General features: G+C 47.9%; 123 protein-coding genes and 1 pseudogene (2 of these 124 only partly in view). 115 read left to right on the top strand and 9 right to left on the bottom strand.

The window, feature by feature from the left end:
• The 5 genes from PBN151_RS09780 to PBN151_RS09760 form a co-directional block, all read left to right on the top strand.
• Positions 1-3 carry the end of a Crp/Fnr family transcriptional regulator gene (locus PBN151_RS09780; protein ID WP_072728815.1) on the top strand. Its footprint begins 510 nt before the window's first position, so only the last 3 of its 513 coding nucleotides appear in the window; its start codon lies beyond the left edge, outside the window; it ends in the stop codon at positions 1-3.
• A gap of 169 nt (positions 4-172) precedes the next feature.
• The gene (locus PBN151_RS09775; RefSeq protein WP_370510410.1) at positions 173-706 is read left to right on the top strand and encodes a GNAT family N-acetyltransferase; all 534 of its coding nucleotides are present in this window, start codon (positions 173-175) and stop codon (positions 704-706) included.
• A 197-nt stretch (positions 707-903) separates the two neighbouring features.
• On the top strand, positions 904-1,221 hold the full coding sequence (locus PBN151_RS09770; RefSeq protein WP_081677085.1) for a spore coat associated protein CotJA: 318 nt from the start codon (positions 904-906) through the stop codon (positions 1,219-1,221).
• A gap of 2 nt (positions 1,222-1,223) precedes the next feature.
• Positions 1,224-1,493: a spore coat protein CotJB gene (locus PBN151_RS09765; RefSeq protein ID WP_028531226.1), complete on the top strand. Its 270-nt coding sequence runs from the start codon at positions 1,224-1,226 to the stop codon at positions 1,491-1,493.
• Between the two features lie 51 nt (positions 1,494-1,544).
• Complete coding sequence (locus PBN151_RS09760) at positions 1,545-2,114, top strand: manganese catalase family protein (RefSeq protein ID WP_021256628.1); 570 nt, start codon at positions 1,545-1,547, stop codon at positions 2,112-2,114.
• 105 nt (positions 2,115-2,219) lie between these two features.
• Here the strand turns inward: PBN151_RS09760 and hmpA are convergent, their stop codons facing one another.
• Positions 2,220-3,434, bottom strand: a complete 1,215-nt coding sequence (hmpA, locus tag PBN151_RS09755; protein WP_072728814.1) for an NO-inducible flavohemoprotein — start codon at positions 3,432-3,434, stop codon at positions 2,220-2,222.
• Between the two features lie 681 nt (positions 3,435-4,115).
• Here hmpA and PBN151_RS09750 point away from each other — a divergent pair.
• The 19 genes from PBN151_RS09750 to coaD all read left to right on the top strand — a co-directional run bounded on the left by PBN151_RS09750 (position 4,116) and on the right by coaD (position 17,460).
• Positions 4,116-4,724, top strand: a complete 609-nt coding sequence (locus PBN151_RS09750) for a YitT family protein (RefSeq protein ID WP_265332082.1) — start codon at positions 4,116-4,118, stop codon at positions 4,722-4,724.
• Positions 4,725-4,889: 165 nt separating this feature from the next.
• Entirely contained in the window at positions 4,890-5,681 is a 792-nt protein-coding gene (locus tag PBN151_RS09745) for a hypothetical protein (protein WP_021256625.1), read from the top strand.
• 132 nt (positions 5,682-5,813) lie between these two features.
• Positions 5,814-6,131 carry a hypothetical protein gene (locus tag PBN151_RS09740; RefSeq protein ID WP_072728813.1) on the top strand — a complete coding sequence of 106 codons (318 nt, stop codon included), beginning with the start codon at positions 5,814-5,816 and terminating at the stop codon, positions 6,129-6,131.
• Between the two features lie 423 nt (positions 6,132-6,554).
• Entirely contained in the window at positions 6,555-7,334 is a 780-nt protein-coding gene (locus PBN151_RS09735) for an SDR family oxidoreductase (protein WP_072728812.1), read from the top strand.
• Between the two features lie 90 nt (positions 7,335-7,424).
• Positions 7,425-7,673, top strand: coding sequence for a DUF3951 domain-containing protein (locus PBN151_RS09730; RefSeq protein WP_072728811.1), 249 nt, complete (start codon positions 7,425-7,427; stop codon positions 7,671-7,673).
• 132 nt (positions 7,674-7,805) lie between these two features.
• Positions 7,806-8,165 (top strand): hypothetical protein, encoded by a 360-nt coding sequence (locus PBN151_RS09725; protein WP_021256621.1) that lies wholly within the window; start codon positions 7,806-7,808, stop codon positions 8,163-8,165.
• A 198-nt stretch (positions 8,166-8,363) separates the two neighbouring features.
• A complete protein-coding gene (locus tag PBN151_RS09720) occupies positions 8,364-8,849 on the top strand; it encodes a cation:proton antiporter regulatory subunit (RefSeq protein WP_065290344.1) in 486 nt (161 codons plus the stop codon).
• A gap of 19 nt (positions 8,850-8,868) precedes the next feature.
• Positions 8,869-10,119, top strand: coding sequence for a cation:proton antiporter (locus PBN151_RS09715; protein WP_072728810.1), 1,251 nt, complete (start codon positions 8,869-8,871; stop codon positions 10,117-10,119).
• A gap of 94 nt (positions 10,120-10,213) precedes the next feature.
• Positions 10,214-10,456 (top strand): hypothetical protein, encoded by a 243-nt coding sequence (locus PBN151_RS09710; RefSeq protein ID WP_021256618.1) that lies wholly within the window; start codon positions 10,214-10,216, stop codon positions 10,454-10,456.
• Positions 10,457-10,608: 152 nt separating this feature from the next.
• Positions 10,609-11,382 (top strand): endonuclease/exonuclease/phosphatase family protein, encoded by a 774-nt coding sequence (locus PBN151_RS09705; protein ID WP_315745563.1) that lies wholly within the window; start codon positions 10,609-10,611, stop codon positions 11,380-11,382.
• A gap of 297 nt (positions 11,383-11,679) precedes the next feature.
• The gene (locus PBN151_RS09700) at positions 11,680-12,141 is read left to right on the top strand and encodes a phage holin family protein (RefSeq protein ID WP_072728808.1); all 462 of its coding nucleotides are present in this window, start codon (positions 11,680-11,682) and stop codon (positions 12,139-12,141) included.
• Positions 12,142-12,464: 323 nt separating this feature from the next.
• Positions 12,465-12,749 carry a DUF4183 domain-containing protein gene (locus PBN151_RS09695; protein ID WP_021262518.1) on the top strand — a complete coding sequence of 95 codons (285 nt, stop codon included), beginning with the start codon at positions 12,465-12,467 and terminating at the stop codon, positions 12,747-12,749.
• A 208-nt stretch (positions 12,750-12,957) separates the two neighbouring features.
• Positions 12,958-13,398, top strand: coding sequence for a DUF4183 domain-containing protein (locus tag PBN151_RS09690; RefSeq protein WP_072728807.1), 441 nt, complete (start codon positions 12,958-12,960; stop codon positions 13,396-13,398).
• A gap of 250 nt (positions 13,399-13,648) precedes the next feature.
• Complete coding sequence (locus tag PBN151_RS30690; RefSeq protein ID WP_072728806.1) at positions 13,649-14,365, top strand: hypothetical protein; 717 nt, start codon at positions 13,649-13,651, stop codon at positions 14,363-14,365.
• Positions 14,346-14,840, top strand: a complete 495-nt coding sequence (locus tag PBN151_RS09680; RefSeq protein ID WP_175560676.1) for an accessory gene regulator B family protein — start codon at positions 14,346-14,348, stop codon at positions 14,838-14,840. Before PBN151_RS30690 ends, PBN151_RS09680 begins: the two co-directional genes overlap by 20 nt.
• A complete protein-coding gene (locus PBN151_RS32270) occupies positions 14,824-14,958 on the top strand; it encodes a hypothetical protein (protein WP_265332081.1) in 135 nt (44 codons plus the stop codon). Before PBN151_RS09680 ends, PBN151_RS32270 begins: the two co-directional genes overlap by 17 nt.
• A gap of 496 nt (positions 14,959-15,454) precedes the next feature.
• The gene (locus PBN151_RS09675; protein ID WP_021256609.1) at positions 15,455-16,039 is read left to right on the top strand and encodes an NAD(P)H-dependent oxidoreductase; all 585 of its coding nucleotides are present in this window, start codon (positions 15,455-15,457) and stop codon (positions 16,037-16,039) included.
• 238 nt (positions 16,040-16,277) lie between these two features.
• A complete protein-coding gene (gene rsmD / locus PBN151_RS09670; protein ID WP_072728804.1) occupies positions 16,278-16,868 on the top strand; it encodes a 16S rRNA (guanine(966)-N(2))-methyltransferase RsmD in 591 nt (196 codons plus the stop codon).
• Positions 16,869-16,944: 76 nt separating this feature from the next.
• A complete protein-coding gene (coaD, locus tag PBN151_RS09665) occupies positions 16,945-17,460 on the top strand; it encodes a pantetheine-phosphate adenylyltransferase (RefSeq protein ID WP_021256607.1) in 516 nt (171 codons plus the stop codon).
• A gap of 53 nt (positions 17,461-17,513) precedes the next feature.
• On the opposite strand, the gene PBN151_RS09660 is transcribed toward coaD, so the two are convergent.
• Complete coding sequence (locus PBN151_RS09660; RefSeq protein WP_072728803.1) at positions 17,514-18,782, bottom strand: nucleoside recognition domain-containing protein; 1,269 nt, start codon at positions 18,780-18,782, stop codon at positions 17,514-17,516.
• Between the two features lie 46 nt (positions 18,783-18,828).
• On the opposite strand from PBN151_RS09660, the gene PBN151_RS09655 reads away from it, so the two are divergent.
• Positions 18,829-19,983 carry a YlbL family protein gene (locus PBN151_RS09655; RefSeq protein WP_227774552.1) on the top strand — a complete coding sequence of 385 codons (1,155 nt, stop codon included), beginning with the start codon at positions 18,829-18,831 and terminating at the stop codon, positions 19,981-19,983.
• Positions 19,984-20,203: 220 nt separating this feature from the next.
• On the opposite strand, the gene PBN151_RS09650 is transcribed toward PBN151_RS09655, so the two are convergent.
• A complete protein-coding gene (locus PBN151_RS09650; RefSeq protein WP_072728801.1) occupies positions 20,204-21,472 on the bottom strand; it encodes a nucleotidyltransferase in 1,269 nt (422 codons plus the stop codon).
• A gap of 257 nt (positions 21,473-21,729) precedes the next feature.
• Between PBN151_RS09650 and PBN151_RS09645 the strand changes: the two genes are divergently transcribed.
• From PBN151_RS09645 to ftsY, 12 genes are all read left to right on the top strand, one after another.
• Entirely contained in the window at positions 21,730-22,245 is a 516-nt protein-coding gene (locus PBN151_RS09645; protein WP_072728800.1) for a YceD family protein, read from the top strand.
• 48 nt (positions 22,246-22,293) lie between these two features.
• Entirely contained in the window at positions 22,294-22,467 is a 174-nt protein-coding gene (gene rpmF / locus PBN151_RS09640; RefSeq protein ID WP_019424932.1) for a 50S ribosomal protein L32, read from the top strand.
• A gap of 267 nt (positions 22,468-22,734) precedes the next feature.
• On the top strand, positions 22,735-23,355 hold the full coding sequence (gene fapR / locus PBN151_RS09635) for a transcription factor FapR (protein WP_028531217.1): 621 nt from the start codon (positions 22,735-22,737) through the stop codon (positions 23,353-23,355).
• Positions 23,339-24,337: a phosphate acyltransferase PlsX gene (gene plsX / locus PBN151_RS09630; RefSeq protein ID WP_072728799.1), complete on the top strand. Its 999-nt coding sequence runs from the start codon at positions 23,339-23,341 to the stop codon at positions 24,335-24,337. Before fapR ends, plsX begins: the two co-directional genes overlap by 17 nt.
• 10 nt (positions 24,338-24,347) lie before the next feature.
• Positions 24,348-25,334: a beta-ketoacyl-ACP synthase III gene (locus tag PBN151_RS09625; RefSeq protein ID WP_072728798.1), complete on the top strand. Its 987-nt coding sequence runs from the start codon at positions 24,348-24,350 to the stop codon at positions 25,332-25,334.
• An 80-nt stretch (positions 25,335-25,414) separates the two neighbouring features.
• Entirely contained in the window at positions 25,415-26,344 is a 930-nt protein-coding gene (fabD, locus tag PBN151_RS09620; protein ID WP_072728797.1) for an ACP S-malonyltransferase, read from the top strand.
• A gap of 120 nt (positions 26,345-26,464) precedes the next feature.
• Complete coding sequence (fabG, locus tag PBN151_RS09615; protein WP_044353488.1) at positions 26,465-27,211, top strand: 3-oxoacyl-[acyl-carrier-protein] reductase; 747 nt, start codon at positions 26,465-26,467, stop codon at positions 27,209-27,211.
• 203 nt (positions 27,212-27,414) lie between these two features.
• Positions 27,415-27,651, top strand: coding sequence for an acyl carrier protein (gene acpP / locus PBN151_RS09610; RefSeq protein WP_005551886.1), 237 nt, complete (start codon positions 27,415-27,417; stop codon positions 27,649-27,651).
• Between the two features lie 122 nt (positions 27,652-27,773).
• Positions 27,774-29,012 (top strand): beta-ketoacyl-ACP synthase II, encoded by a 1,239-nt coding sequence (gene fabF / locus PBN151_RS09605; protein WP_021256597.1) that lies wholly within the window; start codon positions 27,774-27,776, stop codon positions 29,010-29,012.
• Positions 29,013-29,024: 12 nt separating this feature from the next.
• Positions 29,025-29,723 carry a ribonuclease III gene (rnc, locus tag PBN151_RS09600; RefSeq protein ID WP_021256596.1) on the top strand — a complete coding sequence of 233 codons (699 nt, stop codon included), beginning with the start codon at positions 29,025-29,027 and terminating at the stop codon, positions 29,721-29,723.
• A 210-nt stretch (positions 29,724-29,933) separates the two neighbouring features.
• On the top strand, positions 29,934-33,506 hold the full coding sequence (gene smc / locus PBN151_RS09595; protein ID WP_072728796.1) for a chromosome segregation protein SMC: 3,573 nt from the start codon (positions 29,934-29,936) through the stop codon (positions 33,504-33,506).
• A 15-nt stretch (positions 33,507-33,521) separates the two neighbouring features.
• Positions 33,522-34,538 (top strand): signal recognition particle-docking protein FtsY, encoded by a 1,017-nt coding sequence (ftsY, locus tag PBN151_RS09590; protein WP_028531216.1) that lies wholly within the window; start codon positions 33,522-33,524, stop codon positions 34,536-34,538.
• A 140-nt stretch (positions 34,539-34,678) separates the two neighbouring features.
• Here the strand turns inward: ftsY and PBN151_RS09585 are convergent, their stop codons facing one another.
• Together PBN151_RS09585 and PBN151_RS09580 are read right to left on the bottom strand one after the other, a co-directional pair.
• Positions 34,679-36,448, bottom strand: coding sequence for a SulP family inorganic anion transporter (locus PBN151_RS09585; protein WP_072728795.1), 1,770 nt, complete (start codon positions 36,446-36,448; stop codon positions 34,679-34,681).
• A 156-nt stretch (positions 36,449-36,604) separates the two neighbouring features.
• Complete coding sequence (locus PBN151_RS09580) at positions 36,605-36,940, bottom strand: ArsR/SmtB family transcription factor (protein ID WP_021256592.1); 336 nt, start codon at positions 36,938-36,940, stop codon at positions 36,605-36,607.
• Between the two features lie 223 nt (positions 36,941-37,163).
• Here PBN151_RS09580 and PBN151_RS09575 point away from each other — a divergent pair, with 223 nt between their 5' ends.
• From PBN151_RS09575 to PBN151_RS09560, 4 genes are all read left to right on the top strand, one after another.
• The gene (locus PBN151_RS09575) at positions 37,164-38,207 is read left to right on the top strand and encodes an ABC transporter substrate-binding protein (protein ID WP_083545082.1); all 1,044 of its coding nucleotides are present in this window, start codon (positions 37,164-37,166) and stop codon (positions 38,205-38,207) included.
• 93 nt (positions 38,208-38,300) lie between these two features.
• Entirely contained in the window at positions 38,301-39,314 is a 1,014-nt protein-coding gene (locus PBN151_RS09570) for a FecCD family ABC transporter permease (protein ID WP_072728793.1), read from the top strand.
• A complete protein-coding gene (locus PBN151_RS09565; RefSeq protein ID WP_072728792.1) occupies positions 39,307-40,311 on the top strand; it encodes a FecCD family ABC transporter permease in 1,005 nt (334 codons plus the stop codon). The genes PBN151_RS09570 and PBN151_RS09565 overlap by 8 nt, the downstream gene beginning before the upstream one ends.
• An 82-nt stretch (positions 40,312-40,393) precedes the next feature.
• Positions 40,394-40,930 carry an RNA 2'-phosphotransferase gene (locus PBN151_RS09560; protein WP_072728791.1) on the top strand — a complete coding sequence of 179 codons (537 nt, stop codon included), beginning with the start codon at positions 40,394-40,396 and terminating at the stop codon, positions 40,928-40,930.
• Between the two features lie 86 nt (positions 40,931-41,016).
• On the opposite strand, the gene PBN151_RS09555 is transcribed toward PBN151_RS09560, so the two are convergent.
• Together PBN151_RS09555 and PBN151_RS09550 are read right to left on the bottom strand one after the other, a co-directional pair.
• A complete protein-coding gene (locus tag PBN151_RS09555) occupies positions 41,017-42,252 on the bottom strand; it encodes an MFS transporter (protein WP_072728790.1) in 1,236 nt (411 codons plus the stop codon).
• A gap of 341 nt (positions 42,253-42,593) precedes the next feature.
• Positions 42,594-43,280 (bottom strand): FadR/GntR family transcriptional regulator, encoded by a 687-nt coding sequence (locus PBN151_RS09550; protein ID WP_072728789.1) that lies wholly within the window; start codon positions 43,278-43,280, stop codon positions 42,594-42,596.
• 215 nt (positions 43,281-43,495) lie between these two features.
• Between PBN151_RS09550 and PBN151_RS09545 the strand changes: the two genes are divergently transcribed.
• From PBN151_RS09545 to PBN151_RS09450, 20 genes and pseudogenes are all read left to right on the top strand, one after another.
• Entirely contained in the window at positions 43,496-44,911 is a 1,416-nt protein-coding gene (locus tag PBN151_RS09545; protein WP_072728788.1) for an FAD-binding oxidoreductase, read from the top strand.
• Complete coding sequence (locus tag PBN151_RS09540; RefSeq protein ID WP_072728787.1) at positions 44,908-46,269, top strand: (Fe-S)-binding protein; 1,362 nt, start codon at positions 44,908-44,910, stop codon at positions 46,267-46,269. The genes PBN151_RS09545 and PBN151_RS09540 overlap by 4 nt, the downstream gene beginning before the upstream one ends.
• A gap of 111 nt (positions 46,270-46,380) precedes the next feature.
• Positions 46,381-47,337 (top strand): GNAT family N-acetyltransferase, encoded by a 957-nt coding sequence (locus PBN151_RS09535; RefSeq protein ID WP_139295313.1) that lies wholly within the window; start codon positions 46,381-46,383, stop codon positions 47,335-47,337.
• A 238-nt stretch (positions 47,338-47,575) separates the two neighbouring features.
• A complete protein-coding gene (locus PBN151_RS31195; protein WP_072728786.1) occupies positions 47,576-47,776 on the top strand; it encodes a hypothetical protein in 201 nt (66 codons plus the stop codon).
• Positions 47,777-47,902: 126 nt separating this feature from the next.
• Positions 47,903-48,538 (top strand): PAQR family membrane homeostasis protein TrhA, encoded by a 636-nt coding sequence (gene trhA, locus PBN151_RS09525; RefSeq protein WP_072728785.1) that lies wholly within the window; start codon positions 47,903-47,905, stop codon positions 48,536-48,538.
• 153 nt (positions 48,539-48,691) lie between these two features.
• Positions 48,692-49,051: a putative DNA-binding protein gene (locus tag PBN151_RS09520; protein WP_021256580.1), complete on the top strand. Its 360-nt coding sequence runs from the start codon at positions 48,692-48,694 to the stop codon at positions 49,049-49,051.
• Between the two features lie 19 nt (positions 49,052-49,070).
• The gene (gene ffh, locus PBN151_RS09515; RefSeq protein ID WP_021256579.1) at positions 49,071-50,453 is read left to right on the top strand and encodes a signal recognition particle protein; all 1,383 of its coding nucleotides are present in this window, start codon (positions 49,071-49,073) and stop codon (positions 50,451-50,453) included.
• A 69-nt stretch (positions 50,454-50,522) separates the two neighbouring features.
• The gene (rpsP, locus tag PBN151_RS09510) at positions 50,523-50,795 is read left to right on the top strand and encodes a 30S ribosomal protein S16 (RefSeq protein WP_021256578.1); all 273 of its coding nucleotides are present in this window, start codon (positions 50,523-50,525) and stop codon (positions 50,793-50,795) included.
• A 23-nt stretch (positions 50,796-50,818) separates the two neighbouring features.
• Complete coding sequence (locus PBN151_RS09505) at positions 50,819-51,049, top strand: KH domain-containing protein (protein ID WP_005551913.1); 231 nt, start codon at positions 50,819-50,821, stop codon at positions 51,047-51,049.
• 154 nt (positions 51,050-51,203) lie between these two features.
• Positions 51,204-51,722 (top strand): ribosome maturation factor RimM, encoded by a 519-nt coding sequence (gene rimM / locus PBN151_RS09500; protein WP_065290326.1) that lies wholly within the window; start codon positions 51,204-51,206, stop codon positions 51,720-51,722.
• A 1-nt stretch (position 51,723) separates the two neighbouring features.
• Positions 51,724-52,524 (top strand): tRNA (guanosine(37)-N1)-methyltransferase TrmD, encoded by an 801-nt coding sequence (gene trmD / locus PBN151_RS09495; protein WP_072728784.1) that lies wholly within the window; start codon positions 51,724-51,726, stop codon positions 52,522-52,524.
• A gap of 239 nt (positions 52,525-52,763) precedes the next feature.
• Entirely contained in the window at positions 52,764-53,345 is a 582-nt protein-coding gene (thpR, locus tag PBN151_RS09490; RefSeq protein WP_072728783.1) for an RNA 2',3'-cyclic phosphodiesterase, read from the top strand.
• Between the two features lie 173 nt (positions 53,346-53,518).
• Entirely contained in the window at positions 53,519-55,342 is a 1,824-nt protein-coding gene (locus PBN151_RS30685) for a hypothetical protein (RefSeq protein ID WP_139295312.1), read from the top strand.
• A 140-nt stretch (positions 55,343-55,482) separates the two neighbouring features.
• Positions 55,483-55,824, top strand: coding sequence for a 50S ribosomal protein L19 (gene rplS, locus PBN151_RS09480; protein ID WP_005551919.1), 342 nt, complete (start codon positions 55,483-55,485; stop codon positions 55,822-55,824).
• A gap of 121 nt (positions 55,825-55,945) precedes the next feature.
• Positions 55,946-56,572 carry a signal peptidase I gene (gene lepB, locus PBN151_RS09475; protein ID WP_072728782.1) on the top strand — a complete coding sequence of 209 codons (627 nt, stop codon included), beginning with the start codon at positions 55,946-55,948 and terminating at the stop codon, positions 56,570-56,572.
• Positions 56,573-56,604: 32 nt separating this feature from the next.
• Complete coding sequence (gene ylqF / locus PBN151_RS09470) at positions 56,605-57,483, top strand: ribosome biogenesis GTPase YlqF (protein WP_028531209.1); 879 nt, start codon at positions 56,605-56,607, stop codon at positions 57,481-57,483.
• A gap of 143 nt (positions 57,484-57,626) precedes the next feature.
• Positions 57,627-58,286, top strand: a complete 660-nt coding sequence (locus PBN151_RS09465) for a ribonuclease HII (protein WP_072728781.1) — start codon at positions 57,627-57,629, stop codon at positions 58,284-58,286.
• 139 nt (positions 58,287-58,425) lie between these two features.
• A complete protein-coding gene (locus tag PBN151_RS09460; RefSeq protein ID WP_227774551.1) occupies positions 58,426-60,450 on the top strand; it encodes a DNA ligase in 2,025 nt (674 codons plus the stop codon).
• A gap of 143 nt (positions 60,451-60,593) precedes the next feature.
• Positions 60,594-60,878 (top strand): annotated as a pseudogene (locus PBN151_RS31860) (EscU/YscU/HrcU family type III secretion system export apparatus switch protein); the annotation flags it as partial.
• Positions 60,879-60,978: 100 nt separating this feature from the next.
• Positions 60,979-61,347, top strand: coding sequence for a YraN family protein (locus PBN151_RS09450; protein WP_072728779.1), 369 nt, complete (start codon positions 60,979-60,981; stop codon positions 61,345-61,347).
• 9 nt (positions 61,348-61,356) lie between these two features.
• On the opposite strand, the gene PBN151_RS09445 is transcribed toward PBN151_RS09450, so the two are convergent.
• Positions 61,357-62,904 (bottom strand): YifB family Mg chelatase-like AAA ATPase, encoded by a 1,548-nt coding sequence (locus tag PBN151_RS09445; RefSeq protein WP_072728778.1) that lies wholly within the window; start codon positions 62,902-62,904, stop codon positions 61,357-61,359.
• A 349-nt stretch (positions 62,905-63,253) separates the two neighbouring features.
• Complete coding sequence (locus PBN151_RS31190; RefSeq protein ID WP_139070700.1) at positions 63,254-63,466, bottom strand: hypothetical protein; 213 nt, start codon at positions 63,464-63,466, stop codon at positions 63,254-63,256.
• On the opposite strand from PBN151_RS31190, the gene sucC reads away from it, so the two are divergent.
• The 54 genes from sucC to PBN151_RS09175 all read left to right on the top strand — a co-directional run.
• Positions 63,455-64,615, top strand: a complete 1,161-nt coding sequence (sucC, locus tag PBN151_RS09440) for an ADP-forming succinate--CoA ligase subunit beta (protein WP_072728777.1) — start codon at positions 63,455-63,457, stop codon at positions 64,613-64,615. The two genes, PBN151_RS31190 and sucC, sit on opposite strands and share 12 nt — an antisense overlap.
• 25 nt (positions 64,616-64,640) lie before the next feature.
• A complete protein-coding gene (sucD, locus tag PBN151_RS09435) occupies positions 64,641-65,582 on the top strand; it encodes a succinate--CoA ligase subunit alpha (RefSeq protein ID WP_044358057.1) in 942 nt (313 codons plus the stop codon).
• A gap of 184 nt (positions 65,583-65,766) precedes the next feature.
• A complete protein-coding gene (gene dprA / locus PBN151_RS09430) occupies positions 65,767-66,882 on the top strand; it encodes a DNA-processing protein DprA (RefSeq protein WP_072728980.1) in 1,116 nt (371 codons plus the stop codon).
• Positions 66,883-66,914: 32 nt separating this feature from the next.
• Entirely contained in the window at positions 66,915-69,008 is a 2,094-nt protein-coding gene (topA, locus tag PBN151_RS09425) for a type I DNA topoisomerase (RefSeq protein WP_072728776.1), read from the top strand.
• 192 nt (positions 69,009-69,200) lie between these two features.
• Positions 69,201-70,526: an FADH(2)-oxidizing methylenetetrahydrofolate--tRNA-(uracil(54)-C(5))-methyltransferase TrmFO gene (trmFO, locus tag PBN151_RS09420; protein ID WP_072728775.1), complete on the top strand. Its 1,326-nt coding sequence runs from the start codon at positions 69,201-69,203 to the stop codon at positions 70,524-70,526.
• An 81-nt stretch (positions 70,527-70,607) separates the two neighbouring features.
• The gene (hslV, locus tag PBN151_RS09415; RefSeq protein ID WP_021256561.1) at positions 70,608-71,150 is read left to right on the top strand and encodes an ATP-dependent protease subunit HslV; all 543 of its coding nucleotides are present in this window, start codon (positions 70,608-70,610) and stop codon (positions 71,148-71,150) included.
• A gap of 33 nt (positions 71,151-71,183) precedes the next feature.
• A complete protein-coding gene (hslU, locus tag PBN151_RS09410; RefSeq protein ID WP_072728774.1) occupies positions 71,184-72,587 on the top strand; it encodes an ATP-dependent protease ATPase subunit HslU in 1,404 nt (467 codons plus the stop codon).
• Between the two features lie 332 nt (positions 72,588-72,919).
• Complete coding sequence (gene flgB, locus PBN151_RS09405) at positions 72,920-73,324, top strand: flagellar basal body rod protein FlgB (RefSeq protein ID WP_021256559.1); 405 nt, start codon at positions 72,920-72,922, stop codon at positions 73,322-73,324.
• Between the two features lie 9 nt (positions 73,325-73,333).
• Complete coding sequence (gene flgC / locus PBN151_RS09400) at positions 73,334-73,786, top strand: flagellar basal body rod protein FlgC (RefSeq protein ID WP_021256558.1); 453 nt, start codon at positions 73,334-73,336, stop codon at positions 73,784-73,786.
• Between the two features lie 55 nt (positions 73,787-73,841).
• A complete protein-coding gene (gene fliE, locus PBN151_RS09395) occupies positions 73,842-74,156 on the top strand; it encodes a flagellar hook-basal body complex protein FliE (RefSeq protein ID WP_072728773.1) in 315 nt (104 codons plus the stop codon).
• A 40-nt stretch (positions 74,157-74,196) separates the two neighbouring features.
• Positions 74,197-75,783, top strand: a complete 1,587-nt coding sequence (fliF, locus tag PBN151_RS09390) for a flagellar basal-body MS-ring/collar protein FliF (RefSeq protein ID WP_021256556.1) — start codon at positions 74,197-74,199, stop codon at positions 75,781-75,783.
• A gap of 5 nt (positions 75,784-75,788) precedes the next feature.
• Positions 75,789-76,796, top strand: coding sequence for a flagellar motor switch protein FliG (fliG, locus tag PBN151_RS09385; protein ID WP_005550597.1), 1,008 nt, complete (start codon positions 75,789-75,791; stop codon positions 76,794-76,796).
• Positions 76,789-77,634 carry a FliH/SctL family protein gene (locus tag PBN151_RS09380; protein ID WP_021256555.1) on the top strand — a complete coding sequence of 282 codons (846 nt, stop codon included), beginning with the start codon at positions 76,789-76,791 and terminating at the stop codon, positions 77,632-77,634. The genes fliG and PBN151_RS09380 overlap by 8 nt, the downstream gene beginning before the upstream one ends.
• Entirely contained in the window at positions 77,624-78,952 is a 1,329-nt protein-coding gene (gene fliI / locus PBN151_RS09375; RefSeq protein WP_021256554.1) for a flagellar protein export ATPase FliI, read from the top strand. Before PBN151_RS09380 ends, fliI begins: the two co-directional genes overlap by 11 nt.
• Positions 78,953-78,959: 7 nt before the next feature.
• The gene (fliJ, locus tag PBN151_RS09370) at positions 78,960-79,406 is read left to right on the top strand and encodes a flagellar export protein FliJ (protein WP_021256553.1); all 447 of its coding nucleotides are present in this window, start codon (positions 78,960-78,962) and stop codon (positions 79,404-79,406) included.
• 54 nt (positions 79,407-79,460) lie between these two features.
• Positions 79,461-80,369, top strand: a complete 909-nt coding sequence (locus tag PBN151_RS09365; protein WP_072728979.1) for a MotE family protein — start codon at positions 79,461-79,463, stop codon at positions 80,367-80,369.
• Positions 80,370-80,396: 27 nt separating this feature from the next.
• Entirely contained in the window at positions 80,397-81,716 is a 1,320-nt protein-coding gene (locus PBN151_RS09360; RefSeq protein WP_072728772.1) for a flagellar hook-length control protein FliK, read from the top strand.
• A 47-nt stretch (positions 81,717-81,763) separates the two neighbouring features.
• Positions 81,764-82,303: a flagellar hook capping FlgD N-terminal domain-containing protein gene (locus PBN151_RS09355; protein ID WP_072728771.1), complete on the top strand. Its 540-nt coding sequence runs from the start codon at positions 81,764-81,766 to the stop codon at positions 82,301-82,303.
• On the top strand, positions 82,300-82,698 hold the full coding sequence (locus tag PBN151_RS09350) for a TIGR02530 family flagellar biosynthesis protein (RefSeq protein ID WP_065291895.1): 399 nt from the start codon (positions 82,300-82,302) through the stop codon (positions 82,696-82,698). Before PBN151_RS09355 ends, PBN151_RS09350 begins: the two co-directional genes overlap by 4 nt.
• Before the next feature lie 141 nt (positions 82,699-82,839).
• Positions 82,840-83,661 (top strand): flagellar basal body rod protein FlgG, encoded by an 822-nt coding sequence (gene flgG, locus PBN151_RS09345; RefSeq protein WP_021262460.1) that lies wholly within the window; start codon positions 82,840-82,842, stop codon positions 83,659-83,661.
• Positions 83,662-83,755: 94 nt separating this feature from the next.
• On the top strand, positions 83,756-83,980 hold the full coding sequence (locus PBN151_RS09340) for a flagellar FlbD family protein (protein ID WP_021256547.1): 225 nt from the start codon (positions 83,756-83,758) through the stop codon (positions 83,978-83,980).
• A complete protein-coding gene (locus PBN151_RS09335) occupies positions 83,977-84,432 on the top strand; it encodes a flagellar basal body-associated FliL family protein (RefSeq protein ID WP_021256546.1) in 456 nt (151 codons plus the stop codon). The genes PBN151_RS09340 and PBN151_RS09335 overlap by 4 nt, the downstream gene beginning before the upstream one ends.
• A 50-nt stretch (positions 84,433-84,482) precedes the next feature.
• A complete protein-coding gene (fliM, locus tag PBN151_RS09330) occupies positions 84,483-85,481 on the top strand; it encodes a flagellar motor switch protein FliM (protein ID WP_021256545.1) in 999 nt (332 codons plus the stop codon).
• Positions 85,471-86,736 carry a flagellar motor switch phosphatase FliY gene (gene fliY, locus PBN151_RS09325; protein WP_072728770.1) on the top strand — a complete coding sequence of 422 codons (1,266 nt, stop codon included), beginning with the start codon at positions 85,471-85,473 and terminating at the stop codon, positions 86,734-86,736. Before fliM ends, fliY begins: the two co-directional genes overlap by 11 nt.
• A gap of 22 nt (positions 86,737-86,758) precedes the next feature.
• Positions 86,759-87,121, top strand: coding sequence for a response regulator (locus tag PBN151_RS09320; protein ID WP_005550576.1), 363 nt, complete (start codon positions 86,759-86,761; stop codon positions 87,119-87,121).
• A gap of 4 nt (positions 87,122-87,125) precedes the next feature.
• A complete protein-coding gene (locus PBN151_RS09315) occupies positions 87,126-87,665 on the top strand; it encodes a flagellar biosynthetic protein FliO (RefSeq protein WP_021256543.1) in 540 nt (179 codons plus the stop codon).
• An 8-nt stretch (positions 87,666-87,673) separates the two neighbouring features.
• Positions 87,674-88,426 (top strand): flagellar type III secretion system pore protein FliP, encoded by a 753-nt coding sequence (fliP, locus tag PBN151_RS09310; protein ID WP_021256542.1) that lies wholly within the window; start codon positions 87,674-87,676, stop codon positions 88,424-88,426.
• A 34-nt stretch (positions 88,427-88,460) separates the two neighbouring features.
• Positions 88,461-88,730 (top strand): flagellar biosynthesis protein FliQ, encoded by a 270-nt coding sequence (gene fliQ, locus PBN151_RS09305; protein WP_021256541.1) that lies wholly within the window; start codon positions 88,461-88,463, stop codon positions 88,728-88,730.
• Positions 88,731-88,741: 11 nt separating this feature from the next.
• Positions 88,742-89,530, top strand: coding sequence for a flagellar biosynthetic protein FliR (gene fliR / locus PBN151_RS09300; protein WP_072728769.1), 789 nt, complete (start codon positions 88,742-88,744; stop codon positions 89,528-89,530).
• Positions 89,530-90,666, top strand: coding sequence for a flagellar biosynthesis protein FlhB (gene flhB, locus PBN151_RS09295; RefSeq protein ID WP_021256539.1), 1,137 nt, complete (start codon positions 89,530-89,532; stop codon positions 90,664-90,666). Before fliR ends, flhB begins: the two co-directional genes overlap by 1 nt.
• A gap of 32 nt (positions 90,667-90,698) precedes the next feature.
• Positions 90,699-92,732 (top strand): flagellar biosynthesis protein FlhA, encoded by a 2,034-nt coding sequence (flhA, locus tag PBN151_RS09290; RefSeq protein WP_021256538.1) that lies wholly within the window; start codon positions 90,699-90,701, stop codon positions 92,730-92,732.
• On the top strand, positions 92,729-94,114 hold the full coding sequence (gene flhF / locus PBN151_RS09285; RefSeq protein WP_072728768.1) for a flagellar biosynthesis GTPase FlhF: 1,386 nt from the start codon (positions 92,729-92,731) through the stop codon (positions 94,112-94,114). The genes flhA and flhF overlap by 4 nt, the downstream gene beginning before the upstream one ends.
• A 4-nt stretch (positions 94,115-94,118) precedes the next feature.
• On the top strand, positions 94,119-95,033 hold the full coding sequence (locus PBN151_RS09280) for a MinD/ParA family protein (protein ID WP_072728767.1): 915 nt from the start codon (positions 94,119-94,121) through the stop codon (positions 95,031-95,033).
• A 67-nt stretch (positions 95,034-95,100) separates the two neighbouring features.
• Positions 95,101-96,477: a protein-glutamate methylesterase/protein-glutamine glutaminase gene (locus PBN151_RS09275; protein ID WP_072728766.1), complete on the top strand. Its 1,377-nt coding sequence runs from the start codon at positions 95,101-95,103 to the stop codon at positions 96,475-96,477.
• 41 nt (positions 96,478-96,518) lie between these two features.
• On the top strand, positions 96,519-98,603 hold the full coding sequence (locus tag PBN151_RS09270; protein WP_072728765.1) for a chemotaxis protein CheA: 2,085 nt from the start codon (positions 96,519-96,521) through the stop codon (positions 98,601-98,603).
• 58 nt (positions 98,604-98,661) lie between these two features.
• Entirely contained in the window at positions 98,662-99,123 is a 462-nt protein-coding gene (locus tag PBN151_RS09265) for a chemotaxis protein CheW (protein WP_044356881.1), read from the top strand.
• 4 nt (positions 99,124-99,127) lie between these two features.
• Positions 99,128-99,748: a chemotaxis protein CheC gene (locus PBN151_RS09260; RefSeq protein WP_021256533.1), complete on the top strand. Its 621-nt coding sequence runs from the start codon at positions 99,128-99,130 to the stop codon at positions 99,746-99,748.
• A complete protein-coding gene (locus PBN151_RS09255) occupies positions 99,745-100,239 on the top strand; it encodes a chemotaxis protein CheD (protein WP_021256532.1) in 495 nt (164 codons plus the stop codon). The genes PBN151_RS09260 and PBN151_RS09255 overlap by 4 nt, the downstream gene beginning before the upstream one ends.
• A gap of 1 nt (position 100,240) precedes the next feature.
• Positions 100,241-100,672, top strand: a complete 432-nt coding sequence (locus PBN151_RS09250) for a hypothetical protein (protein ID WP_021256531.1) — start codon at positions 100,241-100,243, stop codon at positions 100,670-100,672.
• Between the two features lie 15 nt (positions 100,673-100,687).
• Positions 100,688-101,473, top strand: a complete 786-nt coding sequence (locus PBN151_RS09245) for a FliA/WhiG family RNA polymerase sigma factor (protein ID WP_021256530.1) — start codon at positions 100,688-100,690, stop codon at positions 101,471-101,473.
• A gap of 64 nt (positions 101,474-101,537) precedes the next feature.
• Positions 101,538-102,944 (top strand): flagellar assembly protein A, encoded by a 1,407-nt coding sequence (locus PBN151_RS09240; protein WP_072728764.1) that lies wholly within the window; start codon positions 101,538-101,540, stop codon positions 102,942-102,944.
• A 33-nt stretch (positions 102,945-102,977) separates the two neighbouring features.
• On the top strand, positions 102,978-103,310 hold the full coding sequence (locus tag PBN151_RS09235) for a hypothetical protein (RefSeq protein WP_065291889.1): 333 nt from the start codon (positions 102,978-102,980) through the stop codon (positions 103,308-103,310).
• An 81-nt stretch (positions 103,311-103,391) separates the two neighbouring features.
• Positions 103,392-104,075 (top strand): DUF6115 domain-containing protein, encoded by a 684-nt coding sequence (locus PBN151_RS09230; RefSeq protein ID WP_072728763.1) that lies wholly within the window; start codon positions 103,392-103,394, stop codon positions 104,073-104,075.
• Positions 104,068-104,256, top strand: coding sequence for a hypothetical protein (locus tag PBN151_RS09225; protein ID WP_072728762.1), 189 nt, complete (start codon positions 104,068-104,070; stop codon positions 104,254-104,256). Before PBN151_RS09230 ends, PBN151_RS09225 begins: the two co-directional genes overlap by 8 nt.
• A gap of 191 nt (positions 104,257-104,447) precedes the next feature.
• The gene (rpsB, locus tag PBN151_RS09220; RefSeq protein WP_065291886.1) at positions 104,448-105,146 is read left to right on the top strand and encodes a 30S ribosomal protein S2; all 699 of its coding nucleotides are present in this window, start codon (positions 104,448-104,450) and stop codon (positions 105,144-105,146) included.
• 143 nt (positions 105,147-105,289) lie between these two features.
• A complete protein-coding gene (tsf, locus tag PBN151_RS09215; protein WP_021256524.1) occupies positions 105,290-105,943 on the top strand; it encodes a translation elongation factor Ts in 654 nt (217 codons plus the stop codon).
• 126 nt (positions 105,944-106,069) lie between these two features.
• On the top strand, positions 106,070-106,798 hold the full coding sequence (pyrH, locus tag PBN151_RS09210; RefSeq protein ID WP_021256523.1) for a UMP kinase: 729 nt from the start codon (positions 106,070-106,072) through the stop codon (positions 106,796-106,798).
• Positions 106,798-107,352, top strand: coding sequence for a ribosome recycling factor (gene frr, locus PBN151_RS09205; protein WP_072728761.1), 555 nt, complete (start codon positions 106,798-106,800; stop codon positions 107,350-107,352). Before pyrH ends, frr begins: the two co-directional genes overlap by 1 nt.
• Positions 107,353-107,451: 99 nt before the next feature.
• Positions 107,452-108,219 carry an undecaprenyl pyrophosphate synthase gene (locus PBN151_RS09200; protein ID WP_021256521.1) on the top strand — a complete coding sequence of 256 codons (768 nt, stop codon included), beginning with the start codon at positions 107,452-107,454 and terminating at the stop codon, positions 108,217-108,219.
• Between the two features lie 18 nt (positions 108,220-108,237).
• Positions 108,238-109,038: a phosphatidate cytidylyltransferase gene (locus tag PBN151_RS09195; RefSeq protein WP_072728760.1), complete on the top strand. Its 801-nt coding sequence runs from the start codon at positions 108,238-108,240 to the stop codon at positions 109,036-109,038.
• Between the two features lie 78 nt (positions 109,039-109,116).
• A complete protein-coding gene (locus tag PBN151_RS09190; RefSeq protein ID WP_072728759.1) occupies positions 109,117-110,259 on the top strand; it encodes a 1-deoxy-D-xylulose-5-phosphate reductoisomerase in 1,143 nt (380 codons plus the stop codon).
• Between the two features lie 154 nt (positions 110,260-110,413).
• Positions 110,414-111,691, top strand: a complete 1,278-nt coding sequence (gene rseP / locus PBN151_RS09185) for an RIP metalloprotease RseP (protein WP_072728758.1) — start codon at positions 110,414-110,416, stop codon at positions 111,689-111,691.
• Positions 111,692-111,765: 74 nt separating this feature from the next.
• Positions 111,766-113,214 carry a proline--tRNA ligase gene (gene proS / locus PBN151_RS09180; protein WP_072728757.1) on the top strand — a complete coding sequence of 483 codons (1,449 nt, stop codon included), beginning with the start codon at positions 111,766-111,768 and terminating at the stop codon, positions 113,212-113,214.
• Positions 113,215-113,366: 152 nt separating this feature from the next.
• Positions 113,367-115,343 carry the 5' end (the start) of a PolC-type DNA polymerase III gene (locus PBN151_RS09175; RefSeq protein ID WP_072728978.1) on the top strand. The gene runs 2,349 nt beyond the window's last position, so only the first 1,977 of its 4,326 coding nucleotides appear in the window; it begins with the start codon at positions 113,367-113,369; its stop codon lies beyond the right edge, outside the window.

The following is a 115,343-nucleotide window of genomic DNA, read 5'->3' as shown; positions in this document are numbered from 1 at the left end:
TAGAATGGATAACACGCATGCTTAGGAATTACATAAACATGCGCGAGTTATTTGAAGCTGACAAGCGCTGTGCCGTGAGGGCTCGTGCCGGTGTAGATATAGATCTATGTAAATAAAGATATAGGATGGGATTTCAAATGCCGCCCAAGTGTGCTTTAATAGGAGGATCATTTTGAATCCTGTAATCATATCGGAGGGCTATATGTTGCTTGAGACGAAACGTTGTACACTTACCAAGCTGCAAGCAAGTGACTATGATAACGTAAGACGGCTGTATGTGAACGAGGAGGTACGCAAATATCTGGGCGGGGCATGGACAGAGGAAGAGGCGATTACAGACAGCTTCCGCAGAATGCTTGCTTCTCAGGAAGGAGCCTCGTTCTGGATCATTAGAGAAAAGGAAACGAATGCGTTTATCGGGTTGATTTCTCTGGATACGCACCATGATGGCGTCAGTACGGAGGTATCTTATGAGCTGCTGCCTGAATGGTGGGGCTCTGGATATGCGGCAGAGACAGTTACAGCAGTGATTGATTACGCATTTCGCGAACTAGGATTGCCTGAAGTGATCGCCGAAACACAAGCTGCGAACAAGGCCTCATGCAGGCTCCTGGAACGAATCGGCATGAGCTTCCGGGATACGGTGCAACGATTTGGCGAACAGCAAGCGATATACGGCATCACCAATAGGGAGATCGTATCGTAAGCGACAGAAACGAAGCTCAACACTCTTTCTTTATCATTTGACATTCATTCCTATACCGCCAACAAAGCCAAGGTGTACAGAGAATCAGATCTGTCACATCTTGGCTTAAATTATGTACATGGGACATTCCTACTCTCACATACAAGTAAGAGATCGAGTAAATGCGAACATGAATGCAAGGAGGCGTAAAGAGTGTCATGGAACACGAATTACAGCGAAATTTAGCTTCAGAAGATCTGCCTCCGGTTGGACAGCAAGAGAGAAGCGGCTGTTGTCCGACGGAACAGGCTGTGCCGCAGGAGCGTGTATTTTTCCCGTTCCGAAGTCCGTGTGACCCCTGTCCGCCACTGCCTTATTCCGTCTTTGTCGTACCCATCAACCAGTTCATCACGTTCCAGCCGCCTAATCTCCCACAGTTCCCACCTGCGCAGGCACTACGCTGTGGAACCTTATGGCCTGCCCTATACAGCCCGTACCATTCCCGCAGAAACCAGCGAGGGGAGGAAGAAGCTTGACGATGAGTGTACATCCTTATCAAACCGAGGAATACCGCAGAAGCTTGGAGCAGCTGCAAGTAATCGACTTCGTATTATTGGAGCTGAATCTGTACTTGGACACTCATCCGGGAGATCTGCAGGCGATTCAGCAGTTCAATTACTACGTTAGTGAGCGAATGAAGGTTGCCCATCAGTTCCAAGAGCAGTATGGCCCGCTTATGAACTTCGGCCATTCTTATTCGGGCTGTCCATTTACATGGGCTACCACGCCTTGGCCATGGCAGGTTTAGCAGTGTGTCGTCAGGCGGCAAATAACTTGATGGACAGGAGGGGATGCGGAATTGTGGATCTATGAGAAGAAGCTGCAATATCCAGTACGTGTTAGCAAGTGTGATCCTCGCATGGCGAAGCTGTTGATGGAGCAATATGGGGGGGCGGATGGAGAGCTGGCAGCGGCGCTGCGCTACTTGAACCAACGGTATACGATACCAGATAAAGTAATTGGGCTGTTGACGGATATTGGGACCGAGGAATTTGCTCACCTCGAAATGATCGCCACGATGGTATATAAGCTGACGAAGGATGCAACACCGCGGCAACTGGAGGATGCAGGGCTGGGGCCACATTTTGTAGCGCATGAGAAGGCGCTGTTCTACAGCAATGCGGCTGGTGATCCATGGACGGCGACCTACATACAGGCCAAGGGCGACCCGATCGCGGATCTGTATGAGGATATTGCGGCAGAAGAGAAGGCGCGTGCTACGTATCAATGGTTAATCGACATGACGGATGATGTCGACTTGCAGGATGGATTGAAGTTCCTGCGTGAGAGGGAAGTCGTGCACTCCTTGCGCTTCCGGGAGGCTGTCGAGATTTTGAAGGAAGAGCGGGAACTGAAAAAAGTATTCTAATTCCCGCAGTTGTATATAGAGAATGTTGAGAGATTCGGATAACGAACATGAAGAAGGGACACCCTTGCTGAGCGCAAGAAGTGTCCCTTCTGTCGTCATTGCGGTTTAAACTTCTAAGGAACCTGCTGGGCCAAAGTATTCGTAGTGAACACGCTCAGGAGAAACCCCAAGCTGTTTCACTGCTCGGTAGATGGCCTTCATGAATGGTTCTGGGCCGCAGAAGTAAATGTCCGCATCCTCCCATACGGAAGCGGGAACGATAGAGCTAAGCCACTGCGCGTCCACGAAGCCGGTGTGAACAGAAGCTTCTGCCTCGCTGCCTTTCTCATAACAGAAGAAAGTGTGGATATGGCTGTACTGAGCGGCTAGATCATTCATTTCTTGACCAAAAGCATGCGCCGCTTGATTGCGCGAAGCATGAATCGAATAGACATCCCGCTTCGGTTCTGCTGCCGCCAGCGTGTGCAGCATGCTGAGAAGAGGTGTCTGCCCAACACCGCCGCCAATCAGCACAACTGGGGCCGTATCTGGCTTCAATGTAAAGTCGCCAGCAGGTGCAGTCGCTTCGATGACATCACCTACTTGCACCTCGTCATGCAGATAGGTGGAGACGATGCCGGCAGGTGCATGTTCGCCGCCGCTCTCGCGCTTTACGCTAATGCGGTAAGTATCGGATTGAGGGGCTTGGGACAAGCTGTAATGGCGATAATGGGTATTTTCATGTCCCTCCGGCTGAACCCGAACCGTTAAATATTGGCCAGGAAGGAAGGAGGAGATTGGCTGTCCATCCTCAGGCTTCAAGTAGAAGGAGGTGATCATGTCGCTTTCCTCCACTTTGCGGACAACGAGGAAGCGTCGCACATCTGACCAGCCGCCGATTTGCTGTTCGGCTTCCTGGTACATTTCTGCCTCTACCTGAATAAATACGTCGGCAATAACGCCATATGCTTCTGCCCAGGCTTCAATTATGTCATCAGTAGCAGCTTCGCCTAGTACATCCTTGATAGCAAGCAGGAGATGTTTGCCGACAATTGGATAGTGCTCTGGCTTGATGTTAAGTGCCCGGTGCTTCTGGGCAATTTGGCGTACGACTGGCAAGATTGTCTCCAATCGGTCAATATTCGCTGCAGCGGCATAGACCGCATTGGCAAGCGCCATCTGCTGTTTGCCATGTCGTTGATTGGCATGGTTGAATACATTAAGCAGCTCTGGATGATTGCTGAACATGAGCTGATAGAAGCGTGTTGTAATTTGAGAGCCGTGCTCAGCTAATACAGGAACTGTAGATTTCACAATTTCAATCGTGCGAGGTTGTAACATAAGAGTTTCCTCCTTTTAATGACGATCATACGATGCGCAGTAGATTTTGAACGAATGCATGCGGCATCACAGTGTTTATGCTGTTATTTTATAGATGTGATATTCGTCACAATGTGATCTCGCGCACACGAAATATGATAGCTTTATGAACATGATGAAAAAATAGAGGAGTGACAGAAGAGGAACGCAACAACGAATAGACAAAATTGAAAAATGAAATGTAAAAGTGTCCAATTTGTGAGTAATTCGGAGGAAATCAGGGAGGATATCGATCTTAACTAGGACTATGCCAAGCTCGGAGCAGTTCATTGCAAATAAATCCGAACGACAGCGATATTTGCAGAATGGGATTGGTTTAGAGGGAATATACATTATGGTATAATACAATCAGTAAAGCAATACAAAAGACAAAACAAGAAAGGATCAGGATACCAATGCGTCCCCGAAGGATGAAACCCCAAAGGACAGTCTGGAAACGTTATGATCTTTCTTACATCTAGCTTCTTCTCGTTGATTTGTCAATTGTCGCTATGACGGAGACTGACACGAGAAGGATGCGTGAATTATGATGGTTCGAAGGATAGGAACCCCTATCCGTCTCCTCTCGGTTAGTCGAAGGGCTACATTACGAAACGAGAGGTTACGAAGATGGGGAACGAACAATTACGTAAGATTTTTTGGATGATGGTAGGATCAATGTTGTTGGCTTTCAGTTATTATCACATTAATTTTCAGAATCATTTGGCTGAAGGCGGGTTTGTTGGTTTAGCGCTGCTTGGCAAGTATACGTTTAATTGGTCGCCGGCGCTGACCGTGTTATGCATGGATGTTCCGGTATTTATTGCTGCCTGGTTTTTGAAAGGGCGGACATTCATTATGAATACGGCAATTGCAACAGGAGTGTTCTCGTTAACGTACGAGATGTGCGAGCGCTTTTCGCCATGGAATATGAATCTAGGCGGTAATATGGTGCTTGCAGCTGTTCTATCTGGATTGTTGACAGGACTTGGAGCAGGTCTCGTGCTGCGTCATGGAGGCGCTTCAGGCGGTGATGACATTCTGGCATTATTTATGAGCCGTAAGATGAACTTAAGCATAGGTACAGTATTTATTATTTTTGATATAGCGGTATTGCTGCTGTCCTTATTCTTCCTGCCGCTTGTCGACACGCTGTATACGATACTAGCTGTCAGCATAGCAGGCAAGGTAATTACGTGGACGGTACAGATTGGCACGACACGCAGTCGTTCCATCCCGGTACGACCAGCAGTTCGGCATCAACACGGGTAATCAAGCACGAGTTTGGGATACAGAGAACCGTTCGGTTGCTTCCTGATCAGGGAGGACTGAACGGTTCTTTCTTGTTATATTCGAAAAAAATCAAAGGCAGAATGCATGTTCGCTCATTCTCCGTCATATTCTTGATCCAAGGACAGGTAAGAGAGGAGGGACGATATGGAAGCGATCATTAAAGCGATGCTTGACAAGCTGCCGGCATGGTCATATCAGCTCTTTGCTGTTGTGATTGCGGCAGGATTGGTGTTTTATTTCATTAAGACACTCTATATTAACAAGAAGTTTACCGAAGTTATTCATGAGGTGCTCAATCGGGAGGATCGAATGAAGCTGCTGCAGGATAAGGTGGACAATTTGCAAGTGACAGGAGGCCTCACGGAGCACGCATCTTCTCAAATGCTGTCCGCGCTGCGCAATATGAAGCCGTTCGCTGATGCGCTTAATGGGTTGCGGGGAATGGCAGACCCGTATGCTGTTCTTCACGAATCGAACTTCCTGCTGCAGCGGATGTTGGATATGCTCGCCGTAGATATGAAGTGCGCTCCAGGCGGTCATCATCGCTGCGGCATTTGGAAGTATGAGGAGCCCATACTAATTCTACAGCTTGCTTCGGTTGGCTTCCCGAACCATTATGTTGGACAGCGCCATCTTCATATTGATCGCTCTGTAGCGGGACGTTCCTTCCGTAAGCAGGTTACTGTCCAATGTGCAGATGTGCTGAAAGATGAGGATTGGGAACGCAATCAAGAATCGAAGAGTCCCTATCGCTCATTGATTTGCATTTCACTTGGAACGTACGGTGTATTGACGATGGATGGCTTGGAGCCGTTCAATGAATCCAGTGCGGTCATCGGTGAATTGTATGCAGCGATTATGACAGGAATTCTTGCCGAGCAGCAGGCGGTATTAGAACTTGGCGAACCTGCCCAGATTGACTCTGCCCAAGGATAAACATCAGGAACTTAGTATAAGCACCGTAGTCATTGATAAGGTGAGGTACATGAGTGCCTATGTTATAATGAAGGCAAACGCTGATGGAGCAAAGGCGGTATGTGCACCGAGTCAGTCAGAAGGGAAATTGGTATGAAAAAATGGATGTGGATTGTCCTAACTGTAATCGTACTTATTGGTGGAACCGCTGCATTTACGATTGGCTTCGTGAATTCCACGATGATCGAGCCAGGCAAGGCGGCTGTAGTCGTTCAAGAATATGAAGGCAGTGTCAAGGCAATAGAAGCAGAGCGGCTTACGATTCATTCGGGGGATTGTGAGGAAGTATTCCGCTTGACTGGATCCACTGATCTTCAGGGGGAGGAGTTCCGGAGTATTCAGCCTGGAGCAAACGTGCGCATTGGGGTCAATGAAGGAAGAGATATTGTATGGCTGCGATTTGTTCGCTAGTGGAAAATGGCGCATGATGTAATGACACAAGCATGAGAAAGAGGAGCTCGGCATTCTGCCGGGCTTCTTTTTTTGACAGTGCGCTCATCCCAAGCACAGTACGTGCAGCCCGCGGCGGATGATGGCGAGAAAACCTTGATATATTACGAATGTAGGCATACAATAGGGCATAGGAGATGTATGAGAGGGGATTCATATTTAATATGTGGACTTTGTAATGGAGCTGTAACTGAATAGATCGTACCATTCCGAACGAGATTCGATGACGGGATAGGTGTGTCTATTTATACCCATTACAAGGAACGCAAGGTTAAGTGTTATGAACTGACCAAGCAGACGCCATGGGTGTCTGCTTTTTTTGGTACATGGGCATCTCCGATAAACTTGCGATTGCCGTTACTTACCCATAAGGAGACGATAAATATGTACAACGAGAATAGACGTAATATTGCAATTGTAACTGGAGCAAGCCGCTCCAAAGGAATTGGTGCAGCTATTTGCAGAGAGCTTGCAGCGAAAGGCGTCGATGTGTTCTTTACACACTTGTGCCACTACGATAAGGCGACCGGCTATGAGGACGCGAACGGCAGCTGGCCAGAGCGATTTGCACAGGAGATTAGGGAATACGGGATTCGGGTAGAGCATATGGAGCTCGACTATTTCGATGCCAATGCTGCTGTTCGGCTGTTGGATGAAGTCGAGAATCGCTTAGGTAGACCCACGATCCTCATTAACAATGCTACACATTGTGTAGAGGTCGACCATCATCATGTGACGGCACAGATTATCGATCATCATTGTATCGTGAACGTAAGAGGAACGATGATGCTATCTGTGGAATTCGCGAAGCGGCTTGAGGCTGCGGAGGAGGGCGGCAGAATCGTGAACTTCGTGTCTGGGCAGGACAAGGAACCGCAGCCTGGCAACTTGGCCTACGCTGCTTCGAAGGGGGCAATATCCGCCTTCACTACTTCGTTGGCTGCGGAACTGGCCTCTCATCGAATTACGGTGAATGCGATCGATCCTGGTCCGACCGATTCCGGAATGGAAGCATTCGTGCAGGACTTCTTAAGACCGAAGTTCCCAACGGGGCGCATTGGTACACCAGAGGATGCAGCGCGCTTAGTGTCATTCCTGGTGAGTGACGAAGCAGAATGGATTACGGGGCAGATTATCCATTCAGATGGGGGCTTCCGTAATTAGACGAATGAATGATTATGAAAAAAATGAAACGTTTCCACTTGTACTGCGTAGTATCTAGTAACGCTCATTTCTGCGACTGAGGAGGATGCAATGATCTATTTCACAGTTATGATCGGCATGTTTAGTTTATTTCTGATGATGATCGTAGGATGGGTTGGTTACAAGCAATTCGTGAAGCGGGAGCCGGTCGAGGTTCATTATACGCCCTTCGATTATATTACAGCGCAATCGAGTGTGGAATTTCATGATGAGAAGGAAGATCATGAAGAACAGGACGGTCATGGTGATGATAAGGATCCACAATCATCTGGCGCAATGTCGACTCGATCGTTGAAGTGAACCATTGCAGTTGAGCGGAATCGCGTTCATCCAGAGAATGGATGTTCGATCTTTCTTGCTTGATACAGATCTGCATGATAATCTTATTTCTATTAAAAAAATGTACGATTAACTAATGACAGGGGGTGCGATATGACAAGATTGAGTGTGCAGTGGGAGAAAAACAGCATACTTGGTGTTGTGTGTGTTGCCCTCCTGCTTTTGTGTTCGGTATTTTCCACGTTTATGGTCGAGGAAGATCGCGTCAACTGGAACAATCCTTCCAAGCTGACGAAGTCTTTTCATGAGCAGCAGTTTATACCGGTTTCACGGCATACCTCTGCCATGAAGCAGCTATTTGTGAAGAAGATTGTAGTGATGTTTATTCTCTTCTTCAAGGAATTCACCTTTAGTATGCCCCCTGTTATTAGGTATCTCCACAGTTGTTTCTTCGTTATACGGAAGCGTTTATTTCTCATGCCTATCAAATTCACCTCTACGTTCGTAGTGTAAATCTCTTACATTCATAAGGCCGTACTTGAAATTGAATAAGGAATAGCAGTGCAAGATGTTCTCTATGGCATTAAAAATCGTTATTTACATGGATTATTTTGTGCTGCATGAAAGATGTGTTTGACATGTATATAAAGTTCCTTATTTCACAATGTGAGAAAATAAACCTATGGACGGTTGGAGGGATTTCATTTGAATATGAAAGAAACGGAATTGCCAGGAATCGGTCGTAAATATCAGTTGGAAGCTCGCAATGGAGATCAATTGGTCATCATTGTACATGATGATGGACGCCGAGAGATGTATCATTTTGATCAGCAGGATCAAGAAGAGAGTATTTCGATGGTGACATTGGATGATGATGAGGCGCGCGCAGTTGCTGCTATCGTTGGCGGGCTTATCTATAAGCCGAAGGCGCTGGAGACGGTCAATGTTGCCTTGGATGACCTCATGATTGAATGGTACAAGGTGGAGCCTCATGCAGCCTGCGTTGGCAAGAGCATCGGAGAAATTAAAGTACGCGAAACGACAGGGGCAACGATTATAGCGATTCTTGAAAAGGATAAGAAAATAATCAATCCAGGACCTGATGTCGTGTTATCTGCTCATACAACGCTTGTCGTTGCAGGGGAAAGACAACATATTAAGCTGCTTAAGCCTTGGCTGTTAAGTGGAAGCGAATAAGCAGAAAACGGGGTGAACTATGGATACGATTATTTTCGAGGTAGGATTAGCTATTGCTTTAATTGGACTAGTGGGCGTTATTGCAACGAAGCTTCGCTTCTCTGTCATTCCATTCTATATTCTTATCGGGATGGCGGTAGGGCCGCACGCGCCGCACTTTTGGATATTTGATTTCCGTTTCATTGAGAGTTCCGTCTTTATTGATTTTATGGGTCGTATTGGGGTACTGTTCCTATTGTTCTATTTAGGACTGGAGTTCTCCGTTGGCCGCTTGCTCAAATCAGGGAAATCCATCGTGGTTGGAGGAATTTCCTATATTGCGATTAACTTCGTCTCCGGCTTGCTGATAGGTTGGCTGATGGGAATGCCGCTTGCGGAGACATTGGTCATTTGCGGGATTATGACAAGTTCCTCAACCGCGATAGTAGCGAAAGTGTTGGTCGATTTAAAACGGACGGCGAATCCGGAAACTGAAGTGATTATGGGCATGATTATGTTTGACGATTTATTCATCGCCATTCATATGTCCATTTTGTCCGGTCTTGTACTTAGCGGGGGCGCATCCCTCGGAACGGTACTGATGACAACGGGATCTGCACTTGTATTCATTTTGTTATTCATTATTTTGGGCCGCAAGGCGATGCCGTTCATTGATCGAATCTTGAACGGGAAATCATCAGAACTGTTCCTTATTTTGGTGATGGCAACACTGTTCCTTGTAGCTGGATTTTCGGAAACACTGCATGTGGCAGAGGCGATTGGAGCTCTATTAGTAGGACTTGTACTTGCTGATTCCCAGCATGTGAAGCGGATTGAACATTATGTGATTAACTTCCGTGATTTCTTTGGAGCTGTGTTCTTCTTCAGCTTCGGCTTAACGATTGACCCGATGACATTAGGCGGAGCAGTTGGTATGGCGATTGTCGCTGTGATCTTGACAATAATCGGGAATGTCATCGCAGGGATGCTGGCAGGGCGCGCAGCAGGCTTATCGAGCCGTGCTTCCATTAACATTGGTTTCACATTGGCCTCAAGAGGAGAGTTCTCCATTATTATGGCGAATATCGGCAAGGCTGGAGGGCTGCTTCCGGTAGTCCAATCTTTTGCCGTGCTATATGTATTGTTGCTGGCGATTTTAGGCCCGCTCTTAACGAAGGAGTCCAAGCGCATATACAACCTGGTCGATAAGGGGATTCAAGGGAGTAAAGGGCTATTCGGGAAGAAGCGAGTTCGTGGCAAGGAACAGAGCGCGAACTCAGATGGTGTATAATCGGGCGGCTCATCTCTAAAAAATGGGTACGTTTTGAGAAAAATAGGTTATATTATATATTGTAAGGCATACCCATTCAAGGGAGGGATAGCGTATGAATATCACTATCGATCTCACGCAGATTGGGAGCGCTTATGAACACAAGGATTGGAAACGGGTGGATACAATCTATAGACATGCAAGGGAACGCATGATGGCGGGCGATACTGTCATCTTGCAGCGAGATGTACCTAACCGTGCTCCTATTGCGGTACGAACCTTCGAACAGCTGGATGAGCTGGAAGAATGGATTCGCCATATGGAGGACGAGTACTGTCTAGCAGAACCCTATGCGTAATGGAACATTCCATCTATGATGGTTACGAATTTGAGCCGCTGAGCATTCAGCGGCTTTTGTTTTTCTCTTAGAGGACAAGAGGGGGAATCGAGCGTTATGGAGAATGTCAGTGATAGAACGATACATCTTGTCATGTTCATCCGTAGCGGTTCATGCACGTTATGAGAGTTCGTAACCTGGGTTACTGGCTGAACTTTTACTATGATGAGGGGCACAGTATTTTGAGCCGGTATCCAATTCATCAATCGGCGCATAAGGAGTTCATTTGGGTAGAGGTTGCGCCGGACGAGGTGGCTGCCATGAGCAATGTTCACCTGTGCCACGAGCCGTATGGACCCTATGACATACGGGATGGGCTGGATGCTGCAGCTGCGTTGGCGAACGAGAACCGAATTCATATGCAAGAGATGAACAGTCGGTTCCATCTGCTCGGACAATTGGCAAGTCAAGGCGTTCCCGTGTTTCTCACAGGCGATTTCAATGCTCCATCCCATCTGGATTGGACAGATGAAGCGAAGAGCATGCACTTTGGCGTAGCTGTCGAATGGCCGGTATCCATACGATTGGAGCAGCTACAGTTTCGAGATTCCTATCGGGAAGTGCACTCGGATCCGCTCACGAAGCCGGTCGTGACTTGGACGCCAGGAGGGAATGGACATATTGAACCGGATGAAGTCCATGATCGAATTGATTTTGTTTATGCGGGAGGGCCGTCTGCTACGATTGACAGCCGTATTGTAGGCGAGAGAGGTCCCTATACTGATATTGCGATTACACCATGGCCGTCCGATCATCGGGCAGTTGTCTCTACCTTCGAACTCATTCCTGCAAGGATTTCGATGGACATTGGATCATCCATTCAAGTGAGCCATGAACGGATAGTCCAAGGTAAAGGGACAATTGAAGCGAGCCGGAATATTGAATAAGGAATAGGGGCATAGGGATACGGTACTCCGCGGGGTACCGTATTTTGCTGTTGATCAAGTGCGGGGGGAAGCGGAGGTTAGTCCATTGACTGAGTGCAAATCTTTCATTCTAGTAGATCAAAATCATCCTGTCCATTGTTGCAATGAAAGCGAGTTAGGAGGCTTGCCTTTGTCGGGCAACGAGCATGCTGCATAACATATAGTCAGGGTCTGCGAGTGCTTCGTCAATACTCTAGCAGAGGCATTGAAAGTGCTAGATACAGGCCGAAGTGTATACGACTGCAGAGGAGGGCAAGCATGGACCGATTCAATCTTCTACTCAAAACGGGTGCTGCAGCTGTTGGGGGGACGTTTTCGTTTGTATTTGGAGGATGGCCTGCGTTAGTTCAGGTTCTGTTAACGATGGTAATATTAGATTATGTGACAGGGATGTTAGCTTCCGCTGTGGAAGGGAAATTGTTAAGCCGGGTCGGTCTTATCGGGATAGCGCGCAAAGTATTCGTTTTCTTCATTATTGCACTCGCTCATCAGATCGATATCGCGTTTGACAGCAAAGAGATGATTCGAGATGCGACAACCTATTTTTATATGGCTAATGAAGTGCTGTCGATTGTTGAGAATGGAGGCCGACTCGGTGTGCCAGTCCCAAATGTAATCAAAAAGGCGATCTTTGTATTGAAGGATAAGGGCGGAAATGAAGAGGGTATCCCGAAGAAAGAATCTAAGAAAGACGATGAACAGGAAGAGGAGAAGAAATAGCATTTGCTTACAAGAAGCAAGCGTTTACTGCAGTATGGACGAGCTGTAGGTTATGCTGTCAGATAGATTGAGAAAAGGTGGTACAGAGCTTCCCGCTAGTGAAATACTAGGAAGCTCTCTTTGCATATAAAAATGTCTCATCCGGCCGGTGTCTCGTGAGGATCTATAGGTTACAAATAGGGAAGTATACGCTGTTAAATACCGTTTCATTCATAGATTTCTCGCATTTAATATAAAGAGAGAATTGCTCTACGCAGTCTCTTGAGCTATGGTGTTGTTCCACATAAGCCTGAATGATGATTTGTAATGGGAGGTGCAAGCAATTGGCAATTATTAAACCTTTTCTCGCGAGCAGAAGATTTGCGGCTACGTTATCTGCGGGTACTGGAACTGGTGCTGCGTTTGCGGTAGCAGCCACTAGCTTCACGAATGATACAGGTGCAGCTGCTACAGCGTTTCCTTCATCGTTTGCGTACTACAATCTGTATATTAATGGCGTGCTTCAAACAGGAGATACGTCTACGATCACGACAACGAATGTGACGATTCCAGGAGGAGACGCGCTTGATGGTGCAACTCCAATCTTGATTGAATTTGTTATTACGTAAGTATACTATCTTGAGAATGATGTGAGTCGCGTGCAGGTTCCCTCTATGGAGATTGATTTTTGCCTAGGGGGAGCCATTTTGTGTTGCAAAATTTAGGAGAGGAGGATGTACAGATGGCCATGAGCAGAAGGGATGTGCTTGAATAACATAATAAAAAGTGTTCCAAGGCCGGACGACAACAGATAAAGAGGACGGGTGACATAGAGTGATGAATGACGGTAATGGTGTAATTCGCCTAACAGCCAAACCATGGATTATTAAAATTGAACATCCTTACGCGGCAAGCAGTGCAACATCAAGCACCATTATGCCGCCCCAGAGCTGTGCTTCTATTTTCCCAGCTCTTCCCCCTCAGCCGCCTCCGCCAGAGAATGACAGAATACTTAAGGTTGATACTTTCCAATATGTTGCAATTTGCGATGGGTTGAAATATGAATATACGAATGCCGAGGCACAGCCTCAGTATGGAAGCTCAGACATTCTGAATCCGTTGACGGTATCTTATACGAACCTATTTCTTAATGGCATGCTTCAGCCGCTTAATGTTTACAAGGTAGAAACGGGACTACTAACGTTGAACGAGGTGCCAGTGGAGGGGACTCCGCTAACTTTGCAGTTTGTTAAAATTTATCATGTGGAGATCAGTTAATATATGAGACATACAGTATGCAACAGTGGTGTACACCTATGGGATAAGGAAAACGCACTAGTGGTGCGAAGCATTAGGGATGGAGTTATTCATGCACCCTATATGAGGGTGAAAGCAATGGGTGAGTATTAGGGTTATCTTACATGTGCTATAAAGCAAGTAAAACTTCGGATTTTTCTAGGGCTTTTTAATTCCTTTTACCACATCAAATAGTATAATAGTCTTATATAACTATAAAGGGTGGTGCAAAGTGAGTCAGTCTTTAACTTACATATTATTTAGTACCCTCGATGCTGCAGTTGTTAATGCTTTGATCCTAAAGATATATAAGCAGCCTTTATTAAGGTACAAGTATAAAATACTTGTTTTATCCGTAGCATTAGTAATATGTTCATTTTTAATGAGGACTGTAATTAATTTACCTGCTTTGGATTTGCCCTTGCAATATATCATATTTGTAATGTTTTACTATTCCGTGTTGGAATACAGGCTGCATTATGCAGCATTTATTATCGGATCAGGATTATCGGCATACATATCGATCCAAATGATTGTATACTACTGTTTGGCCGCCATAGGGATAGCTGATAAATCAGTAATATTTGTTTATACGGGGTTCCCTGTTAACGCTATTCAATTATGTTCTATTGTTGTTGGTGCGGCCATTGCCTTATTCCTATGGATGACGGGAAGAGGATTTTCATTCATCATCGTGCCGCCTCATGATACATTCAGAATTAAGTATTCAGAGTATAGTCATCGAATTGTTGTTATTTCAGGAATGATATCGGCAGTAACGATATTCCTGACTTTATTAATAATCCTGTCTCAGAATTACATATTGCTCATGATACTTTCATTATCAAGCTTTGGCATTGCTTACTATTACTCGGATCGGGGAGATTACGAAAGTGTTAGAAGCGATATCGAGAAACATTGCAATAAAATTGAAGAAGAACAACCCTGAGAGTGATGTTGATGTAGAGGTTTTAGAATATGGAATTGCAATGAAATTAAATAAATATGGAGTAATCTTGATTACAGTTACTTTAGGGACTATCTTCGGACATCTATATGAATCTATACTAGCATTAGTGGCATTAGCTGCTATTAGAAGGTTCTCTGGAGGGGCACATTTTTCTTCATTAACTGCGTGTATGATCATATCCTCATTATTTTGTGTGATAACGCCTATGATACTCCTATCGAAAACGACTGCTGTTGTTTTGACTTTGGTATCCGTTTGTATCTATTATTTTCGAGCCCCAAATTGGTTTGAGGAACTTACTGTCCAAAAAAATGATATACTGTATAAGTACATAGCAATGTTGATAGCAAGTGGTAACTTAATCCTGCAATCTAGTGTTATAGCGATTGTTTTCTTTGTACAAGCCTTAACATTATTACCGAAAGGAGGTGTCATGGATGAAAAAGAACATTGAAATGTTTCTAATGAAACAATTGGAGAAAAGTGCTGAAAAGGAAGCGAAAAAAGCAAAGATCGTTTTCGGTGCTAAGAAACTCCCAACAGCTTTGAAGAACGTAAAGCATGAGAATTAAAATGGTGCTTTGAAAAGTTCATCCATCCGGCAATATAATGCTTTAGCAACCGTATCATCACTTCAGTGAAATTAGTGAACGGTTAAGAGCATAGTTGGATATTGCTTGGACAGAGTATCCTGTTTTTGGCTAAGTCCCCATTAAGTCCTCACCAAGATAATCTCGCTGAATAAAACAACATCTAAAGAACGTTTGAAATCTTATGTATAAGGGTTTGGAGTAAATTAAAACGGGTGCCCTATTGCTAGGACACCCTCATGGGAGAGGAGAAACCGGACGAAGAGCTTATGGGGAAACGTAAGTCTTCTCCGCGGTTGTCTACGACATTCGATGATGTCGATACTTTAATGATTGCCCGATTGGGCAGAAATATACATGTCGAAAAAAATTTGTAGGGCTCGATAAATGATGCCGCTTTCTCACATCCTATAACCAAAATGAACTTGCCCAGCTGTATAAGCAGGGGTGATGGTCATATATGTAGGAGGAGATCGAGTTGAGGCATCTGATTATATACGCACATCCCAATCCGAACAGCTTCAATCATGCCATTATGGAAATGGTACAAGCTGAATTGGAGGATCAGGGACATGCCGCATTGGTTCGCAACTTGTATGAAATGGAGTTCAATCCGGTGCTGTCGGCCAAAGACTTCGAATTATTCGGACAGCATGAGCTGCCTCCTGATATTGAGGAGGAGCAGGGTCATATTACGTGGGCAGATCATATCATCATGATTTATCCAATCTGGTGGGCAAGTATGCCTGCCATTATGAAGGGGTACATCGACCGTGTGTTTTCATATGGCTTCGCCTACAAATATGGTGCAGACGGCATAGAGAAGCTGCTGTTAGGGAAGTCGGCGCTGCTCTTGTCCACACATGGCAACACACATGAGCAATATGAGCAGAGCGGCATGTATGAGGCCATGCAGAAGACGACTGATAGCGGCATTTTTGAATTTGTCGGCATGAAAGTGCTTGTACATCGGTTCTTTGCCTCCGTGACGACAATTGACGATGAAGCGCGCAAGCAGATGCTTGTTAGTGTGAAGGAACTGCTGCAGAAGCTGCATCGATAAGTTGACGTTGATAGATAAGGCTTCTTATCGGGAATCCTATTTCCGGATAAGGAGCTTTTCTTTTTATAGAGGGATTGTGCGATGAAGAAGCTAACTCTGAATGAGGACACGTTTTCCTTTTTCAAATTAGGAGAAAATGTGATACGATAAACGTCGAAATACAAGAAGTTTACCGTTACATACCATCATGATTATACGGATAAGCTGCGCTGAGGCGCATAAGAATGGGTGGAGTGAATTGAGAGTTATTTCAGGAACAGCAAGAGGTCGCTCGTTGAAGCCGGTACCCGGCATGGGGACGCGGCCGACGACAGATAAAGTCAAGGAAGCCTTGTTCAGCATGATCGGGCCGTATTTTGACGGCGGCTGTGTGCTGGATCTGTTCGCAGGAACAGGTGGACTTGGCATCGAGGCACTAAGCCGTGGTGCGGAACAAGCGATATTCGTGGACAAGGATCCCAGGGCTGTCGAAGTTGTGAAGCACAACGTTCAGGCGGCAGGGGTCGCGGAGCAGAGTGAAGTATACCGCAATGATGCCAAGCGGGCGATTAAGGCATTAACGAAGCGTGATATTTCATTTGAACTTATTTTTCTTGATCCGCCATATCGATTGAAGGATGCGGACGAACTGCTAGAAGGCATGTGGAATGACGGGTTAATCTCGGAGGATGCGACGATTGTCGTTGAGCATGACTCGAAGCATGAATATCCCGAAGAGATCGGTCCTCTCTACGTATGGAAGAAAACAGAGTACGGAGAAATTGGAATTACGGTATATCGGGTCAAGGAACAGACAGAGAAGGAAGCTGAGCTTGAACAGGACGCATAAGCTTCTAAACTATATGAGGAAATGAAACGTGCAGAAGAATTTAATCTGCTGTAGGGCATAAGGAGGATCCATTGTCATGACGGAACATACAGAGCAAGTGCATGAGCCGCGCATTGCGGTGTATCCGGGAAGCTTCGATCCGGTTACACTTGGGCATCTTGATATTATACAACGAGCGGCTAAGCAATTTGATAAGCTCATCGTAGCGGTGTTGAACAATTTGTCGAAGCAGCCGACGTTCAGTGTAGAGGAACGGAAGGAACTTCTTGGGCAGATTACTCAGCATATCCCGAATGTGGAAATTGACAGTTTCCGTGATTTGCTGGTCAATTATATGGAGCAGAAGCAGGGCCATGTGATCGTGCGCGGCATTCGCTCTGTCACAGACTTCGAATATGAGCTGCAGATGGCTTCCACGAATCAGAAGCTTAACCCACGAGTGGAGACGATCTTTATGATGACGAATCCGAAATATTCCTATCTAAGCTCAAGCATGGTCAAGGAAATTGCGAAATTCAATGGTGACGTCAGCGAATTGGTGGCACCTGAAGTAGAATTGGCACTGCGTGATAAATACAAAGATACGAAGTAAGCAGCAGGTCCATGTCGCCAGTATGAATCAACGGTCGATATGGACTTTTTTGTTTAGCCTCGGGTGAACAGCCGTCCAACGGTTTGTGCCAGTATGAATAAAGTGAATAGGAATAGACAGGCTACGGGAATGAGCATGGAAGCTTGAGCCCATATTGGCAAATGACTAATGAAAGTCAATAACGGAAGCAGGCTGCTTGAATCCGCGATCACAGGCGCATCATAGGCATTGGATGGGTTGGTTGCTAGCGTACATAATGCTGACATTGCTGAATCTGATGATTGGAGCAGGGAATGAAGTGGCGACCATAGCATATAAGTAAGCAGAAATGCACATAAGGCATGAAGCAGACGGGATAGTATAAAATGGCCGAAGCGTAGATCCGTCGTCTTCATAATGCTGTGAACTTGAAGAAGAGCACTGATGCCGCTCCAGGCAATAACGGAACTGAGCAGCGCTGCTTGAAATACAGGAGATGAGAACGCTGCTGAACCAAGCGTATACGCCGCTAAATTTACTTCAAGCAATCCGTTCAAGATATATTTGCCAAGCTCCTGCGGAATTGCGATGCGCAGCACTTGAATGATAACGGAGAATATCATCATATAGCCGCCAACCATCATTAAGGTTTGGACAGCTGAAGTAACGGACTCGCCCAGCATTCTGCCGAAGGGACGGCCATCCTGACGATGGGCGCCCTCCATCTGCCCAATGATCCGTTGGTAGAATTTCTGGTGAGATTTCGATAGTGAAGCAGATGTGCGTAATGGTTGCGACTCAGGGCGCATGCGGTGAATGAACCGCATTAGAAGTGTAGTTAGGATAGAGGAAGCCCAGTGAATAATTGCGATGATTAGCCCAAGCTCAGGCTTCTGCATAAACCCAACACCTACGACTGCTATAATAAAAAGGGGACTGCTCGTATGGGACAGACAGAGCAGCCGCTCAGCTTCCTGACGAGATAGAACCTGTTGATTGCGCAGTTGGGCAACAGCCTTAGCTCCTGCTGGATAGCCGGCCGTCCAGCCGACCGCCCACGCCCAGCCGCCAACTCCAGGCAGACGGAACAACAAACGCATCAGGGGGTCCAACAAGGAACCAAGTCCATGGACGAATCCATAAGCATAGAGCATTTCAGACAATACTAAGAACGGCAGCAATGCCGGGAATATAATGTTCCACCATATTTTCAAGCCTTGAAGTGATGCTTGGAATGCTTGATCCGGATACGATACAATGCAAATAACGAGAAGAACTGCCATACTTCCCATCAACAGCGTCGTTAACGGGTGTTGGGAAAGCGGCGTTCGAAATGAAAACATGATGTTCACCTCTTGCAACAGTATTGGAAGTAGGGTACTTCCACATATGTACGTACCAAAGACAGGCTTTAGACCAGTTTGTACAACGAAGCAGGGGCGAGCGGAAGCAGCAGGAGGGAATGCAATAATGGAAGAAGAAGCAGTACGTAACAGCCAAGGCTCGAAGCGTTGGCGATTAGGCAGTTGGAAATGGTTCTTTGCAGCACTCTTGTTCTTGTATGTGATGGTGTATATGCCAACACCATATGTGATATATACGCCGGGCAGTGCCGAGCAGGTGAAGCCAATGGTAAGTGTCCAAGCTGGAGACGACACAGAAGAAGGGACATTTATGCTTACCACGGTGCGCCGCACATATGCGAATCTTGCATTGCTATTATGGAAATCATTTGACCCGCATGCCGAGTTTGGGAAGAAGGCGGATTCCCTACAAGGAAGAAGCGAACAGGAATATGTGACTGAGCAATTGTTCAACATGAGTGATTCCCAGCTAGGCGCGGTACTGGCTGCCTATAACCAGTTGAAGATCCCGTACCAATTGAAATCCGAAGGCGTGTATGTTATTTACAACTACCCGAACCTTGCGCACAATGAGTTCGAGACCAATGATCGGATCATCGAAGTCGATGGTAAGCCGGTTAATGATTTCGAAGCATTACAAGCAGTTATGAAGGGCCGCAAAGCTGGAGAAACGGTGCAGGTCAAGGTTGAGCGTGACAAGAAAGAGAAACTTGTAAAGGCGACATTGGTGGAACTGACGGATCCGAATAAGAAAGAGGAGAAGCGAGTTGGCTTTGGTCTTCGGTACGGACAACGCAAGGAAGCTATACCTGAGGATAAAGGAAAAACCATAACCTTCAAAGACAGTGACATTGGCGGTCCATCCGCTGGGCTTATGTTTACCTTGGAGCTGATAAACCGCTTAACCCCAGGGGACTTAACTGAAGGCTATCGGATAGCAGGAACAGGAACGATTGAACCTGGCGGGAATGTAGGCGTGATTGGTGGCATTCAATTTAAGGTTGTGGCTGCTGATCGTGAGAAGGCGGCGCTGTTCCTTGCTCCAGAAGGCAATTATGCGGAAGCGAAGGCGAAGCTCGAAACGATGAATACGAAAATGAAGCTGGTATCGGTACGTACAGTGGGCGATGCACTGAACGCAATTCAGAAGTTTGGCGCCGAGCAGAAGGCTGCTCAGTAAACGTATAGAGTAAAGCGAAGGGCTCGTGGAATAAGTAGCGGCGAGCTTTAATAGCATGAAGCACAGCTTGTCTGATCATGGAGTGGGCAACTATCGTGATGCAGATATGAGGGAATACAGGCTGATATATCTTCTCAATATGAAATAAGGGCTAGATAGACAAAAGATCGAGGTGAGGGCGAGATGCTCCCATGCTCGATCTTTTGTGCTTATTCTTCCCTCAGTTTGATTGATGTCGCCGAGGTGACTCGTAATAGTCCCGATAAGCATCACGAGCATTCCAACGCCCAAAGGCGTTCGCATACAGCGATGTTGCTCGGATATCAGCTTCCAGGCCGCAATAACCTCCGAGATTGTAGTTATCGCGATTCACGCTTAACACAATCGGCAGTTCTGCGCTTTGCTTCATTCGCTTCAGCAGGGCGCGTCCTGTGTCCGTGAACCCAAGAACTCTAATGTACCAGGGCCCTTTCTTCAAGCCATCGGATCCAAAATGGAATTTGTCATGGTGAAGCAAAATATGCGCGAGCATCCGCTGCAGCTTCGTTCGGGTATAGCGCTTCGTCTTGAGCTGCTCAAGCAGGGATTCCACGCGTTGTGCTGTCATTTGGCCGAGTGCCTGTTTCACCCGGTACTCGAGCCCTTCCGTAACCTCTAGATGACGCGCAATGGATTCAGGGGACAACTGATGTAGCCGATATATCAGCTCACGCGTATAACAATCCCAGCTCATTGGTGCTCTGCCGAAGCGATGCTCCTGCTCAAGAATACGCAGTGTGCTTGGCGGCAAATATTGTGCGCATGTCTCGAGAGTGCCTTCTTCCGTCCATAATCGTCTAATGGCGGTTGCGCTCGCGATTGAGCCTTCTGGTGCTTCCGTATCATGGTAGCCGGCCTGTGTGCGAGCAATCGTGTGCGGTTTGATTGCGCTATTCAATCGGCGGAGCGCCATTACATAGTGCAGGCCAAGGGAATTGTTGGGCTGCGCCATCCAGTCTGCAGCCTCGGATGAAGAAGGGCTGGTGCGGCTTGCCGTCATTGCTTGTCCCGCTGCTGCGGCATAAGCAGCAGGGTAGGTTAAACCTGCCTTCAGATACTCCTGCAGCTGATCTGTGAAGCCCGAAGGCTCGTTAACGAGGATATCTGCTGCACGTAAGAACGGTTCAACATCACCAAGCTCGCTGCCGAAGCAGAGAGCGTCAACTACGCCTGTCGCTTGCAGGGTGGCAACAGCGCCGTAGGCGAACCATTCCGCAGGCTGAACAGCATAGGCAACAGGCAATTCGAGGACAAGGTCGACGCCATTTGCAAGTGCCATATCCGTTCGCGACCATTTATCGGTCAAGGCTGGTTCGCCACGCTGTAGGAAATGTCCGCTCATGACAGCGACCACTGCGTCGCAATTTGAAACTTTTTTCGATTGCTGGAGATGATATACATGACCGTTATGCATCGGATTGTATTCAACGACGATTCCGAGCGTTCTCATTCACGTCTCTTCCTTTCAGGCGCTGAATGCGGTAATATGGTATCTCAATAGTATCTAAAGTAGATGCATTGAATGCTTATTGACGGATCTCTTTCCCAGACAATCCGCGGGTATTGATAATCAAATCATACCATGATTGAATGGTTTTCCATAGGAAGGGGAATCGCGCTCCGGCTCTGGCAAACTGTCAAACGAATTTGGTTGACAAAGCATGACGTTAATCGCTATAATTAATTTTGTTTGTTTGGAGTGATAGTATGGAATTTCGATTTCGAGACATAGTTGCTGGTAGAGGGGAAACGCAGATTGATACGGCATTTCGTGCCGACGAGGTAGCGCGTGAGCGCTCTGATGTTGCCATTTCTGAACCGGTTCATGTCGAACTGTCGGTAAAGGCGGAAGGTGATGGGTTCGCTCGAGCTCATGGCAAGCTGACCGCTAAGATGGAACTGCAATGCTCGCGTTGTTTAACATCGTTTACCGAGACGTACGTTATTCCGTTTGATGAGCAGTTCAAGCTGAAGGACTCTACTGATCTTCCCGCTGAAGGAGAGGAGGAGGACGTCATTACGGTGGCGGACGACCTTGTCGACTTAAAGCCTTACGTGGAAGAGGCGCTCTTAATGAACTTGCCGTATGCGCCGCTATGCGACGAGACGTGCAAGGGTTTGTGCCCGACTTGCGGCACGAACCGCAACGAACATCCATGCGGATGCTCGACTGAGCGAATCGACCCGAGACTGGCGGGGTTACAAGATTTCTTTAAGAAATAGAAAGCTGACAGTAGAAATAACACGTAACTTGGGTAAGGAGGTGTAAACATGGCAGTACCTCAAAGAAGAACGTCGAAAACACGTCGTGACAAGCGCCGTACGCACTTCAAATTGTCCGTGCCGGGCATGGTAAAATGCGAACAATGCGGTGAGTTGAAATTGGCGCACCATGTATGCAAAGTGTGCGGAACATACAAAGCTAGAGAGATTATCAAACAATAATCGGATATCTATGCAGGAAAAGTAGTACTTCGTGATCTCACGGGTGCTACTTTTTTTGTTCTCTTACCCTGGATAATATTAGGGGGAAAAGAGGGGATATAAAAACTGGTGCTTTCCTTTAGACCCATTTTTATATATACTACTCTTAGTACCAGGTTCTAAATACCTTTTTTCAAATCGATGAAAATGATCTATGATATACATAAGGGTTGGACAGTCAGCTTATGCGGCAAGCCAAGCCTTTAGCATATTGGGCAAAGAGCAAAGGTGGTGCGGGACATCGAGCGTTTACCTAAGAGACAGCGTCAGCAGCAGCTGGCCGCAATCATTGAAGAGAATCCATTCGTGACTGATCAGGAATTAACCCGCAAGTTGAAGGTGAGTATCCAGACGATTCGGCTTGACCGGATGGAGCTCGGGATTCCTGAATTAAGGGAACGATTGAAGCTAATGGCAGAGCAATCCTACGATCAAGTAAGATCCTTGCCGCTACATGAAGTTATTGGTGATATTGTTGACCTGCAGCTGGATCGCAGCGGGATATCGATATTTGAAATCCGTGATGAACACGTCTTCTCAAGAACACATATCGCACGCGGTCATCATCTGTTCGCGCAAGCGAACTCGCTTGCGGTTGCGGTCATTAATGACGAGATTGCATTAACGTCATCAGCGGATATTCGCTTTCTTCGTTCCGTGAAGCTGGGAGAGAAGTGTATCGCGAAAGCGTATGTACGCTCAATTTCAGGCGAGCGAAGCAAGGCGAAGGTGGAAGTGTTTAGTTATGTGGGAGAAGAAATGGTGTTCCAAGGGAACTTTGTCATTTATCGTTCGGCAGGAACGGTGATTAGCAGCGAAGGAGGAGAACTGCATGAGAATCGCCATTGATGCGATGGGTGGAGATCATGCGCCGAAGAGCAATGTAGAAGGTGCATTGGCGGCAGCGAAGGAATGGTCGGATGTTGAACTGCTGCTTGTGGGAGACGAAGCAAAGCTCACTCCGTATATGACCACTTCCCCATCGAATGTGCGCATCATTCATGCGCCAGATACAATTGAAGCGGATGACGAACCGGTTAAGGCAGTTCGTCGCAAGAAGGAAGCCTCGATGGTTGTTGCGGGACGTATGGTTCGTGAAGGTGAAGCGGATTGCATGATATCGGCAGGCAATACGGGAGCGTTGATGACGACAGGGCTTCTCATTGTAGGCCGTATGAATGGTGTGGAGCGGCCTGCACTGGCTCCAATGATCCCGACGATGGATGGCAGAGGAGTGCTAGCGCTGGACTTGGGTGCGAACATGGATGCCAAGCCTGATCATCTTGCGCAGTATGCCTTGATGGGCAGTATTTATCGCGAGAAGGTACATGGCATGGCGAAGCCGCGCGTCGGACTGCTGAACGTAGGTACAGAGGCGATGAAGGGCAATGAATTGACGAAGCAGGTCTATCCGCTGCTCGCGGAGCTGCCGATTCAATTCGTAGGCAATGTCGAAGCCAGAGACGTATTGGAGAGTACTTGTGACGTACTCGTGTGCGATGGATTTGCTGGCAATGTCATGTTGAAATCGCTGGAAGGAACGGCAAGCTCATTATTTGGCGTGTTGAAGCGGGAGTTCACGCGTACATGGTATACGAAGCTTGCGGCAGCGATGTTGATGCCAGCACTTAAGGGCTTGCGCAAGACGATGGATTACAAGGAACATGGCGGAGCTCCGCTGTTAGGCTTGAACGGACTTGTAATTAAGGCGCACGGCTCTTCAGATGCGCGAGCCGTTCATAATGCAGTTCGGCAAGCACGTTTAGCGCTGCAAAATGATTTGATTGAGACGATTTCTATGGGAGTCGGCGGAACTAACAGTGGGAAGTGAGTGATGCGTGATGAGCTTACAGTCAGTAGGAATCATTGGGACAGGTAAGTACGTACCCGAACGTGTGTTGACAAATGCGGACATGGAGAAAATGGTCGATACAAACGATGAGTGGATTGTATCACGAACGGGAATTAAAGAGCGCCGGATCGCGGCAGAGCATGAGGCAACCTCTGACTTGGCTTTTTATGCAGCGGAGAAGGCACTGGAAGCGGCGGGCATCTCAGCAGAAGAATTGGACTTGATTGTCGTAGCTACTGTTACACCAGATATGTCCTTCCCGTCCACCGCTTGTCTTGTTCAGAAGCGGCTTGGGGCGACGAAAGCGGCAGCATTCGATTTGTCAGCAGCATGCTCTGGATTTGTATATGGACTTGCTAACGCAAGCAACTTTATTGCAATGGGCACATACAAGTACGCACTTGTAATCGGTGCAGAATGCTTGTCGCGCATTACGGATTACACGGATCGCAATACTTGCATCCTGTTCGGAGATGGTGCGGGTGCAGCGGTGCTTGGTCCAGTACCGGAAGGCCGAGGATTCCAATCCTTCGTGCTTGGCGCGGACGGCAATGGCGGTGAACTTCTAAAAATTGAAGCCGGTGGTTCGCGTATGCCTGCGTCGGCGGAGACGGTTGAAAACAAGCGCCATTATCTTTATATGAACGGTCGCGAAGTATTCAAGTTCGCTGTTCGCATTATGGGAAATGCGGCAGAAGAAGCGATTGAGAAGGCAGGCAAGAAGAAGGAAGATATTAGCTTGATGGTTCCACATCAGGCGAATACGCGGATTATCCATGCAGCTCTGGAGCGGCTGAACCTGTCGGAGGACAAATGCGTTATTAATTTGCCTTACTATGCGAATACGTCGGCAGCTTCCATCCCGCTTGCACTTGCAGAGGCTGCAGAGCAAGGTCGCATTCAAGAGGGAGACACGATCCTGCTCGTTGGCTTCGGAGGCGGCTTGACATGGGGAGCTTCGGTTATCGTTTGGTAGAGGGATGTCCTTCTCCGTGATTAAGGAAAACACAGTTCTGATTTATACTCATTCATGGATAAATTAAGGAGTGGACAATCTTGGGTAAAATTGCATTCATTTTTCCTGGACAAGGTGCTCAAGCGGTTGGTATGGGCAAGGACGTCTATGAGGCCGTTCCTGCTGCACAACAGGCTTTCGATACAGCTGAGCAGGTACTTGGATTCCCTCTGAAGGAGCTCGTATTCAATGGGCCGGAGGAAGACTTGAAGCAGACAGCAAACACGCAGCCAGCGCTTCTTGTTACGAGCTATGCACTGTATCGCGCGTTTGAAGCGTCTGGTGTTCGTCCAGACTTCGTCGCAGGACACAGCTTGGGTGAATATAGTGCGCTTGTTGTAGCGGGGGTTCTATCCTTCGAGGATGCAGTCGGAATTGTGCGGCAGCGCGGACAATTCATGGAGCAGGCTGTTCCGCATGGACAAGGTGCCATGGCGGCTGTATTAGGTGCAGAGCGCGAGCAGTTGGGAGCGCTCTGTGATGATATTAGCCGAACAACAGGTTCAGTAGAGATGGCGAACGTAAACTGTCCTGGCCAAATCGTTGTATCAGGTACAGCGGAGGGTGTAGCGGCGGTTGCCGAACGTGGGAAAGAGGCTGGCGCTAAACGTGTAAAACAACTGGAGGTTAGCGGGCCATTCCATTCGCTGTTAATGAAGCCAGCAGCAGAACGACTGGGCGAAGTCTTGAAGACCGTTGCCTTCCAAGATGCTTCTGTACCGGTTGTGGCCAATGTATCTGCACGTCCAGAGGAAGCGGGCGAGCTACTTCGTGAGCTGCTCGTAGAGCAAGTGTTCTCGCCAGTATTGTGGGAAGACAGTGTGCGCTATATGATCGAGCAGGGCGTTGATACATTCATTGAGCTGGGTTCAGGCTCCGTTCTTGCTGGACTGATTAAGAAGATAGACCGTTCGGTGAAGATTGTCTCGATCAATAGCCTGGCAGCCATAGAAGCGTACCTTGCAGAATAATTGCAGCATTCATGCAATCGATATTTTTATCTATCCTATGTCTGCAATTATCATTCTAGTGATACTGGGCGTAACCCGCTGCGGAATACGCCCGGGCAAGTATAAGGGAGGAACATGACCATGTCGAGCTTTGAAGGCAAAGTGGCGGTTGTTACAGGCGCTTCTCGCGGCATAGGACGAGCAATTGCGCTAAGTCTGGCTGAGGCTGGTGCAGATGTTGTTGTGAACTATGCAGGCAGCGAAGCGGCAGCTAAGGATACTGCAGCTGCGATCGAGGCAATGGGACGCAAAGCCATCACCGTTCAAGCAAATGTGGGCAAGACAGAAGAGGCGGATCTTCTTGTAAAGACAGCGTTGGATCAATTTGGCCGTATTGACATATTGGTGAATAATGCCGGAATTACAAGAGATAATTTAATTATGCGGATGAAGGAAGAAGAGTTTGATCAAGTCATTGAGACGAATTTGAAGGGTGTATTCAATTGCGTAAAGGCAGTGACTCGCCCAATGATGAAACAGCGCTCTGGCCGCATTATTAATATCTCGTCCGTCGTAGGTGTAATTGGCAATCCGGGTCAAGCCAACTATGTAGCAGCTAAAGCTGGTGTAATCGGCCTTACTAAGGCGTCTGCGCGCGAGCTTGCATCCCGTGGCATTACCGTCAACTGTGTGGCGCCAGGCTTTATTGAGACAGATATGACAGATGCACTGTCTGAAGAGATGAAGGGGCAGCTGCTTAGTCAGATCCCGCTTAATCGTCTAGGTCAGCCAGAGCATATTGCGAAGGCAGTTCGCTTCTTGGCATCTGATGATGCGGAATATATGACAGGCCAGACGATCCATGTGGATGGCGGCATGTACATGTAGGAGGCTTCTCCGTTCATGGCAGCATGAACGTTAAGCGATATAATGGGTGGGTGTGCATAAGTGTTGAGCGATCAGCAATAAAGCATCTTTTCCCTAATAAGTGGAAACGACTGTGAGAGATCAGGTCGTTTCTACCAGCAAGCCGTTTTGATATGGCAATTTACAATGTTTTTTCGTATAATACCAAAGAGGAGGTGAACCGGATGTCAGCAGAAGTGTTGGAGCGTGTAAAGCGCATCATCGTTGAACGCCTTGGCGTTGATGAGGCAGAAGTAACGCTTGAAGCATCTTTCAAGGAGGATCTTGGCGCTGATTCCCTCGATGTTGTGGAATTGGTGATGGAATTGGAAGATGAGTTTGATATGGAAATCTCTGATGAAGACGCGGAGAAAATTACTTCGGTTGGAGAAGTAGTGAATTACATACAATCTCATACCTAAGTTACTGAGTCCCGTTCTTCGTTAACGGGACTTCTCCTCATTATTGCAATATCTGAATGCGGCGCTATGCCGCATTCTCCATCATATAGAAGCTTGAACTGCAGAAGTAGAGGTGATTCTGATTGAAGCACAGGGTTGTAGTGACCGGCATGGGTGTCGTGACCGCTCTCGGCTCGGATATTGAGACATTCTGGAATAACCTGTTGGAAGGGAAGTCTGGAGTATCTCACATAGAAGCGTTTGATGTTACCGATTATCCGACGCAAATTGCCGCTTCCGTGAAGGATTTCAATCCAGAAGATTTCATGGATAAAAAAGAAACAAGGCGTATGGATCGATTTGTTCAATTCGCAGTAGCTGCAAGTAAGAACGCCTTGGAAGACGCGAAGCTGGACGTAAGAGAACAGACGAATCCAGATCGTGTTGGCGTTATCGTCGGATCCGGTATTGGTGGTCTTGGCACATGGGAAGATCAGCATACGATATTGATGGAGAAAGGCGTTAAGCGCGTTAGTCCATTCTTCATTCCGATGATGATTGCGAACATGGCATCTGGCCAAGTCTCCATCACTGTTGGAGCTCGCGGACCGAATACAGCAGCTGTATCCGCATGTGCGACGGGGACGCATTCCATTGGCGACGCATACAAGATTATTCAGCGCGGCGACGCGGATGTAATGATCTGTGGCGGAGCAGAAGCGACGATCCGTCCGATCGGTATGGCAGGCTTCTGCGCGATGCGTGCGATGTCGACTCGCAACGATGAGCCAGAGCGCGCTAGCCGCCCATTCGATGTAGACCGTGACGGTTTCGTTATGGGCGAAGGAGCAGGCGTACTTGTTCTGGAGTCGCTGGAGCATGCTCTAGCACGCGGCGCTCGTATCTATGGGGAAGTGGCTGGCTATGGGATGAGCGGTGACGCTCATCATATGACAGAGCCTGACCCGACAGGAGCAGCATTGTGCATGACTCGTGCGCTGGCGGATGGCGAATTGGCACCAGAGCAGATTGATTACATCAACGCACATGGTACCTCGACTCCAGTAGGAGATCGTTCGGAGACGAAAGCGATTAAGTCAGCGCTAGGCGACCATGCTTATAAGACAGCAGTGAGTTCAACGAAATCCATGACAGGGCATCTTCTCGGTGCAGCAGGCGGCGTAGAGGCAGTCATTTGCAGCTTGGTACTGCAGCATGGCATGATTCCACCGACGATCAACCTGGAAAATCAGGATCCGGAATGTGACCTCGATTACGTTCCGAACGTAGCTCGTAAAGCTGATGTACAAGTAGCGATGTCCAACTCATTTGGCTTCGGCGGACATAACGCTACAATTGTCTTGAAGAAATACGAAGCATAAGGAGTCAGACAGTTGAGTGTAGAATTGAAGCAGTTACAACAGAAACTGAACATTCATTTTCGGAACAGACAGCTGTTGAAACAAGCGTTCACCCATGCTTCCTATGTGAACGAACACCGCTTCGGCCAGCACCAAGACAACGAACGCCTTGAATTTTTGGGCGATGCTGTGTTGGAGCTGACGGTGTCAGAATTTTTGTATCACCGATGTCCGACACGGCCCGAAGGGGAGTTGACCAAGATGCGTGCTTCCATCGTCTGTGAGCCATCTCTTGTCAAATTTGCTAACCAGCTTGGTTTCGGCAAGTATGTTCTGTTAGGCAAGGGAGAGGAGCTGACGGGAGGACGTACGCGTCCCGCATTGTTGGCGGATGTTTTTGAATCGTTCATCGGCGCGCTCTATTTGGATCAAGGCTTAGAGGTGGTGCGGGATTTTCTGCGTGAGCATATCTTCCCGCAAATCACGCTTGACGGCAAGCTGCAGACGAATGATTACAAGACACAGCTGCAGGAATTGACGCAGCATCACAATTTGGGTTCGCTCGAATATCGAATTATCGAAGAGCGCGGCCCAGCACATGAACGTGAATTCGTATCTGAAGTATGTATGGGTGACGAATGTTTAGGTCGCGGAGTTGGCCGCTCGAAGAAAGAAGCGGAACAACAAGCCGCGGCACAGGCGCTCGAGCAATTAGTCATTCCGAAATCATAACGTACTGTAAGGCCGGCGCGTGCGTCGGCCAGTTTCGCAGAAAGAGCAAAGAACAGCGCGCGAAGCGAGCGGAATTGGAGCTGCTTACAGGCTGGTTTTTGCTCTTTCTTTGTCCGAAGCTACGTTACCGCGCGGAAATTTGACAGCATGTCCATGCGACGATTCGGATTCGCGATATGGTACAATAATCGTTGAGGTGATCGTAGAACGATGTTCTTAAAAAGGTTAGAACTGGCGGGCTTTAAATCGTTCGCGGATCGGACGGAATTAGAGTTCGTCCAGGGAATCACCGGCGTTGTCGGCCCAAACGGCAGCGGAAAGAGTAATATCTCTGACGCAATCCGTTGGGTGCTCGGGGAACAGAGCGCCAAGTCACTTCGCGGCGGCAAGATGGAAGACATTATCTTTGCAGGCAGTGATGCGCGCAAAGCAGTGAACTATGGAGAAGTGTCCTTAACGCTCGATAACAGCGATGAGACACTTCCGCTTGATTTCAATGAAGTGACGGTGACACGTCGTGTGCATCGAAGCGGCGACAGTGAATATTTTATTAATAAGCAAGCTTGTCGATTGAAGGATATCACCGAACTGTTCATGGACACAGGAATCGGGAAAGAAGCATATTCCATTATCGGACAAGGCCGAATTGAAGAAATCCTCAGTACTCGTTCAGAAGATCGTCGTGGGATATTCGAAGAGGCGTCTGGGATTGTGAAATACAAGTCTCGGAAGCGAGACGCGAAGAAGAAGCTGGATGAGACCGAGCAGAACTTGCTCCGCATTCACGATCTTGTGGTGGAATTAGAGGATCAGATCGGGCCGCTTAAGGAGCAGTCTGAGAAGGCTAGACACTATAAGCAGCTTCGTGAATGGTTGAAGAACAAAGAAATTGCAGTTTACGTTCATCAAATAGAGGAGCTTCACATCACTTGGCAACAGGCAAACGAGAAGCTAGGACAGTTGAAGGAACGTGAATTGTCCTTGTCAACGGTAGTAAGCGAGCATGATGCCAAGCTGGAAGTGCACCGCATTGAGCTTCGCAAGCTGGAAGAGGAGCTGGAGAAGCTCCAGGCAACGCTTCTTCATTACAGTGAGGAGTATGAGAAGTGTGAAGGACAAGGCGAGGTTCTGAGGGAGCGCAAGCGGAATCTGACGTCCAATGAGCAGCAGATGAAGACAACGCTGACGACGACTTCGGAACGAATGCGTGCGAAGCAGTTGGAAGTGCAATCTGTTCGCGAGAAGCTGTTGGCCTTGCAGACTGAACTGGCTGAAATTCGCGGACTTATCGTTGCCGAAGAGACACGGCTTGCTGGCGTAGCTGGCGGGACAAGCTCAGACGCGGAAGAGAGCTTGAAGGGTCAGCTGCTCGAAGTAATGAATCAAATGGCGCAGCAGCGCAATGATATTCGCTACTATGACCAGCAGAAGGAATCCCTGCAAAAGCGTCTCGATAAAATGAATACAGCACGCAACAAGCGCGAGCAGGAGCAGAAGGATCTTCAGAAGAAGGTCGAAGATGCCAAGCGCCGCAGTGAAACGCTAACAGGAGATTTGGCGTACATTCGTAATCGTTATCTTACAGAGAGTGAGCAGTTGAAGCAGGATGAGTTGCTTCTCTCCGAGACGGAGCAGGCTGTGCGCAAATGGCAGCAAAAAGCCGATGCAATGGTGTCTCGTCGTGATACGATGCAGGAGCTGCAAAATGACTTTGACGGCTTCATGCTCGGCGTACGGGAAGTGCTTAAGGCTGCACGTCGACCGAATGGATTGCAGGGCGTACATGGTGCGGTTGCGGAATTGATCCGTGTGCCAGAGCAATTGGAGACGGCGATTGAGACTGCACTTGGCGCAGCCTTACAGCATATCGTTATGGAGAATGAGTCGGTATCGCGGAATGCCATCATGTTCCTGAAGCAGCGTCAATTAGGACGTGCGACATTCTTGCCGCTGGATGTTATTCGACCACGCTCCTTACATGAGACAGACCGTCGAATTGTGAATGGTACGGAAGGCTTTGTAGGTGTAGCGGCGGATTTGGTAAAGTCGGACGACATGTATGCAAGTATTGTCGGCAGCTTGCTCGGCAATGTGGTCATTGCGAAATCGCTGGAAGATGCGAACCGAATTGCGGCGAAGCTGCAGTACCGTTATCGTGTGGTGACGCTTGAAGGCGATGTTGTCAATGCCGGCGGCTCAATGACAGGCGGAAGCTTGAATAAGAAGAGCGCGAACCTGCTCGGACGCCAGCGTCAATTGGAACAGCTGGAAGCAGATATTAAGGAAGCTGATAAGCAGCTTGCCAAGCTGACGGAGACGTATACGGAGCTGAAGCAGCGCACAACGACAGGACTGAAGCGGCTCGATGACCTTCGCGAGCAAGGCGAAACGAAGCGCATCAATGAACAGCAGCTGACGAGCGAGATTGCGCAGCTGGAGAAGGAAGAACGCCAGTTGGCAGAAGCGCTCGAGGTGGAGCAGCAGGAGCTTACACACGCTGTGGAGGAGATGTCCACGCTAGACGCTGGGCGGCGTACCGCGGAGGCTCGGCTCGACGAGTTGAAGATTGATGAGGATCGTCTGCATGTCTCGATTGAGACAGCGGAATCTGCACGCAAGGCGAACGAGTCAGAGAAGGAAGTGCTGCAATCACAGCTTACGGACTTGAAGGTTCGCCAAGGGAAGCTCGATCAGGAATCTTTCTCGCTGCAGGAGCAGCTGACACGCTCTGAGCAGGAAGCCAAGGCGTACGAACAAGAGTATACGCAGTTGACGCAAGGGTTGATTCAGGTACAGATTGATCTGGAGACCGCTGAGCGTGAGACGATGAAGCAGACTGAAGACTTGAACCATTTCCATGTGAAGAAACAAGAAACGGGCAAGCAGATTGAGTTCAAACGTGCGGATCGTGCGCAATGTGTGGCAAGACTGGAGCTTGCAGAAAGCGATACGAAGGAGCAGCGTACGGAGCTGAAGCAAGTGGAGGAGTCGATGCGTCAGACGGAGATTCAAGCGAATCGCCTTGATGTTGAACTGGATAACTTGCTGCGCAAACTCAGTGAAGAGTACGAGATTAGCTTTGAACTGGCGAAGCATCGATACGTAGTACCTGAGAACATTGAGGAAGCGAAGCTGGAAGTGCGCGATCTGAAGAAACAGATTGCAGCACTTGGCGAAGTAAACCTTGGTGCGATCGATGAGTTTGAACGTGTGAATGAGCGCTATCAGTTCCTAAGTGAACAGAAGAATGATCTAATTGAAGCGAAGACGACGCTATATCAAGTTATCCGTGAGATGGATGACGAGATGTCGAAGCGTTTCAAAGCCACATTCGATGCGATCCGCAAGCAGTTCGTTGTCGTGTTCTCCAAGCTGTTCGGCGGTGGACGGGCTGATCTCGTTCTGATTGATCCGGAACATATACTGGAAACGGGGATTGACATTGTGGCGCAGCCACCAGGCAAGAAGCTGCAAAATTTACAGCTGCTGTCCGGCGGTGAGCGTGCCTTGACAGCAATGGCGCTGCTATTTGCGATATTGCATGTGAAGCCAGTGCCGTTCTGCGTGCTTGATGAGGTTGAAGCGGCACTCGATGAAGCGAATGTTACGCGCTTCGCCCAATATTTGCGTGAATTCTCCGAGCAGACTCAGTTTATCGTCGTCACACATCGCAAAGGGACGATGGAAGAAGCTGATGTACTGTACGGTGTCACGATGGAAGAGGGCGGCGTATCGAAGCTCGTATCCGTAAAGTTGGAAGATGACGAAGCAATCATTGCATAAGGGGCGGGGAAGGACATGAGTTTTTTTAAGAAGCTGAAGGAAAGCATCGCGGCAAAGACCGAGTCCGTAACGAATATTTTCAAGGAAGGCTTGGAGAAAACTCGCAAAGGGCTCGTGGAGAAAGTAACAGAACTTATTACGCGGCGCAAAAAGATTGATGAAGCTTTCTATGAAGAACTTGAAGAAATCTTAATCGGTGCCGATGTTGGCGTGACAACGGTTATGAACTTGATTGACGAGCTTCGCGATGAGGTGAAGAAGCGTAAAATCGAGGAAGCAGCTGAGCTGCAGCCTGTATTGTCCGAGAAGCTTGTTGGGCTTCTGCGCGGCGATGATACAAGCAAGCTGAATATGAATCCGAATGGCATGACGGTTATTTTGTTCGTCGGTGTCAACGGTGTCGGCAAGACAACTACGATCGGGAAGTTGGCACATCGGTTCAAGCAGGAAGGCAAATCGGTTCTGCTTGCGGCTGGAGACACATTCCGTGCTGGTGCAATTGAACAGTTGGAAGTATGGGGACAGCGTGCAGGAGTCGATGTCATTAAACAGCAGGCAGGCTCTGATCCTGCTGCGGTCATGTTCGATGCAGTGCAGGCTGCGAAGCAGCGCAATGTTGATGTGCTGCTCTGCGATACGGCGGGCCGGTTGCAGAACAAGTCGAACCTGATGGAAGAGCTGAACAAGATCTTCCGTGTCATTCAGCGTGAAGTACCTGACGCTCCACATGAGGTGTTGATGGTGCTTGATGCAACCACAGGGCAGAATGCTCTCAATCAAGCGAAGCTGTTCGGCGAGAAGAGTGGGGTTACCGGTTTGGTGCTCACGAAGCTTGACGGTACAGCGAAGGGCGGTATCGTCATAGCAATCCGTCAAGAATTGAACTTGCCTGTGAAGCTGGTCGGACTCGGCGAGAAGATGGGGGATTTGCAGGAATTCGATTCCGAGCAGTTCGTCCATGCCTTGTTCGCAGGATTGATTGCAGAAGCAGAGCAAGCAGAAGATGAGCAAGCGGATGATCAGCAAGCTTAAATCGAATCTGAATACGGATTGAAGGCGTCCCACTTAGGGACGCCTTTTTTTGTAAGATGATGCTGCTTGAGAAGAAGGAATGGTTTCTCTTACCTCTTGGTTTCATAGGTCTTTTGAATATGAACTTGAGTATAACGATATCAAATTTGTAGAGTGCTGCGCTGCGAAAGCGGCTGATTGGACAGTTCAGGCAGAGCCTGAGCGTTTGATAATTGCCTGCATTCCCGAAAAGCAAAATGCGTACAGCCCTGGCATTGAACGTTAACAATACGAGTCAGTGCATAATCTATGGCAATTCCAGTACGCTGGAAGAAATGCTCAGTCCCGATCATCGTTGCCAGACCCGTTTTGTTCATGATCCCTTCAGGTTGGGGAGCAATGCCGGTTATCAGCACGATGCCTCCATGCTGGCGGATGCGACTGACGAATGTAGATAGATGCGCAGCGGCTGTTGTATCCATATACGGCACGCGCCCCATTCGCAAGATTAGTACACGAGGAGTTTCCTCGAATTGTGAGGACAGTGATTGCTCCAGCATATGAGCAGCACCAAAAAACAGCGTTCCTTCGATGCTTACGATACTAATTTGCGGGCACTTTCGTCCATCATTTACGACTCTCGCAGATACTTTGGCTTTTTGATCCTGCGGATCAGGAAGAACTTTATTCACTTTCACTTCTTCACTCATTCGTTTGATGAACAAAATAATGGACACCGCGAGCCCTGCTTGAACGGCGACTGTCAGGTTCGTGAACACAGTGAGCAAAAAGGTAATACATAAAATAAGTGAATCTGCCGTTTTGGTACGTGCAATCTTCGCAAATGTTTTACGCTCGCTCATGTTCCAGGCAACCATCATCAATATGGGTGCCATTGCAGCGAGTGGGATTGCCGAAGCATAAGGAGCAAGAAATAGCAGCACGAGCAGTACGACGATGGCATGCACCATCCCGGAAATCGGAGAAGCAGCTCCGCTGCGTATATTGGTAGCCGTACGAGCAATTGCACCGGTTGCAGGAATTCCCCCGAATAATGGTGCGATCATATTCGCAATGCCTTGCCCGATCAGTTCGCGATTGCTGTTGTGTCTTTCACCTGTCATGCTGTCGGCAACAAGCGCGGATAACAGAGATTCCACTCCGCCGAGCAGTGCAATGACGAATGCTGGCTGAAGCAGCAGAATGATACGATCCCAGCTTAGCGCTGGCCAGTGGAAAGCTGGAATGCCGCTAGGTATCGTACCGAACGTCGTTCCAATCGTAGCAACCTGATCAGGATACAACCAGGCTGCTGCCAAACTGGCTAAGAGTAGACCGACTAGAGAAGCCGGGATCTTCGGCATATACTTCGGCACGAGAAGGAGGGCAGCAAGACAAATACAGGATGTCAGAACACTGTAGATGTTGAACGCTGGGATATGATTGATCAGCTCGCGCATGTTGGCGATGAAGCTGTCCTGCTTCTCTAGATGAAGCCCTAAAAAATCGGCAATTTGACCTGTAAAAATAATGACGGCAATCCCTGAGGTAAAACCGATGGTTACAGGCCGCGGGATGAAACGTATCACGGCTCCTAAGCGCAGCAATCCCATCAATACAAGCATAATACCTGCAAGAAAGCCAGCGATTAGCAGGTTCTCAAATCCATATTGCATGACAATGGCGAACAAAATCGGAATAAATGCGCCGGTAGGGCCTCCGATTTGAAACTTGGATCCACCAAGCAACGAGATAAAAAATCCGGCGATAATCGTCGTATATAAGCCATATTCAGGCTTGACGCCGGAGGCTATGGCAAATGCCATGCCTAATGGGATGGCAACCACACCGACAATTAAGCCTGCAATCATATCTTTCTTGAATGATTGGAAGCTGTAGTTGGCATAGCGTCCGCACCACAACGGTTTCATGTATAATACCCACCATTTCTAAATATTTGATTATTTGAATATTTAAAATGATAAAGGTGTTTCGCATACCTGTCAAAGCGTATAGGAAGGGGTGTGGCATGCTTTTATACAAAAAAGAGAGGAAACAGGAGTCACGGACTCATATTCCTCTCTTTTTTAGGATGATTCTTGGTTTTTCATGTTTTTCAACATGGATATGGAATTGACTAAGTGATTGTTAAATATTTGCTTCGCGACTTCAAGTAAATCCTTGATCATTGGGTCACGCAAGGAATAAATGACAGAGGTTCCATCCTTAACGCCGTACACCACGTTTTTATTGCGCAGAACAGCCAACTGCTGCGATACAGAAGATCCCTCCGTGCCAAGTATGGCTTGTATCTCGTTAACCGTTTTATCCCCTTCACATAAGATCTCAAGTATCTTAATTCGAAGAGGATGCGCTAAAGCTTTGAAAAACTCCGCCTTAAAATGTTGAATATCCGGATACATGATGGCTTTCTCCCTTATTCACAATAAAAGATTCAAAATAGGTTAGTGTTAGTTTACCACAAAACGAACGTTCGCGAAAAAGGGATTGCAAAATCAAGTTCGAATGAAGATGAATTGAAGATAGAAATATAAGCAGGATTTATCCTACCATAAAATACTATAACTTATATTTTCAGATTATATTGACAGTTAGATCAAATCTCAATATGATGTACAGGTGATAATGATTCTCAGTAATAATGAGAAGTGTATTCAGCTTCATGTTGTACACCAGGGGGTAGTAACTTTGAAAAAGAAATATCAAGCGATACTGGCGATAGTATTCACCGTACTTCTTGTCGTGGGATGTGGATCTCAAGCAAGTGAGCGCAGTCAAGCCGGCGGAAGTCAATCAGCCGCTAAGGAAACAGGAGCCGCGCGAGAAATTAAGCATGAGCTCGGGACAACAGAAGTGAAAGGATCGCCGAAGCGGGTCGTTGTGCTCGAATATTCCTTTGTTGATGCACTTGCATCACTTAATTTGAAGCCCGTCGGCATTGCCGATGACGGAAATAAAGATCGAATTTTGAAGACGTTGGCGGATCAGATTGGAGATTATACGTCAGTTGGAACTCGCAAGCAGCCAAGCCTGGAGGTAATAAGCTCCCTGCAGCCGGATTTGATTATCGCGGATTGGAAACGTCATAAAGCGATTTATGAAGACTTGAAGCAAATTGCTCCTACAATCGTGCTGAAGAGTCTAGAAGCAAGCTATGAAGACAATTTGGCTTCATTCCAGACGATAGCGGATGCCCTGAACATGAGTGAGGAAGGGAAAAAGCGGTTGGAGCAGCATAAGGATAAAATCAATGCTTTGAAGGCTCAAGTGCCACCATCAGACGAGAAACAAACCGTCATGTCGGCTGCCCTGCGCAAAGAAAGCTTCAAGGCGCATACATCATCCTCTTATGATGGCGCTGTATTGGAAAAGGTCAGTCTGATGAATGCGATACAGGATCCGAAGGAACCCTATGCGGAGCTAACATTGGAGCAATTGCTGAATATCAATCCCGATATTTTGTTCTTGATGAAGACAGACGGAGAGCAGACGATCGTGGACGAGTGGTCTACAAATCCATTGTGGCAGGAACTGAAGGCCGTGAAGAACAAAAAGGTCATTGAAGTGGATCGCAATTTATGGACACGCTGGCGCGGCATTGTTGCCGGGGAATTAATGATGGAAGAAGCAATTTCGAAACTGTACGGCAGCGGGCAAGCGGCGAAATAATTTGTTCGACAGGAAGCGAGCGAGGTAGGCGTTACTTGTTAACGCCTACTTTTTGTCTGCCTAGGAACGAGAAAGAAGGAGGCATTGTAACGCATGACGGGATTACATCGCGGCGGAAGGCGCAAGGCGTTCGGCCTGTCACTGCTGCTTGGCTTCGCATTATTATCGGCAGGGGTCATGATCAATGTGTCACTGGGCTCCTCCTCGATTTCATTTCCTACTTTGTTGAAAGCTTTGTTCTTCGTGGACAGAACGAAGGAGATGCTTATCGTGCAGGAGATTCGATTGCCCCGTGTGCTGATCGCAATTTTAATCGGTGCCAGTTTGGCAGTCGCAGGTACGATCATGCAGGCGATGACACGCAACCCGCTTGCTAATCCGCAGGTGTTCGGCGTCAATGCGGGCGCTTCGCTCATAGTGGTAACGTCAACGGTATTCCAGCCGGAGCTGACGCAGCAGCAGCTTGTTTATTCCGCCTTTGCGGGAGCGGCTCTGGGCGGCTTTATCGTGTATTTCATCAGCGCTGGTGGGGATTTGAAGCCGGCCCGACTCGCCATTGCCGGAATGACCGTCCATTTTTTCCTTTCGTCCATAACACAAGGATTGATCTTGTTCCATGAGAACACGACAGACAGTATTCTCTATTGGCTGGTCGGCGCGATAGGTAATCGGAATTGGCATCATGTCGGTGTGCTTCTTCCATGGGCAAGCATTGGCTTGTTGGGCGCTTTGGCTCTGTCGAAGCCGTTAACGATGCTGAGCATGGGGGATGATGTGGCAAGGGGGCTCGGGGCAAGAATCGAGGCAACGCGATTCGCCGGCGGTCTGCTCGTCATTATTTTGGCGGGAGGATCGGTGTCTGTTGCCGGCCCGATTGGCTTCGTAGGTTTGCTGGTACCGCATATCGTCCGGCTGATGGTTGGTGTGGATCTGCGTTATGTGCTGCCTTGCTCAGCCCTGTATGGATCGATTCTGCTGGTGTACGCGGATATTGTTTCGCGCTATATTTCGTATCCGTATGAGGCGCCAATTGGGATTGTTACTGCCATGCTGGGAACACCATTCTTCCTGTACTTGGCATATGCAGGAGGCAAGCACAATGAATAGAACTGTAAATATGGCTCGCCGCCATCGGCTCGTCGTGCTCGCATTAGTTGCGCTGCTTCTCATCGTGGGTCTGATCAGTCTTGGAGTGGGGGCGGTCTATATAACGCCGAACCAAGTGATCGAGACAATGTTGGGGCATAGCAAGGAACATGCGTTCATCCTTGGCAAATACCGTTCGCCCAGAATCGTCTTGTCCGTTCTTGTGGGTGCCGGACTTGCTATATCAGGAGCTGTCCTGCAGGGCGTACTGCGGAATCCGCTGGCCTCTCCGGATGTGATCGGAATTACGAAGGGGGCAGGCCTGGCTGCTTGTGCAACCATTATTTTATTTCCCGGGTCATCGGCAGTCGCACTACCTTTATCCGCGTTTGCAGGAGCGGCTTTGGTAGCCCTGCTTCTATTTGCATTCGTATACAGGCGCGGAGCTCGTCCCACGACGCTGGCACTGACGGGTATAGCGCTTGGAGCGATGTGTGATGCAGGCATCCAGTACTTCATGTTCAAATATCCGGTCAGCGTCAATGCAGCACTTATTTGGCTTACCGGAAGCATATGGGGCAGAGGCTGGGACGAGGTGATGGGTGTGCTGCCGTGGATGCTGACACTCATCCCGCTTGCGCTGCTGCTGTCTTCAAGGCTGGATGTACTGAGCCTGGGCGATGATGTAGCGACAGGCCTGGGAGAATGGGTGAATCGTCTTCGTCTTGCGCTGGTGGCTGTTTCGGTCGCCTTGGCAGGAGCATCGGTGGCGGTTGTCGGCGCGATTGGCTTCGTGGGCTTGATCGCTCCGCATATGGCGCGCCGGCTTGTTGGCGCCAAACATGGCATTCTCTTGCCCGTATCAGGCTTGTTAGGCGCTATTTTGGTGTTGACGGCCGACACGATTGGACGCGCTATCGTTCCGCCAATCGAATTCCCGGCGGGGTTAGTGACTGCCGTAATCGGTGCTCCGTATTTCCTTTACTTATTGCGCAGAGAACGCAAGATTCGTTCCTAGCTCGCGCCCAACTCTCATAGGTGAATGTTGAATCTAATGATATAATAATAAGCATATCGTTCCAGTATAGGATGGTGAGCCTGTGGATTACGCGAGATTAAGTAAAGAGGTTTCTTACGCGCTTCGTCATGCGCCATGGGAGTATGAGTTGGAGATGGATGAAGAGGGCTGGGTGGGGGTTGAACAACTTTCCCATGCACTTCATTTCAGCCATCCAGAGCGAAGTTTGCTAGAGACAGACTTTGTAAGAATGATTGAGCTGTCAGACAAGAAAAGGTTTGAGGTGCTGGATGGAAGGATTCGAGCATTGTATGGCCATTCGATACCGCATAAAATAAAGAAAAGCGCAGCTCATCCACCAGACCTGCTGTATCACGGAACGTCTCGGCGTATCGTAGACCAAATACGCAGAGAAGGACTGCGCCCCATGGCGAGACAGTATGTTCACCTGTCTGCGGATCAAGAGACGGCCATGGTTGTAGGAAGACGAAAGGACAGCAGCCCTGTAATACTTGTCATTGATGCGGCGAGAGCCGCGCATGAAGGAACTTTGTTCTATCACGGCAATCATACGATCTGGCTAGCTGATTTCATTGCACCGCAATATATAAGTGAATAAATGTGGACGACTGTGGACGACGCAAAGACGGGGAGCTTGAAGTGGCTCTCCGTCTTCTTCATTATTGACAGCATCTTTTTTGCGAGTTAGGTGGAGTAAGGAGTATTGTCCTCCGAGATTGAAGCTCCTTGCTTGCGCCGTAATAAAAATCCTGTAACGGAAGACAACAGATACATCGTGCCGCCAACGATATATACAGCCTGTGCTCCCCAAATATCGGAGATTGTTCCAGCGAACAGTACAGAAACTCCGAACAATATGTATGAGATGGTGCTTTGAGCGGCAAAAACATGCGGCTGCTCATCAAGTGGGGTGATGTGCTGCACATAGGTACGCTGGGCAATATCTCGCAGCTGGTAAAATGGACCCATCAGAACTACGATAGCTAAAGCGACGAATGCTTGGGTATTCCATGCATACCCGTATACAAGCAAGCTAACTCCAAATGATCCGATCAGAATCGTGCCGACTAGATGTTTATGAATTCGTGCAGACAGTTTGAGTGTAAGGAGTCCGCCGATAATTGTTCCCGCATAATAGGCAGCATTAATATATCCCCACCAGGCTTCATCCTTATGAAGCACCTCTTGCGCGAAGACGAGTGTCACACCGCCAATCCATATTCCGCCTGCCACTCCTTCTAGAATGTCCATCCATGTAATGACGCGAAGCTTCGGATGTGTGAATAGGTAGGCCCAGCCGGCCATAATGGAATGAGATTTCTTATCTGTGCCTATACTTGATTCTTGATTATGCGACAATCGCAAGATACAGAGACAACCAAGAAAGAGAAGGCCTGCAGACAATTGAAGAACAAGGGAATGTCCAAGCTTAGCGACAAGAATTCCCCCCATAGTCCATCCAAGCAGAGACAGCATTTGCATGCTGGTTGATACAAGGCTATTGGCATGAACTCTCTTATCCTCTTCAACTAAGCGTGGATATAAAGCGTTTGCCGCTGCAGAAGCGCAGCCTTCCACGTATCCGATGCAGACTATGGCACAGAAAGAATAGGCGAGAAATAGTGTTGTCGATAACATTGATGCAAGTGGCGAGATAGAGAAGGCGACAACGGCTGATAAAGCGAATTGCAAAAGCAAAAACAATCGCGTAACATGAGCGATACTCATGCGGCGGTACCAGATTGGCAGCATGAAGCTGCTCGCCAGAATCGCCATTGAACGGACAAAGGACACGGCTCCGGCAAAGGCAGCCGAATCCGTCATTTGGTAGACTGCTGCAATCAATGTCATCATATACAGAGAGCCTGCAAGATTAGCGAAGGATCTGCTGGATAGAAGCGAGTAGAAAGAGCGATTCAATGCGTCTCACATCCTATGCAATTTCATAATTTTAACATTATAGCACGGATGAACTTTCTTTTTAATAACTATTTTAAAAAAATAATAATAATAGACTAGAAAAATTGAAGCTATCATCATTCCGTTTTGTTTCTCTTATAATGGAAGGTCGCTTTCAATAACACATTAACGTCCTTCGATGCTTTCAGAATGCCAAACACTTCCACCTTGCTAAACGCTCCCTGTTAAACTCCAATACGCCCATCACTGAATATGTAATGTGCTCTTCATCTCTTTCCTATCACTAGCATGGCTGTCTAGCTGATTGCGTATGGCAATACGATTGTCCGGCCCTTTTGCCTTCAATTCAGTCGTGCTTCGATTTTGGATAAATGCTCGAGCATGCGGTGAGACGCGAGTTTGTCATCCTGCGCTTCAATTGCCTCGTAGATTCGCCGATGCTCTTCCAGAAGCTGAGTGGTGGAGGAACGTTCTCCGAACAACCACATCCGTCTAGTCTCGCCCATATGCTCAGCACATTTCTGATGGAACATTTGCAGCATTGGAATAAGAACTTCATTGTGACTGGCCTCGGCCAGTAGAACATGGAACTTGAAGTCATCATGCTGACTAGCTTCTTCATCCTCCAGATGCTGCTCCATACGATGCAGGCACGCAGCCATAGCTTGCAAATCAGCGGATGTACGTCTTTTGGCTGCGAGTCCGGCTGATCCAACCTCTATCATCTTACGAACCTCGATCAGCGACTTCACAGACTCCACATCGGTAAGCCATCCTTGCAGCTGCTCAGATGGTGTTTGCTCATACTTACGTACAAAGGTTCCGCCGCCGTGACGGATATCAAGCCAACCCATTGCCTTGAGTGCGCTGAGGGCTTCACGTATGGTAGAACGACCTACTGCATATTGTTGAGCAAGTGCTTCGACAGAAGGCAGCTTGTCGCCGGGCGCATATATTCCTCCACGCAGCTGCTCTAGTAAATGTTCTTGAATGAGCTCCGAGCCTTTTTTTAATCGAAATTCGGTCATGTTGTTGTGAACCTCTCTTCTTGAAATATTAAATCAAAAATAATAAATATCATAAAATTATTTTTCGAAATCGAGTGACATTTGTCTCAATCATACGTTATAATATGCCAAAAGTCATCAGATGACCTGAACAATTCAGCAGAAGTGGAGGACAATGTTGAATCGTTCACTTCAGATGTTGACTTGGAACCAAGACATCAAGGAGGAGTTCATTCATGATAACGATTGAAGCGCGCGAGCGACTGCTCAAGCTGCTTGGGCCAGAGCGGTATCGCGATGATAAGGAAAGCTTGGTCACGCATTCTTATGATGCTACACCAATGATGCAGTCTCTGCCTGATGCTGTTGTATATCCGGAATCGACAGCAGACGTGCAGGAGATCTTGCGCACGGCGAACGAATACCGTATTCCCATTGTTCCTAGGGGCGCTGCAAGCAACTTGTGCGGCGGAACTGTCCCTGTAGCAGGGGGAATCGTCGTAGCCATGACTCGTATGAATAAGCTCATTGAAATGGACACCGAGAACCTTACGGCAACCTTCCAGCCTGGCTTGAACACGAAGACGTTCCATCGGGAAGTGGAGAAGCGTGGACTGTTCTATCCGCCTGATCCAAGCAGCATGTCCATCTCAACCTTGGGCGGCAATATCATGGAAGGGGCTGGCGGTCTGCGCGGTTTGAAATACGGAACGACGAAGGATTATGTGATAGCACTTGAGGCGGTACTGCCGAATGGCGAAGTGATCCGCACGGGAGGCAAGTTGTACAAGGATGTAGCAGGCTACGATTTAACGAAGCTGTTAGTAGGCTCCGAAGGAACGCTTGCGTTGATTACAGAGGCAACGGTTAAGCTGCTGCCCGCACCAGGTATCCGCAAGACAATGCTCGTATCCTATAAAGATATTTATGCTGCTGCCCGCAGCGTGTCACGTATTGTAGGCGCAGGCATCATCCCAGCAACACTTGAATTCATGGATCAGCCGACGATTCGCGTAGTTGAGGAGTATAATCATATCGGGCTCCCAACAGACATGCAGGCAGTTCTGCTTATTGAACAGGACGGTCAAGATGAGAACGTTGTCATGCGAGATATGGAAGCGATTGCAAAGATATGCAGTGAGGAAAGCGCAGATCGCGTTCAGACTGCGAAGGATGAAATCGAGGCTGAACAGCTGATGAAGGCACGCCGCAGCGCATTGTCCACATTGGCGCGTATTCGCCCAACGACAATTTTGGAGGATGCGACAGTACCGCGCTCGAAGATTGCGGAAATGGTACTGGCCATCAATCGTATTGCAGAGCAATATGGGGTGAATATTTGTACCTTTGGTCATGCGGGAGACGGCAATCTTCATCCAACCTGCCCGACAGATGCACGGAATGAGGATGAGATCCACCGTGTTGAGCAAGCGTTCGCGGACATTTTCGAGGAAGCGATTCGCTTGGGCGGCACGATTACCGGTGAGCACGGAGTTGGAACGGTAAAGGCTCCATATCTTGAATGGAAGGTTGGACCTACAGGCATCGATGTGATGAAAGGCATTAAGCAAGTGTTCGATCCGAATGGAATTATGAATCCAGGCAAGATATTTGCTAAGACTGCTCGCAAAAGGCTGGTGGTTTCCCGATGAGTCAACAACAACAACTAGAGAAGACAAACAATCCGCTGCAGAAAGAACTCGTGAAGACGCTCGATTATGAGCAGTTGATGAACTGTATGCGCTGTGGATTTTGTCAGCCGACTTGCCCGACTTATCAAGAGACTGGATTGGAAGCCGCTTCCCCTCGTGGACGAATTGCACTCATGAAGGCAGTAGCAGATGGCATTATGGAACCGGATGAATCTTTCCAGAAACAGATGAACTTGTGCTTGGGCTGTAGAGCCTGCGAGCCTGTATGTCCGTCGGATGTGAAATACGGTCAACTGCTTGAGCAGACGAAAGAAGCCATGCATGCGCACAATAAGCCGCCGGTTGCAATGAAGGGATTGAATCGCATCGCGCGACCTGTATTTATGAAGCACAATCGTCTGTTGCGGATGAGTAAGCTTCTGCAAACGTATCAGCGTTCGGGATTGCAGGGTTTTGCACGGAAGAAGAACTTGCTGCGCTGGCTTCCTCCACAAATGCAAATGATGGAGCGCATCCTGCCTGAAGCGGACAGCCAAGGTGTAGTGAAGCGGGCTGGTGGCCGTTACTTCCTGGCCAAAGGTGAAAAGCTCGGCACAGTAGGGTTATTCCGTGGGTGTATTATGGACGTCTTGTTCACTGAAACGAATGTGAATACAATCCGATTGCTAACCGAATCCGGCTATGATGTCATCATTCCGGAATCCCAAGGCTGCTGTGGAGCTTTGTTCGCTCATGGCGGAAGTGATACGGCTACAGCTAGGGATTTGGCGAAGCAAAATATTGAGGCGTTCCGTGATGCGGGTGTTGATTATATTGCCTCAAATGCAGGCGGATGTGGAGCGTTGCTTGTAGAGTATGATCATTTACTGAAGGACGAGTCGGAGTGGGTAGAGCCTGCTAAGAAATTTGCCAAGCAAGTGAAAGATATCAGTGATTTGCTTATGCGTTCTCAGCGTTGGAGCAATCTTCCGGTAATGCCGCAAGGTAACTGTGAGACTGCTGAATCGTCTGAGACGGTAACCTATCAGGATTCTTGCCATTTACGGAACGTCATGCGGGCTTCGAGTGGGCCAAGACAGCTTATTCGCCGCATTCCTGGCATCCGATACCATGAGCTGGAAGGCGCGGATGTATGCTGTGGATCCGCTGGTATTTACAACATTGTACAGCCAGACATGGCTAACTCGATTGTTGATCGGAAGATGGATGCTGTTCGCGAGACCCAGGCTTCGATTATCCTGACTAGCAACCCGGGCTGCTTAATGCAAATGAAGGTAGGCGTAGAACGGGATGGCGTAGCTGAGCAAGTGAAGGTCATGCACGTCGTAGACTATTTTGCGGAAAAGATGTTGAAGTAATATTTCAGATTATCTATAATAATCTTGTAATTATATTTTAAAAACATGCTAACAGACATCTATGTAGTCAATTGGCGGGGACGATTGACTTCATCGTAGGAGGGGTTAAATGTGAACGTCATTCCACTTAATGAAGCATGGGCGGAGCCGATGTGCGAGTTGTGGAACCGTGAACTGGGCGACCTGTTCCCAATGAGACAACAGCTGTTCGTGCAAAATAGTTTTAAAGATGTAAACGTTTACTTGCCTGGCTCCTGGATCGCTCAAGATTCAGATGGCAGCCTTCTAGGATTTATCATCGCGAAGAAATGGCAGGAAACAGAGCGCGAGATGAAGCTAGGAGAAGGAGGAGGCTGGATTCAGGCACTTGTTGTTCGTTCCGAAGCAAGAGGGAAGGGGATAGGCTCTGAATTGCTCGGGCGGGCTGAAGCAGCATTGCATGAAGCTGGTGCATCTCAAGTATTCATCGGACGTGATCCGTGGCATTATGTTCCAGGCCTCCCGAAAGCGTTGTCAATGCACCGTCAATGGCTAGAGAAGAGAGGATTCAAGCAGCTCTATGAGGTTAGCGACATGCTGTCCTCAGATGAGACCGATCTGATAGTGACTCCAGAATTTGCAGATGGAGCGATCGTGAAGCTGCTCACGCCTGAGGACAAGGAAGAAATGTTGACATTTTTCCGTCGCTGCTTCCCAGGCAGATGGCTGTATGAGGCACAATGCTATTGGGAACGCGGGGGACAGGGGAGAGAGTTCATCGGATTGTTCCAAGGCAGTGAAATGATCGGCTTCTGCCGGGTCAATGACGAGCATTCTCCGCTGATTGCGCAGAATACGTATTGGGCGCCATTGTTCGAAGAGCCGCTTGGCGGTATTGGGCCGCTTGGTGTTGATGATCAGTACCGCGGCAAGGGATACGGTCTTGGTCTGGTCAAGGCGGGAATCGCCGAATTGCAGCAGCGCGGCATGCGCCAGCTAGTCATTGACTGGACGGAACTGGTCGACTTCTATGCAAAGCTTGGATTCCATACGTGGAAGAGCTATGACCTTATGAGCAAGGCCCTGTAAATGAATTGTGAGTTCAAAACGATGAACCAAACGATAGTACGGTGAACAATGAAACGCGTGAAAGACGGATTGAAAGATATGGATAAGAATCTTTGATCCTTGATCCACCACTAGATTGACTTCGCTCGCAACGAGGTTGAGAAAGTCTTTGGAACAACGATAAGCAACCCCGGCAGAACCACACGTGCCGGGGTTTTTGTCTATAATGGGATGATACATATGACATATTACGTAATCCTTGCAGACTCTTTTCCCTTTCTCGATCTTTATTCCTAGCCAATTCCAAGCAGGCAGGGCAGCTTCTTCTTCGCGGCTTGTGCAGCTGCACATTATTGACGTATTGTTCATTCATGTGGCGTCCAATCAATATGATGCGGCCGTTCAGTATTTAAATGATACAAGAGAAAGCATTCGATTTATGAAGAGTCAGCGCAAATAAAATAGGTAAACTCGCTTAAGTCCTTCCTTCTCACCGACACTATCTGATGTGCATATAATGTGATCCGCCGTGAAATATGGGCGTATGCACAGCAGGCAGCTAGGAATGCCGCGGGGAGGGATGACTATGAAGTGGAGCCGTAATATATCCAGTGAGGAGTGGGCAAGCGTAATTACCCACGCAGTTGGATTATTGTTCAGTGTGTGGGCATTAGGCGTGCTTATCAGTGCCGCGTGGGAGCGCGGGACGTCGGCGCATATCATCGGAGCTTCAATATATGGGATTACTTTGATTATGATGTTTACAACCTCGACGATTATGCACGGCTTGCCGGAGGGCAGATCGAAGTACAGATTTACAATCCTTGATCATATGGCAATCTACTTATTTATTGCGGGAACGTACACTCCCTTCCTGCTCGTCGTGCTGCATGATGAGTTCAGCCAACAGCTGCTAGGATTAATATGGGGGACTGCGATCGCAGGAATTATATACAAAGCATTCTATACAGGACGTCATATGTGGTTCTCTACGATTGCCTATGCAATTATGGGGTGGCTGATGATAACGGTATGGGACAGCTTGGTGCAGGCGATTCCTTTTGAAGGTGTTATGCTGCTGGTGATTGGGGGAGTATGCTATACGGCAGGCATCCCATTCTTTGTGTGGCACCGGCTTCCTTATCATCATGCGATTTGGCATCTGTTCGTATTAGCAGGCTCTGTCCTGCACTTTGTATGCATTTACCGTTATGTAATCTAGGTTAGAGGCGGGCAGAAACACTGAGATCTGGGTCTCAAAAAAAAAATTCCACCATGTTAAGGTTCATCCCTTGACATGGCGTTGTGAATTCGGTAAGATAAGAAACGTCGATGGGCTGTAAAGTGTTTTTCCTTTACGAAAGGAGTGGCCCGTATGAACGAGGAACAGGTACTGGCTAAGACGAACCGAATTAATATGCTGTTCGACTTCTATGAACCACTGCTCACAGAGAAGCAGCAGACGTTCCTGAAATGTTACTTTCAAGATGATTTTTCACTAGGCGAGATTGCAGCCGAATTCGGTATCAGCCGCCAAGCGGTGTATGAACATATTAAGCGGGCGGAGCAGACGCTCGAATCTTATGAGAGCAAGCTCGGCTTGCTGTCGAAGTTCGAACGTCGGACAGAGATCGTAATGGCGCTGCAACGTGCAATGGACGATATGGATAGCATACCCGACCCGCAGCGCGCGGAACTGCAGACGATTGTCCGTGAACTGCAGGCGTTGGATTAAGGGAACGGGGTGAGATAATATGGCATTTGAAGGATTAACGAACCGATTACAGAATGTATTCAGCAAGCTGCGCGGCAAAGGCAAGGTTGGTGAAGATGACGTCAACGAAGCGATGCGCGAGGTACGCCTGGCGCTGCTCGAAGCGGATGTTAACTTCAAAGTCGTTAAGGAATTCATTGGCAAGGTGAAAGAGAAGGCCGTAGGTCAGGAAGTGATGAATAGCTTCACACCGGGCATGGTCATTATCGACATCGTCAATAAGGAATTGACGGAATTGATGGGTGGTACAGCTGCGAAGCTGGCCAAGGCCAACAAGCCGCCAACTGTCATTATGATGGTCGGTCTCCAAGGTGCTGGTAAGACGACTACTTCAGGCAAGCTTGCGAAGATGCTGCAGAAGCAGAATCATAAGCCGCTTCTTGTCGCTGCCGATATTTATCGACCAGCTGCGATTAAGCAGCTTCAAGTGGTTGGCGAGCAGATTAAGGTTCCGGTATTTGCACTTGGTGACCAAGTGAGTCCGGTAGAAATCGCTCGTCGCGGTTTGGAGCATGCGAAGGAGAATAACCTTGATTATGTCATTATCGATACTGCAGGTCGCCTGCATATCGATGAAGCATTGATGGAAGAGCTGAAGCAAGTTCATGCTACAGCGAAGCCAGATGAAGTGCTGCTCGTCGTTGACGCGATGACAGGTCAAGATGCGGTCAACGTTGCAGAGAGCTTCAACCAACAGCTTGAGCTTACTGGTGTTGTGTTGACTAAGCTCGATGGCGATACACGTGGTGGTGCAGCTTTGTCTGTTAAGGCAGTAACGGGTTGCCCAATCAAATTCGCAACACTCGGTGAGAAGATGGACGCGCTTGAACCGTTCCATCCAGAGCGGATGGCTTCACGGATTCTCGGCATGGGGGACATGCTCTCCTTGATCGAGAAGGCGCAAATGAACATCGACACAGAGAAAGCCAAGGAAATGGAAATGAAGATGCGCAACGCAGCCTTCACATTCGATGATTTCCTTGAGCAGATGCAACAAGTAAAGAAGCTCGGTCCTATCGATCAGATTCTGGATATGATTCCAGGGATGAATAAGGTGAAGCAAAATGCGAACCTGAAGGTGGATGAGCGTCAAATGGGTCGAATCGAAGCGATTGTCCGTTCGATGACGAACGAAGAACGCCAAGATCCAGATCTAATTAATCACAGCCGTCGTAAGCGGATTGCAGCGGGCAGCGGAACTCAGTTGGCTGATGTGAACCGTCTTATCAAGCAATTTGATGAGATGCGCCGGATGATGAAACAGTTCTCCGACATGATGGGTCCGAAAGGCCCTAAGATGATGAAGAACTTGAAGAGTAAAGCAGGCAAGGCTGGTAAAGGAATGAGATTTCCTTTCCGTTAATGCATAGACGAGCGCAGCTTTTATACTCGCTCGATTGATTATTCGAATTCCGTTAAGGAGGTGAATTTCGTGGCAGTACGTATCCGTTTGAAACGCATGGGTGCTCATAAAGCACCATTCTATCGTGTAGTTGTATCCGATTCCCGTTCCCCGCGTGACGGTCGTTTTATCGAGGAAATCGGTCATTACAATCCGGTAGCACAACCAGCAGTCGTTAACATCGACGAGGAAAAAGCTTTGAAATGGTTGCAAACTGGTGCTCAAGCATCTGACACGGTTCGCAACTTGCTCAGCCAAGCTGGCGTAATGAAGAAGTTCCATGAACTGAAACACCAGAAATAATCTAACCGTTCGGAGGGTCGCGAATGGAAGAGTTAGTGTCAGTAATTGCACGCGCTTTGGTCGATCATCCGGAGGAGGTCCGTGTGGACGTCGTGGAGAAGGATCATGTCATCGTGTATGAGCTTCACGTTCATCCTGACGATGTCGGAATGGTTATCGGGAAGCAAGGTCGTATCGCTAAGGCGCTTCGCACGGTCGTCACGTCGGCAGCTGTTAAAGTTCCAAAACGAGTTGCCGTGGACATTATTTCATAATTGCACGCAAGAGGGTTAGGATGAAATCCTAGCCCTTTTTCGTATGCATGAGGCTGAATGTGTTACACTAGAAAGAAGATATTCGCAGGTTGGGCCTCCGAATATTTACGATAGATTGAATGAATGGTGATTACCAACGGCAGGAGGATAAGTCATGGCTCAAAGAATGTTTAATGTCGGCAAATTGGTCAATACGCACGGCATTCGGGGTGAAGTGAAAATTATCCCGACAACAGATTTCCCGGAGGAACGCTTCGCTCAAAAGAGCGAGTTAGTTCTGCAGCAACCGAACTCCAATAACAGTGTATCCGTTACCGTTGAGCGGTCGCGTTTACATAAAAATATGTACATCATTAAATTTGTGCAATTCGACAATATCAATGAGGTTGAGAAATATAAAGGTTGGATGCTGAAAGTAAGCGAAGAGCAGCTGGATGAGCTCGATGAAGACGAATATTACTACCATGAGATTATTGGTTGTAAAGTCGTGACAGACGAAGGCGAAGACCTTGGAATCATTGACGAGATACTGTCTCCAGGCGCGAATGATGTCTGGGTTGTGAAGCCTGCGAAAGGAAAATCAATCTTGATTCCGGTCATTGATGAAGTTGTGCTTACGGTTGATGTGCAGGAGAAGGTCGTAACGGTTCATATTATGGAAGGACTTATTTAATATGCGTATCGATGTGTTGACCCTTTTTCCAGAGATGTGCGAAGGGGTATTCGGATCCAGTATATTAGGGAAAGCGCGTGAGAATGGACATGTTGTTATTAACACGGTCAACTTCCGCGATTATTCCGATAATAAGCATCAAACTGTTGACGATTATCCGTATGGCGGTGGCGGTGGTATGGTGTTAAAACCGCAGCCGATCTTTGCGGCGGTCGAAGATTTAATGGTGAAGGCAGTGGAAGAGCGGACATCAGGAATAGCAGAATCGATGGATGGTCACGAGAAAGCAGCGAAACCACGCGTTATTTTAATGTGCCCGCAAGGAGAGCGTTTCACGCAGAAGAAAGCAGAGGAGCTTTCACAGGAGTCCCATTTAATATTCGTGTGCGGTCATTATGAAGGATATGATGAGCGCATTCGCGAGCACTTGGTGACGGATGAACTATCTATAGGGGACTATGTATTGACAGGCGGTGAATTGCCCGCAATGACCGTGGTTGATTCTGTTGTTCGTCTGCTTCCTGGCGTGCTGGGCAATGAGATGTCTGCGGTAACGGATTCGTTCAGTACAGGACTGCTTGAATATCCGCATTATACCCGTCCTGCACAGTTCCGCGATTGGAAGGTTCCTGATGTACTCATCAGTGGCCATCATGCCAATATAGAGATATGGAGACGCGAACAGGCTCTGAAGCGGACGCTGGAACGGCGTCCTGATTTGCTGGAGCATGTGGAGCTGAGTAAGGACGACCTGAAAATAGTACAACGCTTGAAAAGTGATGCCGAGCGAAGCAACGCTTAATGAGAGCTAACCGGTTCAATGAGTGGATTGGTGAATAGACTGCTCCACCATAAATGACTGAGATTCTATGTACGATGGACATAAAATCTCAGTCTTTTTTTATTGGGTTCATTCGTTACGCGTATAAGCCCAATTTGCATAACCGTTGTTTACGAAAATAATAAATAATGGGGACAATATTGTTCATAGGTCGCATGTAACATGGGACATCATGAATTCCAATGAAGTGAGGCAAAGTTATGAGTAAAAGTGAGATTCGTAAGAATGGATTGCGGTTGTTTATTGCGATGCCACTGCCGAAGTCTGCTGTTCAAGTATTGGAAGAGTGGTGCACAGCAGGGAAGCAGCGCTGGCAATTTGCGAAATGGGTACACCCGCAGGATCTTCATATTACGCTCCAATTCCTTGGGGCGGTAGATGAGCATGTTATTGAGCGGATTGTACATGTATTGAAGGAGGTGTCCAGAGGGGGCGCTCCAATTGATCTGCAATTCGATGGCGTGGGAAGCTTTGGGGCAAAAGAAGCCCCCCGTGTACTATGGGCTGGTCTAGGAGGAGCAATCGACAAACTGCGACAATTGCACCATAGCGTTACAGCCGCTACTTCGCCTTTAGGATTCGAACCGGAGGAACGCCCTTATCGCCCGCATATTACGCTGGCCCGCAAGTATCGCGGAGGGGAAGGTCAGCCCTTCACCATGAACAGCGAACCACTTCCTCCGAATCAATGGACGGGGGAAGAGATCGTGCTGTTCCAGACACATATGAATCAAAGTCCTATGTATGAGCGTTTGCATACTTTTACTCTGGGTCAAGGATAGTCTAATGTACATGTGCTGCAATCATTGGGTCAGGCCTCGTTAATACGACGTCTTGAAAAACAGGTCTATCCTCACGTATATTTTCCAATCTTACACATTTATAATGGAGTCACCATTTTGAACATGTCGAAAATGGTTGAAAAAGCAATATAAATTGTGAATGGAGGGATATCGTGGAGAGATATGCTTCGCGTATCGGAACGCTGCTGCTTCTGATTACGACCATGCTTTTGGTCGGTTTTTCAAAGCCGGATGATACGCGAAAGGCGACGTGGATATGGCAGGCGGAGAGAATAGAGACAGAATCGGAGCAACTGATTGATTTTGCCAAAAAGAATCGCATTAATGTGATGTATCTGCATATGGATATGACGATTCCAGAAGCATCATATCGGCGCTTTCTGAAGCAGGCAGGTCAAGCAGGAGTTGAAGTGCATGGCTTGGCAGGGCATCCCTTATGGGCTTTGCGTGAATATCGGGACAAGATGATGAAATTGACAGAGTGGGTTAGCGCTTATAATCAGCATTCTGCTGCGGGTGAGCGTTTCAAGGGGTTGCATTTGGATGTTGAGCCCTACGTGCTTCCAGATTGGGAAGATGATCAGCCATCGATCATTCGCTCTTGGACGGCGAATATGAGCGATTGGCTGAATGCTGTCAAGAGCCGCAGCGATTTAGAGCTCAGCGTCGACATGCCGGTATGGTTTGACTCGATCACGGTTCCAGATGCACAAGAGACATCGTTGTCGGAATGGATCATTCGCCGTTTCGATCATGTAACGTTAATGGCGTACCGTCAGCAGATAGAAGGCGGGAACGGCATTTTGGAGCTTGTCCAGAATGAAATGGAGATCGCAGACCGTGTCGGGACACCGATATGGATTGGGGTCAATACGAAGCCAATGAAGGAAGCTCACACTACCTTCTATGATGCGGGTGTACAGGAAATGGAGTCGGTGTTGAATCAGGTTCAGGAGCGGCTGCGGCATCACTCCTCCTTCACAGGAGTTGCCATCCATGATTATCGTTATTGGAATCATATGCTGGAGAGAGATGGTCAACCAGGGGATCCCCCAGGGCCAAAGCCTGACCCAGTTCCAGATCCAAATCCTGATCCAAATCCTGATCCAAATCCTGATCCAAATCCTGATCCAGGGGAGATTACAGTCCCGATGCCGCCACCAATTGATCGTACAGGAACCATCATTGGAACCTATGTATGGCAAGCAGAGTTAGCGATAAATCAGCCTGATGACATCATTGCATTTGCGAAGGAAAAGGGAATCAACTTTTTGTATGTTCGCTTGGATCTTCAGCAACCGTTTGAAGCATACCGTGAATTTGTGAAAAAGGCGCATGATGCTGGAATCGAGATGCATGCTATGGGTGGACACCCTGGATGGGCGTTAACAGAGAATCGGCAGCGGATATCGAAGCTCGTTGATTATGTCAAACGCTACAATCGCGCTGCCGCGCCTGAAGAGCGCTTCTATGGCATTCATTTGGATGTAGAGCCTTATGTACTTCCGCAATGGCGCAGTTATAAGGACGAGGTCATTGTACAGTGGGTAGACAATATGGCGTTTTTTGTCGAATCGACCAAGTCTGATTCTCAGCTTGAGACGAGTGTCGATCTCGCAGTGTGGCTGGATCGAACCTTTATTCCGGGGAAGTCGGAACTGTCGGTTAGTGAATGGATGATAGGGCGTATGGATCATGTGGCATTGATGGCGTTCCGTAATATGGCTGGGGGCAGCAATGGAATTGTTGCTGTGGTGAAGCAGAAGATGCAGATGGCGGATCGGTTAGGCAAACGTCTCGTAGTTGCAGTGGAAATGAAGGAGAGTTTTGAAGGCGCGCATGTTTCTTTTTATGAGAAGGGTGCTGAAGAGATGCTGAAGCAATTGGACAAGCTTCCTGAGATGCTTGCAGATCACCATTCTTATACCGGTTATGCAGTGCATGCTTATGATTATTGGAAAGAAGCCAAGCCTTGAAAAGGCGCTTGTGTTCTATTCGTTCATATGCTACAATTAATTTCGTTGTTTGGAATACGGTGGTCCTCTGCATACGATGAGGCGAATGCACTAGGCATGCTGAGATGCAAGAACACCTGTGTGGAAGGAGGGAGTCCTAGATGAATATCGTACAAGCGATTACGCAAGAACAGCTTCGCAAGGATATTCCAAGCTTTCGTCCCGGCGATACTTTGAAGGTTTATGTTAAAGTTATCGAGGGATCTCGCGAGCGTATCCAGTTGTTCGAAGGTGTTGTTATTAAGCGTCGTGGTGGCGGAATCAGTGAAACGTTTACTGTTCGTAAAATTTCCTACGGTGTAGGTGTTGAGCGTACGTTCCCGCTTCATACTCCGAAAATCGATAAAATCGAAGTGGCTCGCCGTGGTAAAGTGCGTCGTGCGAAGCTGTACTATCTTCGCAATCTTCGCGGTAAAGCAGCGAGAATCAAAGAAATCCGTTAAGGAACAACCGGGGGGCTTGCTTGACTGCAAGCTCCCTTTTGCTATTTGTATGGATTGGAGTGCGCAATGCGCATGACGTGAACTTCAAATACGCATCCTAGGAGAAAGCGGGGCACAGCGAATGGATCAAAACGACCAATTTATGGAACCGAATACGCCGGAAGAAACGGCTGAAAAGCCGGCCAGCCCGAAGAAAAACGAATTGTTGGAATGGATTAAAGCGATTGCGATAGCTGTTGTCCTTGTCGTTGTCGTAAGATGGTTGCTGTTCGCTCCGTTTATAGTTGATGGTCCTTCGATGGAACCTAACTTCTGGACGGGTGAGAGGCTCATCGTGAATAAGATCTTGTATGAGTTCAGACAGCCTAAGACAGGAGAAGTTGTTGTATTTCACGTTCCACAAGAGAACCGCGATTTAATTAAGCGTGTAATTGGTGTTGCCGGTGATACGATCGAATATCGCGGTGATGATTTGTACGTTAACGGCAAGAAGGTAGAAGAGACGTACATACAAGAAGCAATAGATCAAGCTCATAAAAATGATATGTTATATAATGACCGTAATTTCCCAAGTGATTCGACTCAGCCGAACAAAGTTCCAGAAGGACATATCTTCGTCATGGGTGACCATCGGAGCAACAGTACCGATAGCCGCATGCTCGGATTTATTCCGTTGAAAGATGTCATTGGACGCGCAGACGTCATCTTCTGGCCAATCTCGCATGTTAAGTTGATTCAACATCATTAGTTGAGTTACGGCTGCCAAGGAGGTGGATAGCGATGTCAATCCAATGGTTTCCGGGTCATATGACGCGAGCGCGACGTCAGATCCAGGAGAAGTTAAAACTGATAGATGTAGCGATCGAACTGTTGGACGCGCGCCTGCCTGTGTCGAGCCGCAATCCAATGATTAACGATATACTCAGCAATAAGCCGCGCCTTATTATTCTGAACAAAAGCGATCTTGCAGATCCAGACGTAACGGCGAAGTGGATGAAATATTTCCGCAATGAAGGTCACGCTGTAATTGCTGTCGATGCGTCAACAGGAAGCAATGTATCGCAGATTCCTGAGGCAGCGCGCAAGTTGCTCGAAGAGAAGTTCCAGAAACAAATTGCAAAGGGAATGAAGCCGCGTCCAGTACGTGCATTGATTGTTGGAATTCCAAACGTAGGGAAATCTACACTCATTAACAAGCTGGCTGGTAGATCGGTAGCTGCAACTGGCGATCGTCCTGGCGTTACTAAGGGTCAGCAATGGATTCGTGTAGGCTCCGAAATGGAACTGCTCGATACACCAGGGATTTTGTGGCCTAAGTTCGAGGATCAGGAAGTAGGTTACCGATTGGCGACAACCGGAGCAATTCGCGAAGAAATATTGAATGTGGAAGATATCGCGTTTTACGCGCTGAAATATGTTGCATCCCATTACTGGGATCGACTGTCTGAGCGGTTCGGCATGACGGACGAAGTCATAGATGTGGACAATCCAGATGAAGTTGTGCGTTTGATGGAGGACATTGGACGCAAGCGCGGGTGCTTAATGGGTGGCGGAAGAGTCGACTTAGAGAAGGCATCTGGCATTATTTTGCGAGAGCTGCGCTCTGGCAAGTTGGGGCGTCTTACGTTCGAAGAGCCTTATTCATTTATGGTGAAATAGCTGTTCGATAGATATAGGTAGGATGTTTGGAGTATGAGGATAGCGCCGTTAACGCCGGAGTGGTGTACGGCGCTATTTCTTTAGGTACAGCCGTTACTAATATGGCAGTGAAGTAAAGACAGGTTGGGGAGGAACATGTTCGCATGGGGAGAAAGAAGCAGGAGGCAACAGCAGAGCCCATTGACTTATTAGCTTGGGAACGAGAATATTGGGAACGCAGCGTTCAGCATATCGCAGGTATTGATGAGGTCGGCCGCGGCTGTCTATTTGGTGATGTTGTTGCAGCAGCTGTCATATTGCCGCAAGGTCTTATTATTGATGGGATCAATGATTCGAAGAAGCTGTCGGAGAAGAAGCGGAATGAGCTGTATGACATTATTATAGCAGAAGCGATAGCATGGTCAGTTGCACATGTAGATGCCGCTACTATCGATCAGATTAATATTAAGCAGGCGGCTCGTCGTGCTATGAAAGAAGCAGTTGAAGGGTTGGTGACTCAGCCTGAAGTGCTGTTGGTCGATGCGGAGAAGATAGATTTGCCATATGCACAAGAGGCGATTATTAAAGGTGATGCTAATAGTCAATCGATCGCAGCTGCTTCGATCGTCGCTAAGGTAACGCGTGACCGTCTATGTATTGGTGAGTGGAATGACCGATATCCAGAGTATGGCATAGCCGTTCATAAAGGGTATGGAACGAAGCTGCATCGGGAACAGCTGCTCCTTCATGGGCCAACGCCGATGCATCGCAAGAGCTTCTTGTCCTCCTTATTTCCTGAAGAGGAGCAGTTGACGCTATTCTAGCACCATCTGATAAACGGTAAGTAATTATCTATTATTCTGTTTTCTGTTCTAGTGAACGATAGCTGCGGATAAATACTCATTATTCGTCTGCTCTATGCCGATATATAAGATAGCTATTTGCAGAGGACGTGGGATGGACATGAATATATCACAATTGGTACGAAGTTTGGCTGGGGAGGCGAGACCCGGCGAGCAGCGTTCATTGGAACTAAAAACGGGCCAGGTCGTTCGTGCGACAGTAACGGAACTGTCTGAAAACGGGCGCGAGGCCGTCGTATCCGTAAATGGTGTTCCTGTACGTGCAGTGCTGGATGCGCCGATGCAGCCAGGGCAAACGACGTGGATGCAGGTACAGGGACAGCAATCGGATGGATTGGTTATATTGAAGCAGACAGAGGGCCCTTCTGTCGGCACATTGCCATCAATGGAAGAAGCGCTTAAGCAATCCGGATTGCCGGATGAAGCATGGGCACGCCGCTTGCTGCAAGATTTACAGCGGGCTGGTTTGCCGCTAACGAAGGAGCTTGCAGCCAAGCTAAGCCAAGCGATGGCCTCGAAACCTCCTGGAGTGGCAGCATCGGAATGGATGCAAGCAGCAGGTCTGGCGCTTCGACGGCAATTGCCGCTCACAGCAGATACGTTAAGCGGTCTGCGGCAAGCACTGTTCGGCAAGCCACTGACGGATATGCTTGCAGGATTTATGCGCGCAGGGGATGAGTCTCTGGTCTTGGGCAGTGGCTCGCTTGGCAGCAGCGGGGCCAATACTGGCAACACAAGTACACTGTGGACACAACCGCTGCGTGAGGCACAAACACTCATACGTGCACTGCTTGCAGAGGGGCTACAAACATCAGGTCAGCAGGCTAACGGAGGAGCGGGGGCGGCTGCAAGTGCGAATGGTGGCGCCACAAATGCTCCTAGTGGTCAGTCTTCTGCCTCTCCTATGCCTGAGACACTTAATAGGAGTACTAGCGGCGCGAGTATGGATTCGACATCAGCTGTGGGCAGAGGTGTCCAAAATGGAGAACAAGTACGATCTATCTCCCTTCAGAATGGCAATTTTGGCGGAAACGGTGCTTCAGGGACTGCTGGAGCTTCTGGAACATCATCTTCTCCTCAACCGATGGTTCAGAGTGGTGCATGGATTGGTAAAGTCCTTCAATTGCTCGGCGTGTCGCATGAACAGCAGGCTCATCGAGCTGCAGTCATGGAGCTGACGTCTCAGCAGCCGCAGCAGACAGTGGGTGAGAATGGACAGCCTGCTGTTGGCGGCGGTGGTAGCACTGCTGCGGCATCAGGCAACTCAAGCGCATCAGGAAGTAGTGGACTAATGGGAAGCGGCAGCGGAAACACAGTACCGCAATTCGAGACTCCCGCACAATCTGCAGCGGCAACTGTGCATGCTTCAGCATTGGCTGCGGATGATGCAGCAGCGGACAAAGCATCTGTTATGAATGGAGGAACGGGGCGTAGTGCACCTTCTCCTTCTCCAGAAGTAATGTCTAACGGGGCAGCAGCGAAGGCAGGGACGGCAGTGGCACCAGTTGTATCAGGGATGGCGCAGCTGGATATGAACCACCTGACAGCCAGTGCAACACAGCAGGGAGCGGCAGTTGGAGAGTCGCTGAAGAGTGCCCTCCTTCAATTGCTGCAAGCTGATGGAGTCCCGCATGCACTCCGTGAGGCAGCCCAACAGCTTGTACAGCATGTCACCGGCCAACAGCTGCTGCTCGCGTCTGATCGCCAAGCTCCATTCTCCCATATTACATTGTTTGTCCCGCTTGTAACGCCGGAAGGCAAGCAAACTGCGGCCGTTCACATTCAATCCCGTCAGAGCAAGCGAGGAGAGCTTGATGCGGGCAATTGCCGACTCTGGTTCGATTTGAATATGAAGGTGCTCGGGCGTACGCTCGTAGATGTTCAAGTTGTAGATAATGCGGTTGCATTGCATATCCATCATGCTGATGAACGGCTCGGTGAATGGATGGATGGGTTGCGTGATGAAGCGGAAGAAGCGCTGGAGCAAATCGGTTACCAGCTGTCCGCTTTCCGAACACTACCGCTCCCTGAGAAGCATTCTGATGCGGCGTCAGTGCCATCTCCAGAAATCAGCATGGACGATTATGCCGCGAAGCCTTACAAGGGGGTGGACATGAAGATATGAATAACAAACAGTCTATCCCTCGACCAGCTTCCGTCGAGCCTGTACAGCCATCACCTAACTCGGGAACGAGTTATTGGAATCAGCAAGAAGCACGTCACGGTGTTAGAGAAGAGACGCATGCGTCTGCGAAGGCAGGTGGCGCCACACCACGCAAAAAGGCAGTTGCACTTACTTATAATCCCGAACAAGGGGAAGCCCCAGTTGTTGTAGCTAAGGGACATGGTCAAATAGCTGATCGCATTCTCGAAAAGGCGAAGGAGAGCGGAGTCCCTATTCAAGAGGACGCTTCCTTAGTTGAAGTATTGTCTAAACTAGATATCGATCAGCAAATCCCACCAGCCCTTTATCAATTGGTTGCAGAGGTGCTCTCCTTTGTATATAAAGCGGATCAGCGAGCGGATAAGGGGTGGATCAATCGTGGAACGTAATCATCATGGGAAGGCATCACATAGGAACAATCAACAGATGTCATCAGCTGATGCGGGTACTCCACCTCATATGTCAGGTAGTTGGAAGAGGAGTGTGCCGATGAAGCTTAATCGTCGTGCGCGGGGAACTGAGGCAGAGCAGCTTGCGATTGTTTATTTAGAACGTAGAGGCTACCGCATTATTGATGTGAATTGGCGTTGTAAGTTAGGTGAGATTGACATTGTTGCGAACGATGGCGATGTGTGGGTGTTTGTCGAGGTTAGAAGCCGCACCGCGGGATTGCGTTATGGCGGTGCGGCAGAGGCAATCGATTGGCGCAAGCAGCGCAAGGTGCGAGCAGTGGCAACGGCGTATATGCATCGACATCGCTTAGATGAGGTTCATATACGCTTCGATGCAGTAGCGATTACCTACTCGACTGATCATGGAACTCCACCCGACATTGAACTATTTCAGGGAGCATTCTAATCCGTTCATTCAGGCATGATTCCGCTTGTCCAATGTACGGTACTGGATCGCTTCCGCTACGTGTGCAACCTCGATAACTTCACTTCCTTCGATATCCGCGATCGTTCGGGATAGCTTCAAGAGGCGATCATGTGCTCGTGCACTCATGCCTAGCTGATCATAAGCCTGCTGCAGCATATTCTTCGCGCTGTCCGACAAGCAGCAGTATGTCTTCAGATAAGAGCCTGAGAGCTCGCTGTTGAATTGGATATTCAGTCCTTCATAGCGCTGAGCTTGTACCCGTTGTGCTCGCATAACCTGCTTGCGCATTTCCTCGGAGCTTAGATTGTTGCTGGACCAATCGGAAATAGGGGAACGAGGTACTTCAACCTGAACATCAATCCGATCGAGCAGGGGGCCTGACAGCTTGCTTCGATATTGCTCAAGTCGTCCATGTGAACAACGACATTCTTCTGTACGGGAACCGGCATATCCACAAGGACATGGATTCATGGAGGCTGCCAGCATGAAGTGAGCAGGGAAACGGAAGACGGCGCGTGCTCTGCCGATGGTAACGCTTCGTTCTTCGAGTGGTTGGCGGAGCACTTCAAGCACTTGGCGCGGGAACTCGGGCAGCTCATCCAAAAAGAGGACGCCGCGGTGAGCCAAGCTGATTTCACCTGGTTTCGGGATCGCACCTCCACCAATAAGTCCAGCAGCAGAGATGGAATGATGGGGGGAGCGGAAGGGGCGTGTCATCATAAGACCTGTACCATAGTGGCTCCATTTCCCCGATACACTATAGATCTTGGATACCTCGAGCGCTTCAGCTTCATTCATAGGCGGTAAGATTGTAGGAAGTCTCTTGATAAGCATTGTCTTGCCGGTGCCCGGAGGGCCGCTCAGCAGTACATTATGCATCCCTGCTGCTGCAACGATTAACGCACGTTTGACATGCAGTTGACCGTTTACGTCGGCGTAATCCTCCAAATTCCTTGCTACCGTTTCCTCCTCTTTCATTTCACTACTATCTCTGTCTCTCGCTTCTCGTGAAGCAATCGGCAAGTCATATACACTGTGGATTTCCCGCAGCTCACTTAGATGGCGGAGCGGGAATACTTGGATTCCTTCTACCAGTAATGCTTCAGCAACATTGTCTGCAGGAACCATAACACGGGTGAACTTTCTTCGGCGCGCTTCGTCAACAAGAGACAGCACGCCTGGAACCGCACGGGTAGAACCATCGAGTGCCAGCTCTCCAATGAGGAGCATCTCCTCAAATGGCTGGTTTGGAATCTGTCCGCTCGTACATAACAGCCCTATCGCCATGGCGATGTCGAATGATGTCCCTTCCTTGCGCAGATCAGCAGGTGCCAAATTGATCGTGATCCGCTCTAGTGGGAACTTCCAGCCGCAATTGCGAACAGCGGCTCGCACTCGTTCAATGGATTCGCGAATGGCGGCATCGGGGAGGCCAACAATCGTCACCTGAGGCAGACCGGGCGAAATATCAATTTCCACATGAATGAGTCTTCCTTCTACGCCGTACACAGAAGCACCCCATAAATTTCCGTACACAAAAAACACCTCTCAATCGTTATTCTCAGCCGAAAACTGGAATACGAGGGAAAGGTGCTTCCTTATCTACACTCGTTATATAACTATAGCGTCTACGATAGCATTTATCAAAAAATTCGTAATTGCAATCTCCTCAATCTACTAATCCCCTTAATCTACCTAATATATTGGAATAGGCTTCTTGCAAGCAGATTAGGTGCAGGTAATAATTATTATAGCTGTAGGCAGTACTTGCGTCAATTTCGGCGGCGATATCGAAGAGTTGTTCCCTATTAATCTCAAAATGAGATGATATCAATATCAAAAAAATGTACGTTCTTGACGAAAATGAGAGGAAAGCGTTTTAAAATCATGATACAATGTGTTCGGATTGTATATATTTTCCGTTATTGTGAGTAGCGGTGGCGAAGCGGCGGAAGCGGTTCCCCAATTTCACGGACGCGCCGCGAGGTGTAGTAACAGGAGCTAACTCATTATGCTTCTGCCCTACAACCTCGGCTTCGAATCGGAATAAGCCCATGAGGCTAACGATCGGATAGGGGGATGCACGATGAATATTCATGAGTATCAAGGCAAAAGTGTATTGAAGCAATATGGCGTTGCTGTTCCAGAAGGGAAGGTTGCTTTTACGGTGGATGAAGCCGTCCAGGCAGCTGAAGAATTGGGCACTCCCATTGTTGTCGTCAAGGCGCAAATTCATGCAGGCGGCCGTGGTAAAGCGGGCGGAGTGAAGATAGCGAAGAGCTTAGATGACGTGCGTACATATGCGACGGAATTGCTTGGCAAAGTGCTCGTGACGCATCAAACAGGTCCGGAAGGCAAGGAAGTAAAGCGTCTGTTGATTGAACAGGGCTGCGACATTAAGAAGGAATATTACATTGGTGTAGTTGTTGATCGTGGTACAGGTCGCGTCGTGATGATGGCGTCTGAAGAAGGCGGCACGGAAATTGAAGAGGTTGCTGCAGCAACGCCGGAGAAGATCGTGAAGGAAGTTATCGATCCTGCGGTCGGTCTGCAAGTCTTCCAAGCGCGCAAGCTCGCATATGCAATCAATATTCCTGCTGAGCTGGTCAACAAGGCTGTTAAATTTATGGTTGCCCTGTACCAAGCATTCGTTGAGAAGGATTGCTCGATTGCAGAAATCAACCCACTCGTTATAACAGGTGAAGGTGAAGTTATGGCTTTGGATGCGAAGCTGAACTTTGACTCCAATGCACTGTATCGCCATAGGGACATTCAAGCGCTGCGCGATGTGGATGAAGAAGACGAGAAGGAAATCGAAGCATCCAAGTTCGATTTGAGCTATATCGCCCTCGACGGCAACATCGGCTGTATGGTTAACGGTGCAGGTCTTGCGATGTCCACGATGGATATCATTAAATATTACGGTGGAGAGCCGGCTAACTTCCTAGATGTAGGGGGCGGCGCTACAACGGAGAAAGTAACAGAAGCATTCAAGATCATTTTGTCGGATGAAAATGTAAAAGGCATATTTGTAAATATCTTCGGCGGTATTATGCGTTGTGATGTCATTGCAAACGGTGTTGTTGAAGCTGCGAAGCAAATTGGTCTTGATCGGCCGCTCGTCGTCCGTCTGGAAGGTACGAACGTGGAGATCGGCAAGCGCATTCTGAATGAATCCGGATTGAACATTGTTGCAGCCGATTCGATGGCAGACGGTGCGCAGAAAATTGTCGCTTTGGTTCAATAATTCACGGACGAGAGGATGAGAGTCAATGAGTATCTTAATTGATAAACATACCAAGATTATTACACAAAATATGACGGGTGCTACAGGCATGTTCCATACAAAGGGCGGGCTTGAGTATGGCTCACAGATGGTGGCAGGCGCTGTCCCTGGCAAAGGCGGAACTACGGTTGACATTACGCTTGATAACGGTGAAGTGGTTACACTTCCTGTTTACAATACGGTAGTGGAAGCTAAGAATGCAACAGACGCAACAGCGAGTGTTATTTATGTGCCGCCAGCATTTGCAGCAGATGCGATTATGGAAGCAGTAGATGCCGATCTAGATCTGGTTATCTGTATTACAGAGGGTATTCCTGTATTGGATATGGTCAAGGTTAAGCGCTACATGGAAGGCAAGCGCACACGTCTTATCGGTCCGAACTGCCCAGGTGTCATCACACCAGGACAATGCAAGATCGGTATTATGCCGGGATATATTCATGCACCAGGTCATGTAGGCGTCGTATCCCGAAGTGGAACACTCACATATGAGGCTGTTCATCAATTAACAACGCGCGGCATCGGCCAATCTACTGCTGTTGGCATTGGCGGTGACCCGGTCAAAGGCTCTGAATTCATTGATATCTTGCATCTGTTCAATGAAGATCCAGATACACATGCTGTTATCATGATCGGTGAGATCGGTGGTACAGCTGAAGAAGAAGCAGCAGAGTGGATTCGTGATAATATGAAGAAGCCGGTAGTAGGTTTCATCGGCGGAGCGACAGCACCTGCAGGCAAACGTATGGGTCACGCAGGCGCCATTATTTCAGGAGGCAAGGGAACTGCTGCTGAGAAGATTGCTACGCTGGAGGCTTGTGGTGTAAGAGTTGCGCCTACTCCTTCGGAAATGGGCAGCACGCTTGTTGCTGTACTTGAAGAGCGTGGGATTCTTGAGTCCTGCACGACGCATGTTGTGAATTCCTAATATTCAAAAGGTAAGCAACCTTTATTGCACGGAAACGTGTATAAAGGTTGCTTTTTTTTATTTTGTTAGCAAATTAAAGTTCTATGAATTTCAAAAACAATGGGTTGACACTTGCAATCTGTTAATATCTCAAGCAAAATAAGGGAAGCGGATTCGCGCTTCTCTAATGAAGGGAAAGAATGCGATGAGCAGATGGACTGAACGTCATATTTTATTTGCACTACACGAAGCAGAAGGAATTGGATGGCACACTATTCGTGACTTAATGGATAGAATAGGGCTATTGGGGCTGCCATGCTGGTTGGATCGATCTTCCTCGCAGTGGCAGGAATCTGGATTGAAGCCGAATGTGGCTGACAAGCTAGCTGCACAGTTTCGTTCCGACCGTCTCGAGCAGCGACTTGAGTTCACGAAGCGCAGCGGCATTGAATGGATAACGGCGCTTGATGAACAGTACCCATTATTATTGAAGGAAATCCCTCAATATCCTTGGGTGTTATATGGTAGAGGAGATTGGAAATGCCTCGGGGAAGCTTCCGTTAGTATCGTAGGTACACGAACGCCTACGTCATATGGCAAGAAGGTCGCAGCTACACTAGGGGAGCAGCTAGGACATATAGGGCTGCATGTGGTTAGCGGGCTAGCGAGAGGGATAGATGCATTCAGTCATGAAGGCGCTCTCAAGTATGGCAGAACGGTTGCAGTCATGGGGACGTCATTTGACCGAGTGTATCCACCCGAGAATCGAAGCTTGGCAGGAAGAATTGAAGAGAACGGAATTGTCATTACCGAGTATCCGCTCGGCATGAAGACGCACCCGGGAATGTTCCCACTTCGGAATCGAATTATTGCGGGGTTGTCCCTGGGAACAGTTGTTGTAGAGGCCAATTTGCGCAGTGGCGCCTTAATTACGGCGGACATGGCGTTAGAGTCGAATCGCGAAGTATTTGCCGTTCCTGGTCCGATTACATCTCCGAAGTCGGCAGGGACGTTGAAATTGCTGTACGAAGGCTCGGCTAAATTAGTTCGTTCGGCTAGTGATATTGTGGAAGAATTCAAAGGTTGGTTGACAACAATCCCTTCGCCGTACAATAATGAAACGGTCGACGCTATTGGGGAACAACCCCTAACTGATGAAGAGAAGCGCATTTATAAGCTCATTTGTGATCAAGACAGTACAATCGATGACTTAATGCAGCGCAGCAGTTCGACATTTGCGCAACTCCATGAAGTTTTGTTATCCTTACAATTAAAAAAACGAATCCGAGAAGGCCCGGGGGCCGTATATAGCTCGGAATGATAGTGCAGTATGCTGGAGAGGAGGATGCGCCTGTGGCGGATTCACTAGTAATTGTCGAGTCACCTGCGAAGGCCAAGACAATTGGAAAGTATTTAGGAAGCAAGTATATAGTGAAAGCATCAATGGGGCATGTTCGCGATTTGCCGAAGAGTCAAATTGGCGTTGAGATCGAGGACAATTTTGCACCCAAGTATATAACGATTCGCGGTAAAGGCAGCGTCCTGAAAGAATTGAAGGATGCTCGGAAAAAAGTAAAAAAAGTGTATCTCGCAGCTGACCCCGATCGTGAAGGAGAAGCGATTGCTTGGCATTTAGCACACGCTCTCGAATTGGATCAGTCAGAAGCTTGCCGAGTCGTATTTAATGAAATTACGAAGCAAGCGGTGAAGGATGCGTTCAAAACCCCGCGTCAAATCAATATGGACCTCGTTCATGCACAGCAAGCGAGACGTATCCTTGACCGTTTGGTCGGTTATAAGATAAGTCCGCTTTTGTGGAAGAAGGTGAAGAAAGGATTGTCGGCCGGACGCGTGCAGTCCGTGTCCGTCAAACTGATCATCGACCGGGAAAATGAAATTAGCGCGTTCATTCCGGAAGAGTATTGGACGATTACAGCACGCTTGAACATGGGCAAGTCTTCATTCGATGCGAAGTTCTACAGTATCAATGGGGAGAAGAGAGAGCTTACGAGCGAAGCTGAAGTAAATGAAATTCTTCATGCGATTAAGGGCAATTCATTTGTCGTCAGCGAAGTGAAAGAGAGAGAGCGTCTACGTCATCCTTCGCCTCCGTTTACGACAAGCTCCTTGCAGCAGGAGGCTGCCCGCAAATTGAATTTCCGTGCGGCGAAGACGATGTCTGTTGCACAGCAATTATATGAAGGGGTCGACCTTGGCAAAGAGGGAACGGTAGGTCTCATTACGTATATGCGTACGGACTCTACGCGTATTTCCCAGACAGCACAGGAAGAAGCGGGAGAGTTCATTAAGGGTCATTACGGCGACGACTATATGCCTGAGACTCCGCGTCAATATGTGAAGAAAAATGCGAATGCGCAGGATGCGCATGAAGCGATCAGACCTACATCCATAATGCGAACTCCTGACGAGATGAAGTCCTTCTTGAGCCGGGATCAGTTCCGCCTATACAAGCTGGTATGGGAACGGTTCGTGGCAAGCCAGATGACATCTGCCATTATGGATACGATGACCGTAGATATCAAGGTTGGAGAAACGATGTTCCGTGCGAACGGATCCAAAATCCGCTTCCCTGGCTTTATGAAGGTGTATGTGGAGGGCAACGACGATGGCACGGTTGAGGATGACAAGTTTCTGCCACCGCTCACTGTTGGAGACAGCATGCAGACCGAACAGATTGAGCCGAAGCAGCATTTTACACAGCCGCCACCGCGTTATACAGAAGCTCGACTGGTCAAGACGCTAGAGGAGCTTGGAATCGGACGGCCGAGTACATACGCGCCAACACTGGAAACAATTCAGAAGCGCGGATATGTAGCGATTGAAGAGAAGAAGTTTGTCCCAACAGAATTGGGCGAGCTGATCATTCAACTCATGGAAGAGTTCTTCCCAGAAATTTTGGATGTCGAATTTACCGCTCACATGGAAGAGGATTTAGACCATGTCGGTGAAGGACAGCAGGATTGGGTCAAGGTACTTGCGGATTTCTATGAATCCTTCGAGAAACGACTGCTTGTAGCGGAAGAGGAAATGAAGGAAATCGAAATCGAGGATGAAGTGTCCGATGAGATTTGTGAGAAATGCGGACGTCATTTTGTATACAAGATGGGTCGGTTCGGTAAATTCCTGGCATGCTCAGGCTTCCCGGATTGCCGCAATACACGCCCGATTGTAAAAGATACCGGTGTTACTTGTCCGAAGTGCCACGAAGGCAAGCTCGTTGAGCGCCGCAGTAAGAAGGGACGTGTCTTCTATGGATGCGACCGCTACCCAGAATGCGATAATGTGATGTGGGATCGCCCTTCTGCTAAGCCTTGTCCTTCGTGCGGAAGCTTGATGATTGAGAAACGGAGCAAACAAGGAACGAAGCTAATCTGCACAAGCTGTGATCATAATGAGCAGGTGCAAGAAGATTCAGATGATGAATAAGGAGCTGCTGGCATACACATAAATGAACGTGACCGTGCTGTGGGATGTCAGGCTTCGCTGCTGTAATTCTCGTGCTATCTTCACAAGTTTACAGTCTGAATTACGATAATAAAGGTTAGCTCTGCATCGCGGCTGCTTATTCAAGGAGCCGCGATCAGTGCTTTTGCATATAACTGAGGGGGATATCAACAAATGAATCAGCCTAGAGTAACCGTCATTGGTGCAGGATTGGCGGGGAGCGAGGCGGCATGGCAAATTGCACAGCAAGGCGTGCCTGTCACACTATATGAAATGAGACCTGTCAAACAGACTCCAGCTCACCATAGCGGACGGTTTGCTGAACTGGTGTGCAGCAACTCGCTGCGAGCAAATGGATTGAGCAATGCAGTAGGTGTATTGAAGGAAGAAATGCGCTACATGAACTCATTGATCATGAGCGCAGCTGATAAACATGCTGTACCAGCAGGTGGAGCATTGGCGGTTGACCGTGAAGGCTTCTCGGATGAGATTACGAACACGCTGAAGGAGCATCCGCTAGTTGAGGTGCGCAACGAGGAAGTTGCGGATATTCCTGAGGATGGTATTACTGTCATTGCGACAGGTCCTTTGACATCCGAATCGTTATCCGCACGTATTAAAGAATTGATGGGTGAGGAGTACTTCTACTTCTACGATGCGGCGGCGCCTATCATTGATAAAGATACAATCGATATGAACAAGGTATATTTGGCTTCTCGTTATGATAAGGGTGAAGCTGCATATTTGAATTGCCCAATGAATGAAGAAGAGTTCAATGCGTTCTACGAGGCGATTATTACAGCAGAGAAAGCTGAACTGAAAACATTCGAGAAGGAAGTTTACTTCGAGGGCTGCATGCCGATTGAGGTAATGATGAGCCGCGGTAAGCAGACAGCTCTGTTCGGGCCAATGAAGCCAGTAGGTTTGGTTGATCCGAATACAGGCAAGACGCCGTATGCTGTTATTCAGCTTCGTCAGGATAATGCAGCAGGCACACTATACAACATGGTCGGATTCCAGACTCACTTGAAATGGGGAGAGCAGAAGCGGGTGTTCCGCATGATCCCTGGTTTGGAACAAGCCGAATTTGTACGTTATGGCGTTATGCACCGCAATACGTTCGTTAACTCACCGAAGCTGCTTGAGCCAACTTATCAATTCAAGGGCCGACCATCCTTGTTCTTTGCTGGTCAGATGACAGGGGTAGAAGGTTATGTGGAATCTGCAGCATCGGGATTGATTGCAGGACTGAATGCAGCACGGTATGCAGCGGGCAATTCATGTCTTGTATTGCCGCAGCAAACGACATTAGGAAGTATGGCGAATTACATTACAACTGCGGACTTTAAGCATTTTCAACCTATGAATGCGAACTTTGGCTTGTTCCCGCCGCTGGAGACTCGTATTCGCAACAAAAAAGAAAAGAACGAAGCCATCGCAAATCGTGCGCTTGATACGCTGCGTGCATTTCAGGAAGAGCATGGCATCCACATCAAATAATTGGTGAAGCGTAAGGAAGCAGCGGCCGTTTTGTGCATGTCTGGTTCCTTTGCGCGTTCATGAGGCAGGAGGCTTGGTAGAGTGGAATATTCATTTCATGCAACAACGATTTGTGCGGTAAGACATAATGGTGCAGCTGCGATTGCAGGCGACGGTCAGGTGACCTTCGGCAACAACATGGTGATGAAGCAGCACGCACGCAAGGTTCGACGCTTATATCGCGGTCAGGTAGTCGCTGGATTTGCAGGTTCGGTAGCGGATGCGATTACATTGTTCGAGAAGTTCGAAGGCAAGCTGGAGGAGCATCACGGCAATCTGCAGCGTGCAGCAGTCGAACTTGCGAAGGACTGGCGTCAAGATCGTGTGCTTCGCAAATTAGAAGCATTGATGATTGTAATGGATGCGACCCATATGCTGCTTATTTCGGGCGGAGGAGAGATTATTGAGCCTGATGACGATGTCATCGCAATCGGATCTGGTGGATCATTTGCACTCGCTGCTGGACGCGCTTTGAAACGACATTCTCCGAATATGACAGCCAAAGAAATGGCGGAAGCTTCACTTCAGATTGCAAGTGAAATCTGTGTATACACAAATGACAATATTGTGGTTGAACAAATTTAGTAGCCGTATGGCAGCCGGAGCGGAGGGATAGTAATGAATCAGCAAGCGTGGACACCTCGACAAATCGTTACTGAATTGGATAAGTATATTGTTGGTCAGAAGAATGCGAAGCGTGCCGTTGCGATTGCACTGCGCAACCGATATCGCCGTGGACTGCTTGATGAGAGCATCCAAGATGAGATCGTTCCGAAAAATATCTTAATGATCGGGCCTACAGGTGTGGGTAAGACGGAAATTGCCCGTCGCCTGGCGAAGCTTGTTCATGCGCCATTTGTTAAAGTGGAGGCGACGAAATTCACCGAAGTAGGTTATGTCGGTAGAGATGTCGAATCCATGGTTCGAGATCTAGTAGAAACATCGATTCGAATGGTGAAGCTGGAGCGTACAGAGAAGGTGAAGGACAAAGCAGAGGAAATGGCAAACGAGCGTATTGTTGAATTGCTAGTGCCTACACCTCAATCGAATAAGAATGGCCGTAACCCGTTTGAGTTGTTGTTCGGCCAGAACAACAACCAGGAACAGTCATCTCCTGAGAAAGATCCAGACCCGGGCATCCAAGAGAAGCGCCGCAAAGTACGTTTCGAATTGTTGTCTGGACAGCTCGAGAACGATATGATTGAAATCGACGTGGAAGAGAATACGCCGAGCATGCTTGATTTCCTGTCTGGCCAAGGTAATGAGCAGATGGGCATGAACATGCAGGAGATGTTCGGTAATCTGCTGCCTAAGCGCATGAAGAAGCGCAAGCTGACGATTAAGGAAGCACGCAAAGTTTTAACACAAGAAGAAGCGGGTAAGTTAATTGATATGGACGATGTTACTCAGGAGTCCATTCGACGTGCAGAGCAATCCGGCATCATCTTCATTGATGAGATCGACAAGATTGCTTCCAGCGGGCGGGGAGGTTCTGGCCCGGATGTATCCAGAGAAGGGGTACAGCGAGACATTCTGCCGATCGTAGAAGGCTCAACCATTATGACCAAGTATGGGCCTGTAAAAACAGACTATGTGTTGTTTATTTCAGCAGGTGCCTTCCATATCGCCAAGCCGTCTGATCTTATTCCCGAATTGCAGGGACGATTCCCGATTCGTGTCGAATTGAACAATCTGTCGCTGGATGACTTCGTGTCCATCTTGACGGAGCCGAAAAACGCATTGACGAAGCAATATGTCGAATTATTGAAGACAGAGAACATTGAAATACAATTTTCGGATGAAGCAATCCGGGAAATTGCCAATATTGCTGCAACGGTGAATCAGAACATGGAGAATATCGGGGCAAGACGCCTTCATACGATCATGGAGAAGCTGCTCGAAGACTTGTCTTTCGAGGCGCCAGAGCTGACATTGGAGACATTTCAGATTACACCGGAATATGTACGTGAAAAACTAGCAGATATTTCTCAGAACCGGGACTTGAGCCAATATATTTTGTAGTATAATCCGACAAAGTGTGACAATTGTTATTGAGATATAGACCAGTCAAAATGTTCGACAAACTATTTAGAAAAAGCCCTGACTTTCGGACGAAAGATAGGGCTTTTTTCTTATTGTGTTATAACCCAAAGTTTAAGATGATAGGTATGGCGTTAATTATCTTCTTCTGTCATAAAATTAACAAATTGAATGAATAATCGCGAATCATGCACATGCGTCCTTCGACTTATGCACAAAAACAAATATTTTGTCGAAAAAAAGAAGGAGAAACGTCAAAGTAAATGGTATAGTAATATAGTCAAAATTTTAAACAACGAAAAGGAGGGGTTATTGTGGATCTATTGAATGGCGTTCATATGTCGCGCCTGGAAGGTGCCATTCAAACTTCTGTAGCGAGGCAGAATGCGATTTCAAATAATATTGCGAATGTCGATACGCCATATTTTAAGCGTTCGGAAGTGCAATTTGAATCTCTCCTGAGAGATCAGATGGAGGGCGGGTCTCTGGTAGGTCGCCGAACGAATGAAAAACACTTTTATATTGGGCCTTCTCAATCAACGCCGTCCATGCAGGTGATTCGCGACCAAGCTACCGTGATGGGCAATAATCGCAACAACGTCGACATGGATCGTGAAATGACGATGCAGGCGGAAAACCAGTTGCGCTACAACACCTTTATACAGCAGCTTAACCATCATATTAATATGATGCGAACATCAATGGATGTTAGGAGGTAATCGATAGTTATGAAGATTAGCAACAGTTTTCAAATTAGCTCGTCCGGTTTAACCGCTCAAAGATTGCGCATGGATGTCATCTCCTCCAATATCGCGAATGCGGAGACGACGCGTGCACAGTATGTGAACGGGAAGTTCGTACCTTACACTCGCAAGGTTGTCGTCATGTCACCGACAGAGCCGACTTTCCAACAATCCTTTGAAGCTGCGATGAAGGGTGAGCCGACATCAAGAGGGGTTAAAGTATCCCAAATTAAAGCGGATAATTCGGCCTTCAAGATCGCATACAATCCGACACATCCGGATGCAGATGAGAATGGTTATGTAACGATGCCTAACGTCGACATAGCGAAGGAAATGGTCGATATGATCTCAGCAACTCGATCATATGAGGCGAATGTGACAGCACTCAATGCTTCCAAATCGATGGTTATGAAGGCGCTCGAGATCGGCAAGGGATAATTTCGCTATTTTTCGACAAAAATCTGCCGAACCATTCGGATAAGGAGGGAAAAGAGTGATTCAGAATACAATGCTCCCAATACATATGGCTCAGCCGGCCACGTCTTCTACGGCCGCAGCAGGGCTGAAGCAGAATTCACCATCAGAAGTGACAAAGTCTTTCGGCACTTTCTTTGCAGATGCACTCCAGCAACTTGAAGGACAAGAGCAGCAAGTCCAGACGATGAATGACAAGTTTATACTGGGTGAAGTTGATGTCGATCAACTCATGATCGCCTCAGAGCGTGCGCTACTCGGCATGCAGCTGACTACTCAAGTGCGCAATAAGGTCGTTGAAGCGTATCAGGATATTATGCGCATGCAGTTATAACAGCGTGATGTCTTACATAGTTTGGGTGGGGTGACGTGAAGTGAATGAAAAAGTGACCCAATATCGTGATAAAGCGTCTCGATATTGGAATCAATTCAGCAAGAAACAAAAGGCATTGCTGTTGTCGACAATTGGCCTTGTACTCGTAGCTGCAGTTATCATGACGTATTTATTTTCGAAAACCGAGTATGAACTCGCATTTCGCGATTTGAACGCAAATGATGCGGCTGGCATCATTGAGTATCTAAATTCAAACAACATTCCGTATCAATTAAGTTCCAATGGAAGCCAAATATCCGTCCCAAGCACCTCAGCTGCAAAAGTTAAGGTGGATGTTGGTGCGCAAGGGATTGTGAAGAATGGCTCGATCGGCTTCGAATCATTCGGCGCTGACGGGCTAATGAGCGGAATGACCGACAATGTATTTGACGTGCGCTATAAGAACGCATTGAACGGAGAAGTCGAACGGTTACTGCGTCAAATGCAAGGCGTTCAGGATGCAAAAGTAATCGTCAATTTGCCTAAAGAGACGGTATTTGCTACACCGGATCAAGAACAAGCATCGGCATCCATCGTGCTTAGCTTTAAAGGCGGCTATCAGCCGAACCAAGCAGAAGTTGATGGATATTTCAATTTGGTGAAGACAGCTGTGCCGCATTTGCCGATTGAAAATATTACGATTTCTAGCAATGAAAGTATGTTCTTCGCTTCGGGTTCAGTCGGCGGTAATGGCAAAAACGCGCTCGGTGAAGTCGATGAGCAACTCAAAATTCAGCGTAAGTATGAAAACGATATTCGCATGACCGTTCAGCAGTTCCTTAATGGCCAATTTCCGGCTGACAAGGTTCATATCCTTGTCTCTGCCAAATTGAATTTCGACAAAATCCACAAGAAAGAAGATCTTGTCGAGCCTGTAAATAAGGAAGAGATGAAAGGAATTGAAATTAGCGTACAGGAAATGCAGGAATCCCATACAGGTAAAGGTTCACCTGAAAGTGGTGTTGCTGGCGTTGGCGATGGAGAAGTAACGAATTATCCTTCTGCATCTAACGGCGGAGAGACGAACTCCGAGAAATCCCAACGAACGACCAATTACGATGTGAATCGGATATCGAACACGATTGAAGCAAGTCCATATGCTGTTAAAGATTTAACCATTCATGCAGCAATCGACTCAGATCAAATGCAACAAGATCGAGTGCAGCAAGTCGAAAAGGTGCTGCGCAGTATTGTTGCCACTCAATTAAGAGATTCAGGTGTTACATATACAGACGTTGATCTGACGCAAAAAGTTTCTGTTATGACTCAAAATGGTTCTAAAGATGGAGTCGTGTCGGACAATCAGTCGATTCCGAACTGGGTATGGTATGGCGCGGGTGCGCTTGGATTACTAGCTGTGGCAGGAGGAATTACCTACGCGGTCGTCCGCAAACGCAGACAAGAAGAGGAAGAAGAATATTACGAGACCGAAATGTCTGGTCCGTCTCAACTCGAACTTCCTTCTATTGACTTAGAGAATTTGACTGGCGAACATCAGGTACGTAAACAGCTGGAATCGCTAGCGAAGAAGAAACCGGATGAATTTGTTAAATTGCTGCGCACATGGCTAGTAGAGGAATCGAGGTGAGCGGAATGGTCAAAGGCGGATTAACAGGCAGACAGAAGGCGGCGATTTTGCTCATAACGCTCGGGCCGGAAGTGTCAGCTCAAATATTCAAGCATCTTAGGGATGAAGAAATTGAGCAGCTTACGCTCGAAATTGCAAATGTCCGCAAAGTAGATGCAGCGGAAAAAGAAGCGGTAATGAGCGAATTTCACCAAATTTGCCTAGCACAGGAATATATATCGCAAGGCGGTATTACATACGCAAAAGAAATTTTGGAGAAGGCACTAGGACAGCAGAAGGCGCTGGATATTATTAATCGCCTGACAGCAACGCTGCAGGTGAGACCGTTTGACTTCGCACGCAAGGCAGACGCACAGCAGATCTTCAACTTTATACAGAACGAGAATGTTCAAACGATTGCGCTGGTTCTCTCTTACTTGCAGACCGAACAAGCTTCGGTCATCCTATCCTCGCTTCCTCCTGAGAAGCAGGCAGAGGTGGCGAGAAGAGTTGCGTTGATGGACAGCACTTCGCCGGAAGTTATTAGTCAGGTGGAGCAGGTGCTTGAACAGAAGCTTTCGTCGACGGTTACCCAAGATTACACAAGCGCAGGCGGCATCGAATCGATCGTCAATATCTTGAATGGTGTCGATCGAGGAACAGAGCGGACGATTCTGGACTCTCTCGAAATTCAGGATCCGGAATTGGCCGAAGAAATCAAAAAGAGAATGTTCGTATTCGAGGATATCGTCAATATCGACAACCGTTCGATTCAACGCATTATCCGCGACATCGACAACAGCGATTTGCAGCTTGCACTCAAAGTTGCAAGCGAAGAGGTACGCGAGTCGATATTCCGGAATATGTCCAAGCGTATGGCGGATACATTCAAGGAAGAAATGGAATTTATGGGGCCTGTACGGCTTCGTGATGTGGAAGAAGCACAGACTCGAATCGTGTCGACTATCCGTCGCTTAGAAGAAGCGGGTGAAGTGATCATCGCTCGCGGCGGAGGAGATGATATCGTTGTCTAATGTCATCAAATCAACCGAGTATGTTCCTGTCGAGCAGCTGAGAATGCTGGAGGCGGTGCGCCGCCATCTCAGACAGGACGCGGCACCGGTAGAAGATCAAGCTGAGCCGTTGACTGCGGAACATGTCTTGAATAAGGATGAGCAGCTTGCAAGCTTGCGGCAGTCCATTCTCGATGATGCAGAATCGTTCGCTGAAGAGCATGTACGCAATGCAGCAGACGAGGCTGAGACGATGTTAAGCGAAACTCGTGAACAGATCGATGCCTGGTGGACAGAGCGAAGAGAACAAGATGAGCAGCTTGTCGAGTCACTGAAGCAGCAAGGATATGACGAAGGCTATCAGCAAGGGATGGCACAAGCGGAGCAGGAAATACAGCAGGCATATGAGCGCAAGATTGCTGAAGCTCAAGCCGTTTTGCAGCAAGCGTATCAGGCCAAAGAGCAAATCCTCCAGGAGGCGGAGCCTTTCGTCGTTACGCTTAGCTGTGCCGTTGCTGAGAAGGTCATTCAGCAGCAGCTCACGGTTGACCCGGACATTATACTCGAAATCGCACGAAGAACACTTGCCCGCAAGCGTGAGAGCGGCACAATTACACTGTGTGTGTCGCCTGAGCAGTTCTCCTTCGTCCATGCAGCACGTGAGGAGCTTGGATTTGCAATAGACTCTCAAGCAGAACTTGAGATTATTCCAGATACAAGCGTGAACGATGGAGGTTGTGTTGTACGGTCATCCCTTGGAAGCATCGACGCCCGCATAGACACACAGTTGTCTGAAATCAAGAAGGCACTTCTGCAGGTGGCGATTCAGCAAGAGGAGCGTATAGACGATGGCGCTTAATTACAAATGGAATGCGAATAAATATATGGATCATTTACGGCAAATAGATCCAGTTCGTGTTAATGGTAAGGTAACGCAAGTAATCGGGCTGATGGTTGAATCTGAGGGGCCGGATGCAAGTGTTGGGGAAGTATGTTATATCTACCCGACGAAGGGCTGCGAGCCGTTGATGGCGGAAGTGGTAGGCTTCCGTGACAATAAGGTGCTTCTTATGCCGCTTGGCGAGCTGCAATCCATTGGCCCTGGCTGTGATGTTGTAGGCACAGGAAAGCCATTGAGTGTATCGGTTGGCTCAGAACTGCTTGGCAAGGTGTTAGACGGGCTAGGAAGACCGCTCGACGGATCTTTCTTGCCGACACGAATGTCGCAGTATTCGACAAATAATATTCCGTCCAACCCGCTTAAGCGTCAGCGTGTAAGCGAACCGATTGGAGTAGGAGTAAGGGCAATTGATGGTTTGCTAACGATTGGGAACGGGCAGCGGGTTGGTATTTTTGCCGGATCTGGTGTCGGGAAGAGTACACTTCTTGGCATGATTGCACGCAATACAGATGCGGATGTAAACGTCATCGCCCTGATTGGGGAACGCGGACGCGAGGTGCTCGAATTTATCGAACGGGATTTAGGGCCTGAAGGGCTTGCTCGTTCGGTTGTTATTGTTGCAACCTCGGATCAGCCTGCGCTCGTTCGGATTAAGGGCGCGCTTATTGCGACAACGATAGCAGAGTATTTCCGAGATCGTGGGATGAATGTGATGCTGATGATGGATTCAGTAACTCGTTATGCAATGGCAATGCGTGAGGTTGGACTTGCCGTTGGGGAGCCTCCGGCGACACGCGGTTATACACCGTCCGTGTTTGCAAGCTTACCGAAGCTGCTGGAGCGTTCAGGAACGGGAACAAGCGGTTCAATTACTGCGTTCTATACGGTTTTAGTAGATGGTGACGATATGAACGAACCAATTGCCGATGCGGTTCGGGGGATACTGGATGGACACATTGTATTGAACCGGAACATCGCCAATAAGGGACATTTTCCTGCAATTGATATATTGGCCAGCGTCAGTCGGGTTATGAAGGATATTGTGCCGAAGGATCACCAATTGTCAGCAGAGCAGTTGAAGCGGCTGCTGGCAGTCTACCGTGAATCGGAAGATTTGATTAACATCGGCGCTTATCAGCAAGGCAGCAATCCTGCTATCGATGAAGCGATTGCCTATATCGAGCAGATCGAAACCTTTACAAAGCAGCGTATTGAAGAGGAAGCTTCCTATGAGGATACGGTGGAACAATTAATGATGCAATTTCCAGGGAGTTGAATGAGCAGTGCGAGCTTTTCATTATTCATTCCAGAAGGTTCTGGATCTGAGGACGAATGAGAAGAAACAAGCGGAATGGATGCTGTCAGAGGCTGTTGGACATCTGCATGCGGAAGAGAACAGCCTGCAAGAATGTCTTCGGGAATTCGAGACAGCAAGGCAGCAGCTGCAGAGTAGTGTGGACAGCTGTGCGCCAGCAGCTGAAGTTCAAGCTTGGCAGCAGTACATCTCCCATGTGGAACAGCAAATCCAACATGCGAGGACACGGGTACGGTCAGCAGAAATCCATGTTCAGGACAAGCAGGGTGAGCTTGCAGAACGAATGACGGATGAAAAGGTATGGACCAAAGCCCGTGAAAAAGCAGAAGAGGAGTTCAAGCGGCAGATGGCATTGTGGGAGCAAAGTGAGATGGACGAGCTCGCAACGGTCCGCTATCACATGGCCGCCCGCTAACATGGATACCGGTTCGAACCCGCCGCACAAGCAGGAGGGATAGCAGTGTCAGAGATGACGACAGAAGAAAAAGAAAGCAATTATTCAGGTTTTGAGCGTTTTTTGTTCTTTGTGACACCAATCATTTTTGCGATTATTTTAATCGGTGTGTTGTTGACACTCTTTAATGCGAATTGGCGCAGCCAGCTCGTGTCGATTGCCAGTGAGATTCCTATCGTGAACAAGTGGGTGACTCCAGAGGAAGCTCCGAAGGATAAAGCGAAGGAAGAAAAGAAGGCACAGAAGGAAGAAACCAAGGCGCAATCTGAACAAATTACAGAATTAAAGGCGCTGCTTGCTTCTAAAGATCAGGATTTGCGAGTCTTGGCCGACAAACGGAAAAGTCTTGAGGGGGAAGTTTCTGAGTTGAAGCACCAGCTTCAAAGTCTGAAAAGCAATCATCAGGAGCAGCAAGCGAATCAAGAGCAATATGATCGTCAAATTAAGGATTTGGCGAACGTGTATGCCAAGATGATGCCGAGTAAAGCAGCTCCGATCTTAGAGAATATGGCAACGGAAGAGATTGTGCTCGTACTGAATGCAATGAAACAAGACAACCGGGTCAAAGTTCTCGAGAAGATGAATCCCAAGGTGGCAGCTGAAGCATCCATGATGTTGAAAGATATTAAGCCGTCCGACAATTTGGAAATTCGCGCGCTGCAAGCGAGACTCAAGAAAAACGAGAACAGCAAAGAGGCGCAAACAGGGCTGGATCGTTCGCAGCTCAGTAAAACGTTCTCGAGCATGACACCGAAGAGCGGAGCAAGCTTCCTGCTTGAAACCGCGAAAATAAATCCGGACAAAGCACTGACAGTACTGAGTTCGGTTGACGATGCGACACGCTCGAAATTGATTAATGCCATGACAGACATAGACAAGACGAAGACAGCTAAGTTAGTTGCCAAATTATTGCCGAACCAATAACCGTATGTAACGGAAGGAGGTGAAAACATGTCAGGAACGATTACGAACGTATCTTCTGGTAATGCGGCATCGTTTTTCGGTGGAGTTCAATCGAAAGGCGATACAGGAGCTTCTGGTTTCTGGGCTACACTTGCTCAGTGCATGAGCGGTGCTGGAGCAGAAGGAGACGCATTGATGTCCTCATCACTCGGTTCAATGATGTCTGCAAATGAAATATTGGCATCACTGGGTTCGGAAGGAGAGGAATCATTGACTGAGGCGATTGGGCAATGGTTCGATGACCCGCTAAAGCAGCTGGATGAGCAGCTTGCAGCAGATCCGGACCCTGCTCTTATGGCTGCGCTGCAGCAATGGCTAATGCAAGCTCATCAGTGGCTGCAAGAACAGCAGCCAGGGCAGCAAGGCGATTCCGTACAATTTCAAAATCTGATTGCACAGCCTGAGACAATCACCATTGCAGTGCGCGATATTATGGCTCAGTTAGCGTCATACTTGGATGCGCCAAAAGGCACGGGGGAATCGGATAACTTCGCACATATGCTGCGTGCTGCCCTTCAATCGAAGGGGGATGGGCTTGAGACTGATGCAGATGGGTCTCAAGAACTAATGCGTCTTCTTAACGGCAGTGGATCGAATCAGGCGGCATTGACAAGTGGTAATGATCAAGAAGCGGGACAAGTGCTTGGTGCTATGAAGAAGCTTACTGAATTAAACACACTGCTTCGTCCGGCAGCTACTTCCGCTGCGGCAGGAGCGGTTGTAGAATCGACTACGATTGATAGCACAGAAGCTCAGCCAACGCAGCAGGTCATGCTGGCAGGTCAATGGGCGATGAGACAGGAAGGATTGAATACAACGAAATCTACACCTGTTGTTCATGCGGATCGATTTGCGAATGAAATGTCCGGCTTCATCGTGAAGCAGCTTCGCTTTAGCAAGCTGGGTCCAGTATCAGAAGCGAAAATATCGTTGTACCCTGAGCATTTGGGGCAGGTCGATATTCGCTTGACAATACATAACGGACAATTGACAGCTCGCTTTATGACGGAGCATGGAATAGCGAAAGAGATGCTGGAACAGCAGATGTCAATGCTTAGAGGAGCATTACAGACGCAGGGCATTCAAGTCGAGAAGATTGAAGTTGCCCAGCAGCCATCTTCGTCAATGGCTTCATCGATGTTCCAGGAACAGCGGCAATCCAATGCCAATCGTCAACAATCATCGGAGCGTCAATCGAAGCAGCGTTCAGCAGCTATTGAAGATACAGCAGCACTGAAGCAGGACGAAGAGCAGGTGAAGGAAGCACTGCGTGCTCATGGTCAATCCACCTTCTCAGCATCTGTATAATTGATGCGCATTTGGTAGCAGCAAGCAAGGAGAAGGGAGGGGCGGAAGTGCCAGGAGAAGTTAATAATGTAAAGAGCAATAACTTCCAAAAGGTCGTGACTTTCCCGAACTATCACAAGGACAATATGGCGTTGGCCGGTCGTGTGGAAGAGAAGAAGCTCGGGAAGGATGAATTTCTTAAAATTCTGATCACGCAATTGCAAAATCAGGATCCAATGCAGCCAATGCAAGATCGTGATTTTATCGCACAAATGGCGCAATTTAGCTCTGTCGAACAATTAATGAACATTTCGACGCAGATGAACACGATGCAGCAGACACTCGGAATGTCCTCCAATATGATCGGCAAGGAGATTACATGGATTGCGCAGAAAGATGCGGCAAGTACGGACGGTCAGGAAAGCACAACCCAAATCAAGACGGGCATCGTGGATTCCATTCTAGTTCGTGACAATCAGATGTACGCCAAAGTAGGCAAGGACGAAGTCGAAATGAAGTACATTTCTGAAATTCGCATGCCTTCAAGCGGACAAATGGATGGGAATGCGACAAGCAAGCCGGAACAAGTCGTGGGCGGCAATTCATGAATATCCAAGGCTCACTAGGGCATTTGCCGCCAATTCGTCCTGTGCAGACAAGTTCTTTATCGAGGGCGACATCAAGCGGAAAGACAAGCGCTGCCCTCCAGTTTCAGCAGCTGCTGAATCAAGAGCTGCATAAGCAGGAAGACGTACGGTTCAGTCACCATGCGCAACTTCGGATGAAGGAGCGCGGGATGTCCATGACACCGGATTTGATGCAAAAGATGAAGCAGGCTATTTCACAAGCGGAATCCAAAGGAGCTAAGCAATCACTGGTTGTTGTTAACAAGCAGGCGTTCATTGTGAATGTTCACTCTCGAACGGTAATCACGGCTCTCGATGAAGCTTCTCAGCAGGATCACATCTTTACGCAAATAGACAGTGCCGTCCTTATGAATTAATGTTCATTGGCAGTTACATTGATGAGGTTGAGAAATGTGTAAATGGCAGGGCACGGTATGAAATGGCTGGACCGTTAAGGAGGCCATCGCTCATGGAACGACAGAAGTGAGCGGAATAACGAATAGTCGGAGGTAAAAAGAATGATTCGATCCATGTACTCTGGTGTATCCGGAATGCGCGGCTTTCAGACGAAGCTGGATGTAATCGGCAATAACATTGCGAACGTAAATACAGCAGGCTTCAAGGCTGGACGCGTAACCTTTAAGGATATTATGAGCCAAACGGTATCAGGAACGACTGCACCAGGCGATGGTGGTATGGGGGGCGTCAATGCTAAGCAGATCGGACTTGGTGCTGTTGTTGCTTCCATAGACAATGTGCATACAGGCGGCAGTGCGATGACGACGAACCGCCCGCTCGATTTGCGTATTGATGGAGATGGATTCTTTGCAGTAAAAATGGGTGATGATGGTGCGACCTTCTATACTCGCGCTGGTGATTTCCATCTCGATGCAATGCGTCAATTGGTAACTTCCGATGGTTTGCGAGTGCTGGACGCTGGCGGTGGCGGAATTCAATTGGATGAAGAGATCGTTGCCTTCACTATTGCACAAAATGGCGAAATTATCGCGAAGAGAGATGATGGTACGACTGAAGCAACAGGCATCAAAATTGGTGTTGCGAAGATCCCGAATCCAGAAGGCTTGGAGAAGGTGGGAGGCAACTTGTACCGATTGACTCCGAATGCGATTGAGGGCGGCGCTCTTGATGAATTGTCGGAAGCAAACAGTCCAGAAGCTGGTACAGGCGCGATCATTTCCGGACAGCTGGAAATGTCGAACGTTGATTTGACTTCTGAATTTACCGAAATGATCGTTGCGCAACGCGGCTTCCAAGCGAACTCTCGCATCATCACAACTTCCGATGAAGTGCTGCAAGAGGTTGTTAACTTGAAGCGATAAGCGGTAGGTAATCCTGCTTCCTTAATCCCGCAGGCTGTGGGGGCATAATCCCCAGTCTGCGGGATGACGGACGGCGCTCGAAAGGAGGAATAGAATGATATCTGTTACGAGATTGAATGGATCGCCTGTATGGGTGAACGCCCTTCTTATCGAGTCTGTAGAGGAGACACCCGACACGTATATTACCCTGACGACAGGCAAGAAGTTTATTGTGCTGGAGAAAGGGCAGGAAGTCATTAGTTGCATTGAACAATACATACGTTCTGTAGGCATTATTGCCGGAACGAAGAAGACAGAATTATCGGAGGGACAACCATGAAACGAATGCTGCCGTGGATGATTACGGTGCTGCTAGCGCTCACGTTAATTGCACTGGTAGTTATTATGATGTCGAACTCAACACCAGGGAAACAAGCTAACCCGACTGGGAACATTGCTGTGCCTAGACTGTCTGCCGATGAAATTGTAGAAATGACGTCCAGTATGAATGAAATCAAGACGAACCTGGCAGATCACGACTATATCGTACTGACAGGATTCGCATTTCAATTGGACAGCAAGAAGACCAAGGAGCAGTTTGACAAGATCAAAGACATGCGTATTAAACCATTGATCTTACGCACGCTCGCAGACATGAAGCCGGAGGAACTGCAAGGCATGAAGGGACAAGATCAGTTATGTTCCAAGCTGCTCGAATTGATTAACAAGCAGTTGCCAGAGGGCAAGGTCATTCAAATCGACTTGACCGATTTCATTATGCAACGCCTCTAACAAGGGCGGTTACATCTGTTGTAGTTGATTCCTGTAAGGGGGTGAAACGATTGGTTGACGTGCTGTCACAGAACGAGATTGACGCCTTGCTGGCGGCGTTGTCCTCAGGTGAGATGGATGCAGAAGAGCTGAAGAAAGAGGAGACGCAGCGTAAAATCCGCTCCTATGATTTTAAGCGGGCTGTTCGATTTTCTAAGGATCATATCCGCAGCTTAACACGCATCCATGAGAATTTTGCCAGATATTTAACGACATATTTTTCTGCGCAACTCAGGACATTTGTACAAATCAATGTCGTACAGGTAGAACAGCTGCCGTATGACGAATTTATTCGGTCTATTCCGAAGATGACGATTCTGAATATTTTCGAGGCTGAGCCGTTCAAGGGGCGAATGGTACTCGAAGTAAATCCTAACGTAGCCTTTGCGATGCTGGATCGCATGTTGGGCGGTACGGGTATGGCTCCATCGAAAATCAATGCGTTAACAGAGATTGAGACGACGGTTATGGAGCGAATATTCAGCCGTGCGTTCGACAGTTTGCAAGAAGCTTGGAAAAATGTCCTTGATATTGAACCAAGACTTGAAGCATTGGAGACGAATCCACAGTTCATGCAGATCGTATCGCCGAATGAAACGATAGCGCTCATCTCCTTGAGCACGAAAATCGGGGATACGACGGGGATGATCAACTTGTGTATCCCGCATGTCGTCATTGAGCCGATCATGCCGAAGCTCTCTGTGCACCATTGGTTCGTATCAGAGAAGAAGACAAGAGAGCCGATTGAAGTTGAAAAATTACGCCAGCGCGTAACAAAGGCGAAGCTGCCGATATCGGTGGAGCTGGGGACATCCAATATTACGGTGCATGAGCTAATGCAGCTCGCGGTTGGCGATGTGATCGCGTTGAATAAGCCGGTTGACAGTGGATTGTCAATTCGGGTCGGCGAACGCGAGAAATATATAGGAACACCTGGTGTGTATAAGGATCGAGTCTCAGTACAAATCGATCACGTTGTAGATGAAGGAGTGGAAGAGCATGACGAGTAAGGACTACTTGTCACAGGAGGAAATTGACGCGTTGTTGAAGAGATCATCAGATGAACCGTCTGCCGAAGAAGCCGGTACTCCTTCCATTGAAAAGTTTTTGGACCCGATTCAAATTGATGCATTGGGCGAAATTGGCAACATCACATTCGGCAGTGCAGCAACAGCATTGTCCACGCTGCTTGGCAAGAAAGTAGAGATTACAACGCCTCGCATTTCGCTGCTTCAGCGTGAGAACTTGGAGAATGAGTTTCCAAAGCCGCACGTGGCCGTACACGTTCGCTATGTAGAGGGCTTTGAGGGTGTAAACTCACTCGTTATCAAAACATCGGATGCCCAGGTAATTGCAGACTTGATGCTTGGCGGAGATGGCACGAACACGAGTCATGATTTGACTGAAATTCATATTAGTGCCGTTCAAGAAGCTATGAACCAAATGATGGGATCTTCAGCGACTTCGATGTCTACCATCTTCAATCGCTTAGTGAATATCTCTCCTCCTGGAATTGGCATCTTGGATATGTCTAATGGAACAGGCGTAGATACATTGCCTGAAGATAATGTACTCGTTAAGGTATCGTTCCGATTGACGATTAGTGATCTGATCGATTCAACGATCATGCAAATATTAACAGTTCCGTTTGCGCGGAATATGGTCTCACTGCTGCTTGGCTCAGCTTCAGATGAACCTGCGGCTGCTGCAGAAACTCCGGTTGCAGAAATGCAGCCTGAAGCCAAATCAGCTTATGAACCATCTATGACAGCACCAGTTCAACCGGCAATGGAATCCCATATGCCGCCGATGCAGGGCTATCATGATCCAATGGGAGGAGGGCATGCTATGCAGCAACCTTATACAAATGCTCCAATGCATACACCTGGTATGGATATGCGTGGAGATCACGCTGCAGCATTTGGGACTGCACCGAATCGGAATGTGAACGTGCAGCCTGTGCAATTCGCAAGTTTCCAATCGGCTCCATACCAACAAACGGATGAATCTAATCTAAATTTATTGTTGGACATCCCACTCAAAGTCACAGTAGAATTAGGTAGGACACACAAACAGATCAAGGACATCTTGGAGCTTTCCCAGGGCTCCATTATCGAGCTGGACAAGCTGGCAGGCGAGCCTGTCGATATTCTTGTCAATAACAAGCTTATCGCGAAGGGCGAGGTTGTTGTAATCGACGAGAACTTCGGCGTGCGTGTCACAGATATTATCAATCAGTGGGATCGAATTCAAAAACTACAATAAGATTTGGGGAGGATTCTCAACGATGGCAAACCGTATTTTGATCGTAGATGACGCAGCGTTTATGCGAATGATGATTCGCGACATTTTAACTAAAAATGGTTATGATGTTGTCGCGGAAGCATCGGACGGTGCACAGGCGATCGAAAAGTACAAAGAACATAAACCAGACCTGATTACAATGGATATTACAATGCCGGAAATGGATGGAATTACAGCGCTTAAAGAAATTCGCAAATCCGATCCGAATGCCAAAGTCATTATGTGTTCCGCGATGGGACAGCAGGCAATGGTTATTGATGCGATTCAAGCAGGAGCGAAGGACTTCATCGTGAAGCCGTTCCAAGCGGATCGCGTAATCGAAGCAATCAAGAAGACATTAGGTTAATTGTATGAAAACTGACAGCGGTCAACTGATGCAATCATCTGGTGTCGATGGATATTTATCGAGCTTATTGACCGTGTTGTTGTCACTTGCCGTCATCATCGTACTTATCGTGCTGTTCATCAAGCTGTTAAGCCGCAAAAACCGAATGTGGCAAATGAACCAAAGTATCCGAACGTTGGGCGGCACCGGCCTCGGACCAAACAAGTCGATGCAAATCGTAGAAGTTGGCGATGTCGTCTATGTATTGGGCATTGGGGAAGATATTACGCTTATCGATAAAATATCCGATCCGGCCCAAGCGGCACGCTTTACCGCGGCGCTTGAACGCGAGCAGCCGACAGCGGCATGGCCAACATCCTGGTCGGAGTGGAAACAACGTCTGCGAGTTGGACGCAATGGACGAACTATTGACAGTAACACGAAGCCAGAAGAGACGGAGTCTGTCTCATTCCATGAAATGTTTCATGAGAAGCTTGAGCGCATGCCGAAGCGCAGCGAGCAAGTGGAGCAGTTATTGAAGGAAGATAATAAAGAAGATCGGTAGATGGATTCATGAACAAAAAATTGTTACTATCTGTAACCGTCGCACTGTTTGTATCCAGCATGTCAGCTCATTGGGCTATGGCATCTCCCATTATTCCGGACATCGACATTAAGGTCGGGGGCGGAGGACAACCGGGAGCATCATCAATTTCGATATTGCTGCTTATTACGATATTGAGCATAGCTCCAGCAATTCTGGTGCTGATGACCTCCTTCACACGAATTGTGGTTGTCCTTGGGTTCGTGCGGACGTCCCTAGGGACGCAGCAGATGCCGCCCAATCAGGTGTTGATTGGTCTGGCGCTCTTTCTAACTTTGTTTGTGATGTCCCCGACAATTGGCGAAGTGAATCAATCAGCCCTACAGCCGTATTTAAAGGGTGAGTTGAACCAGACCCAAGCGCTCGAGAAGGCATCTGTTCCGATGAAGAAGTTTATGTTCTCACATACACGTGAGAAAGATTTGCTCTTATTTATGAAATACACCAAAACGGATAAACCGAAAACATACGAAGATATTCCGTTAACCGTACTCGTGCCTGCTTTCGCGATCAGTGAGTTGAAGACGGCGTTCCAAATGGGATTTATGATCTTTATTCCATTCTTGGTCATTGATATGGTTGTGGCCAGTACGCTTATGGCCATGGGGATGATGATGCTGCCTCCGGTTATGATATCGCTGCCGTTCAAGATTTTATTATTCGTGCTCGTAGATGGCTGGTATCTTGTAGTGAAATCGCTGCTCATGAGCTTCAATACATGACGCGAGTCAGACATGGCGAACGGGAGGAATGAACATGAGTGCAGAATTTATTATGGGTCTGGCAGGACAGGCTGTGTTCACTGTTCTTAAAGTGAGCGCACCGATGTTGGTAGTTGCCTTGGTCGTCGGATTGTTAATAAGCGTTTTTCAAGCGACGACACAAATTCAGGAGCAGACGCTTGCGTTCGTACCGAAAATTGTGGCAGTTATGATCGTTGTACTGTTGTTCGGACCCTGGATTTTAACGACACTCGTGGATTTTACGCACAATATTTTAAATAATTTGCATCATTATATCGGTTAGGCAGTGAAGCCATGGAAATGCTCGTACAAGCTTTCCCTGTTTTTTTGCTCTCGATGTGTCGAATCACGGCGTTCTTTGTCGCTGTTCCTGTCTTTTCTTCCCGAGGCGTGCCGATTAAGTTCAAGATCGGACTTGCATTCTTTGTTAGCTTAATCGCTTATTTATTGTTTGGGCTTGGTAAGAGTGTACCGACAGATGGAACTTATATCATTTATATTGTCCGGGAAATAATGATAGGCCTGCTCATCGGATATTTAGCACAGCTGTTCTTCTCTATCGTGCAGACAGCAGGTTCGTTCATCGATATGCAGATTGGGTTCGGCATGGCCAATGTCATTGACCCGTTGACCGGGGCAAGTTCGCCTGTGATGGGCAACTTTAAATACATATTTGTTGTTCTATTGTTTCTTGGAATGAATGGCCACCATTACTTTATCGACGGAATTATGCAAAGTTTTAAGTGGCTGCCGCTAGATGAAAATGCTTTTTTTGCTCAAATCGCAAATGGGAATATTACAGATTTCATTGTTAAGTCATTCACTGAAGCATTCACCATTGCTTTCCAAGTGTCTGCACCGCTTATCGTCGCTCTATTTTTAACGGACGTAGCACTTGGATTTCTAGCGCGAACGGCGCCGCAATTCAATATTTTCGTCGTTGGGATTCCGCTTAAGCTAATTGTTGGTCTTCTTATGCTGCTGCTAGTCGTACCAGGTCTTGTTTACGTACTGCAGCAATTGTTCTCTACGCTGTTCGAAGCGCTCGATCAGCTGCTACGCATGATGCAGGGGGCGAGATGATGAAGCAGCTTCACGATGTACACAGAGATGAGTCGAATCGCCACGCATATGTACTGCGTTATCCTCTTGATTTGCAGCTGTTCTCGCAAGAGAAGACAGAGAAAGCAACGCCGAAAAAGAGGCAAGAAACCCGCAAGAAAGGGCAAGTTGCCAAAAGTATGGATCTCTCAGGAGCGTTCATTCTCTTGGCTGGGTTCTCTTGCTTGTTCGTGCTCGGCGGTTTTATGAAGGATCGGATCGTCGAGCTGTTCCAAGATGTGCTGCAGAATCGGCTTACTATGGATGTGACGGCGAACAATGTGCTGGACTACTTCAGTTCCATATTTCTTAAACTGATGGTTATACTGGCACCGTTGTTTATTTCAGCAATCGTTATTGCGCTCGTCGTCAACTACATGCAGGTGGGCTTCTTATTTACTGGTGAGCCGCTGAAGATGAAGCTGGAGAAGATTGATCCGGTAAAAGGTTTCAAAAATATTTTTTCCATGCGTTCTGTAGTTGAATTTCTGAAATCCATTATGAAGCTCACGACGATCGGTGTAATCGTCTACACCTCATTGTGGGGGGAGCGAGATACGATCGTCATGCTGTCCCATGTTCCTTTGAATGACATCATGTCATTTACAGGGCATTTGACACTTATGCTTGGCATGAAGATTGGAGTGGCGTTATGTGTGCTTGCCGCTCTGGATTACATGTATCAACGATATGAATACGAGAAAAGCTTACGGATGTCAAAACAGGACATTAAGGACGAATTCAAGAAGACCGAAGGTGACCCTCTCATTAAGGGTAAAATTCGTGAACGACAGCGACGTATGGCACTCATGCGTATGATGCAGGAGGTTCCGAAAGCAGACGTCGTCATTACAAACCCGACGCACTTCGCAATTGCACTGAAATATGATGGTGGTGCGATGGAAGCACCGGAGATTGTAGCCAAGGGACAGGATTACGTCGCGCTCCGTATTAAACAGATTGCCAAGGAACACGGCGTCATAACGATGGAAAACAAGCCGCTCGCCCGTGCTTTGTATCAGAGGGCCGATATTGGCGATACCGTTCCGGCCGATTTGTTCCAAGCCGTGGCTGAGGTACTGGCATACGTATACAAAGTAAAAGGCAAAGGCAATTGATTAATCTTGATCAAGGATGGAGGGTGCATTCCGTGAAAACGAGAGATTTATTCGTCTTGGTCGGTATTATCGGTATCGTACTCATGATGGTTTTACCTATACCGACCTGGTTGCTTGACATTTTACTCGTAATCAATATATCGATCGCGCTCATGATTTTGCTCATTGCCATGAATACGAGGGAAGCGTTGAACTTCTCGATTTTCCCGGCTATGCTGCTCATTACGACATTGTTCCGACTCGCATTGAACATATCCACTACGAAGCAAATCCTTACGAATGGCGAAGCTGGTGACGTTGTTGCCACATTCGGTGAGTGGATAACCCAGGGAAATATTGCGGTTGGTCTTGTCGTCTTCCTCATTCTTGTCATCGTACAGTTTATTGTTATTACGAAAGGCTCTGAGCGGGTCGCTGAAGTATCAGCACGCTTTACGCTCGATGCGATGCCGGGTAAGCAAATGGCAATTGACGCAGACTTGAATGCAGGACTTATCAACGAACAGCAGGCCCGTGATCGCCGCGATAAGATTAGCCGAGAAGCGGATTTCTATGGCGCCATGGACGGTGCCAGTAAATTCGTAAAAGGGGATGCGATTGCAAGTATCATCATCCTGCTTATTAACTTGATCGGCGGCTTCATTATCGGAATGGCGATGCATGGAAAATCATTTGGCGATGCAGCATCTACTTATTCGATATTGTCGATCGGTGATGGACTTGTCAGCCAGATTCCAGCGCTTCTTATTTCGACCGCAGCAGGTCTTATCGTAACAAGGGCGGCATCTGATGGAAACTTGGCAGAAGATTTGCGAGCGCAGATGTTTGCTTATCCGAAGCTGCTCTATATCGTATCAGGCACGATCGCGTTACTTGGATTACTTACGCCAATTGGAATTGGATCTACGATTCCATTTGCTGTCATTCTTGGGATTGCCGGATATCGGATGCAGAAGAACATCGATGAGCGGCAAATCGAAGAAGAGCAGCTTGAGGAAGAACTGCAGATTGAAGAAGTGCGCAGTCCAGAGAGTGTAATCAATTTGCTGCAGGTTGATCCGATTGAATTTGAGTTCGGTTATGGACTCATTCCGCTTGCGGATACACAGCAAGGCGGGGATTTGCTTGACCGTATTATTATGATTCGACGCCAATGCGCGTTAGAGCTCGGCTTGGTCGTTCCTGTCATCCGCATTCGAGACAATATCCAATTGAAGCCGAATGAATATGTCATCAAGATTAAGGGCAATGCGGTAGCCCGAGGGGAGCTTCTGCTCAATCATTATCTGGCGATGAATCCCGGTTATGATGATGAATCGGTATCAGGAATTGAAACGGTAGAGCCGGCATTCGGACTACCAGCATTATGGGTGGATGATGCGATGAAGGAGCGTGCCGAATTGGCAGGATACACGGTAGTAGATCCGCCTTCTGTTGTGGCTACGCATCTGACTGAAATCGTTAAAAAGCATGCACACGAGCTTATTGGACGTCAGGAGACGAAATCGCTTGTTGAAACGGTTAAGGAACAATATTCTGCTCTTGTGGATGAACTGATTCCAAATGTATTGACGATCGGGGATGTTCAGAAAGTTCTGGCGAAGCTTCTGCGAGAGAAGATCTCGATTCGCGATCTGGTAACCATATTCGAAACACTGGCAGATTACGGTACATATACGAAGGATCCGGATGTATTAACTGAATATGTGCGTCAAGCGCTTGCTCGCCAGATTACACAGCAATATTCAACTCCAGGCGAGACGCTGCGTGTGATCACAATTGGACCTAGCTTGGAAAAGAAAATTTCGGACAATGTGCAGCAGAACGAGCATGGTTCTTACCTTGTTCTAGATCCGAATACGACACAGCAGGTATATCAGCGCATGAGTGAACAGATTCAGAAGCTGTTACAGACCGGACATTCGCCGATCATGCTGGCATCTCCGAACATTCGCATGTACTTGCGGCAGCTTATGGAGCGTGCGATGCAGGATGTTCCGGTTCTGTCCTACAATGAGCTTGAACCAAATGTTGAAATTCAAAGCGTCGGAGTGGTGAATGTATGAGGGTGAAAAAATACCTCGTCGAAACGATGCCGGAGGCCATGAGTCAAATCAGGCAAGAACTTGGAAAAGATGCGGTCATTGTCAGTACCAAAGAAGTTAAGACAGGCGGTATTCTTGGCATGTTCCGTAAGCGAGCTATTGAAGTAGTGGCGGCGGTCGACGAACAAGCTAAGCCTACAGCCAAGTCTTCCACAGAACCCAGTACTCCTCCTGTCAATGGGACGATGCAATCGTATGTTCCTTCATCGGTTGCTCGCTCCATGTATGGGGGAGGCGGCAGCAATGGTCAGTCTGCAAAAAATGTGGAACGTGGAACCGCCCAACCGCAGGCAGATGCAGCTGGTCGCATGCCGCAGTCAATGAGCTCTAATAGGGCGGTTCAGCCTCCAAATTCCATGCAGACGATGTCGGCTGATTTAGAAGAAGAGAGTACTGCTGTGCCTTGGACGCAGCTTCCATTTGCACGGTCTGAACGGGCCGTTATGCCGATGACATCGATTGAACAAGATCCGACTGACCCGCATTTACAGAAAGAATTGGCTGAAATGAAACGGATGATGCGTAAAGTAATGGAGCGCGTCAACTATGATTCATGGTCAGAGAGCGCACAGGAGGTAGAGCGTCATCTCAGGCTTCAAGGACTGTCGCAAGAGGCTGCATATGGATACGTGCAGCAGGCTTGGGAGCAATGCAAGTTGAACCGTGAGGAAGAGCCTGATTCTGATGTGCTGAGGGGCTATGTGAAAGATATCGTAGAAGAGAAGCTTCAGTCGCATGTTGTCCATGGATTGACACCTGCTACCCGCATTTTGTATGTCGTTGGGCCGACTGGTGTAGGTAAGACGACGACGATTGCGAAGCTGGCTGCAGATCAAATGTTCCATCATCAACGCAAGGTAGGTCTAATTGCTTCTGACACCTATCGAATTGCAGCTGTTGAACAACTCAGAACATATGCATCGATATTGAACGTTCCGATGGAGGTTGTGACCTCGCCCAATGACACGGAACGGGCATTGCGGGCGCTTCAAGGCTGTGATCTGATCATTATGGATACAGCAGGGCGCAATTTCCGCAACGATATGTATGTGAATGAGTTGAATACGATGCTTAAGCCGTTCCCAGACAGTGAGACATTCCTCGTTTTGAGCTTAACTTCCAAGACGGAAGATATGATCGCTATACTGGAGCGTTTCTCAAGACAGCGCATCGATCGGATCATATTCACGAAGGCGGATGAGACAGATACATTCGGTGCGGTGCTTGAACTTGCAGATCGAACGACGATTCCGTTCAGTTACATAACTACAGGACAGAATGTCCCGGACGATATCGAGCCGTTCCAGGTGGATGAAGCGGTAAGACGAATAGTAGGTGCATGACGAAATGAGCTACGATCAAGCAGAAGGACTAAGACAGTTGGTAGAATCCCGTCATGAAAGAGTTGGTTCCACGGTGTCATCTCGGATGGCGCAGGGAAGCTCTGAAGTTCGAGCTGCACGTATTATTGCCGTTACGAGCGGTAAGGGCGGCGTTGGAAAATCCAATTTTACGTTGAACTTCGCGCTCTCCCTCCAAGATGCGGGGTATCGAACACTTGTATTCGATGCGGATATCGGCATGGGGAACATTGATGTTCTGCTCGGTGCGACATCAGGTGTGAGCCTCATGCACGTCTTGCGAGACGGGCACTCCCTGCAGGATATTATTCAGGTAGGTCCTCGAGGAATGCACTACATTCCAGGGGGCTCCGGGTTCCAAGAATTATTGGATATGCCTTCCGTTCATATTGAACACTTCATCCAAGAAATGGAGAAATGGTCATCACAGTATGATGTCATCTTGTTTGATACGGGAGCGGGCCTGAGTAAGGAGACGATGCAATTTCTCTCAGCAGCGGATGAGACGCTTGTTGTAACCACACCTGAGCCAACGTCCATTGCGGATGCCTATGCACTGATTAAGGTCGTTTCCGCTGCGAGACCTGATCATTCGTTCCGTCTTGTCATCAACCGAGCTTCAGATTGGAAAGAGGGAAGCCAGACGGCTGAGCGATTATCAACGGTAGCGGAACGATTCTTGAATCATCCGATTCCGACGCTGGGGATTTTATATGATGATCCCCATGTGATGCAGGCCGTAAAGAGGCAAATTCCATTCGCTATTTTGTATCCACAATGTATAGTTGCCAAGCAGCTTCGTGAACTAGCCAATGCTTACATTCACGGAATCGGGCAGACTGGACAAGCTGGAGGGGTTAAGCAATTTTTGCGGAAATGGCTGGGCAGATGGTCCTCCTAAATGTAAGGCATGAAGAAATGGAGGACGCAGCATTCACAAATGGCTGCTTAGGGAGCGTGATGAGAAATTGACAACCAAGAAAGTGCTTGTCGTGGACGACTCGGCCTTCATGCGAACGATTATATCTGATTTAATTATCCAGGATCATTCCTTTGAGATTATCGGTACTGCCTCTAATGGCGTAGATGCTGTACACAAAGTGATGGAACTGAAGCCAGATGCAGTGACGCTGGATGTTGAGATGCCGATTCAGAATGGCCTCGTAGCACTTCAGAGCATAATGACAGATTGCCCTACCCCGGTCATTATGCTGTCAAGTTTAACAGAAGAAGGGCGCTCGGAGACATTATCCGCACTTGAATATGGAGCTTTTGACTTCGTATGTAAACCAAGCCCTGCGGGTGGGACGAAAGATATACATAAGGTTGGAGAAATGCTGCGGGAGAAGCTGCATACTGCAATTGCTTCTCAAGAAAGAAAGCGTCAGCTGGAACGACTGCGGGAACAAGGGGAGCGGCTAAAGCGGGAGTACGCAGCTGCTTTGCCGACAGAAGAGCTCGTCCCAAGGCCTCCGCATCAATCCGGTTTAAAGTCTCGTACAGATGATGGGAATAAGCTGAGAGCGAAGAGCCCGATTACTTCTAGAGCGGCTGCAAAATTGGCAGCGAAGGAAATGCAGACACAACGCAGCATGGAGGATACGCCGATTATTGGCGATACGCCGATTATTGGCCGTACTCGTGCCGGGAAGCCAGTTGCTCCGAATGCGAACGAGGAATTGCATCCTAATCACGAAGAGCGCCTAGATGTCACGCATCTGAATGCCTCAGAATTCGTTGGAACAGCGAATGCAGCCAACTCAACGAGATTTGAGCAAATTGTTGCCATTGGGACATCGACGGGCGGTCCGCGTGCATTGAAAGAGCTGTTGTCAGCATTACCTAAACATATTCCCGCACCAATATTGGTGGTTCAGCATATGCCGCCTAATTTCACAAAATCATTAGCTGAACGTTTGAACAATTACAGTGATATTGAAGTAAGGGAAGCGCAGCATGGCGATGTGCTGCAGACTGGGGTAGCTTACATTGCACCAGGTGGCATGCATATGATGGCCGTGCGCAATGCAGAGGGGAATTATTCGATTGCTTTATCCAAAGGTGAGCCCCGCAACGGACATCGTCCATCAGTAGATTCCCTGTTCGAATCACTACTGCCGTTGAAGGGACTGAAACGGCATATCGTGCTGTTGACGGGAATGGGTAGTGACGGTGCGAAAATGATGAAACGGTTGGCCGACGAGGGCGTAACTTCAACCTTTGTCGAAAGTGAAGAAAGCTGCGTCGTCTTCGGCATGCCGCGCGCGGCAATCGAGTTGGGATGCGTATCGCAAGTCATTCCACTACATCAGATGGCAAAGTCCATTACACATGCAATGAAATGATCAGATACTGTTGTGCAAATCGTTAAAGGAGGTGTTCGAGCATGGATTTGAATCAATATTTGTCCATGTTTATTGACGAAGCGAACGACCATTTGCAAGCGTTGAACGAGCACATGCTAGAGTTGGAGAACCAGCCGGACGATGTTGGGATCGTGCAAGTCATTTTCAGGTCGGCCCACACCTTAAAAGGGATGTCGGCGACAATGGGGTTTGAGGATTTGGCCTCATTAACACACCAGATGGAAAATGTATTGGATCTTGTAAGAAACCAACAGCTCGCGATGGACTCCTTCATTTTTGATACGTTATTCCGAAGCTTGGATGCTTTGGAAGCTATGGTCTCCGATATTACTAACGGTGGAGAAGGCAAGGCAGATGTGACGGCAATTGTTGCAGCTCTCCAATCGATTGTCAAAGGCGATTACAAGAAGGAAGCTTCTTCCGCAGACGGAAGCTCCGCAGATGATGCTGAAGAGCAAAATGAGCGGCTTGATGAATTCCAGAGAAGTATCTTGGAACAATCGGTGGAAGCAGGCATGCATGTGTACTACATCCACATCCAATTGCGTGAAGATTGCGTACTAAAGGCAGCTAGAGCCTATATGGTATTTCAGGTGCTTGGTCAGTACGGTGAAGTAGTGAAGTCGAATCCTCCTGCACAGGACATAGAGCAGGATAAGTTCGACAATGGCTTTACCGTATTCTTTGTCAGCGGTGAAGATGCCGAGCGATTGCAGCAAGAGATTGGACAAGTCTCAGAGCTGGACAGCGTACAAGTACAGCCATTCACGCTTGAAGACATCCGCAATTGGAATAGTCAAATCGAAGAAGTACAAGCAGGCAGACAAGAAGCAGCAGCAACTGCAGCGCCAGCCAAGCCAGAAGTGAAGACAGAGCAGCCAGCGGCATCCGAAGCTTCGTCTGTGCCTGCACGCAAACCAAGCAGCACGCCAGCAACTGGAAAAGCAGTTGGAAACCGGACGATTCGCGTAGATATTGAACGGCTCGATGTACTGATGAATCTACTAAGCGAAATGCTCATTGATCGCGTACGGCTCGAGCAATTGTCAGGTGATCTCAAGCATCATGATTTGACAGATACGGTGGAGCATTTGTCACGAGTAAGCTCTGATTTGCAAAATATTGTGCTTAAGCTGCGCATGGTTCCTGTTGATACGGTATTCAGCAGATTCCCGCGGATGATGCGTGACTTAGCCAAATCACTTGATAAGAAGATAGACTTTATTATAACCGGTGCTGAGACAGAGCTTGACCGCACCGTAATTGATGAGATCGGAGATCCACTTGTTCACTTGCTGCGCAATGCAGTTGACCACGGTATTGAATCTATTGAGGATCGTATCGCAGCCGGCAAGCCAGAAACAGGGACTGTTCATTTGCGGGCTTTCCACAGCGGCAATCATGTCTTCATCGAAATTGAAGAAGATGGTCACGGAATCGACCGTGCGATGGTATTGAAGAAAGCCATCAAGAATGGCGTTGTCACTGCGGAGAGAGCAGCTCAAATGAGTGATGAGCAGGTATATATGCTGCTATTCGCATCTGGATTCAGTACGGCAGAGAAGGTCTCGGATATATCTGGCAGGGGTGTTGGACTGGATGTAGTAAGATCCAAGATTACATCTTTAGGTGGACACGTCATTGTTGAGTCTAAGCTGGGACAAGGAACGAAGTTTATCGTGCAGCTCCCGCTTACATTGTCCATATTATCGGCAATGCTCTTCCGTTTGGGAAGTGAGAAGTATGCGATTCCGCTTAGCTCTATTGTGGAGACAAGCATGGTCAAGAAAGAAAAAATACGCCGGGTTCATGGTGGTATCCGGATGGTTGATTACCGAGAGAGTGTAATCCCTCTTCTATCACTCAGCACACTTTTCGATTGCCCGAATTACTCGGATATGGAGGAAGAAGAGGTTGAGATCATCATCGTACGCAAAGGTGAACGTATAGCAGCATTGGCTATCGATGACTTTATCGGTCAAAGCGAAATTGTTTTGAAGCCATTAGGAAGCTATTTAAAAAATGCGCCAGGCTTCTCTGGGGCAACGATTCTCGGTGATGGACAAGTTGCATTGATCATTGATCCGAATGCGTTGCTGAAGTAATCCTCAATGTCTATTTATGATTGCAGAATAGTCATATTCAAATGAAGGAGGACGTGACATGGCAGAAGAGTTAAAGGTCGTTGTCTTTACGTTAGGGGAAGAAGAATACGGAATCGAAGTTGAAAAGGTAAAAACGATAGAGCGTATGCTCCCTATCACACGGGTTCCGAAAACATACGACTTCATTAAAGGTGTTATTAACTTGCGCGGGGTTGTTGTTCCGGTCATCGAGCTTCGTGGTCGATTCGGATTGCCGTCTGCGGAAGTGACGGAACAATCTCGTATTATTATCGTAGCTTATGAAGATTTGGAAGTTGGCTTTATCGTGGATAGTGCCAATGATGTTATTGATATTATGGACGAAGATATCGAACCGGCCCCAGAGGTTGTGGGCGGCATTCAAGCCAAATACTTGCGCGGCGTAGCTAAGATTGGGGATGACCGTTTACTTATTATGCTCCATTTGGCCGAAGTGCTGAATAAGAGTGAAATTATTCGATTAGAACAGCTTGAGGCATAACAGCGTGCACTTATTCGAACGACTCGGAGAGTTCAAGCTGGATGTTCTGAAGGAAGTCGGGAATATTGGTGCTGGCAACGCCGCAACGGCACTATCCCGGCTGCTCAACCGACCGATTGACATGGCTGTACCGAAGGTGCGGCTTCTGCCGTTCGAGGAAATTGCGGACGAGGTTGGTGGCGCAGAACATGTTGTGATTGCAATATATTTTCGTGTCGAAGGAGATGCGCCAAGTCATTTGTTCTTTATGTTCGATACGGATGCCGCTAAGCGTCTTTTGTCGCACTTGGAAGCATTGCCTTCAGATACGAGTCAATGTTTCAATGACATGGAATTGTCCGCCTTGTCGGAGATCGGCAACATTTTAGCAGGTTCTTATTTGTCTTCCTTGGCAGATTTCACTCATATGGCGATGTCGCCAACGGTTCCTCAGCTTGCTATCGATATGGCGGGCGCAGTGCTCAACTACGGAATACTGCAATACGGGGAAATGGGAGACAGTGCGTTGCTAATTGATACGAAGTTTTTGCAAGACTGTGATGAAGTGCAAGGAACCTTTTTCTTAATACCTGACCCGGACTCTTTTGACAAAATATTTGCTGCATTGGGAGTGCCATTCGAATGATAGAAGAGTCGACGGTTGTAAAAGTCGGAATGGCTGATTTGCAGGTATGCCGTTTCGGTTCCTTACGAACGACCGGTCTCGGATCGTGCGTTGGATTGACGTTATATGACCCGGTTGCCAAAATTGCCGGAATGGCGCATGTTATGCTGCCGTCTTCGGATATTGCTAGAGAGGGGAATCGCAACATCGCCAAGTATGCGGATACTGCCATTCCAGAATTGATACGCCGTATGACAGAAGCGGGTGCTTCTCTGTCCCGGGTTCATGCGAAGATGGCTGGAGGCGCCCAGATGTTTGCTTTTGCTTCGAATAACGATATGATGCGTATCGGACCACGGAATGTAGATTCCTGCAAATCGATGTTGGAGCAATACAGTATCCCGCTTCATGCCGAAGACACAGGCGCCAATTATGGGAGAACGATAGAACTGTTCTGTGATGACGGGAGACTTCACATTCGCAGCGTGCAGATGGGTGAAAAGGATATATAGCATGAGAGGAACAATACGTTGGAATTACATATTCGGTGCTGTTGGATCTATCTTTGCCTTAATGGTGTCATGGAGCAATAATGTATGGACGACGAGTCTTCTCCGAGCAATTATTGCGTTTGTAATATGGTTCGGACTCGCATATGGGGTCAGATTTGCCTTGGGCGTGCTGCTATCTGACGATGAAGGCAAGCAGCCTGAGGCCGGCGCATCTAAGAATCCAAACGCAGGGACGATGTTGGACATGACAACTCCGGATGAAGAGGATGTTCTTCGAGATTTACTGCGGCCGAACGGTGCAGATTCGAAGTCAAATCCGGTAGAAGATGAAGGCGGCTCGTTCCAACCGCTGCAACCACCCAAGCTCGTGACCAAAGCGCAACCAGATGCGGAGGAATTGGCACAGGCTGTTCGTCACTTCGTACAAAAGTAAGGAGGTTGACTGTCGGTGAGCGTACAGAAATTACAACCTGGCTCGCAAGAGGGACTGTGGGAACGCTGGAAGGATCATGGTGATCAGGATGCGAAGCGGCAATTGATAGAAAATCATCTATCGATCGTCGACTTCGTATCGAATCGACTTGCTGCAGGTCTGCCTCGCAATGTAAGTAAGGACGATCTGGCAAGCCATGGTGTGATTGGCCTGATAGATGCTGTTGAGAAATTCGATTACCACAGAGGGCTGCAATTTGAAACCTATGCCTCATGGCGGGTTCGTGGAGCCATCCTAGACGGACTGCGTTCTGGAGATTGGGTACCTCGCTCGGTAAGAGAGAAGGCGAAGAAAATTGAAGAGGCTTATCAGCAATTGGAGCAGCAATACTTGCGTACAGTTACGGATGAAGAGATGAGCTCCTATTTGCAAGTCAGTGAGAAGGACTTCCAAGGGATGCTTCAAGACGTATCGATCATGTCGATTTGTTCATTGGAAGATCCGATTCGTGAGGACGACTCTGAGACGCGAATATCGCTTCTTATCGATGAGACGGCGAAGAATCCGGAGTATAAGGTAAATGAGTACTATTTAAAGGAAGCACTTGTTCAGGGAATTGATAAATTAACCGATAAAGAGAGAACAGTGATCTCCTTGTTCTATTATGAGGATTTGTCACTAAGTGAGATAGCGGAAGTGATGTCACTATCACCATCTCGAATTTCGCAGCTGCACTCTAAGGCGATACTGAGACTTCGAACCGTATTGGAGAAGCAGAAGCCAATGCTGATGGAAAATTGATGGGATACGGAATAGTTGAGAAGAAACTACGCTGAATAAAGAGAAAAAGAAAGGGGGGTTTTTCGTGAGTATGACATTGGCATTGGAAGAGTATTTGGAAATAACCGTATCTGAAGATAAATTGCAGGCGCATCTCCATTTTAAGAAGGCTGTTGAAGGGCTCACGTGCACGATTGAAGAGCTGGACGAATTGCTGCGTTCCTACGGCATTCGATATGGAGTACAGTCTCAGGTATTGAAGGATATCGCTGCGAATCCGAACAATTTTGCTCGAGGTGCGACGATGGTCGCTCATGGAAAAGCACCCGTACACGGTGTAGATGGTCGAATAGAGCTTCTGCTTCCGCAGAACGGGAAGGAGTCCAAGCCGGCTGAACGGGAAGACGGAACGGTTAATTTCCGTGAAGTGAAGCAGTTGGACAATGTGAAGAAGGGTCAAATGATAGCCAAGCGAATTCCGAGCCAAGAAGGGATACCCGGCATGTCCGTTCTTGGTGAGGAGATGAAGGCCATCACTGGGCGTGAGGCACGATTCAAGCAAGGGAAGAATGTTGTTCTAGATGAGGCGGAAAATGCGCTTTATTCGGCGATTGACGGACTCATCTCCCGTATTGAGCCGGAACGAATCAGTGTGTTCCCTGTGTATGAAGTAAACGGAGATGTGGACTATCGCACTGGTAATATTGATTTTGTCGGTACGATTGTCATTCGCGGCAATGTGCTGACAGGCTTTACTGTGAAAGCTTCAGGAGATATTCGCGTATATGGCGGCGTGGAAGGTGCAACGCTTACTGCGGAAGGCTGCATTGAGGTAAGCGGAGGCATTATTGCCGGCAATAAAGGGATGGTCAAGGCCGGAACCCATGTGAAATGTTCGTTCATTCAGGAGGCCACCGTCGTTGCGGGCACTGAGGTCAATGTATCGCAGAGTATTATGCACTCCAATATTCGAGCAGGCAAGCGGGTTGTATGCCAAGGCACCAAGGGACTTATTGTGGGCGGGATTGTACAAGCAGGTGAGCGAGTGATTGCACGTACAATTGGCAATACGATGTCCACGGCCACCGTAATTGAAGTAGGGGTGCTGCCGGATTTGCGCAATGAATTGACGGATTTACGGACTAAGCTTAAATATAATATTGAGAACGTAGAAAAAACCGAAAAGGCACTTCGCATACTCGATCAGCTTGCCGCTACTGGGCAGTTGACAGGGGAGAAGCTAGGCATGCGCATTAAGCTGAATTCTACGAAAAAGCAGCTTGTTGGAGAGCAGACTGAAATGCGAGAGCGTATGCTGGAGATTGAGAAGTTGCTTGAGGACACAGCTGTGTCTTCCATAGATGTGTCTCATACGATATACGGTGGAGCTAAGCTGGTTATTGGACGCAATGTTCGTTTCATCAAAGATATGGCACAGCGTATTTCCTTCCGGATCGTTGACGGCGATATCATGATGACAACTTACCGTTAAGGTGAAGGACAATAGCCTAACCGGGGTGATTCGATGAATTGGAAGCCTGTAGAAATGCAAATCGCGATACCACGAACGCAAGAGTCATCGACATTGCAGCATCAACAGCAACAGCGTCCTGTAACAGAACAAGCGATACTGAACGACCAAGCCCAAAGGTTGATGGAAAAGTCGCGGGAACGAAATGCACAGGTGGAGTCATCACAGGATGCTCGCATTCGCAATCAACATCATGAAGGTGGGAACCATGCAGAACGGGATGGAAGCGATAACAGCCATTCGGAGCAAAAACAAGATGAAACTGAGCAAGTCATGGTTCCGGCTCAACATCCTTTCAAAGGAAAGCATATCGATTTCATGTGTTAAATGGTGGCGCCGGGTTCCCGCATAACGTGAGGATCGCGGCGCTTGCATTTAGGAAGCGTGACAACATAAGGAGGTGCATACATGGAACCTTGGATCTACATTGTGCTGTTAGGTGGTGTCATCGTTGTCATTGGATGGCTTCGTCCTCGCACTCAGGCAACAATGGACACCACAGAAATACGACGTAATATGGAAGATACACTTGAGCATTATATGACAGAACTTGAAGATGAAAATGAGAAGCTCTTAAAAGTCATTGAGCGGATGAAGCAAGAGGGAGAGTACCGGGATGAGGCGCTGCGCAAGCGAATGGACAAGCTTGAACAAGCATGGGAGAGCAAATGGAGCAGCTTAGAGCAGGCAACTGCACAACCTGTAGATACGGAATTAGAAGCAGGTCATCCCTCCGCACTGTCTGAACGCGAGCAGGAGCTTCTGCAGCGCACAGCCAATACGCAAGACTCAGAATTACAAGAGACGGTTCCCTCGCAGATGGCATCGTTATCCGTTCCGAGCGGACATAGATCTGCCTCGTCTCGTAAGGAAGAACTTCATGCTGCAGATGAAGCTGATTCTCATGAAGAACTTCATGAAGAACTTCATGAAGAACAGTCTAGCGCTCCCATTCAAACACGATACGCGGAGATCTTCAGACTCTTTCAGAACGGATGGACAGAGCAGGCTATTGCAGACCATCTGGGGATGCCAATTGGTGAGCTCCAGTTAATTATCCGGTTGGGGCAGCAGGAGGGATCACATGATTAAGGATCGCCGCTTTCTTATCGGGTTAGGCGCCGGAATTGTGCTAGGGGGTCTCCTTCTTCAGCTGTGTCTTATCGGTCAGCGTTCGATAGAACCGATATCGGATACGGAGCTTCGTCGAGCTGCCGAGCAGGCTGGATATAAGCTTGTGCCGCAGCAGCCCGCGAGTTCGAATAACAAGTAGTATAGCTTGACCCGAACAGTGGATAAAGTGGTTGCAACTGGGTAGGCGTTATGGTATATTAAATGACGGTGTTAAGAACACACGTCAGTGTATTTCAGTGAGGGTGCTTTCTGTCGGGTTGACTGCGGGAAGTCTCAACGAAAGAGGATACTGGCGGAGGATAAATAACCATATTAGGAGGTGTAGTGAAGATGGCAGTTATCTCCATGAAACAGCTTTTGGAAGCTGGGGTACACTTCGGTCACCAAACACGTCGTTGGAATCCGAAGATGGACAGATATATCTTCACAGAACGTAACGGTATTTACATCATTGACTTGCAAAAGACAGTGAAAAAGGTCGAGGAAGCTTACAATTTTGTAAAATCCGTCGGCGAAGAAAATGGAACAATCTTGTTCGTAGGTACGAAAAAGCAAGCTCAAGATTCCGTTAAGGAAGAAGCTGAGCGTTGCGGCATGTACTACATCAACCAACGTTGGTTGGGTGGTACTTTGACTAACTTCGAAACAATCCAAAAACGTATCGATCGCTTGAAGCTACTCGAAACGATGGAAGAAGATGGAACATTCGAAGTTCTTCCGAAGAAAGAAGTTATCATTCTTCGCAAAGAAAAAGATCGTCTCGAGAAGTTCTTGGGCGGTATCAAAAATATGAAAGGTTTGCCTAGCGCGTTGTTCGTAATCGATCCACGCAAAGAGCGTATCGCAGTTGCGGAAGCTCGTAAACTGGGTATCCCAATCGTAGGTATCGTTGATACAAACTGTGATCCGGACGAAATCGACTACGTTATCCCTGGTAACGACGATGCAATCCGTGCAGTTAAATTGTTGACTGCTAAGATGGCTGACGCAATTGTTGAAGCTCATCAAGGCGAAGAAACAACAGCGTAATTTTGGAATACTAATTGGATGAACAAAAGGGTGGTTGGCAGGTGGTTCACCTCTCGCCGCCCTTTTTTTAAGCTGTATAACGTTCGGTGCCGTTAATCGTACATATACGTGGGTGCCAATTTATTGATGGAGGGAAATACGACATGGCAGTAAATGCGAGTGCAGTAAAAGAATTGCGCGAAAAAACAGGCGCAGGTATGCTGGATTGCAAAAAAGCATTGGAAGAGGCTAACGGCGATTTGACGAAAGCAGCTGAATTGCTTCGTGAGAAAGGCCTTGCAGCAGCAGCTAAGAAATCCGATCGTATCGCAACGGAAGGTGTGGTTGAGTCTTACATCCACGCTGGCGGACGTATCGGCGTATTGGTTGAAATCAACTGCGAAACAGACTTCGTAGCAAAAACGGACAACTTCAAAGATTTCGCTCGTGATGTAGCTATGCAAATCGCAGCGACTGCTCCAAAATATGTTCGCCGCGAAGAAGTTTCTCAAGAGGAAATCGAGAAAGAAAAAGAAATCTTGAAAGCACAAGCATTGAACGAAGGCAAGCCTGAAAAAATCGTTGAAAAAATGGTTGAAGGCCGCATCGGTAAATACTATGAAGAGTATTGCTTGATGGAGCAATCCTTCATTAAAGACCCAGACAAAACAATCGAAACGTTGCTGAAAGAAAAAATCGCAACAATCGGTGAAAACATTTCTATCCGTCGCTTCGCTCGCTTCGAGCTTGGTGAAGGCTTGGAGAAAAAAGAAGATAATTTTGTTGAAGAAGTTATGGCTCAAGCGAACCTGAAGTAATCTTTTCTTTTTGAAAAGAGAGCATTCGAACGCGGCTACTACGTAATCAACAGACGCGCTTAAAAGTTGGAACACATCGTGTTCCTTCTTTTTTAGCGGCCGTTATGGAAAAGTGGAGGGTATACATTGAAACAACCGGTTTATAAACGTATCGTACTTAAAGTAAGCGGAGAGTCGTTGTCCGGGCAAGCTGGATACGGCATCGAATCCGAAATGATCAACTCCATTGCCGAGCAAGTGAAAGAAGTTGTAGAGCTTGGCGTAGAGGTCGCAATCGTCTGCGGAGGCGGCAACATTTGGCGCGGTATTGCGGGAAGTGAAAAAGGAATCGACCGCGGAACAGCAGACTACATGGGGATGCTTGCAACGGTTATGAACTCGCTTGCCTTACAGGATGCCCTCGAACAAATTGGCGTGCCGACTCGTGTACAAACTTCGATTGCGATGCAACAAATCGCAGAACCATATATTCGCCGTCGTGCAATACGTCATTTGGAAAAGGGACGTGTTGTTATTTTTGCAGCAGGAACCGGGAATCCATTCTTCTCGACGGATACGACAGCTGCGCTTCGTGCCGCTGAAATCGAAGCTGATGTGATCTTGATGGCGAAGAATAAAGTCGATGGTGTATACTCGGCTGACCCATTCAAGGATGAGACAGCTGAGAAGTTTGAGCAATTGACATATATGGAAGTATTGAACCGCAACTTGGGTGTAATGGATTCAACGGCATCCTCGCTGTGCATGGACAATAACATTCCGCTTATTGTATTTGCAATTACGGAGTCTGGCAATATCAAGCGCGTCGTGCTCGGCGAGAAGATTGGAACGATTGTAAAAGGGAGTGTAGAATAGTGCCACAAGCAGTGAAGAAAAACGCAGAAGAACGCATGGAAAAGGCGATTGCCGCTCTAAAACGGGAACTGGCAACATTGCGCGCTGGACGCGCAACACCTGCATTGCTTGATCGTATTCAAGTAGAATACTATGGCGCGATGACGCCGGTAAACCAATTGGCGAACATCAGCACGCCAGATCCGCGCACGCTTATGATCCAGCCTTGGGACAAATCCTCATTGTCTGATATTGAGCGCGCAATTATGAAGTCGGATCTTGGACTGACTCCAGCTAACGATGGATCAATGATTCGTCTTGCGATTCCAGCGTTGACAGAAGAACGTCGTGCAGAGCTCGTGAAGCACACGAAGAAGTTCGGTGAAGAAGCGAAAGTTGCTGTCCGCAACATTCGTCGTGATGCGAATGATGACATCAAGAAGCTTGAGAAAACGGACATTTCAGAAGATGAGTCCCGTCGTCATCAAGAAGATATCCAGAAGACGACTGACAAATACATCGCTGAAGTTGATAAAGTATTAGTTGCTAAAGAAAAAGAAATTATGGAAGTATAAAAGTTAGACACGATAGAACCTATTCTTTTTGTTCTTCATGCCCCTCCGAACGGTGGGGTTTATTGTCTTTTTTTTCATCACCGGGTTGGAGGAGACCGAATGATTAAGCGATTCCAAACATGGTTACAGCAGCGTGGAGGCCACAAGCAGCTGGAACTGATGCCGGATAATATCCCACAACATGTGGCGATCATTATGGACGGTAACGGTCGCTGGGCTAAAAAAAGGGGCTTGCCGCGCGTTGCCGGCCACCATTCAGGAATGAAAGCCGTTAAGCGCGTAACCATCGCAGCGAATGATATGGGCGTAAAAGTGCTTACGATGTACGCTTTTTCGACCGAAAACTGGAAACGCCCAAAGGACGAAGTCGATTTTCTCATGAAATTGCCACAGGAATTTTTGGCGATCGAACTCGAAGAATTGATTGAGAAAAATGTTCAAGTGCGTATGATGGGCTATCGTGACCGATTGCCTAAACATACGATTCTGGCACTTGAAGAAGCCATTGAAAAGACGAAGCACAATACAGGACTTATTTTGAATTTTGCTTTGAATTATGGTAGTCAGCGTGAAATCGTAGAAGGTGTTCGTGATATTGTACGTAAAGTGAAAACAGGTGAGATTGAAGTTGGTTCGATTGATGAGAGCATGATCCACGATCATCTCTTATCCAGCAGCTTGCCTGATCCTGATCTGCTCATTCGTACAAGCGGAGAAATGAGATTAAGTAACTTCATGCTCTGGCAAATCGCGTACAGCGAATTGTGGTTCACCAATGATTACTGGCCAGAGTTCACTGAGCGACATCTAATGGAGGCCGTTATGGAGTATCAGCGCAGAACGCGAAGATACGGTGGATTACAATAAGTTGGAGGAACAGTCTATATGAAACAGCGCATCGTTACAGGGCTTATAGCAGGACTATTGTTCGGCGCATTATGCATAATTGGCGGTCTGCCATATGAACTGCTGCTCCTCGCACTTGCCTTTGTAGGTTATTATGAATTTGCTCGAATGCATCATGTATCACCGTTCGATCTGGCATCGTTGATTGGCTACGCAACGATGTCCTTGATTGTGATTCCGTGGACAAGCTTATCAATTGGATGGAATCTGTCATTGGAGGCTATTGTATGGATCAGCCTGCTGCTGATGCTGGGTGTGACCGTATTATCCAAAAACAAAGTGTCCATTGAAGCAGTGTCACAATTGTGGCTGGGAGCATTCTATATTGGCATTGGCTTCAAATATATGATGCTAACGCGTACTTCAATGGGAGATGACGGCTTATTCTGGACGCTTATGCTGTTTGCAGCCATTTGGTCATCGGACATTGGTGCTTACTTCATTGGGCGTGCGATCGGCAAGAACAAGCTCTGGCCGTCGATTAGTCCTAATAAGACGATTGAAGGAGCAATTGGCGGTGTACTGACATCAATTATTGTGGCGCTATTATTTGCTGTCGGACGACCGGATATTGTCAGCTTGCCGCTTGCATTTGGCATTGGGGTATCTGCAGCTGTTGTCGGTCAGTTCGGTGATTTGATTCAATCAGCATATAAGCGAGTTCGTGGTGTGAAGGACTCAGGTACATTGCTGCCTGGGCATGGCGGTGTTCTGGATCGATGCGACAGCTGGCTTGTCGTATTTCCATTTGTGCATTTGATCGGATTATTAACGTTGTAAATTGAACGTCATCGGCAGAACAGCGATGATGTTATCATGTAATAGATATAGCTATGAATAGGATGAAGAGGTGAGGTCATGAAGCGGATATCCATACTTGGATCGACCGGCTCCATCGGGACACAGACACTCGACATCGTCAGACAGCATCCTGAGCAGTTTAAGGTAGAAGCGTTAGCAGCTGGGAACAATACAACATTGCTGCTTGAGCAGATACGAGAGTTCAAGCCCAGCATTGTATCGGTTCACGATAAGGCTGCAGCAGATCGCCTGCGGGAACAACTGCCCCAGGGTGTTGAACTGTATTATGGTGAAGATGGATTGGTCGAAGTGGCAGCGGGGACTGACGCCGATACGGTCGTTACAGCTGTTGTAGGAAGTGTCGGTCTGAAGTCAACGCTCGCGGCTATCGATGAAGGCAAGACGATTGCCATTGCGAACAAAGAAACGCTGGTAACAGCTGGTCATCTGGTAACAGAACGTGCACAAGCGAAAGGCGTCAAGCTGATGCCAGTTGACAGTGAGCACTCCGCTATCTTCCAATGCTTGAACGGAGAGCCGATGCGCGGAGTTCGTGCCATTACATTGACAGCATCAGGCGGCAGCTTCCGCGATCGCACGAGGGACGAGCTGGCGAATGTTACCGTTGAGGATGCACTTAAGCATCCGAATTGGTCCATGGGCGCGAAGGTGACGATCGATTCAGCAACAATGGCTAATAAAGGGCTTGAAGTGATTGAAGCTCGCTGGCTGTTCGATTTGCCTTATGATCAAATTCATGTACTTATCCATCCTGAAAGTATTATTCATTCTTTTGTCGAATATTTGGATGGAAGCATTATTGCGCAATTGGGGGTTCCTGATATGCGCGTACCTATCCAGTATGCATTGGCGTATCCGGAAAGACTTCCGAATACATCGGCTTCGCTTAATTTAGCTGAGGTGGCGAAGCTTCATTTCCGTGAGATGGATACAGAGAGATTCCCTATGGTTCGTTATGCTTATGAGTGCGGCAGAACAGGAGGTACAGCTACTACCGTGTTTAATGCGGCGAACGAAGTGGCTGTAGCGAGATTCCTGCGAGGTGAAATTTCCTTCTTGGATATTGAACGTATCGTGAGTACCTTAATATCGAAACATACTGCGATTCGGCATCCGTCCTTGGAAGCTATTCAGGAGACAGATATGCGAACGCGTTCGGAGGCTCTCTCCATTTTATAATCGCCATTCACTAGATATGGATTCTCTTGTGCGGGATTGGAGAATAATGATAATCTATATAGACAAACCGCTGTCCGATTGTTATTGGGCCGTTCTTGAAGCCTAGGGTTGTACTAGGACGATTGAACACGCACACAAAGGAGGATTCTACGCAGTGCAGATGGTGCAAATCGTATTTTTAACCGTGCTCGTCTTTTTCGTTATCGTAACGATTCATGAATGGGGACATTTTATTTTCGCTAAACGCGCGGGGATTCTCGTTAGAGAGTTCGCTATCGGATTCGGTCCGAAAGTATTCTCCTATACTCGTGGGGAAACCAAATATACACTCCGGTTATTGCCAGTTGGCGGCTTTGTACGGATGGCAGGCGAAGATCCTGAAATTGTAGAGGTCAGTCCAGGGCAGACGATAGCGATACGTGTGTCCAGTGATAACAAGGTGACGAAGCTGTATCTGGATCAATTAGACATGCGCAAGCAGGTTGTGCGTGGCGAAGTGAAGACGATTGATCTGGAGCATACGTTGAAGCTGACGCTGGATGTTGAGGATGAAGAAGTTACGTACGATATTCATCCGCAAGCTAAAATGATTGTGAAGGGCGACGAAATTCAGATCGCGCCTCATGATCGTCAGTTTGGCAGCAAGACAGTGGGCCAACGGGCGCTAGCTATTTTTGCAGGGCCTTTTATGAACTTTGTGCTCGCTTTTATTTTGTTCGGCGTATCGGTATCCATTTCGGGCGTTCCGGTCGAGAACCCGACGTCTGTGAAGATTGGAGACGTATCACCAGGACTTCCTGCTGCGCAGGCACAACTGCAAAAAGGAGATATTATCGAGGAAGTGAACGGCAAGCAAATTGGCGGCAATCGTGACATGTTGATTAAGCTGATTGCTGACTCTGAAGGCAAGCCGATGACATTCCTTATTGTACGTGGTGAAGAACGCTTCACTGCAACACTGACTCCACAGAAGGTGGAAGGTCAAGAAGGCGGCAAGGTTGGTATCGTACCGGTACTGCCAACACGAACGGCTTCATTCGGTGAGACGATGTCGTTCGCATCAACATCTATGGTGAATACGACGGAGAAGATTTTTGAAGGATTCCGCATGCTTATCTTCGGTCAATTTAAACTGGACGACTTGGGCGGTCCGGTTCGGACGTTCGAAGTAACAGGACAGATTGCGAAGAAAGGGATCGAACAGCTTACATTATGGACGGCGATTTTGAGCTTGTATTTGGGAATCTTCAATTTGCTTCCAATCCCGGCGTTGGATGGAAGCCGTCTCGTATTCCTTGGGCTGGAGGCTGTCAGAGGTAAGCCTGTTGATCCGAGCAGGGAGAGCATGGTTCATTTTGTAGGTTTTGCAATGCTCATGCTATTGATGCTTGCTGTAACCTACAATGATATATTACGATTGGTTAAAGGTTAACATTTATATCACGGTTCATTTCATTTATACTAGAATACGAATAACCGTGTTTATCGGGAGGAACGTATACCGTTATGTCGAAAGAGAAGCAGTTTGTTACGGAGATTACCCCACAGCAGGAGGACTTCTCCCGTTGGTATATTGATGTGATTAAGAAGGCGGATTTAATGGATTATTCTCCAGTCCGAGGATGTATCGTATTCCGCCCAGATGGCTACGAAATCTGGGAACATATTCGTGACGAGCTGGATCGCCGCTTCAAGGCTACTGGCCATCGTAATGCTTACTTCCCAATGTTCATACCAGAGAGCTTTTTCCAGAAGGAAAAAGAACACGTTGAAGGCTTCAATCCTGAGCTGCCTTGGGTAACCGAAGCAGGCGGCGAACAATTAGAGGAGAAGCTGGCGATTCGTCCGACATCCGAGACAATGATTGGCCATATGTACTCCAAATGGATTCAATCGTACCGTGACCTGCCTGTGTTGATTAACCAATGGGCGAACGTTGTTCGTTGGGAGAAGCGCACATTGCCGTTCTTGCGTACAAGTGAGTTCTTGTGGCAGGAAGGCCATACTGCGCACGAGACTGAGCAGGAAGCACGCGAAGAAACGATGCTCATGTTGAAAACATATCGTGAATTTGTGGAAGATTATCTCGCAATTCCTGTCATTGAAGGTCAGAAGACTCCTTCTGAAAAATTTGCCGGCGCAGTAGATACGTTCTCCATTGAAGCGATGATGAAAGACGGCAGAGCCGTTCAAGCTGGAACATCGCATTACTTGGGAACGAATTTTGCGGTTGCTTTTGATATTAAATTCTTGGGGCGTGAGAATGAACAGGAATTTGTTCATACTACCTCATGGGGGGTCAGCACCCGCCTGATCGGTTCCATGATTATGGTGCACGGTGATGACAGAGGTCTTGTATTGCCTCCGAAGGTAGCTCCTACACAGGTTATTATGATTCCAATCGGGCCAGCGAAGATGCGCGAGCAAGTTGTGGGACGAGCTAACGAGTTGTTCAGCGAATTGAAGCAAGCAGGCGTACGTGTTCGCATGGATGATCGCTCTGATATTAGCCCAGGTTGGAAATTCAATGAGTATGAAATGCGCGGCGTGCCTGTTCGCCTTGAAATTGGCCCGCGTGATATGGAGAATGGTGTTTGCGTATTGGTATCCCGCGTAACAGGCGAGAAGCGCATTGTACAGCAGGCGGATTTGGTTGAAGAAGTGAACCGCATGCTTGCTGACGTCCATCAAGAAATGTTCGAGCGTGCACGTTCCTTCCGTGATGAGCACTTCTACTCGGTAGAGACAATTGACGAGATGAAGGCACAAATGGAAGAAAAACGTGGATTTACACTTGCTGGCTGGTGTGGATCGGAAGCGTGCGAGAAGCATGTTAAGGATGAGACTGGTGCAACAAGCCGCAACATTCCATTCGAACCGCAAACGGCAAAGACGAAGTGCCTTGTCTGCGGAGAAGATGCCAAGCATACGGTCGTATTTGCACGAGCGTATTAATTAGATACATGCTCCTCGAAGCAGGGGCGCAATGAAGGGAAGCTTCCATCATTGGAACATCCAACGGAACACCGGACGATGGCTCGATTGAGGGGGGCTTCTCTTTGTTCACACACTGCCACTTTGCCATTAGGTACGGCAGCAGTATGGGGTTGGGAGGTGCTTCAGTCTATATGACAGATAAACGGAAGCGATTTGAATTGTTGATGAGACAGGCGGAGGTTCCTGTTGAACTGTTAGATAGCTTTTTCCATGATGGATGGATTGATAGAGTGGAGTGCAGCCGCTCCAATAAAGAGTGGACGATTTATATAGGCAAGTCAACTGTCGTTCCGGCAGAAGCTTACCGTACGTTTTGCCTGCGTGTACAGGACAAGTTGTCCCACATTGCCAAGATTAAGATCATATTCCACTATGAAGAGCAGCTTCCAAATAAGGAGATCGTAGATGCCTATTGGAGTTTGTTCATGGAATGGGTCAAGCGAGAGGTTGCTTCAGTTAACGGTTGGCTGCACAAAGGGCAGTATGAAGTTGAGAAAGATTTGATCAAGCTTTTTTTGCCGGATGCGACATCATTAGAGCTGGCGAAGAAGAAGCAGATTGATAAATATTGCACGACGTTCTTTGAGACGTATTTCACACGCACACTTCGTGTAACGATGCAGCAGGGCAGCCATGATACGGAAGCCTATGAAGCATTCCAGCAGAAGCTGATGGAAGAAGAGCGCCAAGTTATTCAGCAAATGATGGAAGAATCAGCACGTGAAGTCGAGGAAGAAGAAGGAGAAGCGCCAGAGCGTCTGCATGTCGGATACGACATTAAGGATGAGCCGACTCCAATCATGAATGTACAGGATGAAGAGAAACGTGTCACGATTCAAGGTGCAGTATTTGGCGTTGAGATGAAGGAACTTCGCAATGGCAGTACCTTATTCACATTCAACCTAACTGATTTTTCTGACTCTATGGCGATGAAAATGTTCGCGAAGACGAAGGAAGACGTTAAAATGCTGAGCCTCATCTCGAATGGTCAATGGCTCAAAGCTCGTGGACGTGTTGAGTACGATCGCTTCATGCAAGTCCCTGAGCTTGTCATGATGCCAAATGATCTGAATGAAGTAAAGGCACCGGCAGAACGCAAGGATACTGCTGAGGAGAAGCGCGTGGAATTCCATCTTCATTCTACGATGAGTGCAATGGATGCAGTTACGTCTATCAGCGATTATGTGAAGCAGGCGGCGAAGTGGGGCCATAAGGCGATCGCGGTAACGGATCACGGCAACGTTCAGTGTTATCCAGAGGCAGCGAAGGCAGCCAAGAAAAATGGCATTAAAATGCTTTATGGCTTAGAAGCGAATGTCGTGAATGACAATATGGAAGTTGTTCTAAATGCGGACAATCGTCCGGTGAAAGATGCCATCTATACCGTATTCGATATCGAGACAACCGGTTTGTCTGTAACAAACAATAAAATCATCGAGATTGCAGCTGTCAAAATGCAAGAAGGCAAAGAAATTGATAGGTACAGCACTTTCGTCAATCCGCATGTACGAATTCCTTATAACATTCAACAGCTTACTAATATTACGGATGAAATGGTAGCTGATGCACCAGATATCGAAGAAGTGCTTCCGAAGTTTGTGGAATTTGCCCAAGATACCATTCTTGTTGCGCATAACGCGAGGTTCGATATTGGCTTTATCCAGCATAACTTGAAGCTAATGAATCTGCCAGATATGATGAATCCGGTACTCGATACCTTGGAGCTAGCGCGTTTGCTGCATCCGACACTCAAAAATCACCGACTCAATACGTTGGCAGCTAAATATAAAGTATCACTTGAGAACCATCACCGTGCGATTGACGATACGATTGCACTAGGCGGCATTCTTACGGGACTACTTCAGGACGCTCAGCAGCTTATCGGAATCGAGACGCTGGAACGCATGAATGATTATGTAGGGCAGAACCTACAAAATGCCCGTCCATTTCACTGCGGCATTTATGCGCTTAATGCAGTAGGCAAGAAAAATCTGTATAAGCTTGTGTCAATGTCTCATACAGAATATTTCAAGCGGGTAGCCTGCATTCCGAAGAGTAAACTGGTGGGGATGCGCGAAGGCTTGCTC

This window comes from Paenibacillus sp. NAIST15-1 (genome assembly GCF_001894745.1).
Classification (GTDB): domain Bacteria; phylum Bacillota; class Bacilli; order Paenibacillales; family Paenibacillaceae; genus Paenibacillus_B; species Paenibacillus_B suaedae.
The sequence above is the reverse complement of the archived record's forward strand: the minus strand, read 5'-3'. Positions and strand labels throughout refer to the sequence as shown.

Excerpts from the sequence above, each read along its gene's own strand:
- PBN151_RS09770 (WP_081677085.1), top strand. The coding sequence starts at position 904 with ATGGAACACGAATTACAGCGAAATTTAGCTTCAGAAGATCTGCCTCCG.
- PBN151_RS09765 (WP_028531226.1), top strand. The coding sequence starts at position 1,224 with ATGAGTGTACATCCTTATCAAACCGAGGAATACCGCAGAAGCTTGGAG.
- hmpA (WP_072728814.1), bottom strand. The coding sequence starts at position 3,434 with ATGTTACAACCTCGCACGATTGAAATTGTGAAATCTACAGTTCCTGTA.
- PBN151_RS09750 (WP_265332082.1), top strand. The coding sequence starts at position 4,116 with ATGATGGTAGGATCAATGTTGTTGGCTTTCAGTTATTATCACATTAAT.
- PBN151_RS09745 (WP_021256625.1), top strand. The coding sequence starts at position 4,890 with ATGGAAGCGATCATTAAAGCGATGCTTGACAAGCTGCCGGCATGGTCA.
- PBN151_RS09740 (WP_072728813.1), top strand. The coding sequence starts at position 5,814 with ATGAAAAAATGGATGTGGATTGTCCTAACTGTAATCGTACTTATTGGT.
- PBN151_RS09735 (WP_072728812.1), top strand. The coding sequence starts at position 6,555 with ATGTACAACGAGAATAGACGTAATATTGCAATTGTAACTGGAGCAAGC.
- PBN151_RS09730 (WP_072728811.1), top strand. The coding sequence starts at position 7,425 with ATGATCTATTTCACAGTTATGATCGGCATGTTTAGTTTATTTCTGATG.
- PBN151_RS09725 (WP_021256621.1), top strand. The coding sequence starts at position 7,806 with ATGACAAGATTGAGTGTGCAGTGGGAGAAAAACAGCATACTTGGTGTT.
- PBN151_RS09720 (WP_065290344.1), top strand. The coding sequence starts at position 8,364 with ATGAAAGAAACGGAATTGCCAGGAATCGGTCGTAAATATCAGTTGGAA.
- PBN151_RS09715 (WP_072728810.1), top strand. The coding sequence starts at position 8,869 with ATGGATACGATTATTTTCGAGGTAGGATTAGCTATTGCTTTAATTGGA.
- PBN151_RS09710 (WP_021256618.1), top strand. The coding sequence starts at position 10,214 with ATGAATATCACTATCGATCTCACGCAGATTGGGAGCGCTTATGAACAC.
- PBN151_RS09705 (WP_315745563.1), top strand. The coding sequence starts at position 10,609 with ATGCACGTTATGAGAGTTCGTAACCTGGGTTACTGGCTGAACTTTTAC.
- PBN151_RS09700 (WP_072728808.1), top strand. The coding sequence starts at position 11,680 with ATGGACCGATTCAATCTTCTACTCAAAACGGGTGCTGCAGCTGTTGGG.
- PBN151_RS09690 (WP_072728807.1), top strand. The coding sequence starts at position 12,958 with ATGAATGACGGTAATGGTGTAATTCGCCTAACAGCCAAACCATGGATT.
- PBN151_RS32270 (WP_265332081.1), top strand. The coding sequence starts at position 14,824 with ATGAAAAAGAACATTGAAATGTTTCTAATGAAACAATTGGAGAAAAGT.
- coaD (WP_021256607.1), top strand. The coding sequence starts at position 16,945 with ATGACGGAACATACAGAGCAAGTGCATGAGCCGCGCATTGCGGTGTAT.
- PBN151_RS09660 (WP_072728803.1), bottom strand. The coding sequence starts at position 18,782 with ATGTTTTCATTTCGAACGCCGCTTTCCCAACACCCGTTAACGACGCTG.
- PBN151_RS09655 (WP_227774552.1), top strand. The coding sequence starts at position 18,829 with ATGTACGTACCAAAGACAGGCTTTAGACCAGTTTGTACAACGAAGCAG.
- PBN151_RS09650 (WP_072728801.1), bottom strand. The coding sequence starts at position 21,472 with ATGAGAACGCTCGGAATCGTCGTTGAATACAATCCGATGCATAACGGT.
- PBN151_RS09645 (WP_072728800.1), top strand. The coding sequence starts at position 21,730 with ATGGAATTTCGATTTCGAGACATAGTTGCTGGTAGAGGGGAAACGCAG.
- rpmF (WP_019424932.1), top strand. The coding sequence starts at position 22,294 with ATGGCAGTACCTCAAAGAAGAACGTCGAAAACACGTCGTGACAAGCGC.
- plsX (WP_072728799.1), top strand. The coding sequence starts at position 23,339 with ATGAGAATCGCCATTGATGCGATGGGTGGAGATCATGCGCCGAAGAGC.
- PBN151_RS09625 (WP_072728798.1), top strand. The coding sequence starts at position 24,348 with ATGAGCTTACAGTCAGTAGGAATCATTGGGACAGGTAAGTACGTACCC.
- fabG (WP_044353488.1), top strand. The coding sequence starts at position 26,465 with ATGTCGAGCTTTGAAGGCAAAGTGGCGGTTGTTACAGGCGCTTCTCGC.
- acpP (WP_005551886.1), top strand. The coding sequence starts at position 27,415 with ATGTCAGCAGAAGTGTTGGAGCGTGTAAAGCGCATCATCGTTGAACGC.
- smc (WP_072728796.1), top strand. The coding sequence starts at position 29,934 with ATGTTCTTAAAAAGGTTAGAACTGGCGGGCTTTAAATCGTTCGCGGAT.
- ftsY (WP_028531216.1), top strand. The coding sequence starts at position 33,522 with ATGAGTTTTTTTAAGAAGCTGAAGGAAAGCATCGCGGCAAAGACCGAG.
- PBN151_RS09585 (WP_072728795.1), bottom strand. The coding sequence starts at position 36,448 with ATGAAACCGTTGTGGTGCGGACGCTATGCCAACTACAGCTTCCAATCA.
- PBN151_RS09580 (WP_021256592.1), bottom strand. The coding sequence starts at position 36,940 with ATGTATCCGGATATTCAACATTTTAAGGCGGAGTTTTTCAAAGCTTTA.
- PBN151_RS09575 (WP_083545082.1), top strand. The coding sequence starts at position 37,164 with ATGATTCTCAGTAATAATGAGAAGTGTATTCAGCTTCATGTTGTACAC.
- PBN151_RS09570 (WP_072728793.1), top strand. The coding sequence starts at position 38,301 with ATGACGGGATTACATCGCGGCGGAAGGCGCAAGGCGTTCGGCCTGTCA.
- PBN151_RS09565 (WP_072728792.1), top strand. The coding sequence starts at position 39,307 with ATGAATAGAACTGTAAATATGGCTCGCCGCCATCGGCTCGTCGTGCTC.
- PBN151_RS09550 (WP_072728789.1), bottom strand. The coding sequence starts at position 43,280 with ATGACCGAATTTCGATTAAAAAAAGGCTCGGAGCTCATTCAAGAACAT.
- PBN151_RS09545 (WP_072728788.1), top strand. The coding sequence starts at position 43,496 with ATGATAACGATTGAAGCGCGCGAGCGACTGCTCAAGCTGCTTGGGCCA.
- PBN151_RS09540 (WP_072728787.1), top strand. The coding sequence starts at position 44,908 with ATGAGTCAACAACAACAACTAGAGAAGACAAACAATCCGCTGCAGAAA.
- trhA (WP_072728785.1), top strand. The coding sequence starts at position 47,903 with ATGAAGTGGAGCCGTAATATATCCAGTGAGGAGTGGGCAAGCGTAATT.
- PBN151_RS09520 (WP_021256580.1), top strand. The coding sequence starts at position 48,692 with ATGAACGAGGAACAGGTACTGGCTAAGACGAACCGAATTAATATGCTG.
- ffh (WP_021256579.1), top strand. The coding sequence starts at position 49,071 with ATGGCATTTGAAGGATTAACGAACCGATTACAGAATGTATTCAGCAAG.
- PBN151_RS09505 (WP_005551913.1), top strand. The coding sequence starts at position 50,819 with ATGGAAGAGTTAGTGTCAGTAATTGCACGCGCTTTGGTCGATCATCCG.
- rimM (WP_065290326.1), top strand. The coding sequence starts at position 51,204 with ATGGCTCAAAGAATGTTTAATGTCGGCAAATTGGTCAATACGCACGGC.
- trmD (WP_072728784.1), top strand. The coding sequence starts at position 51,724 with ATGCGTATCGATGTGTTGACCCTTTTTCCAGAGATGTGCGAAGGGGTA.
- thpR (WP_072728783.1), top strand. The coding sequence starts at position 52,764 with ATGAGTAAAAGTGAGATTCGTAAGAATGGATTGCGGTTGTTTATTGCG.
- rplS (WP_005551919.1), top strand. The coding sequence starts at position 55,483 with ATGAATATCGTACAAGCGATTACGCAAGAACAGCTTCGCAAGGATATT.
- lepB (WP_072728782.1), top strand. The coding sequence starts at position 55,946 with ATGGATCAAAACGACCAATTTATGGAACCGAATACGCCGGAAGAAACG.
- ylqF (WP_028531209.1), top strand. The coding sequence starts at position 56,605 with ATGTCAATCCAATGGTTTCCGGGTCATATGACGCGAGCGCGACGTCAG.
- PBN151_RS09465 (WP_072728781.1), top strand. The coding sequence starts at position 57,627 with ATGGGGAGAAAGAAGCAGGAGGCAACAGCAGAGCCCATTGACTTATTA.
- PBN151_RS09460 (WP_227774551.1), top strand. The coding sequence starts at position 58,426 with ATGAATATATCACAATTGGTACGAAGTTTGGCTGGGGAGGCGAGACCC.
- PBN151_RS09450 (WP_072728779.1), top strand. The coding sequence starts at position 60,979 with ATGAAGCTTAATCGTCGTGCGCGGGGAACTGAGGCAGAGCAGCTTGCG.
- sucC (WP_072728777.1), top strand. The coding sequence starts at position 63,455 with ATGAATATTCATGAGTATCAAGGCAAAAGTGTATTGAAGCAATATGGC.
- PBN151_RS31190 (WP_139070700.1), bottom strand. The coding sequence starts at position 63,466 with ATGAATATTCATCGTGCATCCCCCTATCCGATCGTTAGCCTCATGGGC.
- sucD (WP_044358057.1), top strand. The coding sequence starts at position 64,641 with ATGAGTATCTTAATTGATAAACATACCAAGATTATTACACAAAATATG.
- dprA (WP_072728980.1), top strand. The coding sequence starts at position 65,767 with ATGAGCAGATGGACTGAACGTCATATTTTATTTGCACTACACGAAGCA.
- trmFO (WP_072728775.1), top strand. The coding sequence starts at position 69,201 with ATGAATCAGCCTAGAGTAACCGTCATTGGTGCAGGATTGGCGGGGAGC.
- hslU (WP_072728774.1), top strand. The coding sequence starts at position 71,184 with ATGAATCAGCAAGCGTGGACACCTCGACAAATCGTTACTGAATTGGAT.
- flgC (WP_021256558.1), top strand. The coding sequence starts at position 73,334 with ATGAAGATTAGCAACAGTTTTCAAATTAGCTCGTCCGGTTTAACCGCT.
- fliG (WP_005550597.1), top strand. The coding sequence starts at position 75,789 with ATGGTCAAAGGCGGATTAACAGGCAGACAGAAGGCGGCGATTTTGCTC.
- fliI (WP_021256554.1), top strand. The coding sequence starts at position 77,624 with ATGGCGCTTAATTACAAATGGAATGCGAATAAATATATGGATCATTTA.
- PBN151_RS09365 (WP_072728979.1), top strand. The coding sequence starts at position 79,461 with ATGACGACAGAAGAAAAAGAAAGCAATTATTCAGGTTTTGAGCGTTTT.
- PBN151_RS09360 (WP_072728772.1), top strand. The coding sequence starts at position 80,397 with ATGTCAGGAACGATTACGAACGTATCTTCTGGTAATGCGGCATCGTTT.
- PBN151_RS09350 (WP_065291895.1), top strand. The coding sequence starts at position 82,300 with ATGAATATCCAAGGCTCACTAGGGCATTTGCCGCCAATTCGTCCTGTG.
- flgG (WP_021262460.1), top strand. The coding sequence starts at position 82,840 with ATGATTCGATCCATGTACTCTGGTGTATCCGGAATGCGCGGCTTTCAG.
- PBN151_RS09340 (WP_021256547.1), top strand. The coding sequence starts at position 83,756 with ATGATATCTGTTACGAGATTGAATGGATCGCCTGTATGGGTGAACGCC.
- PBN151_RS09335 (WP_021256546.1), top strand. The coding sequence starts at position 83,977 with ATGAAACGAATGCTGCCGTGGATGATTACGGTGCTGCTAGCGCTCACG.
- fliY (WP_072728770.1), top strand. The coding sequence starts at position 85,471 with ATGACGAGTAAGGACTACTTGTCACAGGAGGAAATTGACGCGTTGTTG.
- PBN151_RS09320 (WP_005550576.1), top strand. The coding sequence starts at position 86,759 with ATGGCAAACCGTATTTTGATCGTAGATGACGCAGCGTTTATGCGAATG.
- PBN151_RS09315 (WP_021256543.1), top strand. The coding sequence starts at position 87,126 with ATGAAAACTGACAGCGGTCAACTGATGCAATCATCTGGTGTCGATGGA.
- fliP (WP_021256542.1), top strand. The coding sequence starts at position 87,674 with ATGAACAAAAAATTGTTACTATCTGTAACCGTCGCACTGTTTGTATCC.
- fliQ (WP_021256541.1), top strand. The coding sequence starts at position 88,461 with ATGAGTGCAGAATTTATTATGGGTCTGGCAGGACAGGCTGTGTTCACT.
- fliR (WP_072728769.1), top strand. The coding sequence starts at position 88,742 with ATGGAAATGCTCGTACAAGCTTTCCCTGTTTTTTTGCTCTCGATGTGT.
- flhB (WP_021256539.1), top strand. The coding sequence starts at position 89,530 with ATGAAGCAGCTTCACGATGTACACAGAGATGAGTCGAATCGCCACGCA.
- flhF (WP_072728768.1), top strand. The coding sequence starts at position 92,729 with ATGAGGGTGAAAAAATACCTCGTCGAAACGATGCCGGAGGCCATGAGT.
- PBN151_RS09280 (WP_072728767.1), top strand. The coding sequence starts at position 94,119 with ATGAGCTACGATCAAGCAGAAGGACTAAGACAGTTGGTAGAATCCCGT.
- PBN151_RS09270 (WP_072728765.1), top strand. The coding sequence starts at position 96,519 with ATGGATTTGAATCAATATTTGTCCATGTTTATTGACGAAGCGAACGAC.
- PBN151_RS09265 (WP_044356881.1), top strand. The coding sequence starts at position 98,662 with ATGGCAGAAGAGTTAAAGGTCGTTGTCTTTACGTTAGGGGAAGAAGAA.
- PBN151_RS09255 (WP_021256532.1), top strand. The coding sequence starts at position 99,745 with ATGATAGAAGAGTCGACGGTTGTAAAAGTCGGAATGGCTGATTTGCAG.
- PBN151_RS09250 (WP_021256531.1), top strand. The coding sequence starts at position 100,241 with ATGAGAGGAACAATACGTTGGAATTACATATTCGGTGCTGTTGGATCT.
- PBN151_RS09235 (WP_065291889.1), top strand. The coding sequence starts at position 102,978 with ATGAATTGGAAGCCTGTAGAAATGCAAATCGCGATACCACGAACGCAA.
- PBN151_RS09230 (WP_072728763.1), top strand. The coding sequence starts at position 103,392 with ATGGAACCTTGGATCTACATTGTGCTGTTAGGTGGTGTCATCGTTGTC.
- PBN151_RS09225 (WP_072728762.1), top strand. The coding sequence starts at position 104,068 with ATGATTAAGGATCGCCGCTTTCTTATCGGGTTAGGCGCCGGAATTGTG.
- rpsB (WP_065291886.1), top strand. The coding sequence starts at position 104,448 with ATGGCAGTTATCTCCATGAAACAGCTTTTGGAAGCTGGGGTACACTTC.
- tsf (WP_021256524.1), top strand. The coding sequence starts at position 105,290 with ATGGCAGTAAATGCGAGTGCAGTAAAAGAATTGCGCGAAAAAACAGGC.
- PBN151_RS09200 (WP_021256521.1), top strand. The coding sequence starts at position 107,452 with ATGATTAAGCGATTCCAAACATGGTTACAGCAGCGTGGAGGCCACAAG.
- PBN151_RS09195 (WP_072728760.1), top strand. The coding sequence starts at position 108,238 with ATGAAACAGCGCATCGTTACAGGGCTTATAGCAGGACTATTGTTCGGC.
- PBN151_RS09190 (WP_072728759.1), top strand. The coding sequence starts at position 109,117 with ATGAAGCGGATATCCATACTTGGATCGACCGGCTCCATCGGGACACAG.
- proS (WP_072728757.1), top strand. The coding sequence starts at position 111,766 with ATGTCGAAAGAGAAGCAGTTTGTTACGGAGATTACCCCACAGCAGGAG.